Source organism: Thermosporothrix hazakensis (genome assembly GCF_003253565.1).
GTDB classification, from domain to species: domain Bacteria; phylum Chloroflexota; class Ktedonobacteria; order Ktedonobacterales; family Ktedonobacteraceae; genus Thermosporothrix; species Thermosporothrix hazakensis.
Map to the genome: position 1 here is coordinate 1 of NZ_QKUF01000023.1, position 96,275 is coordinate 96,275.

The following is a 96,275-nucleotide window of genomic DNA, read 5'->3' on the forward strand; positions in this document are numbered from 1 at the left end:
CTCTGATGGCTTCCTGCGCCATCCATCCCCCTGGCTGAAGCCAGGGGCCTTCTGCCGCTTTTTGGTAAAGCGAATGGCCGAATCTTTGTCCTCTTCTGCATGATATGAGATGCAAGCAAGGAAACGTTCAACGCTGGCCTGTAGCCCTGTTTCTTCATATACTTCCCGGTGTAGCGCTTCCAGCACCGTTTCATGGAACTCAACGCCCCCGGTCAGAAGCCGATATACTCCTTGCGGATAGAAGGTTTTTGTGAAGGTGAGCAGGCGATCATGTGGGCGGCGTATCGCCATGCAGACTTCGCGCGTGCGGTTCCCTGCCTACTGTGTCCGGTAAGTGGAGGTTCCAAATGGAACGGTACGGTGAACGAGCGGTGTGCCGAAGCGCTGCACAAGTTCCTCCATTTCCTGCTGATTGATAGTCATGCTCGGCTCCTTTTTTGTTCAGTATACGCTTTATTGGCTTTCCTGAAAACAAGGAAAGTGCTCTCTGATTCCTCTGTTCCAGCCCATTTCCTGAAAAGAAGGAGATGAGAGGGGCGGAGAGCTGTCCTTTTGGGCAGGGAATATTAGAGAGAATGGACAGGACACAGTGCTCTGTATTGAGGGTATTCTATGGATACACTTTGATGAGAGGAATGAGAAAAAAGCAATGCGAATCGACTTTTGCCGTTATATACGCTGCCTGCGCTGCCCGCCTTTCGTGTTCTGAGTCTGCCTTGCATTCCTGGAACACATTGATGTTTTTGCGGTTATGAGAGCCATACAAGGAATCAGGGCAAGACTCTATGTTTCTATATATTGATATATATGTTGGTATATATCAAGTTGCTTGAATGACGCTGTAGAATAGCAAACGACAGAATAGAAACAGGTAGGATCTTCCGATGTCAAAGAACACAAAAGGTCTTGTTCTTTTCGCTCTCATGCTGGTTATGTCACTGGCAACGCTCGAATCGACGGTTATCGCGACGGCTATGCCCAGTATTGTTGCTCAACTTGGCGGGATTACACTGTATTCCTGGGCATTCTCGGCCTATCTTCTGACCTCGACAACGACCGTTCCTTTATATGGAAAGTTTGCCGACCTGTATGGTCGTAAAATAATACTCTTTATTGGATCCGGCATTTTCTTACTTGGTTCACTGGCTTGCGCCCTTTCGCAATCAATGGAGCAATTGATTGTGTTTCGTGCGATACAGGGTATTGGAGCCGGGGCAATTATGCCACTGGTGCTGACCATCGTTGCTGATCTCTCCTCTAATCCGGAGGAGCTAGCGAAGATGCAGGGTGTGATGGGTGCTCTGTGGGGAGTCTCAAGCGTTGCAGGCCCGATGCTTGGAGGCTTGCTTGTCGACTATGCGTCGTGGCATTGGGTCTTTTACCTGAATATCCCATTGGGCATTTTCGCGCTGATTCTTCTGTTCATCTTTTATAAAGAACAATTTGTGCGTCAGAAGCACCAGTTGGATTATGCGGGCACGATCCTGCTGACGGGAACTATACTGGTGTTGTTGTTCGCGTTAATTCAGGGTGGAAGTGCTTGGGCATGGACATCACTGCCAAGCCTGAGCCTGTTCCTGGTTGCGTTGATTGGTGGGGTTGCGTTCTGGCTTGTTGAGCGGAAGGCCGCTGAGCCCATTCTTCCGTTCAGCCTCTTCCGCATTCGCCCGATTGCACTGGCAACGGCAGGCGGCTTCTTGCTCGGCGCGATTCTCTATGGGCTGACGACATATATTCCGCTGTTTGTGCAAGGGGTACAGGGTGATAGCGCGACGGGCGCTGGCGTTGTACTCATCCCGTATTCTTTGAGCTGGTCTATTCTCTCGATGAGCGCGGCATTTGTGCTCAAGCGCCTGGGCTTCCGCATAATGGCGCAGGCTGGAACGTTTATTACGCTGCTTGCGGCTGTAATGATCCTGTTCTTGCAGAAGCAAACAAGCCTGATCTACCTGCTGGTAGCGATGGCGGTTATCGGTGTGGGCTTTGGCCTTGCCAATATCGTCTATACGATCATTGTGCAGCATTCGGCACCGAAGCACCTGGTTGGTGTGGCGAGCGCGTCCACGCAGTTTGTGCGGTTGCTTGGTGGAACGGTTGGTGTCGCGGCGATGGGAAGCGTGCTGAACGGGCAGATCGGGCAGCGCTTTACAGAGATAGCGGCGCATGTCCCGGCTCTGGCGGAGCAGATGCAGAAAGGGAACTCACCCGTGACGGTTCTGCTGACTCCTGAGCTGAACGCTGCGTTCTCGTCGGACGTGCTCGATCAGCTTCGGAGCACATTCGCGCAGAGCCTGTTCTGGGTCTTCCTGCTGATGACCGTGCTGGCTCTGGTGAGCTTCCTGCTAACCTTTGGCTATCGGCGCAAAGAGCTTGAGAGCTCCTCGGCGGAGAGTGAAGAGGTGGCTGCGCAGGAACAAAAAGGCTTCGTGCCATCTCATTAAGCTTCCAAAGAAGGCTGACAGACACAGAGATGCACTCTGTTGTCGTCAGCCCTTCTCTTTTTTTGGGGAGAGAGAAACCAATGCATGAGCCTATGCAGATAACGTAGAAATATTCCTGTATTTCGATTTGGTTAGATCAGGCCGACCGCGACAACCGGCCCGGTCGCGACGATTGCGACAAGCGTTCGTAGCGCGTGAAGCTGCATCCAGCGCGAGTTTGGTCCCTGATAGCGCGTGCGCTGTTGCTCAATCTCAGCGGCGGGTGTGGTGGTCAGGTCAATGGTCTCCACTTGCTTCTTGATAGGGATATTCCCCGATGCCGATAGATCCGACGATATGCAGGATCGCCGCAATCACCGGCAGCCAGAAGGCTGGATCTTCCCGAAGCAGAAACGCTGCTACTGGCAGGATGATTGCCGGACTGAAGAAGCAGAAAAGGAAGATCGGGTTCTCTATTTTCTGATCTCGATCATCATTTTAATATGCTGTGTCGCTTCCATTGCTCGCAGTGCCGGTACAATGGCAACCGGGAAGGCAAAGAAGACGCCAGCACACAGGCCGGTGCATATTCCTCCGAGAAGAATCAGCAGCGTTGACAGTAGCATCCTGTTTTGAATAGCTCCTCTCGATAGCCGTTCTGGCTCGAAGTCGATAAGAAAAGGTGGTGGTGGGTCTTATCAGGCTGGTTCAGGGTGTAGGCGGCTTCTACCAGAGGTGGATATCCTTGCCCTAAGGTTCACTGGTGTGGGGGGTGCGCGTGAAGTTGAGCAAAGCCGCTCTCCGACGGACTTGACTCGCAAGAGCGCCCCAATAGTTCAGTACCGTGACGGCTTCATTATCCACATGAGGTACCTCAGGAGAATACGAACGACGCAATTGTACAAACTGTGAGCATTTCACTATTTCTTTTCTGTCACCTATGCTATAGTAGCTGCGCCTGAATCTCTTGTATAGGTAAATATTAGTATGAAAGGATGAAGCAATGTATCGCAGTTCCTGTAGCTGTCCTGTTGATGGTCATGATGATATGATCCAGAAAGTTTCGGGAATCATAGATCAGGAGACCGTGAATACCAGCGGTTCCACCTTCTACGCTGGCAGGGCCTACCACGACAATCGAACCAAAAGCGATATATCAATGACTGGCTTTTCTTCCAGCACCAGTCAGAGTTCGTTGGCACAGATGCTCTCGTTCCCTCCGCTTGATGTGACCATGTATAATCTTTTTCTCTTCCTCAGTTGGGGAGCAGGCATCCCCTTACTGGTATTTGGGGGACCCTGTGTATGCTCGTCGGGGAATGGTGCAGCGATGCTTTTCATGCTCCTCCTTTTGGGGGGAGTGATCCTGGCAATTGTTATGCTAGAAAAGAAGAAGAGACAATACCTGCAAAAGTGGCAACCGCACTGGGCTCGTGCCCGTTATGTCTGGGAATCACTGTACTACTGTCGACGTCATCATATTGTCTTTGTGCCTGAGACCGGTGAATACGCGCCTGCCGGGCAAACGAAACGCTTCATCTTCGATGCTCAACCGCCCTCGCAGCGCATGTAAAGCCAGAACTACTACGCCTTGCTACCCACCTCAGCAACTCCTGCGAGAGGTGAAGGCATATCATTGATCGGATATCACTTCCTATTTTGATCAGTCCACAGGGTCATCTCTCGGCCAGTGGACTGATCAGCAGCCTTTCCCAACCGAAATGTGCTCACGGTGTCAACGAGAGCGCAAGCTTTGAACTGGCAAGCAGGCATTGTGAGGCAATCTCACAACGTTTATTCGGCGGCATTTCTGCTCTCCCTTAGGAGCGCATTGTTCCATGAACATCTGTGCTGGCAGGGTCTCCATCCGCTGATAGAGCGCGGCACCGCTCTTGTGTCGCCTGTGAGTGGGCCCATCTGAGGCCTGTGGAGAGGGTAACGTGCTCGTTCTGGCATGAGAAGTCTCCGCTCGCAATGGGTGGCTTGTCTGCTTTGTCGTACGTCTACAAGCCGCTCTCTGGTAATAGTGCTAGACCGGTGGGTCAGGCAGAAGAGAGCCTGAAAGAAGCTGCTTGCTTCCAGGCGGGCTGATGCGCTTAGCGTGGGGGAAGCTGGCTCACGGCATCGCTTCGGGGGCGAAGGAGCAGCACCGGACAGGGCGCATGATCGAGCACAAACCGCGCCACATGCCCGACTGACTTTGGTCCCGGCGGGCTGGCCGTTTCCAGCGATCCGCGAGAACAGAGAACAACAATGTCGGCCTGCCACTCCTGAGCCACACGAACAATCTCGCGCTCGGGCCGCCCGGTACGCTCAATCTTTTCCGCGCCATCGAGTGAGCGGCTCCCTTCCTCAAGGATCTCATGTGCTGTCATTTCCACCGCTTTTCGCATCTGTTCGCGGCGCGGCTGCGGCGGGCGCGGTGGGCGAAGGAAACGGATGCGCTGGTGTTCTATCTGCATCTCGGGGCCTATATCGGTGACATAGAGAACCGCCAGTGTTCGTTCTTCCGCTCGAAGCATATTTTTTACTGCATCACGTATCTGCTCGTTGTTCGTTCCATCCAGACAACACAGGATGCGCATAGAATACCCTCCTATAACAAAAGCCAGATAGTGACTGCACCCGCTAACAACATCAGCGGCGTCACAAGAATACCCACTTTGAAGTAATCCAGTCCTGTCACCTCCAGGTTGCGGCGGCGCAAGATGAGCAGCCAGAGCACTGTAGCCAGCGAGCCAACTGTGGTAACGTTGGGGCCCAGATCGCAACCGAAGATTGTTGCCGCGATCAGCCCTTTCTGGACGACTGGCGTGACATGGGGCAGGTGGCTGAGCGAGGAAACCATGACCACCGCCATCGGCACGTTATTGATCAGGTTGGTCCCGAGCACAGTTCCCAGGGTAGTTATTGCGACGGCTCCCAGGGTGGTTCCACCGGAAAGCTGAAGAAGCAACTGACCGAACTGTTCCGTCAGACCGGTATTTTCCAGCGCCTGCACCAGAATAAACATCCCGGCGATAAAGCCGAAGATGGCCCAGGAAATCTGCTTTCCGGTTTCTCGGAACGTGCTTTGTTTCCAGTATAAGGCACCTACAAGCAGGGCAAGAGCGCCCGCCATCGCGACCAGAGAGAGCGGCACCCGCAATGCCGACGCTCCGATATAACAGAGAGCAACCAGGCTCAGCACGACACAGGTATAGCGGAAATAGCCCTGATGTTGAATCGCCTCCGCTGCTGTGGGCAGGCGCTGGTTCTCAAAACCACCGCGCAACTGCCTGCGATAGAGCCCGAAAAACACCACCATATTGAGCCCGATAACAACAAGACTCGGGACAAACAGCAGGCGCAAAAACGTCCAGAGGTCGAGTGGAAACGCCGACAAAACGATGATGTTGATGGGGTTGCTGACCGGAAGCAGGAAAGAAGCCGTATCGGCAATAAATGTACAGGCGAAGAGATACGGGAGCACCGGGAGTCGCAGACGGGTGGTTAGGCTGTAGAGAATCGGAGTCAGGATGAGGGCCGTCGCGTCGTTTGAAAAGAACATCGAGATCAGGCTACCGAGCAGAAATGTATTGAAAAAGAGCCGTTTCCGGCTTCCTCCCGAGATCTTCGCGGTCATGACAGCTAACCAGTCGAAGAAGCCCGCGCTTTCCGCAAGGGCCGAGATGCTCATCATGCCAAGAAAAAAGAAAAACGTGTTCCAATCCTGTAGCAGGCGCAATAGAGCCGCTTCGGGGGTAATCAACCCGAGAAGGAGGAGGAGTGCCGCGCCGGCCAGTGCAATGAGCGCCTCGTTGAGTTTCCAGGGGCGCAGCATGACCCCGAGCAGCACCAACCCTGTAATCAGCACGATCAGCACAGTCTTGATCGCATGGGGCACCGAAAGAATAATAGCATATCACTCGCCTCTTCACTGTCACTGTTCTGTCTTCTTTGAGAACGCTTGTAAGAGGGGCTGAGACTCACGTGATTCTGCGATTATTTTATCATGATCTCGATGCTCCGACCCTACCAGGGGCGGCGAGAGCTTACTGTATATCGTGGATGGCGTGGCTACCGGGGCGCTATCCAGTCAACCTTGCTCAGGGGTTCCACGTTCGCGCGGCATATCGCTCTATGGAAGAGGATAAGCCGAGGGGCAAGCGCGTTGTGCCGATATATAAGGAAGCGGAGCCGTTTCGCTAAAGGATGCACCCTTTGCCAGACTGCTCCAGTCTCACCTATTCTGCAATAAACTGGCGAAAGTAAGCGACCGTAGTGGAAACGGCGTCGTTGCCATGCAGCATCTCAAGCCCCTCGGCGGTCAGGAGAGCCGCTTTTCTGGCGCGTTCAAACATTGCTTGCTCGTAAGCATGAAGCGCCTCGTCGAGCGTGGTGTGCTGAACGAGCGCCTCTGCCAGCTCAAGTGCATCCTTCATCGCTCCATTAACGCCCTGACCCGCGAACGGCGGCATCAGGTGGGCCGCGTCTCCGAGCAAGGTGACACCTGGACGGCCCGGCCAGGGTAGCCCGGTTGGAAGCATGTAGAGCGGTCTGGTTGTAATCTTATCACTGCTGACATGGATCAAATTCTGTTCTGGCAAAAGCGATTCTTGAAGCTCAGGAGCGCTCACCAGATGAGACGTTCCGCTTTGGACTGACACGGGTGCTGGAGGGTATTGCTGCCTATGCCGACGCGCAACGTGCTCAGAACCACCAGTAGCGTAGCAGTCCGATTGCAGCTCCCGCAAGAATCAGCCAGGCCGAATTGACGTTCCAGCGCAACAGGATAAGCAGCGCACCGAGCGCGATTCCCCAGGTCAATGGATCAGGAAGCGCCTGTTGCCCCAGTTGTAAAAGCACGCCTCCCATCAACGCAAAGGCCGCAGTATTTATCCCATCCAGTACCAGCGAGGTCCATACGAAGCGCCGAAGTGTGCTTGCCAGCCGATGTATCAGCCCCACAAAGATGAACGATGGGAGAAAGATGCCAAGTGTTGCCAGCAATGCGCCCTGCCAGCCCGCGATGAGATAGCCAATAAAGGTCGAGGTGGTGAACACAGGGCCGGGCGTGAACTGTCCGACCGTGATCGCGTCCAGGAGCTGCTGATCTGTGAGCCAGTGAAGCGACAGCACGAAATCGTCGCGCAGAAAGGCCAGCAGTACATAGCCGCTTCCATACAGGATCGCGCCAATTTTCAGAAAGGTGAGGAAAAGCGTAAGCAAGCCTTCAGGGGTGGCGTGCATGGGTGCGAACAGCAGCAGCGATGGTAGTGAGAATGAGAACAGGTGCAGTTTTCTGCCAAGCATCCGCAACAGTGCATAGGCGATTCCTCCGCCGAAAAGCACAAGTACTTCGTTGACATTGAGCAGGTAGAGTCCCATCAGAAGCGCCGCCATCACCACAGCAAACCAGCCGCGCAGAACCGTTTTCCCCAGCCCCCATAGCGATACGGCGACAATCGCGATGATGACCGGTTTAATGCCATAGAGCAGCCAGCCTACCTGTGGGAGTGAGCCAAAAGTCACATAAGCCCAGGCAAACGCCAGTACGATGAGCATTGCCGGAACGATAAAACAGACTCCCGCTACGATCAGCCCGGGCCAGCCAGCCCGTACATAGCCCAGGTGAATCGCCAGCTCGGTCGAGTTCGGACCAGGAATCAGGTTCACGACACCGAGCAGGTCAAGGAAAGTCTGATCATCCACCCACCGACGCCGCCTGACGACCTCCTCACGCATCATGGCGATATGGGCCGCCGGTCCTCCAAAAGCCGTGCAGCCAAGTCGCAAAAAGACCCCGGCAACCTCAGCCAGACGCCCTCTATGGTTCAACTGCTTGCTTTCGCTCATAGGCATTCCTTTCCTGCATCATATTCCCCTATCATCATAGCACAGCAGCCCGAACCTCTGCCGTATTGAGGCATATCGATTTGATGGCTTTGTATACTGTAATGGAGATGTACCTTGCGCTTCGTTTCTAGAAAGGAATCTGCCTGTGCGCTATGGAAACCCCTTTCAGCTTGGCCCACATATCAAAGGGATGGAAAGGCCAGATGACCCATTTGTGCTTCAACAGCCCGAGTTCTACGCCCTTCAGCGCTATATCGATGGGGCGAGACGGCTTCCTGCTACGCCGAAAGAGCTGGAAACGCTGACCGGCATTCCAGAGCAGAAGGCGATCGAGTTCAATGACCTGTTACGCGTGTATGGCTCGATCAAGGAATGTTGCGCTCATTTCTTCAAGGATGTCCTCCCGTTGAATATTACGCTCGCAACCGATGTCATCACCTATGCCCGCAGTACTGCCATTTCCTATAGGGCGCTCTACACATTGGCGCAAGACTATCTGCTTGCTGCCGAGGAACAGAAGCAAGCGCTGGCCCGTGAGTTTCAGGCGCTGCTGGACAGCCTTCGAGGAGATATCCAGCGCTACGAGGCTCGTACTATAGAGGTTATCGATCACTATACCCAGTTACTTGATGATCTTGAAACGGAGAAACGTGCATTTATTCCGCTCTATAGCAAGTATCACAGGCGTATGATCCGAATTGTGAAAGCGCTGGTCCCGATGCGTCAGGAAGTGGAGAAGGTGCGCAAGGAGCTACTTCAGGGCACAAAGAAGTATGAGCGGATGTATTACAAACAGTTTGCTGATATTGAGCATTACGCCTGGATACAGCTCATCGGGGCCTCGGTTTCGCAGGGCATGCTCGCTACCTATGACGACCTCGCCGCAGAATGGAAGGCATGCATGCAGAAGATCCAGAAGCAGATAACGGGGGCTTCTGAGAGCGAGCAACAGGCCGAGCGCTTTATTGAATGTCTGGAACAGGCCACGCTGAGCCTGAACGAGCTACGTACTGAAGTTATTGAGGCAATAGAATCTATCAGTGCATTACGCAAGTGCTGGCAAGCGCTTGATTATGAGCTTATCAAGATGAGTGCGGGCATTGACCAGAACGCCGCTGCAATTATTGGGCGCGTGCTTCAGGATGCCTTTGAGGCGATGATAGAGGCGTGGCAACAGGTCAGGGAGAAAGCTGAACGCTCCCGCCAGATCTCTTTCATTGTCGTTGTTCCACTGAATGAGCTGAAAACGCAGGCGAGGGGCATGAACCGACTATGATAGATATGAGAGAAAATAAAAATGATTTGATGAGAGAGAAGTAAAAAGAGTTTTCTATTACAAGAAGTGGCTGAGGGTGAAATACCGTATAGAGAAGGGAAGCGCTTGTTAGCCAGACTGAAAATATCTGGAAATTGCTCCCATTCTGATTCGGTGTTTGTTTCTGGCATGCATTGCATGATGATCGGGCGGAGGGCGTTTAATAATCAATACTGTAGAGGAAAAACTGCTTGCTTCTTTTTCCCTCCCTCTGTCGTATTATTACTAACAGGTAGGACTACCACTTCAATATGGCCTGAATCGTGTCACCTCTACAGGAGGAAATCAGCGCCCATCGCTGAGTTTTGGGGATTAGGTCGAAGCGAAAGGAACCAACATATGATAAAAGCAGCTATACTTGATCTTGATGCCCTCGTACAGAAAGGAAGTGCAATTCCGTTACCAGGCATCCCTGAGCGACTTGCCTCTTTTTCTGCTCAGCGGATTCCCCTTGCGATTATCTCCAATCAGAACACGCTGATCGAGCGCACAGCGGAGCAGAGGGCGTTTTCGCCGGACGGTGTCTCTGTGCCAGCACGTGTTGCAGCGAACATCAAGGAGATAACACAGGAGTTAGGGCTTTACGGGGTTCCCTGGTTTATCTCGCTTGGTGACGCCAATGCCCGAAGGCGAATGTCTGACGCGCAATATCAGGGGCTGATCGAGCAGATAGCGTTTGAACTGGGATCGTTTTTCCCGGAGGGTGCTCTATTTGTGAGTCAGGTGATCGGGCCCGCTCCGGCCTTATTCCTTACGATCGCGCAACATTTACAGGTAGCGCCTTCTGAATGTCTGTATCTTGGAGTCGGAGAGAAAGAGCGAGAGGCCGCCGAGGCTGCGGGCATGACCTGCGAACTGGTGCCAGCCATCGAGGTTGCAGCCTTTGAAGCGACTTTCGGGTCTTTTGAAGCCACCCTCTAGATTGCTCTCTTTACGGCTGGTTGTTAAACATTGCACGAAAGCGCCGGGGAAGTTCCCTGACGCTTTCTTGTCATGCGCTCGATGTATGCTTGAACTCATTCATCACAAGGCGGCGCTCCGCGGGCGTCACATGAATGCGTTTCCAGTTCGCGGGGTATCAATGCCAGAGATGCATATCTGAAGCGTGCTGATGAGCCTCTGTGTCAATATAATCTGGCTGGCTGTTTTGATATTCCGGGATCGTGCTTTCATGACGGGTCTGTGCTGGATCGGCCATACATTTTTCTCCTCTTCACCAGCCTGAAGGACTGGCATATATTGCTGTTCGCTCGTTCCTCGCTCATATCTTAGGGCAAAAACGCAGGTATCGCAATAGGTATTGAGCCTCCCAGGCGGTCGGCAGCATGCTTTCCTGTTTGGTTTCTCTCCGCGTGAAGTGCTGTAGATGCTGGATATACATCGAGTTGTCTGTTGACAGAGTATACCCGGGCGTGCAATACTTTGCAGGTTAAATCGATTTATTTTTCTGTATCAATGCTGTGGAAGGGGGAAAACATGAGCGAAAAAAAGCGCCGTTCCTCTGTGACAATCAGCGATGTTGCTCAAAGAGCCGGAGTGTCGCGAACCGCGGTCTCTTTTGTCCTCAATGAGCGTGATGGGGAGCGTAACAAGTACGTGAGCGAGGAAACCCGTGCGAAAGTTTGGAAGGCTGTTGAGGAACTCCACTATCAGCCTCACCTGCTTGCTCGCACGCTTCGGACCGGGCAGAGTCCAGAAGTTGCCGGGATTCTCGATGTCATGATAACGCCTCTGGGAGTAGAGCTGACCGGAGCCTTCCAGAATGCAGCCCTGCGCTATGGGTATATTCCAACCACGTATTATTGTCAGGGGCTTACTGACGAACAGAGGCAGGAGCTATATCAGCGTATTTTCGCACGTCGACCGCTGGCAATCGTTACTACCCCATTCCATTTCTCTGAAGCCGATGTCGAGCAGGCGCGAGCCAATGGTATCGAGTATATCATTTTCTACAGCTTTTATCCTGTCCCGATTGCGCACACCTGCACGCTGGTCCTTCCAATGAGAGAGCCGGGGTATCTGGCAGCGCGTCATCTTCTGGAGCGGGACTATCGCCATCTGGTGCTGGTTCGTCCCGAAGATCAGGCGCACATCGGTCAGGATTACCCGTTTCAGCAGCGGCTTGAGGGTATGCGTGAGGCTATCGCGGAGCATCCCGAGGCCGAGCAGATTACGCTGGATATTGTGCCGCTTCAGCTCTCGGCACAGGCTGCCCTGGCTTTTGTCGAGAAGCAGCTTGTCGGGCGAGCTTCCCGGGTCGGGGTCTACGCGTTCAACGACGAGTATGCCCTGTTTCTGCTTGGAGCGCTGGCGCAGCGAGGCATCCGTGTGCCACAAGAGGTGGGCGTTGTAGGGACCGATGATCTCTCGTTCGCTGAGGGGACATGGCCGCCGCTCACCTCGATCAATCTGGACGAGGCAAACATGGGCAAACAGATTGCTGAGCTGCTCCACGCGTTACATCAAGGGGAAGCGATCCCGGAGAAGCTGACAAGCCCATTGAAGCCGCACCTGATTCAGCGCCATTCGACCTGAGCCCATGCCATCCGCTTTAGTCTGCTGCGTTTCTTCCTCCTCTTGTTGCCTGATCTCATGTGCTGTACCCGTCATGCATCTCTCTTTTGCAGCGCTTCCTGTACTCGTTCCAGCCATTCATGCATCAGGGCAGTGAACAGGTGCGGCTGCTCTGCAGGCAGATTGTGCCCGGCGCGATCCAGCACCGCGAAGGTCCCACGCGGGTAATTTTCCAGAATCTGCCAGACATCGCGATAGCCCGTAACGTGATCTTGTCGACCCGTGAGTAGAAGCACCGGACGCAAAAACGGCTGGGGAAGCTTGCGCACATCGAAGGAGCAGCTATAGCGTTGGCTGATCTTCTGTAGAAATGCCTCGTCCGCCAGTTTTGCCCCGCTGAGAATCTCACGTTGAAAGCGTTCCCAGACGGCTCTGTCCTGTACTACCGCAATCGAGGCGAATTCCTCGGCGTCGGCTGCATCGAGTTCGGCCAGGAGTGCGGGGTTCTCGACCAGTACCGTTTGAGCCGGGAGATCCCGTTGCGCACGCTCCATCAGCACTCCCGGACAGAGAAGGGCCATTCCCACAACCCGGGCGAACCTCTGATGCAGGATAGCCTGACACAGATAGCCGCCATAGGATGCGCCGATGAGCAGGAATGGCTGGTCTCCGATCACGGCATCAATAAAATCAAGCACGAGGGCCAGAATGTCATCAGAACTGGTAATATCATCTCTTCCTGGTGTCCGGCCCATCCCCGGGAGATCCAGATAGATTCGTTGCCATCCTGCCTGTTGGCTGAAGAGTGGTTCCAGGCAGCCTGTCATCTGCTGATGATCGCATCCAAAGCCATGAAGACAGAGAATCGGCATCCCTGTCCCGCGCACCTCATAAAAGAGGGGTAGATCTCGAACGACGCACTGCATAATGTGTTTCCTTTCTCCGGTGGCTTCCCTGTGCGCCTCTTGTGAGCGCTTCGTCATCATGTCGAAGCCCAGTATATGACTTCTCCCGGCGGGTCCGCAAGGTGGTTTATCCCGGATCGTGGTGCACGATGAGAGAAAGGGAACTTGCCAGCTTCCTATCACAGATGAGATTATCGTGCTTCGGAGGGAGATGGTCAAGACATACTGGCTGATGTAAGCACGTATGAGATTTCTCGCTGACAAATGGCGTAAATACAGCATGCAGAAAATAGCCTACAGCACTTATGTAGAAGAGGCTTGAGCGGTGTAACAGTTTCTTGTCTCTTCTTCTGGTTCTCGGGTATACTTCTTTAGAGCAGAGAGAGTCGGGAATCTGCGCTGTAAACAGATGACAGGATAGCAATATGACGGATACTTCTTCCCTGACGCAGTGGCTTCAGACGCGACACTGCGCATGGAATACGCCAACCAGCGTGATACAGGAATATGTGCGGAAAGCGACCGGGCAGAGCATCGCCCATGCAAGCCGCCTGATTCTCGGTCAGGATAACGAGGTGTATGATGTGGTCACAACCGGGGACGAGCGGCTGATTGTGCGGATCTCCCACAAGGAGAATCATCGCTTTGAGGCTGAGCGATGGGCGTTGCATGCCGCCCATCAGGCCGGAGTTCCAACGCCGCGTGTGTTCCTTGTTGAGCAGGCCAGCTATGATGATACAACGGTGATGTTCTGTATCGAAGAGAAGTTGCCGGGCAAGTCGCTCGATATGCTGCTTCAGGAAGGCGCAGCACCCAACCATGTAATTGACCAGATTGGGGAGGTGCTCGGTAGATTGCATAGCGTGAAAGTGGAGGGTTTCGGCTTTCTTCGGCCTGATGGAACCGGCTCACTGGCCTCCTTTGCAGATGTCATGCTGGAACTGAATGGCAGGGTGCTTGAATTGGAGGTGGCAGCGAAGAGGTGGGGCGTTCCGGCCTCAACGGTTGCAACCAGCCTTGATATCCTGAATGCGCATTCTGATCTCTACGCCTTCTCGCCAGCGGCGCTCATTCATGGCGATTTTGGGCCACAGCATATCCTGGTGGATGGTGATCATATCAGTGGTCTCGTCGACATGCAGGATTGCTCAGGGAATCATCCGATTATTGATCTCGTCAACTGGGATGCATACTATAGCGAACAGATTCCGCTGAGCAGGGTTCGTGCCTCCTATGGAAATCCACGTCTCTTTCAAGAGAACTTTGACACACTGTTTCAACTGGCTCTGCTTCGCGAGTCGCTCATCATGCTGATGGTGAACGCGCAGCGCGAGAATCCGAACGGGATTCATGGGTTCATCATCAATATGGAAAGAGCCCTCTCCTCCTTTGGTCATATGAGCAAAAAGGTTATGCAGAAAGGATAGATCGATGCAGCATATCTTTCAGAATCTGGTGCAATGGATGAGCCGTCCGGAGCATGGCTTTAGTGCCGCCTCTGAAGAGGAACCGTTTATCTTTGGTGCGCGTCGCCCGGGTTTCCCGTTCAAGCGTGTTTCCGCCACGCTCGTCGATACCTGGATTTCCTTTATGCGCGGGCAGGGAATCGCACGCGTTGTCTGCCTGTTGCCTGAGAAGCAGCTTGCAGCCTACGATGATCTGCCTGGAGCCTATCGCCGCGCCTTCGGAGACCAGAACGTGCTCTGGGTTCCCATTGACGATTTTCATCTTGCGGAGGAAACGCAGCTTATAGATCAGATTTTGCCCTTCCTTGCTGAAGCGGACCGCCAGCAGACAAAAGCCGTGGTGCATTGTTCTGGTGGAGTCGGGCGAACGGGCCACGTGCTTGCTGCCTGGCTGGTCAGTTATCGCGGGATGTCGAATGAGGAGGCCATTGCTGCCGTGAAAAAGCAGGGGCGGAACGCACGCGAGTCCCGAGATCCGCGCCTTGATACGCTGCTCGATCGCTGTCGGAGCGCCAATATTCCTGGTTAAAGAATGCGAGGCTGACGCGCCTCAGCAACCCGCCTGCTAACAAGCTCCGTTGACAAGCAGAACAGTGCGGGGTATACTTTGTCAGGAACATAAATCGATTTATAGCGAGTCTCCTGTATCGCTTCAACCTCGTCTGTAAAGCTGATCGAATCCCTGAGGTTTACCTGGCTTACTCGGAGAACCTGCCCATTCTATTGAGATGTATCGATTTATGATGGTGACCGACCGTCACGAGCGTTCATGCTGCGGTGGTGATCGAACTCTCTATCAGGAAGAGCGGCACGCGTCATCTACTCTTTTCGACGATGGTATGTGTATTCCCCGACAGAGAGCGGTCGGGAAGATGAACATGTTCCAATGGACATGGAACAAAGGAGAAAGACTATGTCTCAGCTTGCTCGTTTTGCTGACAAAGTTGTCATTGTGACGGGAGCGGCTTCCGGTATTGGCCGGGCTGTTCTGGTGCGTCTGGTTTCGGAAGGCGCTATTGCCTATGGGATTGATGTCAATGAGGCTGGCTTGAAGGAAACGGTTGAGCTGGCGGAGAAACAGGCGGCTGCTGGAGGACGTGCCAGCTTTATCGCAGCCTCTATTTCGGATGAGCAAGAGGTGAAGCGTTTCTTCCAGCAGGTGGTAGAAAAGGAAGGACGCCTTGATGTGCTGGTGAATATGGCGGGTATTCTGCGCTCATCTCAGACAACAGAAACGTCGCTGGCGCAATTTATGGAGGTCATCAATACCAACCTGGTCGGTACCTTCCTGTGCTGTCGGGAGGCGCTGCCACACCTGGTCAAGACGAAGGGCAATATTGTCAACGCGGCATCCACGTCCGTCTATTTCGGTCATCCCTACATGGCGGCGTACTCTGCGAGCAAGGGAGGCATTATGTCAATGACGCGTTCGCTGGCGTGGGAGTATATTCGGCAGGGGGTGCGGGTGAACGCAATTGCCCCCGGCGGTATCGCCACTCCGCTGGCTGCTGCCCAGAATCAGCGCATGGATGGGCTGGATCAATCCCTGTTCATGCACATGACGCGGCCTGATCAGCTCTTCGGACAGCCTGAGCAAGTAGCCGATGTTGTTGCTATGCTTGCCTCAGCGGATGGCGGCTTTATGACCGGCGAAGTAGTGAAAATTGACGGGGGCGTTCACAATTAAAGCGGCCCGGGCTGCTCAAGTGTGCCAAAGCGAGAACAGCAACCTTCTTCAATGTCTGCCTATTCACAATGAAAGTGCCCTCGGCTTGCAGTCGTAATGGGTAAGCTTAAAGAGAGTTCTCAAACTTGAATAGGTCTGGCTGCCTGCTATGGCGCGTACGCGCCACTATGCGAAGTGAGAGGGTAATTTTGAAGCGTGACCTCTTGACATTATGGTTTCTCTTTGTCTATAATAGACTCACTGAGTCCATCACAGAGCAAATTCTATCAAGGCGGAAGCTCTATCAGAGACGCTGCCTGAGATTGATCTGTCGTAGATGGGGTCATCAGAGAGCATGTTTTGTCATAGTCTATTCACAGGTTGAGCCTATCATAGTCAAGAGGGGGTCACAATGAAATACTCGCAGGCAACCAATTATGCGCTGCATACCATGCTTTATTTTGTGGCGCTCTCGCCCGGAACGACAATCGGCGTTCAGAAACTGGCGGAGCTTCAGGGAGTGTCCCCGGCCTATCTCTCTAAAATTCTGAGCAGGCTGGTGAAGGCAGGCCTGATCGAGTCCACGTCCGGGATCAATGGCGGATACAGACTGACCAGCAACAGAGCCGATCTTTCTTTTCTGGATGTCATTCAGGCAATCGAAGGGACTGCTTCACTGTTTCACTGTGGCGATGGGCTCAATCATCAGACCTGCTTGATTCAAGGTGTAATGACAGATGCAGAGCACCTGATGGAAGATTACCTCAAGCGACGCAAGCTCATTGAGTTGATCGAGCGCCGATCAGGCTTGCCTCGCCATCTGGAACAGATGTTGCGGGAACAAGAGATGCCCACATGAGCATCTTTTTTTTCTCTATATTATCGACTTTAAGAGTCCATGAAGTCTTTCAAAAGGAAAGGATATCTCGCATGATTGATTGTGCCATTATTGGAGGCGGACCGGCCGGGTTGAGCGCTGCCCTTGTACTTGGTCGTGCGCGAAGGAGCGTTGTTGTTTTCGATGATAACCGACCTCGGAACGCGGTAACTCATGAGTCGCACGGCTTTTTGACCCGGGATGGGATCAAGCCGAGCGAGTTCCGGGCGACCGCGCATCGGGAAATAAGCGCATATCCATCGGTCGAAATGCGGTGGGCGCATGTCACTGCTGTTCGCAAGCAGGGCGACATCTTTGAAGTGCTTACGGACGATCAGGAGCCGCTTCAGGCGCGAATTGTTCTTCTTGCGACCGGGCTGAAAGAACAGCTTCCTGCCGTTGATGGCATCTACGATTATTATGGAACGAGCCTGTTCAACTGTCCGTACTGTGATGGTTGGGAGCTTCGGGATCAACCCCTTGTCCTCATCGCTGAGGGAGAGCGAACCTTCCATCTGGCAGAAACTATCTGGAATTGGAGCCGTGATCTTGTCGTATGCACGAATGGTCATACAGTTCTAAAGGATGAGCAGAAGCAGCTACTTCACAAGCATGGGATCCAGGTTGTGGAGGACCGCATTAGCGCATTGATTGGCTCGAACGGGCATCTGGAGCGCGTTGTCTTTGCCTCCGGAGAAGAGAGAAACTGTGTCGGCGGCTTTGTCCTGACAGAACTGTCGCAGGCTGCACCATTTGCTTCTCAGCTCGGGTGTGATATGAATGCAATGGGCGGAATTGTCACCAATCCGCAGGGGAGAACCAGCGTTCCCGGCGTCTATGCTGCGGGTGACGCGACACTGCAAGGCCCTGCACAGTTGATTCTTGCCGCCGCGCAGGGGAGCCAGGCCGCGATGCATATCAATGCCACATTGACCGAGCGTGCTTTTCATTGAGGGAAGGGAAGAACAGCCAGGGCATTCCGGCTGTTCTTCTTATAGTACGGATCAGAGCTCGCCGTTGGGAAGAATTTGCGTTTTCAGACCCTCTCCACGGCGGACACGGTCAAGTGCCTTCGAGAAGTCTTCGAGGGGAAAGGCCTCTGTCAGCATCACGCTTGTGTCAATTGCGCCGCGGCTGACCAGATCAACGGCTTGCTGATACGAGTGCAGCACAGCCATCGATCCAACAATCGTGATCTCGTCATTGTAGATGCGAAACGGCGAGAGCGCGACTCTGGCTTCACTCGGGGCAACGCCAAAAATCATAAACTTACCGCCTCGTTTCACCGCTTGTAGAGCGCTTTCAATCGCGGGTGGCACGCCTGTTGCATCAATGACGCAGTCAAAGCCCGAAGGCTCAAGTGCCAGAATATCAATGAGGTTGTTGGCTGTCTGATAGGCGCCGAGCCTCTTCGCCAGCGCAAGCCGTTCCGTGTTGAGATCGAGCACCGCGACTCGTGAGGCGCCCCCACGCAGTGCCAGTTGCAACAGCAGCAAGCCCATTGTCCCCGCGCCAACGATCAACATGCTATCTCCCAGACTCGGTTGCAGGCGATGGATACCATGGACCGCGCAGGATACCGGCTCGATCAGTGCGGCCTCTCGGTATGAGACGCGTTCTGGTATGGGGTAGGCGTTGGCAGCAGGCACCGCGACATATTCGGCAAACGCGCCGTTGACCGTATCCCCGATCGCATTCCAGTTCTCGCACAGATTTCCCTTACCCACATGACAGAAGGCACAATGCCCGCAGAAAAGGGAGGGATCAACCGCAACGCGTGTCCCGATCGTGAAGGTCTCCCCCATCATCTCGGGGACCCGGGTTCCGACTGCCACAACTTCCCCGGCGAACTCATGCCCGGGGATGATCGGGTATGGTGTCGGCGGGAACTCCCCATCTGCAATATGAAGATCTGTACCGCAAATACCACAGGCTCCCACCTTGATGACCAGCTCTTCCGGGCCGGGCGTGGGATCGGGCACACTGCCTACCCGAATGGTTCCCGGTGTATCGATAATCACGGCTCGCATGCTCTGGGCTCTCCTTTCCCGAATGCAGATGACAACGCGCTACGACCGTTCTGGCACAACAATGGGCTTGATATTTGCCGGATCATTTTTCGCGGCCTGTAGCGCTTGCTCCGTCTGTTCCAGTGAATAGTAGCTGGTGATGATCGACTTGATATCGACGTGACCCGAGGCTACCAGTGCGATCGCATCCCGGTAGGTGTTCGCATAGCGGAAGATGCCTGTAAGCTCGATTTCATTGTTCTGGATGAACGCCAGCGGAATGCTTGTTTCCTCTCCTGGCCCCATACCAACAACGACGGCCCGCCCGGCAGGCCGAAGCGAGCGTATCCCATTCTGGAGAGCGCTGCGATTCCCCGAACACTCGATCAGCACATCAGCATCCAGCTTGGCATCAGTCAGCGTTTCCTGCGCAACGTTCACGGTTCGTGTTGCACCAAGCGTTCGCGCTATCTCCAGCCGCTGAGGAAACACATCGGTCACGATCACATCGGTTGCACCGAGCGCCAGAGCAACCTTCATCGATACAAGACCGATAGGACCGGCTCCGGTAATCAGGACGCGATCGCCTCCCTGGAGCCGCGCCTTGCGACAGGCCCATAACCCGACCGAAAGAGGCTCCATCAGGGCACCTTCCTCGAATGATATCTTATCAGGGAGCGGATACGCGAAATCAGCGGGAATCGTGACGTAGTTGGTAAAGGCGCCGTCAACGGGAGGTGTGCCAAAGAACTGCACGTTGCGACAGAGATTATAGCGACCGTGACGGCATTCCCGGCACATTCGACAGGGAACACCCGGCTCGATCGCCACCCGCTGCCCGATCCTGGCCCTATCAACTCCCTCGCCTACTTCAACAATCGTGCCTGCCGATTCGTGACCCAGGATAAGCGGCTTCTGAACAAGAAAAGAGCCAATGCGCCCATGCTCGTAGTAGTGGACATCAGAGCCACAGACGCCCACAGCTTTGATTTCAACCAGCACTTCGTGAGGCCCCGGAACGGGCTTCGGCCTTTCTTCCAGCCGAATATCATGGGGCGCATAGAGTACTGCTGCTTGATTTCTCATGCTCCTGGTCCTTTCTAACAGCTATATCTTTCTTCTCTTGTTTATTGTACCGCTTCAGACGCCAATACCGATACATAGTGCAAGGCAGACAACCCAAAAAAGCCAGCCTCCTGTCAGAAGGCTGGCCGTTGGAATGCGAAGCGCTTTTAGCGAGCCGGGGGAGCGAAGACACCGAACTCGTTTCCATCAAGGTCGGCGAACTGAAGCCATTTTCCCCACGGCTCGTTAGAAAGCTCATGGGTAATGGTCACTCCTCGGCTCTTGAGCTCTTTGTACGTTGCTTCAATATCGTCTGTGTACAGGATGAAGCCTGTCATCCCTGTTCTGTCGGGGACGCTTTGACCACGCAGACCGAGGATGAGATGCGTTTGGGTTCCGGGTAGCGCGACTTCAAGCCAGCGCTCAGTTTCGCTCATCGGGGTATCGATGATCTTTTCAAAACCAAGCGTGTTAATGTAGAAGTCGAGTGCCTTATCCTGATCGTTGACGCCAACTGAAATGGCTCCAAATTTGGTGAACATGGCTTCTTTATCCTTTCCATTGCTCTATTGGTTTCAGTATAGCGTCTCAATCAGTCGGCGGCTTCTTTGATCTTGCTCAATATCAGGCAAGCAGGCCTTTAGAAGATTTTGTAGCCCCTCTCTTTTGCCCACTCTGTCGCCTGAGTATAGGCGCGTTTTTCTGAGGAGTCGATGGCGCGATAGAGTGGCTCTTTGTGCAAATAATCAAGGATGGTTAGAAGGTCCATTCCCTGATCAAAATAGTAGTCGAGGTCGATGGTATCGACGCGGTAGACCGAGTAGATCGCCTGCTTGACGGCGTCTTTGCGGTGTAGCGGTGGGATCTCGTATCCCTCATGGACGATGACAACCGTAATATCAAGCTGATTCAATGACATCTCCTCTCCCTCCTGTCAGGTTGTGCACTGCCTTCTAAGAGATTGTGGCAGGATACAGCGATTTTTATGTATTGAATCCGGTACCGCTTTCCTTTTATCTAACGCATATCTTGCTCATTTGTCAAGTGACAAAAGGTAGATATAGTAGAATGATAGAAGATGCTGTGAACCGATGTGAAGGAGATGTTGAGCAATATTGGATAAGCGTATTCAGTTTTATCATATTTGCCTCTCCATAGAGAGTTGAAATGTTATTCCGTATCTCTTCTGCAAGGCAAGTACATGAAGATGAAAATCGGTAGGGAGAAAGTAGTGCATATATGGTGCATCACCACAATCAAGAAGATACAAGGTCGTTGCTGGCATTCTTTGTTCTTGTCTTCGCGCTGGCTCTTCCATTCTGGCTGCCTGGCGTTTTCGTGGATCACCTGCCACTGCCGTTCCCTCTCCCGGCCAGCGCCCTTCAAGCCGTGTGCCCGATGCTGGCGACGCTGCTGTCCCGAGAGAAGCGGACCGGAAGCATAAAGCGGCTGTTTGTGTGGGGGTTCGATGCGAAAATCATCACGCGCCCGATCTGGTATGTGCCTGTTCTGCTCTTCAATCCGTGTCTCATGGCGCTTGCATATGGGGTGATGCTCCTTCTGGGAAGGTCGTTGCCCGCTCCATCTCTCCCCGTTTTGCTGGTTCTGCCTTTCTTTGGCTCTTCTTGCTTACGGCACTCTGCGAGGAGGTCGGTTAGATGGGGTATGCTGCGCCCCGCCTGCAAGCGAGGTGGAGCGCGTTGACATCTGCCCTGATCCTGGGCGCTTTTTCACCTTGTTCCCTGGCTTTCAATCCATCCGCCTGTCTGGATTGTGGGTCAGTGTCTCTCCGCGATCGGGCTGCGCATTGTGATGTTCTGGATCTCGAACAATACCAGGATTGCCGTGATACTCTTTCATTGCATGATCAACGTCAGCGAGTTCTTCTTTCCTGTGTATGGTTCGCATTACGATCCAGTGTTGAGTGGAAGCATCACAATGGTGCTTCTGTCACCCTTGCTCTGGGGGCCGAAGACGCTTGCCGGTTTTGCGCCCCTGCGACGTGCTACAGGGCGATAATTTCCCGCTTGTCGAGAAAGAGCTGACCGCCACAATAGATGTTTCGGCGGCGAAACGGTTCGGGCGTTGTTTCTTCAAGCCACTGCTGAATCTCGGGGTCGAGATAGTGAACATCGTACCACGGCGTATCCAGTGCCTGTGCTTCTGGACTCTCAAAGACCCAACGAGGGCAGGGTAGCGCGTAGAGCTGGCAGAGGTATTCAACGGTTGCTGCCAGAAAACAGGCCCAACGGCGCTCTATAAGTGTCGGATGAGCCCGGAAGCGTGGCCTTTCCGCGATCAGGTCCCGTTGCCTGTCAGTGGCATAGAGAAACCAATCATTCAAGAAATTACCCAGCGCAACCCACGGCTCCTCACCAGCACAGATGTCCTCATAGACACGCGCTATTGTCTGTAAGGGCTCTCCTAACCGCATCGGCATGGACACACTCCTTTCTCATCATGCTGACCCATCATTCTCGAAAGTAGGAACGCAACAGGAGCGGTAAGCGGCGTTGTTGCTGTTCTCCCTGAGAGATATACCGATCAAGAAGCGCCTGCGCTGAAGCATAATCCGTGATCCCGAGCAGCCGAAAGAGTGCGCTGATATCAGGCCGATCTTTCTGGCGATGCACCAGTAGCTTCTGAAGCAGCACATACTCGGGCTCGGGAAGGGAGACTTCAAGGACTCGATACTTTCGCCACGGCCGGCGCTTTTGGGGCAGATACCCGGAGGGTTGTAAGGCACCCAGACGAATGGTGTTGAACCAGAGTGGATGCAGATGCAGACGTTCAGCCACCATCTGGATCGCCTGATGAAGTGCAACGGCCAGGGGTATGCCGGTTGCCTGATCGCGCTCGCTTCCGATGAAAGGGTATACGTCAATATCATTCGTTGCTCGACGCGTATTCACGGTGATAGCAATATAAGCTCCACCAAGCAATAACACCGGCAAAGGAGTGATGATCCCTTGATCTACTAAAGCTTGATCTAACGCCTGTAGATACTGCTCTATCTCCTGTGCTCGCATCACGTTCCCCTTCCGTTCTCTTGTATTGTACTGTCAGTGCAAACTGTTTTTCAAGTATTTGTTTTGTCGAATAAGAGGCAAAACGCCGCGTACTGCGTAGAAGATGCGAGATACTTCAAGAGCCTGCAACCTGTTGCGTGCAATAAGCCTGCTCTGTGCATACATCTTGCACCTCTCGGACTGATAGAAGCGATGGACAGAGCGCTCAATGTTTGCCCTCTCCAGGAGCACCGTTCAGGGAGGGGGCGCTTATTGCCACCGGATAGAACACCATCTGAGATGACATTGCATGACATCCCTTCATAATGAGTAGAGAAAGCTGCTAAGGTGGCTGATCAGATCGATCGCTCTTTCTTCAGCATACTGAAAAAGCGGGACAGAATGCAAATCCAGAAGCCGCTTGTCCCTGGCTGCCTGCTTATGGCGTTGGCAACATAGCGAAAGCGAAACTGTACTCAACCGCCTGGGAGTAACAAGACCCAGTGTGCTTTGTCCGTTTGCCTGAAAGCCTCCGAGTGATGCAAGGAGGTGTATTTTCCCCTGGCCGTCGAGGGTCTGCTTTGGATTCCCCCGGCTGTCGAGAAAAAAGCAAGTTCAAGTGAAGAGGAAAGCCCGTGAAAAGGCTCAGAGAGCGGCTTGAGTGATATACCGAGGGTCTGCTTTGGATTCCCCCGGCTGTCGAGAAAAAAGCAAGTACAAGCGAAGAGAAAAGCCCGTGAAAAGGCTCAGAGAGCGGCTTGAGTGATATACCGAGGGTCTGCTTTTGGTTGGTGGTCCCGGCAATGCAAAGGGGGTGTATTTTTACGATGGGCGGGCGAGGGTCTGCTTTTGGTGGTGGCAAGGAATGTATTTGCAGACCCCCTTTGTGTGTGTGTGCGTGGAAATGATGGGCTATCGTCTCCCGTTGCGTGTCGTGGTTATTGTTGTTCTATGCTTGTTGCTCGCCCGCCTTCACATGCGGTGCAGAGCCCTTTCAGCAGATAGAGATGAGGTCTTCCGATTGATTCGGAAAGCGTGGCCCGGTTGGTCTGCGGGATCGAGAACGAGTGTGGACCACCACAATAGATAGGCGTGTCCAGCGTTACGACAGGTGCTCCTTTGTCCAGTTCGGCTTCTTCCTCTGCCTGATCGGCAAGCAGCTTGTCCAGTGTGGCGCAGATCCAGCCCTGTTCCTCTTTGGAAATGGGCCCGATGAGATCCGCATATTGATGTGGCTGCATCTGAACGATAATCCCTCCTGGTGCTGTGATCTCGATCAGTGGGTCTTCGTCAAGGAGTGGGGCAACGAAGAGAATGCGTGCCGGGATATCATTGACCGACAGGCCGTTCTGATGCCGCTTTACCTCTACAACATTGCCATCGATGTCTTGTACAAGCATGGCCGTTTTCTCCTCTTTGAGCTTCATCTACTTCTTGCTGCAACCCGTTTGCTGTTCTGCAAACCTGTGTTACAATGACAACAGGCAACTTCTGCCTGTTACGGGGAAGCCCGCGTGCCGAGATGCACACCCTCACACGTCGGGCTTCCGCTGGTATCGCTCATGGAGAGCGGTCCCAGCCGGGTTGAAACCCGGTCTACTGGTTTGAACGAACGAATCACTTTTCTGTATCGCTGATGTTTCTGACTATCCATCTTTCCTTGCTTCGCTTGCTTTTCCTGCCCTGGTTGCGAGAGATCTTTCTGACATAATACATTTGCTCTACGAGCTGCTTCTTTTTGTACTATGCATTCCTTCCTTTTATGTCTATCTTCATCTGTAGAGAAAAGAGATCTGTTGTTTGCTGGAATGCTTTCTGTTGACAGGATCGCTGCCTGCTCTCTGGCTTTATAATGCAATGATGCGCTTTCCCCGGTGCAGGTAAGGGTGGAAGAGATACAGCATGCAAGAACAATGGATGTGTAGGGTGTCTTATGGCTGCTCGCGCCTGTTGCTTCCTGCACGAAGAGCGTGCTTCTTGAGATCGGCGGCGGTCGATAGCAAGCGACCCTGCTCGTGAGCGCTTTTCTGTGTGTGAAGAGGTCGGACAAAAGGGGATACGCTCTCGTTATGCGGAGAGAAAAGCTGTGCTCCATTCAACAAGAGCACAGCTTTCTCCGAGATGTTCTCTCTTTGGCTTTGCCAGGATGATTGCTATGTGATTCCTTATGCCTGTTGGTCTTTGGGGTGCTGGTTCACGTGGACGGTAGCGCTCCCTCCTCCCTGAACGACGGCATTGTAATTTCCGGTGATCTGCTGAACCATCTGAGCGCCCTGTGGCACCTGCTTGATATCCGCCAGAAGCTGGCGTGCGGCCGTCACAAGCTCTTCGTCCTGATCGGCATGGATCGCCTCCAGCTCTTCCTGTAGCGTTGCCTGGCGTCCCGTCGACTTCGGCTTCGCTTCAAGCGCCTCCAGCGCCTGGCTGACATCGCTCTTTTCGCCATGTTTCTTTTTGATGAGCGCTTTCAGGGCATTATATCCCTCATCAATCACCTTCTGGCCTATACCTGAAGCAAGCGCGGTCAGGGCCGCTACTAACGCCTGTGTAACGACATCCATCCTTTTTTCTCTCCTCTATAGAAGTAGAAATTGCATTCTCTTTCTATAGACGTAGTTCTCTCTTCTTTATGAAAGAGAGGGCCGGACTTTGGTAAGGGAGGAAGCGCTTGACCAAAAGTGATACGATAGTCTACGGTGCCTGAAGCAAGAAGCGACAGGCGCGCTTGTCACCATACATGGTGGGAAGCAGAAAAAGAAAAAAAGAGGTGGCATTGGTTCTATGAAACAGAACAAATATGATGATCCTGGATTTTTCCGGAATTATAGCCGAATGCCTCGCTCGGTGGGCGGGCTTGAGGCAGCGGGTGAATGGCCGGTTCTTCGCTCTCTTCTCCCCGATTTGCAAGGGAAAAACGTGCTCGATCTCGGGTGTGGCTTTGGCTGGCATTGTCGCTATGCACGAGAACAGCATGCGCGCCATGTAGTGGGGGTTGATATCTCCGAGAAGATGCTAGAGCGAGCCAGAGAGATGACCCACGATGACGCCATTGAGTATCGACGGGTAGCTATTGAGGATATTGATTTCCCGGCGAACTCCTTTGATGTGGTCTTGAGCTCGCTCGCATTTCACTATGTGCAGCACTTTGATAGTGTCTGCCAGAAAGTGTATCACTGTCTTATGCCAGGAGGCTCGTTTGTCCTCTCGGTTGAGCACCCGATTTTTACCGCGTTGCCAGCTCAGGACTGGTATTATGGGCCGAACGGTGAGCGTCTGCATTGGCCCGTCGACCGTTATCAGGATGAAGGACTGCGCCAGGCCCGCTTTTTAGAGAATGATGTGGTGAAATATCACCGCACGATTGCAACTTATATGAATACGCTGCTTGATGTGGGCTTTACGATTACCAGAGTTGCCGAGCCGGGGCCAACCAAAGAGATGCAGGAGGCACAGCCTGAAATGCGCGACGAAACGCGCCGCCCGATGTTCCTGTTGATCTCCGCTCGCAAGAACGAGAAGCAATAAAGCGACGCGCCTTCGCGGTTGCGTGAGGATGCCATGTCCGGGCTCAGACTGAGCTATGAAACACTTTCCTTTGTCTGAATGCTCAGCGCTGAGCCCTTTTTCAGAAGAAGAGAGCATCCCCTGAGAGCTAAAGTCCTCATGTCCCTCAGTTGCATAAAATCATGGGGAGAATGCAACCCCTTCCACAGGAAATCTTCCAGCTTGAAAAAAGAAGCTGCCTCTCTTTCGCACTGCGAGTTGGTTATGTAGCAAGAGGAAAAGAAATATCAAGAATAAATGCTGGCAGCCTGGCATGAGTATGGAAAGAAAAAGAAAAATCGTATATATATAGTAATAGAAGCATATCTTATTTGTGAGTAAGAGATAGAGTAGTCAAGCCTCGTATTCCAGGTACTTTTAACAGAGCAAACAGCTATGTTTGGATGGGATAAAAGCCTGTAGGGGAGAACACGAAGCGCTATTAGAAAGGGTGTGGAAGTCTGCCGGAGGCTACCACGCTCCGGTACAGGAGGAAAGTCATGCTACTGTGAAAGTCGGCCAGTCTCTAACATACGAGGTATCGGTGTAAGGAGACCTGTTCATGGACGAACAAGAAGCACGCATGGAACAGCGAATTACTGGCAATTTCAATGCAATTGTACAGGGAGGTGGGACCGCTCAGCTTTCGGTTTTGCAACACATGCCATCGTTACCGCCTGATCTGGAGCCGGATACAGCTATTTTGGAGTCTGCAAAGCAGTTGCTTGCAACTCTGCCCGTTGACGAGCTTCCGGAGCCTGCACCAGAACGCTTACCTGCCCGATCTCGTATGCCATTGCAGCGAAATATACTTTTCACAGGACGTGAACGCGAATTACAATCGCTTGCTCGCCATATTAAGGGAGAGCAAACTGTTGCGATAGGCTATCGAGGACCTGCTGCTGCTACAGGAATTGGCGGAATTGGTAAGACACAGCTCGCAACTGAGTTTGTCTATCGGTATGGGCCATATTTTGCAGGTGGTGTATTCTGGCTCGATTGTTCCAGACCTGAGAACATGTTCGCGGAAGTGCTTCAATGTCGTGGGGCGCTCCTGCCTGAAGTGGAGACACGTTGTGCAACGCTGCCGCCAGAAACACAGGTGCAATGGATTCGGCAAGCATGGCAAACTTCCCTGCCGCGTCTGTTGATCTTTGATAATTGTGAGGATGAGGAGATATTGCAACAATGGCAGCCGCGCGGTGGAGGATGCCATATTATTGTCACCAGTCGCAGACAGAAGTGGTCTCCAGAATGGGGAGTTAAGACTGTGCTTATCGAAGCGTTGCCACGGGCGGAAAGTATTTCACTATTGTGGAAATACCGATCCGACCTGTCCGCAGAAGAGGCCGGACAGATTGCTGAAGAATTAGGTGATCATCCTCTGGCTTTGAGCCTGGCAGGCAATTACTTGCGAATCTATCGAGATGTAGTATTTCCGAGTCAATATATCCAGCAGGTACGGCAACAGAAATTGCAGCATCGGTCCTTACAGGGAAGGGGCATTCATTATTCTCCAACTGAGCATGAACTTCATGTCGCCCGTACGTTTGCCATGAGCTATGAGCGGCTTGGAGAGGAAACATGTGATGCAGTGGCAAAAGAGATTCTGGCATGTGCGGCATGGTGCTTTGCCGGAGTACCAATTCCGACAACACTCTTGAAAGCGGCGGTCATTGATAACAAAGCAGTGGCGGATGAAGAGCAAGTATTGCTTGCTGAAGATGCTTTGAAGCGCTTGCTCGATCTGGGATTGCTGGAACAAATGAAAGAGAATACTGTGCGTATGCATCGACTGGTTGTCTATTTTGTACTGGCGAATATAGACGAAGATGGGCAATCAGGGAACGAGGGAAGAACAGCACGTGAGCAAATAGCACATAGTCTCTTTCAAGAAGTGGAGAGGATCAATGCGGGGGCATCTCCATTAAAGCTGGTACCCTTACAAGCTCACGCTATGAAGTTCATTCAAGATGCAAAAGACCGAAATGAAGAGGATAACTTTATCTCATGGAGTGTTTTGCTAGGTACCCATTGGTATCGTATGGGGGCATATCGTGATGCGGAAAAATTATATAGGGAGGCATTAGAAATTCAGGAGAGGGTACATGGGCGAGAGCATCCGTCAATCGCGAGAACCCTGAATAAATTGGGGTTGGTTTGTAAAGAACAGGGAATGTATACGGAGGCAGAGCAATACTACAAGGAAGCTCTCAGCATTCGAGAAAAGGTGTATGGAAGAACGCACCACACCGTGGCAACTATACTAAATAATCTTGGGTTGGTCTATAAATTACAGAGATTACAAGATGAAGCAGAAAAGCTCTACAAGGAAGCACTGGAGATTCGGAGAAATATATATGGAAGTATGCACTCTTCAGTAGCGAAAAGTATGCATAATTTAGGGCGGTTGTATAGAGAGCAAGGAAAATATACAGAGGCCGAAAGATTGTATAAGGAAGCTTTGGAGATAAAAAGGCAGCAATATGGGAAAGAGCATGCTTCGGTTGCGACGAGTCTGAACAATCTGGGATCAGTGTACAGAGACCAGGGTAAATATACGGAAGCTGAGGAAATATACAAGGAAGCACTGGAGATTCGAGCACGAATATACGGAAAAGAGCATCCCTCGATAGCAAGGAGTTTAAATAATCTAGGCCTGCTTTACAGGATGCAAGCAAGATATGAAGAGGCCGAGCAACAGCACAAGGAAGCACTAATGATTTGGGAGAAGGTGCATGGGAAAGAGCACCCTGATGTAGTGACAGGCCTTAATAATCTGGCAATAGTATATGATATGCAGGGGAGGGATACAGAGGCAGAAAACCTGTACAGGGAAGCAATCAGCTTGAGTGAGAAACTGATAGGTACAAACCATCCAGATACAATGCAAGTTGCTCTCAATTATACGACTTTTCTAGCAAAACGAGGTAGGGATGATGAGGCGAACACATTAAAGAAGCAATATAATTTGAGGCAAAATGATGAAAAGGACATTCAATAGATGCTGGTTTGTCTCTAGAATAGAAGGTTTGAGTGAGCATTACTCACTCAAACGAAATTAACTTAGTCCAGAAGTCTTTTATCACTGTTAGACTCTTCACTTTCATCAACATCATCATCGTCGTTGTCGTCGCCGTCATAATCAGAGAGGGTGAAGGAAATGGTATGTATGCGGCTCCATACGTGAAGGGCTTCATCGTGCCATTGTGTGCTTGCTTCAAAATGAGGCATAGGTTTCCCTCCTTTTTCGTGGCAGTGATCCATACTGCTGGTAACGCCTATCGGATCCGGCGCTAACCCATCGAGAGACGACGATCAACAAGCCTGACTTTTTGCGGTAGATAGATGTGTATCAATCTCAGGTGCAGAGAAGTCAACGGCATGGAAAGGAAATGCACTCAGCGCCAGTGCCAGAATCCTCACGACACCGAATATAGTGCTATGTGGTGATGTTTTCGTGCGCTTCCTCGCTTCCTTTCGTCTCATAACAAGTATACCATGCCTCAGGCGAGAAATACAGTATCCAGGCGATGTTATCCCTTGCTTGTATGCTTCTATGCGGATGTGTTTTCTGCTTCTCGATAGGTGTTTGTTGTACCGGGGCGCTTTATGAGGAGAAAAGAAGAAAGGCTTCCTTGAGAAGAGCTATTGGCATCTTCCCTCGGAAGCCTTTGCCTGCACTGATTTATAATGCTGGCTCATCATAAACGAGCTTCTGAAAATCCGGGTGGTTGCGGAGATCCCGCCAGGCGATATCGTGGCGGACCCAATCGCGAGGTTCTGTATCTGGTTCTTGAAACGCTTCTCGTAACAGCGAGAGGGCTTGTTCGTGGTTTCCTTGAAGCGCTTCAAGCCCACCCAGGCCGTAGAGAGCGCTTCCTTTCTCCTCCTGCTGAAGTTGTAACAGAGCAGCCCGTGCTTCGGAGAGCGCCTGTGCTGCTTCATCCGGCCCTTTGTATCGAACGAGCACTACCGCAATATTATACAGTATGCCAGCCTCACCGGGATCGTCTGCTAACGCTTGCGTATAATCAGCGAGCGCTTCTTCATATTTTCCTAGATAGCTGTGGATTAAGCCTCGTTCCTGATAGCAATTATATCCCAGAGCTATAGCTGCGTTCAGGTCATGAAGCGCTTTCTCATATTCCCCCATTTCTCTATAAAGAGTACCGCGCCAGAAGAGAGCACCTGCATGATTGGGCTCGAGGGAGAGGAAAAGGTTGAAGTCAGAGAGGGCGTTATCATATTGCTCGAGGTAGTAGAATGACAGGCCGCGCAAGAGGAGAGCACCTGTATCGTTGGGCTCAAGGGAGAGGAGGAGGTTGAAGTCAGAGAGAGCGTTATCATATTGCTGGAGGAAGTAGAAGGAAAGACCACGACCGAAGAGCAGTAGATTTTCTTCCGGCATGCTGGCAATGGCCTGAGTAAAGTAGTCGATTGCTTGCGCATAGTTGACCTCTCCATAGGCTCGTATTCCAAGACAGGCCGTAAGGCAGGCGTGTGCGTGCGAAGACAGTTCTTGCATTCGGGAGAGAGTATGAAGCATCTCGGAAGTATAATACGGCTGCTCCCCGGCCTCTTCCATGCTCTTGAGAAGAGAGTGTATCAGCTTGTGCTGTGTATGCGGTATGTGCTTCTCGAGCTCTTTCGGTTGGCAGCGTTGGAGTATTTCCTGCGCAAATGATTTTTGTTCATAGAGCGCAATGGCAAAGAGGTTCATGATATCAATCCAGTGATTTTCGGGATCGGCACAGTACCAATGATAGACATAGGAGAGGGTGAGCGTACGCCAGGTCTTGCTTCTCCATTGCCGTGGGTATTTTTCCCGTTGCTGCGCATAGTATTGGGCCAGACGAGTGTGTGTGTCCGCGAAAAGCTGTGGGCTGAGATGATGGATGTGCTCAAGCATCTTCGTTCGTATAATCGGGTGATAGCTCTTGCCTTCGGCTTTTTCCTGAACATATGGTTGCTCGATAACCTGATTGAACAGGTACTCTATCTTGTCAGCAGGCACCTCCGGATACAGCACCTGAAGGATGTCCTGATTGAAGGTCAGAGGGAAGGCGAGGGTGAGCAGCACGCGTCTGAATGAGTTATCGGTATCCCAACGAAGATAGCGGTCAATGAGATCTTTTACCGGAACCGCACTATCCTCATTCTCCAAGAGCGCTGTTGCCATCCAGCTCATCATGACAGGCAGACGCTCAGAAGCTTCCTTGATTTCAGCACGTCTTTGAGCATCAAAGATCTGGTAGCTGTTCAAGAACGCTTCAGCTTCCATATCTGTGAAGGCGTTGAGGTGGATCGTTTGTGTAATGCGGTGCAGGTAGTCCCACCGCGTGCCGGGAGCACTCCGACTGGCAATCATCAGTCTGACTCTTTGCGGCTTATACTCACGAAGCTTGAGGAGCCAGTCCTGTAGCTCTTTCCGCGTCTGCTCAAAGTTATCAAAGCAGAGCAGCACCCTTTTATGATGTTTGTCGAGCGTCTCCTTGAGATCCTCAAAGAAGAGGGGGCTCAGTATGCCCTCAGGATCCCGCATCAGTGCGACTTCGTCCTTATTGCCCAGTTTTTTGACCAGATATTCGAGCCAGAGCGAAGCCTGATCCTCTATTTTTCCTGTGGTAGATATTCCAGCCCTTTGCGCAGCATAGGAACGCCATCGCCGAGGGTAAATGAGACTTTCACGGCTCCACGCCCAAGCATCCCGATGATTCCTTGAGGAGCGCTCGGGTCGTTTTCAATCTCTTCTCGCTTCTGCTGATAGGTTTTGTAGCGCTTCTCAAACTTCTTGAGATGGATATTGTGCTCGGCAAGCTGGTGAGCGAAATGGCCGAGTAGCTCGGGAATCGTTTTCTGTTGCTCGTCGGAGGTCACAGCCAGAAAGCCGAACTCGTGAGCCATCTCACCATATCGCTTCATGAGCGTTGTCTTGCCGACGCCGCCCTGTCCACAGATGTAGAATATCAAGTAATTGGATGCATTGATGTGATAACGAAATGTCTCAAGCTCTTTTTCTCTTCCAATAAATCGCCGAGACTCCGCTTGCTTGATAATTGCGTTCCAGTCGTCAAGCACCATAATCTGTTCTCCTTTTCATCTTCTACTGGCATATACGATCCTCACAGCAGAAATTCAAAGCAATGCACAAAAAGGGCTATCACCTCTTCTCCGGAGAGAGCTGCCTTCCGAGGGGAACCGGGTTCGGTTGCCCCGGGGGATGAAGCGGCTTGCCAGCGCTTCTGGTAACCTTCTGTTGGCCTGCGGCGTTTCACCAATACGAACGGAGAAGCAAAGAGGATACGTCCTATGACTGAACAGAATAGAGAGAAAAAGAACAGCCAGCCAGAGATGTTCTTTGATAAGGAAGATCCGTCGCTGCTGATGCGCCCGGAGTTGCGGCAGGGAAGCCGTCCGGGGGATATGCGGGTGCGGATCGTGCTTCCTCATCAGCATGCGTTTCGGCGGTTGCACTATGGAGTGCTTGAAGCAACCGAGGAAACAGAGGAACCGCATAGCGCCTGGGGATGGCTAAAGCGGATATTCATTGGTCCGCCGCTCCCGACAGCCCGGGCCGCAACCGAGCGTTTGACGAAAGTAAAGGCGCTTGCCGTGCTCTCTTCCGACGCGATCTCGTCTGTGGCCTACGCGACTGAAGCAATGCTGGCATCCTTGATCGCGGCGGGCTCGGGCCATCTATGGGTGATGCTGCCGATCAGTTGTATTATCGTCGGCCTGCTGTGCGTTGTGGCGCTCTCCTACCGCCAGACAATTCCAGCCTATCCTTCAGGGGGAGGCTCGTATATAGTCGCGAGGGAGAATCTGGGCACAGTGCCCGGGCTTGTCGCTGCGGCCTCGTTGATGATTGACTATGTGCTGACAGTCGCGGTGAGCGTTTCGGCAGGAGTGCTCTCGCTTGCGACTCTGTTTCCTATCCTGTCATCGGCTTTTGATATCGTCAGTATCGATGTGACGCTGATTATCCTGATTACGATCATTAACCTGCGTGGGATCCGCCAATCCGGTTCCATCTTCGCCGCGCCGACCTACCTGTTTATCGGGAGCGCGTTGCTGATGATTGTGGTTGGCGTGGTCAAATCCTTTGTAATTGAACAGCGCCCCTTGATCGGGCCGTTTCCGTATGTTGCGGCGGTCGAACCACTATCGCTTTTTCTGATCCTGAAATCCTTCTCTGCTGGTTGTTCGGCAATGACCGGCGTAGAAGCGATCTCGAACGGTATCCCGGCCTTTAAGAAACCCGAAACGCGCAACGCGTCGATTACGCTGACCTGGATGGCGATCATTCTGGGCGGGCTTTTCCTCGGGATTACAGCGCTCACGATGGCTTATCGGATCGAAGTCAGCCCGACAGGCAACCCGACCGTTATCGGTCAAATTGCACAGCGGGTGTTCAATGGCCCTCTCTTCTTTTTTTACCCGATTTTCCAGATCGCGACGCTGCTGATCCTGGCGCTGGCTGCCAACACCAGCTACTCTGATTTCCCGCGGCTGGCTTCCCTGCTGGCGCGAGACCTGTTCTTACCTCATCAGTTTGCCTTTCGTGGTGATCGTCTGGCCTTCTCGACCGGCATCGTGTTTCTGGCAACGGTTGCCTCGCTGCTCTTAATGGTGTTTGAGGGCGATACGACGTCCCTGATTAACCTCTATGCGGTCGGCGTCTTTATCTCGTTTACGCTCTCGCAAAGCGGGATGGTTCGTCACTGGTGGGTGCGGCGTCACAGTGATCGTCACTGGCTGCATCACATGCTGATGAATGGTCTCGGGGCCAGCGTGACGCTGCTGGTTGCGCTGGTGATCAGTGTGACGAAGTTTCTGGCAGGGGCCTGGATCGTCGTCGTCTGTATTCCGCTGTTTGTCTGGCTGTTTCTCAGCATTCGTCAGCATTACCTGCGTGTTCAGCGAGAACGCACCACAGAGATTCCGCTTCGGCCTAAGACGCTCAGTCATCGCTTTATTGTTCCTGTGATGGCGTTAGATGCGATCTCGCAATACTGTGTGTCATATGCTCGCTCGATCACGCCGCAGGTCACGGCGGTCCATGTGGCGTTTGACAGGAAGCGAGCCGCCGCCTTATCTGAGTGCTGGAACACGTGGCAGAGCTCGTTGAGCGAGGATGAGCGCGTTCCCCTGTCTCTGGTTGAACCAGCCTGCCATTCGTTTTCACGCTGTTTGCTTGCCTACCTGGAGCAACTGCAAGCGCAGTATCCCAACGATACGCTGACGGTCGTCTTGCACGAATCGGATGCTCTCTCTTTCCGAGAACGGCTGCATCATCATCTGGATATCCTGGCAGTGAAGGGAGCGCTCTATTCGAGCCCGGACATTGTGGTCACCGATATCATGCCACCTCAGCAGTGTGAGCCAGTACGCCCGGAGCAGTTTTCGCACCGTTTTATCGTGCCTGTCACGGGACTGGACCGGAGCACGCTGCAATGTCTGGCCTATGCTCGCTCGATCTGTTCACCGGTGACAGCGGTTCATGTCGGGGTTGAGGAGCAAGATATTGAGGAGATACGAGATAGCTGGCTCCAACTGCAACGCTACCTCTCGCAGGAGGAAGAAACGCGGCTGGTCGTGATCGAGTCCCCATATCGGTCGCTGGTGCATCCGCTGCTTGCCTACGTCGATACGTTGCGTGAACTCTATCCGACAGATACGTTTACTGTGATTCTACCAAAGTTTGTTGTAGAGCACTGGTGGGAATACCCGTTGCACAATCAGACCGCTTTTCGGATCAAAAAGGCGCTCCAGACGCGGCCTGGCATTGTTGTGACAACCATTCCTCGCTTTGTGCCACGAGATTGAAAACGGCTTCTCCGTAGCGCTTCTCTGGCAGCTTCACCGGATACATCGGCGAGGCTGCCTTTTTTCTCGAACGTGGAAACACGCCTTTCTCTCTGCGAAGCTGGCCGGTTGCCAGGCGTGAGAAAAGAGTGTATGCTTGTCATGTAGATGTCCCGCTTTCTTCCTCTTTTTCCTGAGTTTCTCTGTTCTGTTGTCTTTTTGTGATAGGGAGACATATGCAAGTATTATGTTCAATGAGAGCTTTTACCTGTACATCTGATCCGCTCAGTCATGAAGCTATTGTGCGCTATGGCCCCACATTGGATGCAGATGGGCTGGAAGTGATTTTCTATCCGCGCTGGTATCAGGATATACAGCGCGTCGCTCGTTTCCTGCGGTCCAGTGCGCTGGTGTTTCCGGTGCTTCACGCTGAAAAAAGTATCGGTGACTGTTTTGGATGCAGTGATACAGGCCAGATGGGAGTGCAGCGCTTTGAGCAGAATTGCCTCTTCGCGCAGTTGCTTGGTGTACGTACAGTGGTACTCCATTTATGGGGAATGCCGTTTTCCGATAGACAGTTAGAGCTGAATTTGCGGCTCCTTCCGCGTTGTCTCGATCTTGCTGAGCAGTATGGGCTTGTGCTGGCTATCGAGACGATTCCCTGCACCTATGCGGACCCACTGACCAATGTCAAGCGCGTGGTTGACCACGATCCTCGCGCTGCTCTGGCTACGGAGTTTCTGGCGTGACATCGTCAGCTCGATGCTGTTTTTAGCGCCTCATAGCTCTGGCGGACAAAGTTGGTATGCCATGTGCATCTGAAAGATTATGCCTGTCATCTGAAGGTGCGGCAGTATCTCCATCCAGGGGAGGGACAGATTGATTTTCGGCGCTTTGTGCAGCAATTGCGCGAGGCCGGATTTGATGGCGCTTTGAGCCTGGAAGCACGAGCCATCGATCAGCGGAACGAGGTTGAAGTTGCGCGGCTTCAACACAGTCTCCACTATATAAGGAGCTTGCTGAGGGATTAATGACCTCTGCCTGGATGCTTTTCTTTCTTCTCCTCGTAATAGGTAGGATTGTGGCATGAATATATACCTCAATCCTCTTTTTCTTGTCCTCTTTGGTTTTGTGTTGTTTCAAAATAATGTGTTATTCATTTTTTATAGTTTTTAATTTACTATTTTGCATTTAAAACAAGTTATATTGACTTTTGTAATATTTATGTTTATACTTACTAATGCTAGCAAAATTACTTTCAAGCATGGATGTATCCAGGACTCTATTTTGTGTTTTTTGCGCAGAAAACAGGGAGGTTATTTTTATGTTTCAAAAGCATATCCGCCCGCTGCTGGTGGCTTTGTTGGTTGCTTTTCTGGCACTTACGTTGACCTTTTCCTCTGTGCCGGGGGCCCATGCGGCATCGCTTCGTCCTCACCTGCCAGCTTGTTACAATGCGAGTACCTGTGATAACACCGATCCGAATAGCGTCCAGGGGCTCGATGGTGCTGCTTGCGGCAGTAATGCCTATACAGTGACAGAGAAGTATGGTGGTGGAAAGACGATTTCGCTGCGATTTAGCCGGAACTGTAAAACAAACTGGGCGCGCTTCACAAATAGCCTCTATATCCTGGGGTGGAGTCTGTGGGTTGAGCGAAGAAATGCGAATGGCTCTGTGACTCGCTCAAATGTATATAGTAGTTGGGGGACTACGGGTGGTTCCTGGAGTGACCAGCTCTATACCGATACACTTGCAGCGAGAGCCTGTGTCTCCTTAGCTGATGGAGATTGGTGTACTGACTGGGTCTAGGACCTCTCTCCTGCTCGGGAGAATTTTTCCGTGTGACAAGAGAGAAATGCTCTGGAACGACAAGAGGGTGAGAAGAATCATTCTTCTCACTCTCTCCTTTGAATAAGAAAAAGGGCATAATATTCTCCTAAGCTGCTATCTGCAAGAGACATATCTGCTACAATAAGGGAAAATACATTTGCTTGAAAGGAGATACGCTATTGAACGGGAATCTTTTTCAGCCTCCCCCTGCTCAAGGATTTCATCCGCCGATGGCTTCCTTCTCGGTTGCGGCTCCCTCCCCTTCCAACCAGTTTCCTATTACGCTGACGAAAGTCTCCCGGAAGTATGGGAAGAAATGGGCGCTCAAGGATGTCTCACTGACGATTGAGCCGGGAGTCTTCGGGTTGCTCGGTCGTAATGGAGCAGGCAAAACGACTCTGCTCAACATGCTGGCAACTCTGCTAGAACCCACCTCTGGTACCATCACGATTGGTCCATATGAGAGCCGTCGTCAGCGCTGGCAGATTCGCTCGCTGCTTGGCTTTCTGCCCCAGGAACAGGGCTTCTATCCGCAACTGACGGTGCGCGAGACGCTTCGTTACATGGCAGAGCTGCAAGGACTGACCCGGATCTCGACGCATGTTGACGAGGCGCTTGAAGCGGTCAATCTGCGGGATCGCGCCCGTTCGCGTGTGGGGTCGCTCAGTGGAGGCATGCGCCGCCGTCTCGGGCTGGCTGTGGCTCTCCTGGGCAAGCCACCGGTCATCATTGTGGATGAGCCAACGACGGGCCTTGATCCGGTGGAGCAGCAGCGCTTTCGGATGCTGCTTGGCACGCTTGGCGCACAGGGCGGACAGACTATTCTGCTCTCAACGCATATCGTGGGCGATGTGGCAACGGTTGCGGGACGGCTGGCGGTGCTGGAAAAGGGACAGCTTCTCTTTCAGGGCTCGGTGAGTGAGCTGGCACAACTGGCCCGAGGAAGGTGCTGGCTCTGGCGTACCACACTGGAACAGGTGAATGCGCTGCGGCGGAGCGGTCAGCTTCTGGTGGCTTCGCTCACGCCGATTACCGATGGGAGTGCCGCACCGAATGAGGTGATTGCTCGTGTGGAGGGTCCGCGCCCTTCGCCCTTTGCGATACCCGCTGAACCCACCCTTGAGGATGGCTACTTCTTATTGATAGGAGCGACGACGTTGTATGAAGAACAGCATGTCTCTGAAGGCTGAGCGCGCACATCGCGTGCGTGGTCCGCTGCTTCACGCCAGAAATCTTCTCTCTGTCTGTCGGTATGAGATTCGGCTACAATTGAGTTCTGTGGCAAGCTGGCTCTGCGCCCTGATCATCTGCCTCTATATGGGCGTGATAAACTGGAATATGAGCCATAACCCTGATATGGAATACTATCAAGAAACGGTCCGGCAGGGAACAGGCGCCCTCGGTATTCTGCTGTTTCTGCTTCCGTTTCTCTGCTTACTGCTCTTTCGGCGTGATCGACAACGCAAGATTACCGCACTGCTCTGGACGCGTCCGCTCTCAACAACAAGCTATGTGGTAGGTAAGTGGCTGGCAATCTCCCTGTTGTCCTGTCTGATTGGCTGGTTGGCGCTGCTTGTTGGCTGGATGATGTTTTGCGTGGTCCTGAAAACGGTTGTCTCGCTTGATCCCTGGTTGCTGCTGGCCGCAATCTATGCTGTCCGTATTCCTCTGGTTGTCGGAGTTGCGCTTTTTGGTATCTGCCTTGCGCCCTTCCCGCTGCTTGGCGTTGTGCTTACCTCTGCTCTGGTCATCTATCACTTTCTCTTCTCTGTGCATTCGATGCTCGACCCGCTGAACCTGACCGCTACCACGCTTTATTATTCGGGAAGCATCGGCACAGGGCCAGATGGGGCACTGCTCTGGGCACAAACTGGCGTGATGGCCGGGTTGGCGCTGGCGGCGCTGGCGTTAGCGGTGCTGTGCTTCCCCTTGCGTGAGCCACAGGCAATGGCGCGGCTCGGTGATCGTCTGATGCCGTTGGTGCTCCTGGTGCTGTGTGTGGCGCTCCTGGTGCCAGGCTTGCTGAATATACAGCAAACGAGTGCCTCATATCGAAGTTTGGGGAAGAATCCTGTTGAGCCGGTTGCCGCGCGTGTATCTCAGTTTCATGTCTCGGCAACGATTGACCCGAAGGCCGGGACCATCGATGGCACCAGCACGTTTACGGTGACGCCAGAACGGGGCGGTCTGACCTCGTTTCCATTCGCTTTGAATCGAGGTTTGACGATTCAACAGCTCACACAGGGATCAGCTTCACTCCCATTTCACTCTTCTGCCGGCTGGACGCAGGTTGAGCTTGCCCATACGCCTGCTGCCAAAGGAGAGCCGATTACCCTGACTGTGCACTATCGTGGTTCGCTGGTTTTTGGACGCAATGTATATGGGATGACAGGAGGCGGCAAGCAGGCAGATTCTGTGAACCCTCTTCCCTTTATGAGCTATATCGGGCAGGGGCTTGCGTTTCTGGAAGGCGCTGGCTCAAACTGGTATCCGCTGCTCTGGACGCAAGAGGCCGTACAGCAGGCATTCCGCTTGCCACTTGATACGCTGCATGTTCGCTTTCCGGCCTCCTATCAGGTGTTGAGCTCCCTGGGGACAGTGCGGCGCTCGGCGGATGGACAGTGGCTTGAAGTGGTGCAGCAGACACGCATGCGTTTTCCCGATGCTGCCATTGCGGCCCTGGCTGACGCTCAGCAACGCTCGTTTGATCAGGCGACGCTCTTCTATCGTGCTTCCTTTATGCAGATGCAGTCGGAGCAGATCTATAAGGCGTATGTGCGGCAACTGACCGCGCTCGATCGTTGGTTAGCGCCCGACAAGCAGAAAGAGCAGCATTGGGATGTCGTTGTTGTGCCGTTCCTGGAAACTCCATTGATCGGTCAGGGATTGGCCTTCGTTCCAGAGTCAAGAGTGCTTTTTGTGCCTGGCCCGCTGACTGCTTCTTTTGTCTATCGAAAAGCAGGAGACTCTATTGCTGTAAAGTGGTGGTGGAATAGAATAATGCCAGAAATGCAGTATACTGCAACAAGAGGCGATGAAAGTCTTCAGAATCCAGAACCTACTTTTATGCTTACAGGAAATTCGAGAATAAATACTATGCTTTCGGGATATAGTGCGACAGTGACAACCGATCAAGTGCTTGGCAATGGCTACCTGCAAAAAGCAATGGATGTCTGCCAGCGCTTTCATGAAAATACCCTGCCGGGTGCTGGCCAGTTTAAAGATCCTGCCCTCACAAACAAGCTCCAGAAGGAGATGAAGGATCTGGGCATAGAGATGTGTGATTCGAGTGCCCTCTATCTCTATCGTGTACAGCAGGAGATCGGACATGAGAAGCTGACCCGGTTTCTTCAGCAGTATGGGCAGCAGCCAGGGGAGAAAAAAACGCTCGATTTCCTTCAGCAGCTTGGACAGTACATCGGGCGGGATATTACGCGTGAAGCTGGTCCCTACATTTGTTCGGGGAGATCAGCAAGTAAGGAGAGTACGGACCCGCTGCAATGCGTGCGTAACGAATAGGAGTGCTTGCAATGCTTCATACACCTGTCTCACCGCTGACGCCCGGGCGCCTCTTCAGAGCGAAGACGCTATGGTATGAATTGCGCTGGTCTGTAGGATGGAGCTGGCTGGTCCCCTTGCTCCTGATCGTGGGCTCGTTGGCGCTTGCTCGCCTGACCTATGTCCCTCTCTATATGCAACGGCAAGCTGATGGTCCGCCATTAACTGCCGAGCAAATAGCCGCGTTTCAGGAAAAAGACCCCGGCCCTGATTATGTGGTGGCACTCCGCAATGACCTTGAGCGGTTTCTTCCACCCCTATCGCTCTTTCTCACGCTTGGTCTGTTGGCTCGTGAATGGCAACAGGGAACGCTGGCGCAGTTAGCGCTCCGGCGTCCTTCGCTGGTCGTGCTGTTCGGGCGCCTCTGTATTGTCCTGCTCTATCTGGTGATCTTGATGTTGCTTGCCTCCTGGGGTGCCTATTCGCTGCTGCGCAAGCCGCCGGCGGATGTCACCGTGCTGACGAGCATGTGGGAGATGCTGAGAACAGTGTTCCCCTCGATGCTCCTGCTGATTGCGATCGGGCTCTGTACCGTCCATCTGACCGTGAGCAGTATTGCCGGATACCTGCTTCCTGTGGCCCTCTGGCTTATCAACCTGCTTGCCTGCCAGTTTATGACAAGTGGGGGACAGAAGCATGATGTGGTGCTCTACCTGCTGTTTGGCTGGTACTATCATGATCAGGCGCTCAATCCTGATAACTGGTGGATTGGCAAGTTGATTTTGCTGGTGGTGGCGCTGGTGCTGCTCGGGTTGCAGCTTCCCCTTGTGCGACAGGAGGCCCGCTTTATTCGCAATACCGGTGATTGACACGAAGCCGTGGGTGCTCCTGTTCGCTATGAGCGACAGGAGGACTTGTATACCGGAGAGAGGATAGACCAGCCGCGAAGCTGGCCCTATCTTCTCGATCAGCTTTTGTTCCTCTTGGAAAACGCCAGGAGATTGACCCCACAAACAACGAGCATGATGCCCGCGAGCAGTGATGCCACGATAGACCACGATATATGAAGATATGCCTCACGGAGCACAAAGAGGAGAAACACGACCAAAGGGACGGCGCTGTAGGTCCAGAGAAAGGTGTTCTCTTTTGTGTTTGCCTCTCCATAACGGACTTGCAAAAACAGGCCAGCAAGAAAGAAAATCAGAAATCCAAAGCCTACATAATATGGGACCTGTTGCGCTTGTATCATCCATTTTCTCCTTTGCTGCTACGAGGGGGCCGGATGTTCGTTGTTCTATGCTGAGCCGGAAGCTGCCTTGTGTCTGGATAGCCGTGTCCAATGGCGGTACTGAAAACATGCGTGCCCGGAAAAAAGACCATTTCAGAATGAATGAACTGGAATATGCCTCTTTTTCATCTAAAAAGGGCTTGCTGTACGCTACTCTTGTATACGCATACGGGTGGAATGACGTATCAGTTTCACATGCTCGTCTGCTGGAGATGATCGCTTTTTGAGAGAAGAATACAGGTGAAGCCGGAGTGAAATGCAGCATTCTCGCTTGTTGTGCAGAAAATCTCAGGGGCCGGGAAAGTGGTCAGTGATGTGGAGGCAGGCTATGAGCCATGCAAAAAAACACGCTTCATAGCCCTGCTGTATGACAGATTGGCGCTTAAAGGACCTTCTTCAACGCCTCATCATAGGCTTTTGCCTGCGTCGGCGTGAACGCTTTGGAGACGCGCAGTATGACCGATCCGTGGATGTATTCATACTCAGCGAACAGTGCGCTCCCCGATTGAGAGAGAGCCTGCAAGTACTGGAAACGCTTCTGCGCGGTCTGCTCATTCTCAAATACCTCAATAGAGCCGCCTTCATCGATGCTGATTTCAGCGCCGCTGTTCGTGGTCGCTTCAAGTGAGGTATCTTTGAAGTTCACCTTGCTGGTATACTGGCCCGGCCTGCCAAGAAGCTTGTTCGGGTCGTTTTCCTCGGTATAGGTGAAGCTTTCCCCGATCTTGAGACCCTGTGCTTTCAACGCCTTCAGGATCTCGTCGGCGGTCTTCGGTTTGGCCGGTGTCGGCGAGGGCGTTGGGGTTGGCGCTGCGGTGGTAGGCTGTGCTGTCGGTGAAGATTGGGCTGGGGATGAAGTCTCTCCACAGGCGGCGAGAAGACAACACAGGAGCAGTGCAAACAAGAGGATAGTGACCTTTTTGATTTTCATGGGCAATATGCCTTTTCTAGATGGAAAGATTGAAATACCTCAGCAGTATAACGGAAGAAGCGACAAAGCACAAGGGCTTTTGGCTGCAAGCCCTAAAAAATCCTTGTTTTTGTATATATCTGCGTTTTCGCTTCTCATACATGTTGTCTTTTGCGCTCAGGACATTGTTGCAAAGGAGCTAGCAATCAGCTTGCGTGTAGAGAAGGAAGCTTGCAGCCCGGGAAGCTCCTCCTGTACCAGGAAACAACGGCGACAGGATGCGCGCAGAAAAGAAAGACCCCTCCCGGTTCTGTTCAGGAGGGGATTGTGCTCCGGAATGCGCTCTATTTTTTTGCTTGCGGTTTGGTGGCAGGTCGGGGTTTTCGTGGAGTCCAGGGAAGATGTACGAGATAGGCAAACACTGGTATCAGCATCCACGAGAAGGGCAGATAGTAGGCCCCATCAGGAAAGAACAGGAAGAGCAGGGAAGCGACAAAAACGACTGGCGGAACCAATGCGCTGCGGAGGCGATGATCCATGTGCCGCAAGATGGTCGGATCTTCAGGCGCCAGGTTGCGATGGAATCGCGTATAGAACAAGATGAATACAGAGGCGATACCACAAAAGGCCAGGTTGAGTGTATAGAAGACAGTCAGGATAGGAACGCCATAATACGTGCCGAAGAAATTGGTTGAGACGGGGATGAGCGCGATAATGAAAAGCAGGATGAGATGCGCCTTTGTTAGTCTATCATTGATGTGCTCGACGTTTGCCATCAGGCGCCGATGCGCCATCCAGTAGTTCGCGATCACAAGGAAGCTCACAATATAGCTGAGGAATTGGGGGAAGAGCTCAAAGAACTTCTCGGTGATCAGGGCATGGTTGCGCGGGTCGAGCCCTTCCGGAAGCCGGATATCAATCACCAGCAGCGTAATCGCGATGGCAAAAATGCCGTCACTGAGCGCAACCAGGCGATCCTTGCTATACCACTTCTCGGGGTCGGCCATCTGTTGTTTCTCTAACTTCATGTACTACTCCAGAGAATACGAATTAGCGGTTGTTCTGTTCGTGTGAGAGCACGCGGTAAAGGGGCCACATGCCTTTCTGTTCAAACAGCATCTGTTCCATCGCATTATAACATAGGCTGAGTATGAGTTCAGGCAAAAAGAGGGTGAATATGCAGATGTACGAGCTCATATGCCGTTTTTGGCTGTTCACGATCCATTCGCGTCCTGCGCGATCGATGATCAGGACTGTGGAGTCCTATTTTGTGCTGGATGGATGCCGGGATGTACTGGCGGTGCCGAGCGCTGGAATGGCCTGCCTCCTCTGTTGACGTGTAGCTCGAACAAGAAAAGGAGAAAAATACTGGAAAAAAGAGAAACGTTGACAGAAAGAAAGAGATCATGCTATGCTTGCCCTGTAGCTGAAAGAGCAGAAAAAAGGAAGCGATGCTACTCAAACTCTATAGATGAGCTATTCGGTTACGGGACCAGCTTTTGTTGTGATTCGTGCAGGAATCAGGTTGGGGAGGATTCGTCAGGATGCGTGTACCAGATCCTATCTCTTTCACCGATGGGCAGCGACACTATATCACTTTAAATGCGCTGGCTCATCTACTTCAGATACGCCACAGGACGCTTCGGAGATTGCTTTTCTCGTTTCACATGGTGCCACATAGATTCCCGAAACTCTCGTCGCTGTATCTTCGCGAAGAGGATGCGAGGCGGCTGTGTGACTACTTCGCGCAACTACGCAGGCATGAAGAGCAACGCGACTGCGTCACGATGGATGAGATTGAATATATTTCTGTACAGGCTGCGGCGCGCCTGTTAGGGATATCACCTGTTCTCCTGAGATGCTATCAGAAACGCTATGGCTTTGAGACAACAACATTCCCTCTATGCAGGGGAGTCTTTCTGCGTCTGGCGGACATCGAAGGATTGCAGAGGCGTACGTCCATTCTGCCTGAGAATTCAGAGGAGTTTCTGCCGATCTCAAAAGCGGCAGCCCTGCTCGATACAAGTGGGAAGAAAGTGTATGCCTATCTCCAGCGGGCGGGTGCGCCATTGTATATGCGCTCCTCCGGCTCGACGCTGTACATGAGAAAGTGTGATCTGGAAACGATCAAGGAGTTGCACGAGCGTGAAGAACGGGCCACTCGTCCCGCGCTTGTTTGTGATGAGACAGGGCAGAAGTATATTGCAATCACGTTTCTGGCAACGCTCTTCGAGCGCTCTGTGCAACGGATCAGAGTAAGAATCGCTGCCACGCCGATGACTATCTATAGCATTGATGGATCGCGATATATCGCCTATGAAGATGCGCTTCGAGTCGATATTCAGGGGGTGTTGCCAGCGGCTCCTTTGCGATGGGGGAGCGCGCAGTTGATCCAGCGTGCGGAGCTTGCCGTGCGGCTTCCGGGGCGAAAGATCTGTCTTGAGGGGTGTGACTATCTCTCGATTGAGGCCTGTGCATGGTCGCTCGGTGTTACAGCGTCGTGGGTGCTTGCCAGCGCGTTCCGCTCCTCTCTCCAGTTCTATCGGTTTCCGAGGCAGGGGAAAGCCTCTTTTCTCCGTCTGGCTGATTTGCTCACGCTGGCCCAACAAAAGCCGGTTGCCTTCTGGCTGGATGAGCATGGTGAGGAATGGGTTTCGGTTTCGGCGGCTGTCTCGCTGCTTGATTGTCCGCGTTTTCTGCTTGAGCGATATATGCAAGCGTATAGTGTCGTGCCTGTTCCCTTGCAGAAGGTGCCCGGCTTATTTATCACCAGAGCTGACCTGTCTCTGTTGCGAGGCGTGATTGAGAAGGCCGAGTAGGCTCGAGTAGCAAGAGGAGCCAGCGGACGGGTACTTCTGTGAAACGGCTCTGTCTGTTTGCGAGATGCTCTATTGATCGGGGTGGATATCTTCCTTTATATATAGAGTCCGAGGAGCGACACAGAGGGAGCTTGTCTGCCCGGGCACCTTTTCCGGTAAAGCGGTTGCTATCACTCAGGGAAGGGAAGCGCTTTTGTTTGCCCTTTCACGGGAGAAGGCGGCTGGTGAGCCAAAAAGAGCAGGATAGAAGAAGCGTTTTCTCGCCTCCTCGGGTAGACTGTCAAATAGAGATGCAGTGGAACTATGGATTGATCGAAAAGAGGAAAAAGGATAGAAACCCATGTTTGAAGATATTATTGCAACGGTGGTATTTGTACGTGATCTGGCAGGAAGTACAGCATTTTATCGTGATACACTCGAACTTCTGCTTCTGGAGGAAGATGCTACATCTTCGACCTTCCGTCTCAATGCGGGCTGCCTGATCTTGCTCTCGGCGGAGGGCGCTGCTGATCTGCTCAATACCGATGCTTCGGCGTTAAGGCTTGATGGCGCTCCTCGTGGTCTGCTGGCTGCCAGTGTAAAGAATGTGGATGCAGCCTATGAGGAATTGACCGCAAAAGGGGTTTCGTTCTTCCGCCCTCCAACCGATCAGCCGTGGGGACTGCGAACAGCGCACTTTGCCGATCCAGAAGGCAATCTCTGGGAGATCAATCAGCCCATAGCAGCAAACAAATAGCGATCCGGACCGCGTGAGGCAAAAAGTCTGTGCAAACGCGGTCCGCGCTGTTGTTAGCGGCTCCATCCCAGGGCACGGAACCACTGAAGGCACTGTGGGCCCCAGCTCTCCTGAAGGCCAAAGCCGTGACCGCCGAGGTTATCGCGAACGTAGGTGTATGACACGCCTGCGCGTTGCAGGCTCGCGGCATAGCGATCTGAGTGCGCGACGAGGATATAGCCGTCCTCGGTCGAATGGACAAGGAAGGCCGGTGATGTCTGTGCCGTGACATGGTTCTCGCTGCTGAAGAGGTCCATTTGTTTCGCATCGGGCGTCCTTCCCAGAAGCGTTTCAAAGATCTCGGGATTCATGGTGGTGCTGATTACCGGATAGATCAGGGCGTGAGCGTTCAGGTGAGAGGACTGGAGCTCGATCGGGTCTGCGGCCTTCGGTTGCCCGGGCTCGGGGTGCGTCGCGACCATGCTGGTCAGGTGGCCTCCCGCCGAAAAGCCGAGCATCCCTATTCGTTCGGGATCAAGTCCCCAGGAAAGGGCGTGATGGCGCACGAAGCGAACGGCTCGCTGAGCGTCTTGCAGGGGAATCGGATGGTGATAGGCGGGGGCATGTCGATAGCGCAAGACGAAGGTTGTCAGACCATGTTGAGCTAACCATTGCGCGACGGGAGCGCCTTCATGATCGGCAAGCATTCTATAGCCTCCGCCGGGACAGACGATCACCACGGCACCGGTTGCTCGCTCCGGCGATGGCAGAAATGCCTGAAGAGTTGGCATATCCTGTGCTGGTATTTCAGAAGAAGGGGACGCCCAGAGCGGAAAAAGAGCGTTCTGTGTCAGGGATATCTGCATTGGTTAAACCCGCTTTCTTTGTCGGATATGTTGTCGAAAGATCGTCTTAAAAGCCTGGTTTGAAAACTCTATCGCGTACGAACCCGCTTGTAAAGAGGGAACAGGAGAAAACCCGCTCGCGCCTGTAAGCTTCTTGAAGCGAGACTCGTTGTTCCAGAGAAGCGGGTCACTTGCTTGCTTTCACCGGGGCGCCTCGCTTTCTCCTGTTCTTTGAGAGTGTTGTATTCGCTTGCCTGCACGCATATGCAGGGAGCTGGCAGGCTATGGTTTCCCGCTCGGAGTCTGCTGTATGGCTCTTTGCATGCTACAGAAGTGAAGCATTATATACCGCGCTTCAAACGGGCTCTTCACTGGCAAGAGCCGGACGCATTCCCTGTTGAAGCTCATCAATAGTGCGCGCTTTGAGTCGGGCTGCTCCATGCGTGGAGCGCGGCCTGACACGGGTTCCCTTGCGTTCCGCTTCTTCAAGGCGCTGCTGTGCCCCGGCGATCTCACCGCGATACTGAGGGAGCCATTGTGCCTGAGCAACAAGCAACTCATCGGTCATCTGCCAGACCTCTTCAGGGTTGCAGATGGCGGCAACCAGCGGATCGTGAAGCATGGCCTGCTTGAGCAACGTCACGTCACCGTGGACAGCGGCCTCCATACCCATTTCTTGCACGCGAATGCTGGCGGAGCAGGTCGCGGCACAGGCCAGCGGGAGCCGCCCCACAACGGGCATATTGATCCCGGTGCCGTCAACATAGCCGGGAATCTCGATAACACAGCCATCAGGCAGGTTCGAGATGTGCCCCTGATTGATCACGTTGAAGTGTCCTCGGTACACGCGACCCGTTTCCAGGGCCTCAATAATGTAAGAGCCGTGTTCTGAGCTGCGATGGTCCGGGGTGAACTCCATTGGCGGAGCCTGAAGCCAGCGCGGGAAATCAGTTTCAAACCAGTTGCGTTGCTCGCTGCAATGCCGCAAATAGCCGCCCGTCTCGCCATGAATCCAGTCGGAGAGATCGATCCATTGCGGAATCTCGGCGGGGCGTTTGCGGTACCAGGGGAGATACTCGCTCAGGTGTCCGTTCGACTCGGTGCTGTAGTAGCCAAAGCGCCGCAAGACATCGATACGCACCTTCTCAGTTTGCGGGTATGTGGGATGTCCTTCAAAGAGTTCAAGCATACGAGGGATCATATCGATGCCGCGCCACTCTGCCTTGAGGAACCATGTCTGATGATTGATGCCAGCCGCGATGACCGCTACATCCTGACTCTTCACCTGTTCATGTTCCGCAAGCAGGCCTTCTTTCTTCGCCCAGTGTTCGATGCAACTGGCGATCTGGGCATGTGCATGCTGAACGCCGTGACAGAGACCGATCGTCCGAACGCCGCCATACTGGTTACAGGCCCAGGTGTTCATTGCCATTGGATTCGCATAATTGAGAAGGAGTGCATGCGAACTGGCGACCTCCCGAATATCGCGACAGATATCGAGCAAAACGGGGATAGTCCGTTGCGCATACATCAGCCCGCCCGCACAAATGGTATCGCCGACACACTGATCAATACCATACTTCAGGGGGATATCGATATCTGTCTGAAAAGCGTCGAGCCCTCCCTGACGAATCACACAGAGGATATAGTCTGCCCCTTCCAGAGCGCGTCGACGGTTGGTGGTCGCCTCAATCGTGGCGGGCACCTGATTGGCCTCGATATCGCGCTTACAGAGCTGCGTCACCATATCCAGATTGCGCTGTGAGATATCGGTGAACGCGAAGGTCGTGTTTGCCAGTTCGGGGACGGTCAGGATGTCACCGAGAAGCTTCCGGGTAAAACCGATCGAGCCAGCGCCGATAACTGCGATTTTCATGCGAGTACTTCCTCCTCTTCAAGAACGCTCTTGCTCTCGTTTCAGCCTTTCTCTCTCAGTATAGTCAGCAGTGCACTGTTTGCACAATGGTCTCTTTTTGCGCTGGATGGTCTATTTGTGATGGCTGAGAACGTCGGGTTGATGGTAAAAGAGAAGCTTGTATGGTATAGTTTTGAACAGCGGACATCTACCAGTCAAGGAGCGGGTTGATGGATCAACTGTTGCAGCGCTTGCGCCGGCTTCAGGCATCGCAGGAGGGCGCTTTGTATACCCCGCGCTATGGGGCGGAGGTGTATGGCGTGGCGCTGGAGAAGCGCACGGCGAGCGATTGTTATGATTGGGATGGCAGGAAGCGCGGCGGCGATGCTGCTCACCCATTTGTGGTGTTTCAGTACACGCTGGCCGGGCAGGGCTGCTATGCGGAAGGACAGACCGTCACCCGAATCCTCCCACAGACTGTTTTTCTGGCGGTTGTTCCCTCGGACAGCCGGTATTATCTGCCTCCTGACTCGCCCGAATGGGTCTTTTGCTGGCTGATTATTCGTCATCCCTATGTTGTGCAGCGCCTGATGCAGCGCATCGCGAGCGTTGGCCCCATCATGCAACTGGATCCTTCGAGTATGGTGCTGGCGCGGGTTGTTCAGTTGCTTGAGGGGATCTACGATGGCACCTTTCATGACGTCTTCGCGGAAGAGCTGGCTCTGTTTCATTTCCTGATCGAGTATGAGCGGCTGGCCCATTCGCTGAGCTATGCGCCCGATGTGCGGGAGCAGCTCTTGCAGAATGTCCGTTCGTACGTTTTGCAAACGCTCTGGAAGCCAATCGAGGTGGAACAGCTTGCGCGAAGATATGGCATGAGTCGCAGTCATTTCAGCCACTATTTCAAGCGGAACACCGGGCTATCGCCAGCTCAGTTTGTGATGCAGGTGCGCCTGGAAGAGGCCACGCAACGGCTCTTGCAGAGTGATCTCACGCTGGAAGTGATCGCCCGCGAGACGGGATTTGCCAACGCCAATCATTTCTGTAAGGTCTTTCGGCGCCATATGTATCTCAGCCCCGGAGAGTTCCGACGACAGATGCGCCCGTTTTCGCGTCCCGGGAGTCGCCCATAAGCGACGAGACTACCCCTTTCTGTCTCCTCCTGTTTACGTATTTGTTTATATCCTCCATTTCCCTGTTTACGCAATATTTACACCTTCCTTTTTATACTTGCTAGAGATGAATCATCTGTTGAAGCGGCTGACGCTGTACGGTCAGCACGGAGGATCTATGGCAAAGACGCAACAAGACAAAACGATGCAACGTCAGATGATGACGGTTGTGCTCTCAAGCACCCTGGGAACCGCGATTGAGTGGTATGATTTTTTCCTCTATGGAACAATGGCCACCCTTGTCTTTCCGAAGCTCTTCTTCCCGGAATCGGATCCACTGGTAGGAACCCTGCTGGCGCTGGTCACGTTCCTTGTCGGCTTTGTGGCGCGACCCTTTGGCGGAGCGGTATTCGGGCACCTGGGTGATCGAATCGGGCGAAAATCGACGCTGGTAGCAACCCTCTTGCTGATGGGGATCTCGACGCTGGTCATCGGGTTTTTGCCGGGCTATGATGCGATCGGGATAGTTGCTCCGCTGTTGTTAACACTCTTTCGGCTCGGGCAGGGGCTTGGCGTTGGCGGCGAGTGGGGCGGCGCCGTCCTGCTGGCGCTTGAATATGGGCATAAGGAGCGGCGCGGCTTCTGGGCGAGCTGGCCGCAGATGGGGGCACCGATCGGGCTGGTCGTCTCAACGTTTGTGGTGAACATTGTGAGCGCGATGACAGGGCCACAATTCCTGATCTGGGGCTGGCGCATTCCCTTCCTGGTCAGTGCCCTTTTAGTGCTGGTTGGTCTCTATATTCGCTTCAAAGTGATGGAGACGCCGCTGTTTGAGCAGGTGAAGGAGCAGAAGCGTGAGGCAAAGGCGCCCCTGCTGGATGTCTTTCGCTATAGCACGCCTGAAGTATTACTGAGTGCGGGTGCTCGCTTTGTTGAGCAGGCGCCATTCTACCTCTTCAGCGTCTTCGTCATCACCTATGGAACCGCCACTCTGAAAGTGGACAATAGCGTTGTCTTGAACGGGATCACGCTTGGGGCGGTGCTGGAGCTCTTCACTATACCCCTTTTCGGCTATCTCTCTGATCGCTACGGGCGTCGTCTCTGGTATCTGCTTGGTTGTGTGCTGATGGCACTCTTTGCCTTTCCCTATTTCTTGCTGATGAATAGCAGGAACTCATTCCTCATTATACTGGCCATCGTGCTCTCGTTGTTTATCTTCCATTCGTGGGTGTATGGCCCGCAGGCAGCGCTGATCGCGGAGCGTTTCGGCACCCGCTCGCGCTATAGCGGCGCATCGTTGGGCTATCAGTTGGCGGCACCCTTTGCCGGTGGTCTGGCTCCTATCATCGCGCTGCTGCTGCTGAACGGGAAAACAAGTCTTGGAGCGCTTGGACTTAAGCATGTGACTATTGCGATCGGGGCCGGCTCGTGGCAGGCCGTGGCGATCTATATGATTGTGCTCAGTCTGATCTCGTTCGTCTCGACATGGGGTCTCAAGGAGCTGAGCAAGGCCGATATCTCCGATACGCAAGCCTATACAATCGAAGAAGCGCCAGTCTCGCGTTTAGAGCCACACGAGGCCTGAGCCGGTAGCGGGGACGCCATAACAGAGCGTCCCCCATACTATGCCTGCCGGAGCAGCAACGCCGACAGAAACGAGAGAATGGACATGATAACAATAAAGAGCGCGATAGAGGTGAAAAAGGTGGAATCGGTAGACTGCGAACCGGCGATCAGCGAGGTTGCCAGAATCGGGGTCGGGCCGCCGGCGGTTAACGAGGCCAGTTGATAGCCCAGAGTGGCGCCACTGTAGCGAAGGCGTGTCTCGAAGCAGGAGACGATCAGGGCGGCCTGGGGTCCATAGAGCCAGGCAATGCAGAGGCCCAGCGAGAGCACGAATGCAGTGACGATCAGCCAGGGGTTGAGGCTTTGCAGCAGGAGAAAATACGGAAACGCGAAGACGCCCATCAGCAGCGAGCCGAGCGCGTACCAGCGCCTGCGCCCGACGTGGTCCGAGAGCAGCGCGAAGAGCGGAATTGTAATCAGGGCGACCAGGGAGGCGATGGCAAGAAAGAAATAGATCTGTTCGGGTGAGAGCGATGATGTTTGCCCGAGATAGGTAAAGGTAAAGGTGGTGAAGATGTAGAACGGCGCGTTTTCGCCTGAGCGCAGCAGGGTGCAGAGGAGAATGGGCCGCCAGTAGCGCCGAATGACCTCCAGCAGCGGTGATGAGGCAATCTGCTTGCTGGCCAGGAGCTGGACGAAGGGCGGCGTCTCCGGGATGCGCAGGCGGATGTAGAGCCCGATGGTCAGCAGGATAGTGCTGAGCAGAAAGGGCACGCGCCACCCGATCGCTGTGAATGCCTCGTCGGGGTAGAGATGCCGAAAAACGATGGCGGAGATGGTCGAGAGCAACAGCCCGATCGGAACACCAACCTGTGCCCAGCTTCCCCAGAACGCGCGGTGTTTCTCGTCGCCGTGTTCCAGCGAGAGGAGAACCGACCCGCTCCACTCGCCTCCCAGGCCAATTCCCTGCAAAAAGCGGAGCAATCCCAGACCGATGGGAGCCAGCAGGCCGATGCGCTGATAATCAGGTAGTACGCCGATCAGCATTGAGGAGAAGCCAATCAGCAGGAGCGTCATAACCAGCGTCGACTTGCGCCCGATCCGATCGCCAAAGATGCTGAAGAAGGCGCCTCCGATCGGGCGAGCGACGAAGCCCACAAAGTTTGTGGTAAAGGCGGCAATGATTGCTGAATAGGGGTCCAGCGTCGGGAAGAAGAGACGCGGAAAGATAGTTGCTGAGAAAAAGGCATACAGGAAGAAGTCATACCATACAAGGGCGGTGCCAAGTGAGCAGGCACAGATCACAGGGAACATATGACGCTGCGATTGTATGGTACGGAGAAAAGCGGGGATATTCCAGAATATCATTGACCCTCCTTTTTGCGGAGAACTGGCAATAAATAAGGTACAATAGATGCTATTATAAACGATATTCTAAAAGCATGCAGATAGCACGATTCGCTTGAGAATGAGGATAGCATGTTGCACATTCTGGAACGACGCATTAATCTCCAACTCCTGATTTTCTACAGCCTGTTTGTTCTTCCGTTGCTCCTGGGCGGCATTGAGATTTATTTCTTCCTGCGCGATACTCTGGAAAAAGACGCGCTCCAAACGGATCGCCTGCTTGCACGACTGGTCGCGCTTGAGGTCGAGGCAACCGACGCGAAGACGAGACGCTCACCACAGGCCATGACGGATCGCCTGCTTGTACTGCGCCGTCGGCTGGCAGAGGATGGTGATATCTCGATCTGGCTGCTTGATAAAGGAGGACGACCGATTGCGTCTGTGGATGGGCAAGCCGCCCCGCATCTGGATACATATAGTTCTGCTCCGGTTGCGGGAACATCCTGGATGGTCTTTGTACAGCGCCCGACAGCTTCGGCGCACACGGTGATCATCAGCTTTCAGAATAGCCTCTTCATCGCGCTTGTCATGCTTATTGTGGGCGCAAGCTGTTTCTGGTTCGTGGCGTATGGGTGGGTGATCGGACCACTGACGCGGCTGGCAAAAGCCGTCTCGCTGATTCGCCCGGACCAGACAACCCGCGTAACCGATGGGCCATTGCTGGAAAAGGAGCGGGGCCGTGTTGATGAGATCGGGCAGTTGATCAGCGCTCTTTCCACGATGGAGGATGAGATTCATACGCTGTTCCGACAGAGTGATCAGGAGAGTCAGGCACGACTCCATACGCTGGAAGCGATCATGAGCAGCCTTGAGGACAGCGTTTTGCTGGAAGACCCGGACGGACAGATTGTCTACGCGAATCGGAGTTTTTACCGGCTGGTAGGCTTGCCTGCTGGAAGTACGACGACGGGGCTCACCGAGCGGTTGTATGCCATGCTGGAAGATCCTCGAAGCTACACGGAAGCCTTGCAACGGGCCGAAGAGCGTAGCGGCCCACAGCGGTTCGATTTCCGGGTGCGCGGTTTCTATAATCGGGTTGGGCAGTTCGTGCAGAGGAGCCGCCAGCTACGGATGCGCCTGTTCTATGTGTATGATCTCGCCGGGCAGCTCATCGGGCGGGGCAAGATTCTGCACGATGTGACACAGCAGAACGACGCCGAACAGATCAAGCGAAACCTGCTCGCGATTATCTCGCATGAGCTGCGCACGCCTCTGACCACGATGAAAGGCTATGCGACCAGTCTGCTGGAAACTGATGTTGAAATGGATGAGGCGCTCAAGCTTGAGTTCCTGCAAGGCATCGTAACCGAGGGCGATCATATGGCAGAGATTATCACGAGTCTGCTGGACATGTCGCAGCTTGAGGCCGGGACACTCAAGCTCTCGCCCTCTTTCGGCTCGCTGGAAGCGCTGCTTGACGAGGTGCTCGACAATCCGCGCTATCAGCGGGTTGAGCTTCAGCTTGAGCCGGGGCTTCCGTGGCTTTATGTCGATCAGAAGCGTATCGAGGTCGTGCTGCATAACCTGCTGGAAAACGCGCTTCGTTATGCAGGAGAGCAGGCGCGCGTTGAGATCAGGGCCCACGCTCAGGCAGAGGAGCAGGACGGTAGACCGGCGGGCCTCTATCTCAGCGTGATCGATGATGGGCACGGTATTCCGCTGGAGCAAAGGGAGCGAATCTTTGAGAGCTTTTATCAGATTGATAGCGGACATCGGCGCAGCAGCAAAGGGGTCGGGCTCGGTCTGGCGCTCTGTCGCGGGATTGTGGAGGCGCATGGAGGCGCGATCTGGGCGGCGGATCGTGCGGATGGAAAGCCCGGAGCGACCTTTCATATCTATTTCCCGCCGCGTCTGTTGCGACCGCGCCCGGTCAACGTTGAGGACTGAAGGAGGTTCTCTGTGCTACACGACAAACATATTCTCGTTGTTGACGATGAGCCCGGCATCCTGGATTTCATCAAGAAGAATCTGGAAATGCGCTCGTTTCAGGTCTCGCTTGCCAGTAACGGGCTGGAAGCGCTTGACCTCTTTATGCGCAACACCTTTGCCTTGATCGTGCTGGATGTCATGATGCCGGTGATGGATGGCCTGGAGGTCTGTCGGCGCATCAGGCAGAGTAGCACCGTGCCTATTATCGTCTTAACGGCCCTCGGTGAGGAGTCGGATAAGATCACTGCGCTGGATCTGGGCGCCGATGACTATTTAACCAAGCCATTTGGCGTCGGGGAGCTGCTGGCACGGATTCGAGCCGTTTTGCGTCGAAACCACTGGGCCGACACGCCGCCCTCGGTCAAGAGGCTCCGCTTAAAAGAGATCGAGATTGATTTCGAGCAACAGCGCGTCTGGCGCAACGGGACGCTGGTTAAGCTCTCGCCGACGGAGTTCGGGCTGCTGCAAACGCTGGCGCTGAACCCGGGCAAGCTCTTTACCCATGAGGCGCTGCTGCGGCGAGTCTGGGGGCCGGAGTATCGTAAAGAGCATGAATATCTTCGGGTGTATATCGGTCGCTTGCGGCGCAAACTGGAAGCCGACCCCTCACACCCGCGCTATTTCGTCACTGAACCGGGAGTTGGATACTATCTTGCCTGTCAGGATGAAGAAAGGAGAAGAGCAGAATGAAGAGTCTGGAAGGAAAGGTAGCGCTGGTGACTGGCGCTGCTTCCGGGATTGGTTTAGCGGTCGCCCGTGATCTCGCGCAACAGGGCGTGCGAGTGACGCTCTGTGATCTGGATGCGGAGGCGGGCCAGCGCGAGGCAGATGCATTGCCAAACGCTCGCTTCTGTCGCGCCAATCTTGCACGTAAAGAAGAGCTTGACCGGCTCGTTCAGGAGACGCTGGAGGCCGAGGGACAGATAGATATTCTGGTGAATAATGCGGGCCTTCAGCACGTTGCGCCGATTACCGAGTTTCCTGAGGAGAAATGGCGCTCTATCATCGAGGTGATGCTGACTGCCCCTTTTTTGCTGACTCAGGCGGTGCTTCCTTCAATGTATGAGCGGAAATGGGGCCGAATTATCAACATTGGTTCAGTACATTCGTTGCGGGCATCGGCGTTCAAGTCCGCGTATGTTGCCGCGAAGCACGGGCTGCTCGGGCTTACGCGTGTGACGGCGCTGGAAGCCGCCCCATATGGCGTGACCTGTAACCTGATCTGCCCTTCTTATGTACGTACGCCGCTGGTGGAAAAGCAGATCAAGAGTCAGGCGGCGGTTCACCATATTCCAGAGGAGGAAGTTGTTGAGAAAGTGATGGTTGCGGAGGGAGCAATCAAACGGCTGTTAGAGCCGGAAGAGGTGGCGCAGCTTGTGACCTATCTCTGTTCGGATGCGGCCTCGGCTATTACCGGGAGCTCCCAGGTGATTGACTGCGGCTGGACTGCCCATTGAGCGAGCTGCCGGGAAGGTGGCGACCAGAAGGGAGGGAGGACGAGAACGTGTACTATGCTCGTTTTCGTTCTTCTTCTTCCCTTTGGGGGATGATAGTACTGGAAAGGGAGAATGCTTACAAAGTATGAAGGATGTATGACCTCCTTGAGAGGATAGAATATGTTCCATTCGAGACGGGGATATTGAGAGACAGCCCGGGGATAGATAATCAGCAAAGGCGTATGCAATGCAAAAATTTGTCGCATGGATTGTGAAATATTGCTACCCCCGCGCGTGGCGCGAACAATACGAGCGGGAATTGCTGACGGCGTTGAGAATGCAGCCCGTGAGCCTGCGGACACTCATCAATCTCTTTGGGGGCTGTCTGATGGCGCATCTCATGCATCCAGGCATCTGTTATTGAAGAACAGATTGGCTTCAATAGCCCTGTTTCTGAGATCGTTTTCCCGGGCGTTCACCTTCTTCTTTATCTGAGAAACATGGCAGACAACGTTCATTTTCATGCCGCTGGCCTCCTCACCGTGGCATTGGCTCGACGTCTTTGCGAGGCTGCTCATTGTATTGGTGCCTCTTTTCCTTGCCGCTCGCTTCTTTCTGGACAGGATGCAGAAGAATGTGGCAAAGACCGGAGAGAAGGCGGTTACTGGTTCCTGCGCTTCTTGCGTGCTTGGCCTTGCCCTGTTTTTCCCCTATCCGGCGCTGATTGCTCTCTCTTCTCCCGCAGTATGGTGAGGCGGGGAAGACGGAACATCGCGCTTCTGATTGTTGGTTTGCAGGTGGTGCTTCCTATCAGTCTCTTTGGTTTTCGCCTGCTGACCACTCCTGCATGGGATTGGTGGGACCCTATCGCGTTTGGTATTGGGGGCGCTCGTAGGCTTTCTCCCATTTATGAGCGTGGAAACATTGCTGTTCCTGCTGGCGCTTCAGAAAAAGATACGTCGGGCTCCATTTCGTTTGCTGCTTTCCCTGTTCTCCGTTGTGACGGCGCTTATGGCAGTGCTTCTGTTGCTCTTCGCCGCCCGCGATATCGTCTACTGGACGCATGAAGTCCCGAGGAGGCCCGAAGGTCCCTCGGGCTTTGTGCTGCTTTACCGTACCTTTTTGTTGCGATAGAAGTACATGGTGAGCGGCGCGAACAGGATGATCAACACAGCACAGACCAGCAAGACCCGGGCAATCTGATCAACGGTAGAGGTGCCATGCATCAGCCCGCGCGTCGCTGTCACCAGATGGCTGATCGGGTTCAGGTTAACGGCCACCTGCAACCAGACCGGCATGGTTTTTGGGTCCACAAAGATATTGCTCCCGAATGTGAAGATGAACATGATCATAGAACTGATACCCATGACCGAGTTCGGGGTGGGAAGGATCAGGCCGAGTGCTGTCCAGATCCAGCTCAAGCTGAATGAGAATGTGAGGATCAGGAGGACCGCCAGCAAGACCCCTGGCACACCGCCATCTGGCCGAAATCCCATTATCAGCCCCAGAATGATGACCATCAGCGCCGCGATAGAGTAGCGTACAGCATCGCCTAGCAGCGCTCCGACGATTGTGGCCGGCCCCCAGATGGGCATAGAACGGAAGCGATCAAAGATGCCCTTCGATATATCTGTATTGAGGGTAAAGCCCGTGTACATAGTGATCATGGTGACCGTCTGGACCAGAATGCCCGGCAGGAAGAGATGAAGATACTCACCTGTCGAGCCTGCTAAGGCCCCACCAAACATGTAGGTGAAGATGAGCGTCAGCATTGCGGGAAAGGCCGTGACATCGAAAAGCTGCATGGGCACGTGCTTGATCTTGAGCAACGCACGCCAGCCAAACAGAAGCGAGGCGGTCAACGCGCTGGCACCGCGGGGGCGAGCGCTGCTTGCGAGCGCTGCATGCAACTTCTGGTTATCGATGCGAGCCAGTGGGCTTGTTTGCGTGATGCTCATTGTGGTTCCTCCTCTGTTGGGGTGGCCTCATGCCCTGTCAGGGACAGGAAGACTTCATCAAGACTGGGCTGACCGAGCGAAAAGTCACTCAGCTCAATGCCCGCATGGAGCAGCGTTGTTAAGGCTTCTGTTGCCCTTTCAGGGGCCGAAACGCGCGCTGAGAGAGCGGTGGCGTCGGCTTCAAGATGTGGCGTGACATCGAGGACGCGGGTCAGCAGTTGCTCTGCTGCGGCTCGCTGCTCGGCTTTATGGAGTCGGATATGCAGTATCCCGGAGCCAACAGAGGCTTTCAGTTCTCCACTGGTTCCTTCGGCAATGATCTTGCCATGATCGATGACCGCAATGCGGTCTGCCAGGCGGTCGGCCTCTTCGAGGTACTGGGTGGTGAGGAGAATGGTTGTGCCCGCAGAGACAAGGGCGCTGACGATATCCCAGACCTGATTGCGGCTACGTGGATCAAGTCCGGTGGTCGGCTCGTCGAGAAAGAGCAGATCCGGGGTGACAACGAGGCTGGCGGCGATATCAAGCCGACGCCGCATCCCGCCCGAGTATTTGCTGACCAGACGATCGGCTGCCTCATCCAGACCGAAGACCGAGAGCAGTTCCGCGGCTCGCGCTCTGGCATCCGTTCGTGAATATCCAAGCAAGCGGGAAATGAGGATAAGGTTTTCTCGCCCGGTCAGCTCTTCGTCGACGGCGGCAAATTGTCCGGTGAGGCTGATGCGGCGGCGTACAGCTTCAACCTCCCGTCGCACATCATGCCCGAATATTTCAACGGTGCCGGAATCCGCGTGCAGCAGGGTCGCGAGAATGCGAATGGTTGTTGTTTTGCCCGCACCATTTGGCCCGAGGAGCGCGAAGACGGTTCCCCGCTCGACGTGTAGATCGACACCTTTTAAGACCTCTGTCTTCCCGTACGCCTTTCGTACGTCTCGTACTTCGATAGCGTGAGTCGTGTGTATCACAAGCATTCCTTCCTGATTTATTTCATTGAGAGTGCTTGTTGTATTATACGCGACCCAGGCGGAGAAAACTTCTTCGATTTTGCTCTATGCAGGCATTTTCGCTTCCCGAGGAGAGAACACGCTAAGGCGCTTCCGGTGGTGTGTTAACGATCGGAATCGTTGTTTGCTTCTTCTTCCTGCCTGTGTTTTAGCGCTTCCTTCAGCCATCGGGGCGCTTTCTCGATTGGTGCTGCTTCTCTTCTCGCGTCAGGCGCTCAGCCCGCTCATACTGCTGTTGCAAGGAAGGGACGTTGTACTCCTGTCGTTCGGCATCGGTGGTCGCGGGGTCTACATCCCAGAGGCGATAGCGCGTGCCATTCGAGGTAAATTGCGTACCGTATTTTTGCGGTTTCCCTTGATACATCAGCCAGCGATCCAGCGAGGCGGCAATAAGCCAGCGGGCCCGTGCAAAGCCCCGCGACGCAGACTTCTGCGCCAGCTCGTGTGCTTGCCAGATGTCGTCAAGCGTCTCGCCATGCTGAAAGATCATCGCGGCATGATAAAAGTCTTCTGGGGCCTGTAGCGCTCCTTGCGCAATCAATTCGGTCACACGTTGGCGTCGTTTGGCGTCGTTTTCGCGTAGCTGTTTGTACGCGGGAGTGCCGAACTCAGGATGCTGTTTGCGCTCTGCCTGATCCGTCTCAAAAAGGGATTGTAGCTCCTTGTGCATGCTTTGTCTCCTTCTTTCCATAGAGATGCCAATACATCACAGATGCCATTTCCTTATTTGAGATTATATCATGTATCCTCAGGGGAACTTGTGGTAGAATGCTATCTCCGATTGATGCCGCTGGGAAGAAAATAGAGTGGAACTATGGCTCGAACAGAGTGAGCATCATTGAGGGATATGCATAGCTATACGACGCTGCTCCCGCTGTCGACAGCGACGATTCGCCGAATGCAGGCCGCGATCAAACCGTATCCTTTTGAGCGGCTCTATGCTGCCTGGTTTGGCCGCGACATCAAAGCGAATACTGCAGGTGCTTGAAGAGGCCCGGTAACAATCGAGAGCGGGTGAAGCGGGGCAATCCGTTCACCTGCCCTTAACAAACTATGCCAGATTCCGCACATATGTTCCCATCTCCATGAGTACCTGCAAGATATGCTGTACCATCTCTGAGTGCGAGAGCCCCTTTTTATCAAGACACCACTTGATTGCGGTGCCGCAGATAGCCCAACTTATCGCGGGGGCGATCGTTTCCCTCCGCACTCCGGGATCGGTTATGGCGGTTTGTTTGAGCCAGCGAAGCAGGATCACCTCGACCTCTTCCTGTACGATTCGTTCCACTTTGTAGAGGTTATCCGGGTCACAGCGGCTATAAAACTCATTCAAAGAGGAAGCCGTCATTTCAGGTAAAGGGGACTTGTTTTTCTTGTGCCAAAATTGTATACAATAAGAAAGAAATTGTATACAATCGGAAAAGGGAGAGCCCATGTTTGCGACCGGACTTCGTTGTTTTCGTTGTGGGCGGGTACAGCCGTTTACGCCGTCTGCGTACCTCTGCCCGCACTGTGGGGCGGCTGATGATGATCCCGGGATTCTGGATGTTCTCTATGACTATGACGCGATCGCTCCCGCTTTCGAGCAGGGGAGGGAGAAGCAGCGGCCTGATTTGTTCCGTTTCCTGCCCCTGTTGCCTGTGAATGCGGTGGGGCCGGTGCTCCCTGCTGGGGGAACGCCCCTTGTGGCTGCGCCGCGTCTGGCTCAGCGTCTGGGGCTGGCGCAGTTGTATCTGAAAGACGAGACGCGCAATCCTACCCGCTGCCTGAAAGATCGAGCGACCGCCGTCGGGGTCACGATGGCTCTGGAGCAGGGGTACAGGACGCTGTACTGTGCCTCGGCGGGCAACGCCGCGATTTCGCTGGCGGGCTTCTGTGCACATCTTGGCCTTGCCTGTCAGGTCTTTGTGCCGCATGCTGTGTCCACAACGCGTTTGCGCTGGTTGCAGCGTTACAGAGCAATCATTCATATTTCGGATGGCGACTACGATCAGGCATACGCTGAGGCCGAGGCAGCAGGGCAGGAGCAGGGATGGTATAGCCGCAATTGTGCCTGTAATCCATTTCTGGTCGAGGGGAAGAAGACCGTCGCGCTGGAGATAGGCGAACAGCTTCACTGGCAGGTTCCTGATATGGTGGTTGCTCCTGTGGGAGATGGTTGTACACTTGGGGCGATCGGAAAGGGCTTTCGTGAATTGCGGCGTCTCGGGCTGGCCGATCGCCTTCCGCGCCTGCTCGGAGTTCAGGCGGAAACAGTTCAACCAGTCGTCAGCCGCTATCATGGAGTGAAGGTCGGTGCAGATCGTGGTCCGACTGCTGCCGCCTCGATTGATGTCAAAAAGCCGCGAAACTACCTGCGCTTGCGTGCCGAGCTGGATGCCAGTTCCGGCAGTATGCTTGCCGTGTCTGATGCCGAGATGGAAGAGGCTCGGTGCCTGCTGGCCTGCGAGGCCGGACTTGTCGCTGAACTGACCTCTGCGGCTTCACTGGCGGCACTGTTCCAACTGGCAAGGCAGGAGTCACTTCAGGGGAAAACCGCGGTTCTGGTTATCACAGGAGGGAGAAACGATGGCGATTCGTAATGTGCTACAACTGGGCGATCCGGGGCTGCGCGTGGTTTCGGAGCCTGTTGCCGATCCCGGGGCGCCAGAGATTGCGGCGCTGCTCACCGATTTACAGGATACTCTGACACATTGGCGGACGACCACAACCTATGGACGCGGCATTGCTGCTCCTCAGATTGGTGTTCCCTTACGTGTCATATTCCTGCATCTGGAACAGCCCTGGCCGCTCATCAATCCAACTATTATCGCGCATAGTGAAGAACAGATGGTGGTCTGGGACGCTTGTCTGAGTTTCCTCTGTATCTTCTGTCAGGTCTGGCGTTATCAGCAGGTTGATGTACGCTATCAGGATCTCCAGGGTGCATGGCACACCGTGCATGCGGAGGGCGACCTTGCGGAACTCTTGCAGCACGAGATAGATCATCTGGATGGTATACTCGCTCTGGATAGAATGACAGATATCAGGACGATGTGCACACGTGAGGAGTTTGAAAAACGCTATCGTGAGCGAAGTCCTTATGCTCGTTAGAGGAGATATGGAGACGATTGGACAGCGCCGCCCTCGGCGTGAGGAGGTGCGTGAACTGATACTTGAACGGCTGCTGAAAGGCGAGCTTGCGCCCGGGAGTCGCGTGAAAGAAGTCTGGCTGGCAAACGAGCTCGGAGTGAGCCGTACCCCTTTGCGAGAAGCGCTCTTTCGTCTTGAGCAGGAGGGGTTTGTGCGTGCCGATCCCGCTCGTGGGTTTACGGTGGTTCCTCTTACGGCGCGTGAGGTGCGAGAAATCTACCCGATTATCTGGACGCTTGAGTGTCTCGCCCTGCGCACCGCGGGTCTGGTGCATGCCGAGCAGTGCGCCGAGCTGGAACGCCTCAATGTCGAACTGGCAGAAGAGGCGGAGGCATCACAGCGACGGATCGAGCTGGATACACGCTGGCATAGAACCCTGTTACAGCACTGTCCCAATGGGCGGCTGCTGAGGCTGATCGACGCGCAAAAGCAGGTGGCCTACCGCTATGAATGGGCCTTTATGCGTGAGACCGAGGTGATTCCTGTTTCGGTACAACAACACGCTGAGATCATCGAGGCGCTCCGACAACAGGATCTAGAACGAGCTGTTGAGGTGCTGGAACTGAACTGGCGATCCGGTATGGGCATGCTGTTGCAGCGGCTTGACTGGCTCTAGTATTCGCGTGCGTATGATGGACGTCGTTCAATGTGATGTTGTGGCTCTCTCTTTGGTTGGGAAATCGAAGGGAGAGCCTTTCATATATGGTAGAGACGGCTCAACAGGCAGAAACAGAAGCCTCTTCGCTTGCATCGACCTCGCTTTTTTGATTACAATCTGAATATAATTTAGCAAATGTTAAACTGTTTAATCCTTAAAGTGAGAGCTGAGAAGCGGCGTGCCCATGCCGAAGGTGTCTCTCACTTTCTGGTATACCTATTGTCCTTTGCAAGTCTGCTTGCTATTTCTGGTGTGTATAGAGAGGTCCATGATGCAACCCACCACGCAAAGGCGGAAAGCCTTCATTCTTTTGTTGCTCTGTGGCTTGCTATGCTGTCTTGTTCTCAGCGCTTGCGGCGATCCCGTTTCTCCTGAGACGACTACGCTGCCGAAGCCGACGCTTGTCTATACCGGTAAAGACTTCACCGTCAAATATCTGCAAGGATGGTCACAAGAAGAGAATGCGAACAGGCGCCTGGTGGCTTTCCATTCCACTCCCGATAAAGATATGTACGATGCTCGCACCGATAGCACAATCACCATCGGAAGTGTTGATACTACAGCGACAGCACAGCAGTTCATTGAAAAGCAGCTCCTCGATCTCAAAACGCAACTGAAGGATTTTCAGCAGGTCCCGACGGCAACAACGGTTACGATTGCGGGCAGAGAGTGGCAACAGCGAAGCTATACGGCAACAACGCAGGCATTGAATGGGAGTGATGTCACGCTCAAAGCGGTAATGCTGGTGACGAAGCTTCCCGATCAGCGTGTTTTTCTGGCTGCCTGCGGCTCCGCACAGAGCGCCTTTGAGCAGTATCAAAAGCAGGTCTTTTTGCCGATGCTTGACACGCTGACGATCAAGAACGGGTGAGGGAGGGAAGGACGGGGCAGGAGAAACCTCAAGCGAAAATCCCGAGACAGGTGGGCCACCGTAAAGAGAGGCATTGCGAGAAAGGTCCTGTGCTCTGCCCGGCGTTCAGTGAGCGAGATCGTTCTTTTGTGTACCTTGCCTCGGATGACGCTTCCTATATGACCGGGCAGGTACTCCATGTGAACGGCGGTACCATCGTCAATGGATGAGAAACAAGGGCAAGCTGTGACGCGTTCATTGCGTTGGTGCTTGCCCTTTCAGAGCCGGGAGAGCGGGCTGTCCTTCTATCGGGAAGGATGAACTCGCGTCCTGGCTCTTATTGCTGATGCTCTTGTGCTTTGCGCTCGTTGAGCACCTGCACATAGTGGGCGTTCTGCATAATGCCGAGAATGTTGCCAAAGGGATCGACCACGGAAGCGGTGATAAAGCCTTCTCCTCGTGTGGTGATATCCTGATAAAGGGTTGCTCCCATATCGAGGAGTTTTGCCAGCGTCGCCTTGATATCGTCAACGTGCCAGTAGATGATTGCGCCTGCCGGGCCCTGCGTTGCGCCGGGAGGGGCATAACGGCTATCAATGATGCCGAACTCATGCTGATAGTCCCCGAGACGAAATTCGATATAGCCGGGCACGTGAAAGTATGGCTCAGTGTCTAGAAACCTCGTATACCATTGTTTGGCTGCTTCCAGATCGGCGGCATAGAAATTGACAGTCGCAAAACCCCGTAAACGTGTACCGTTGCTCATGAATACTATTCCTTTCGTGGCTCTTCTCACTTCGTTGTTTTCAGGATACTATAAATTGCGGACAGGAACGGTCCCTTTCTCAAAGATTCTGTCCATACCAGGGGAGACAGATCGCAAAACAGCAAGGCTCCTTCGGGAGAGGGTGAAGCGGCAAGAAAAACTCTCATCCGGAGGAGGAGCCTTTCATGTCCCTTCAAGTATTGTGTGATTCATCGCCCTCGTGAATGGGGAGCTCCAAACACATCGTGAACGGTCACGTCCAGCGGAGTGCATGGATTGCTACCGTCGGCCCGGTTCAGTTTCCTGTGCAAACTATACAAACAGGGGCTCAAGCACTGCATGCTCGCTTCCAATCAGCTCGATCCTTTGCGCTCACAAGGTTGGTGAAGCATACATTCGCTGACTTGTCCGCGATAGAGGGTATTGAGGCTTCTCGCTTATTGGTCTGCCTGTTTGGGGGACAAATGGCTCTTGTAGCTTTGATCTGATTTCGATATGCTAAGAGCCATGTTCGGATTTGATGAGTCGTCGAATGGAGGTTGTTGTGCATTATCATCTTGTTGTTGATAAGCAGATTTTTGAACAGTTCCCTGAGTATCAGGCGCTTATTGTGTATGTGGAGGGAATCCAGAATTTCCCTTCGACTCCGGAGAGCGAGGCGCTTCTGCGTGCCGCTGAACAGCAGTGTCGCTCTATCCTGACACCGAGCACGGTGCTTGAGCATCCGCATATCGCGGCCTGGCGTGATGCCTATCGCCGCTTCGGAGCGAAGCCGAAGAAGTATCCGAGTTCGGTGGAAGCCTTGCTTATGCGAACTGTAAAAGGTGATGACCTTCCCCTCATCAATGGGCTGGTTGACCTGTACAATATGCTGAGTCTGAAGTATGTGTTGCCGATTGGGGGAGAGGATTGGAGTAAGCTGACGAGTGATCTCCATTTGACCTATGCCCGCGGCGATGAGCCGTTTCAGACCATGCAGGCAGGACATGAAGAGGTCGCCTATCCAGACCCGGGAGAGGTGATTTGGGTTGACAGTACCGGGGTGACCTGCCGACGCTGGAACTGGCGACAATGCCGCCGTACTCGCTTGACGGAAGAAACCCAGAACGTGTATTTTGTGCTGGATCGCCTCGCCCCGTATCCGACAGAGACGCTGCTGGCTGCCGGCGATGAGTTAAAGTCCTATTTGCATCGCTGGTTCCCTGGTTGTACTGTCTCCACTGAATTGCTCAAGGCATAAATCCTTGCTCAGCGGATCTCAGGTTCTTGACGTTGTGCTGTGGAAAACGGGCCTTGTCAGCCCATATGATAGATCTGCAGGAAAGAGAGGAGGATAGCCCTCTCTTTCCCCATGTGCCGGTTATGCCTCAGGCGGGTAGCTCCAGATATTGAGCTGGTTCCCGTCGGGATCATAGAAGGAGAAGAGGCGAAGGCCTTCAGTGAAGCCATACAACGGAGAGGGATCGAGGCCCTGCTCACGACAGAACTGATGTGCTTCTTCGATATCTTCGGTGAAGAAGTAGGGCCGAGCGAGCAGCGGTGTTTTTCCGTGGAAGGCCTCGGCGGGCAGCTCTTCTATCCAGAACTCACCTTTGTCGATACCCATAAGTGCCCTGCCGTCATCCGGGGAAGACTTGAGAACCCCCATATTGAAATAGTTCGTGTACCACTCGATCGCTGCTTGCAGGTTGCGGACTCCGAAGCGTGGCAGGCCGTAGCCGCAGAATAATGATGTGCTTTCCTCCTGCGTCTCACTCGCAGTGACTGTCAGGCGGATGCCTTCCAGATCATAGAGATCGAAGCAGGGGAGCCGGTCCGGGCCTGTCGTGATCTCTGTGACCCGGATGCCTGCCTGTTGTAGCTTCTCACGTGTCGCGGCGAGGTTGAGGGTTGCGAGACAGAGACGGACATTGGCTTCCCGTGCGCCTTCAATCTCCCCACCCCAGACATTGATCTGTGTTCCGCCTCGAACCTGTACCAGAGGAATGGCGTTCCTGTCGCCAAACGCAAGCAGAGTTTGTCCCTCTTTCTCACTGCTCCATAAAACACGCATGCCGAAATGACGGCAGTACCAGTCAACTGCTTCCCCCATATTGTGTACGCCTATATGACCGCCCTCAAAACGTAGAAAACGTGGCATATCTTGCCTCCCTGTAGAAATAGAGATTCTCCTGCATAAGGAGTCTCTTTTCTCTTCTTTTTGATGGGAGCAGAAATGGTAATCAAGGCGCTGCTCATCTCGTTTGATAGCGGGCTTATACAACGAGCGGCGCGGCTGTCATGACACCGACTGCCAGCACAACGAGAACAAATCCGATGATAGCAAATCGTCGAGCCCGGGTGTTGTCTCCTGTTCCGGGGATTGCCAGAATGGCTGGACGTAGTGCCCCATCACCAAGACCGAGCAGCATCAGCGCGATCACAAACCCTGTAATAATGAGGCTTCCCCATGCGCTTCCGAAGAGATGCGGGAAGCCACGGGTTCTTGTGATGAGAATAAGTCCGAAGCCCATTGTGAGGGTTCCTGTATAGGTAAGAACCCGAAGGGTTGTGACTGCCAATCGTGTGAGTACTTCGCTTGCTCCTTTGCCGATGAGCGGGATGATAACAAAGGCCAGCAGCGCATAGCCGCCTACCCAGAGTGTAGCCGCTGCAACGTGCCCATAACGTATCAACCAGGAAAAGAACATGCCTACCCTTGCTCCTTCCAATCATTGTGGTGCTCTTCCTGTAAGATAGAAGGTGTATCGCTCTTCTGTACGCTCCGCTCTCGAATGGATCGATGAATGAGCCATTCACCGACGAATGCGCCCGGTGGGCCGGCTGTAAGTAAAACAGCCAGCGGAAACCACCATTTCCAGAGACCATCAAGTGCCCCTACGCTCACGATGGCAAGCAAGAGAAGGTAATTGATACCATGCAGCGGGCCCAGAATATGGACTATCTCGCGCTGCCCCGTGAGCGCTGCTGTAACAAGCGCGATCAGGAGTACAAGATCTGCCAATGCTGCCAGGCGCACAATGTGCATGCGACGAGCGATGCGGTCAGGGTGCTGGATTGCGTTCATCGCTGCTGGCTCTCTTTCTTCGTGGAAGGTCGAGTTCCGGGAACGGCTGAAGCAGGTCGTTTCCCTGCTTTTGCTGTTCCGACATGGGTGTCTCTGGCCACATCGAACACGCGATGTAGACGCATCGGCTTTGTGTTTGACTGCTTCCATGTAAGCCGGTTGCTCTCAAGGAGCTGGTCTATCAAAGGTACGCTTTCTCCCTTGTCCTGCGCGATCCCTTCAACAAGACCTTCCTTTTCGGTGAGTTCCGGAACGCCAGCTTGTACACCGAGGGAGGTGGGAATGCTGATGTGCCAGGTGTCTATCTGTGCCATATTTTTCCTCTCATTCCATGCGGCGTTACAGTGAGGCTACTCCCTCTTTGCGCCAGACTGTGCCACGTCGCTCAAACTCGAAAAGCGTTTCTACCTCATGCGCGATGTGTGGCCCGAGCACGCGTTCAAGCAGATAGCAGCCGAGGTCGAGACCAGATGTGACGCCGCCTGCGGTCACCAGATTACCATCATCAACGACGCGTGCCTGTATCGGGATTGCTCCGCTTGCCTCCAGGGCACGCATGCCCTGATGGTGGGTTACTGCGGGACGACCTTCAAGCAATCCGGCCATTGCCAGTGCCAGTGAGCCGCCACAGACTGTCGCAACGATAACTCCGGATCTATCGAGCGCTTGCTTGATCAGTGTGGGAAGGTTCGTTGCTACCGCGCGAGCGAGTAGAACGGGAATGGTATCAACCTGACTCCCATCCTCGGGCTCTTTGAGCGGTCCTGCTGCCCCTGGCACAATGATGATATCGGCTTTTTCGGGATCAAGCATGGCTGTTGCATGCAGAACAAGGCCTCCTGATCCGCTGACGACCTCACGTGGTCCTTCCGCTGAAACCAGTTCTACAGAGAGCGCATCAAGGGCGGCCTTTCCTCCTGCCCAGAGCGTTTCATAGGGTCCGATCACGTCAAGGGGATCAAAGCCGTCAAACAGCACGATTTGGGCGTGTAGCATAGGAGAAATCCTTTCATCTCGCTGTGTCAATCTTCATCATCTCTACTATAGAGCCTGCTCTTCAGACTGAACAGTGGCGAGATAGACAGAAACCGCCGGAATCAAGCCAAAAAGAACGGGTATTTTCCGGATGTTGTCAGATAGCACGAGCAGATGATATAGTGGAGGCATGCATACAATCGCTATTCTTGCTCTGGATGGAGTGATCGCATTTGATCTGTCCATGCCGCTTGAGGTGTTCGGACGAACGCGTTTGCCAGATGGACAGCCCGCATATGAGGTGTGTATCTGTGCACCTTCAGCCGAGGTTGATGCTGGAACATTTATGCTGCGTGTGCCGCGAGGATTAGATTTGCTGGCCGAGGCCGATACGATTATTCTGCCTGGTCTGGCGGTTCCGATTTCTCCCCTGCCTGATGAGGTGATGCTTGCATTACATAATGCGGCAGCCCGAGGAGCCCGGATCGCGTCTATCTGTGCGGGCGCGTTTCTTCTGGCGGAGACGGGGCTGTTGGACGGACTACGGGCTACGACCCATTGGGCGGCAGCAGATGCGCTGGCAAGACGCTATCCCCGGATAAAGGTTGATCCTAATGTGCTCTTCGTCGATAATGGACAATTTCTGACTTCTGCTGGAGCTGCTGCCGGATTTGATCTGTGCCTGCATATGATTCGGCTGGATTATGGGGCCGCGGTCGCTGCTGATGCCGCCCGAGTATCAGTGATGCCGTTAGAACGCGACGGAGGGCAAGCACAGTTTATTGTATATGAACCCCCTGCGCCAGATGGAATAACGCTCGAACCGGTGTTACGCTGGATGGAAGCGCATTGCCATCTTGATCTCAAGCTAGAAGATATAGCGGCTCAGGCGATGATGAGTACCCGAACCCTCAGCCGCCGTTTCCGCGAGCAGACAGGCACAACGCCGTTGCAATGGCTGAAGCGCGCGCGTGTCTATCGAGCACAAACCTTGCTGGAAACGACTGACCACCCGATTGAATGGATTGGCTGTCAGGTTGGATTCGGGTCTGCAACTCATTTTCGCGATCAGTTCAAGCGGCTTGTTGGTATTAGTCCCCAGGCGTACCGTCACGCTTTCCGAGGGACGGCAGCACTCCGCTGACCGATCACATCATTCTGGCCCCTTCTGCTTGTGTCGCTGCGAGCCTTCAGCCCGCGTTTGACCCCTCGATGACGGACTTGCTGCGAAGTCTGTCGCATCATGTGTAGATGGGATGGCAATCACTCTGTGCCAGGAAGAGTCTGCTATTGGTCTGCGTTGAAGAATTCCACCAGAATGGGGGCAAGCGCTTCAACGTCAACTTCATGGGTTTGATGTTCCAGGGTTTGGTGCTGTCCTTTGGGGATAGCGCGGGCCAGGGTGACCGCAGTGGCGTGCATGAATGAGAACTCGCTTGCCCCGCCATCCAGCACAAGCGTTGGAATAGTGATGCGGGCTGCCTTCTCAAGGGGAAGTGAGGCATCCTCTCCTAATGCTGCTGCATCATATGCCAGCGTAGGAGCCACTGCTTCCCACATCGGCCATAACGGATGCTGATGCATGCCTTCGAGCATCTCAGGGGGCATGCCCAGTAATGTCATAAAGAGTTCCACAGCATCGCCTCGGCGTCCTTCTGCAAGCACATGCTGCAATTGCTTCCTGTAGTTCCTCCACGCCATTCGGGCGGCTTCATCAGAGTTATATGGGGGCTCGTATAGAGCCAGCTTTTTGATCGTCTTATCAGACGAGACGGCTGCTTCCAACGCAAGGGCAGCCCCCGAAGAGATACCGAAGACAAATGCGGAACCTCCTGCTTCAGCGATGAGGGTGTCAATGTCTTCAATCTCGCGCTCGACTGCATAGGGAAATGTATCTGTGCTGTCCCCTCGCCCTCGACGATCATAATGGAATACGGTGAAGTGCTGTGTGAGCAGAGGATGAACTGCCAGTCGCGAGGTTTCTGAGTCCATTGCTCTTTGCTCGAATGCTCCACCCACAAGAAGAAGGGCCGGCCCTCTTCCTGATTGGTCGAATGCAATCGTTGTGCCATCTGCTGATTGGACTGTCTTCATCAAGGGTATCCTTTCAACGCATTGTAGAGAACGAATCTGTGATCTGGAGGAGCACACAAATGAAGGTGGCCGCACTGTCAGAATAGTAGTTTTGCACTGACAGTATAGCCACACTGGTAGAGGAATCCTATTTACCCTTCACCAGCTTTTCCAGAAGAGCCGCCAGCTTCTCATAGGCTGAGTGAACCCCTCCTTCCATGCCCTGGCTGAGCATAAGGTCACGGTCTGTGACTGACTGGAAAACGCTCTGAGAAGTGAGCCGTGTTTTCTCTCCGGGCAGCTCTTCAAAGCGTACTGTTTCCAGGCACACGTGTCCCTTTTCCGGGATCCCTTCAAATTCAAAAGTATTAATGATCAGCTCGGGAGCGTGGACCATATGATAGACGCCATGAAAACCATAGATTTCCCCATTCGTGTCGGTGTGGGTGTAGCGCCATGCTCCATTATCTCTCGGTTCAAAGGTCTCAAGAGTCATGCTGTATTCCATTGGACTGAGCCATTGGACATACAGTTCAGGATCGGTGAAGGCGCGAAAAACGAGTTCTCGTGGAGCATCAAATGTGCGTTCAATAAAGAACTCCTGTTTCCCTGGTTCCGCAATAACACGGGTTTCATGGGTTGTCATGGTGGCTTTTCTCCTTCATTTGCGCTTTCTCTTTTTCGAGCAAACGGTCAAGCGCATCAAACCGCTCACTCCATTGCCTTTTTGTGCGCTGAACCCATTGTTCAAACTCTGTCAGTGCTTCCGGGTTAAGGCGGTATACATGCCTCTGAGCGTGTTTTTCCATCTGTACCAATCGAGTCTCACGCAGGACCTTGAGATGCTGTGAGATCGCCTGTGGACTCGTGGAAAACTGCTCATAAATCGTTGTGGCCGGTAATTCGCCACGACGAGCAAGAAGTTCCAGAATCGTTCTTCTTGTTGGGTCAGCCAGTGCAACGAAGATGTCCATGTCTTTATTATACGGCCTGTACTTAATTAAGTCAAGATTTTATAAAGCGGCATTTTGATACAGTTTCGATAGGTGTAGCCGGGAGGGATATTCATGTGCTGGTTACCGAGCAAGGGGGAGGATTGTTCGCCTTGCTCGGCTCTTTGCTGTGTGGGGAGCAGGGAAAAGGATAGACGCTCTGTTATCTTCTTTCGCTGTTCTGGATACGTGCCAGGCGCTCATTATCATATTTCAGGCGTGCTTCCGCCTTGACCAGAAGCGTCTTTATCTGCTCCTGTGGCCAGATGACCACGCCATCATCATCAGCGATAACCAGATCGCCATTTCGGATAGTGATGCCGCCAATCGAGACCGCTGTGCAATCGATAGCCGGTCCGGTTTTCTTCGGTGCAATCGGCGTGACGCCCCGACACCAGACTGCAAAGCCCATTTCACGGATTTCTCGCGAGTCGCGGACCAACCCATCAGTGACAAGGCCAGCGATGCCGTGCTTCTGCATTCTCAGTGCCATCAAGCCACCCAACGTTGCGGTACGTGATGTGCTACCCCCGGCCACGACAAGGACCGTCCCGGGCGCAGGGGGCTGCTCTAACGCCTTGTGAACCGATAGATTATCGTCTCGATTTATCAGCAGCACATGAGCCGGACCCACAACCAGTGAGTTCGCTTGCAGAGGAAGGATGTTCTCCGGGAGAACGCCCTTCCCTTCGCTGGCATCAGATGCAAGGGTCGCGCTCAGCCACTCTGGAAATTGTTTCATCAAGCATTTCTCCTCTTCTTCACTTCTCTGTTTTGAGTATATCGCTACTGAGAATGGAATACAATGAGCCCTCCGCGTGCTGACTGAATTATGTGGCAATAAAGGGAGGGAACAGGTGCATGGTGTCCTTGTCATTACGGATGGATTCAGGGTGTGTAGGTGGGGTCAGCTTCTTGTCTCCCGGAGAGCGCCAGAACAGCCCTCTTTGCTTCGTGCCTTTCGGATTTCGTGAGCAGGACAGAACGGCCTGGTATGTTATACAGAGAGAAAACCCCCGCCTTTGAATGGCTCTGGCCTTTTGGGCAGTGGAACACCTCGCCAAATGGACGATGAGAAGTAGCCTCACTGCTTGCTATACTTGTCCCATGGATGCTCTCGCAAGTTAGCCGCGGGAAATAGCATGAGAAGGGGTGATCCGTTCAATGACAATGAAATTTGGTATAGCACTGCCACAGGGCACCATGATGGAGTTCGCGGGAATCAGTGATCCAATAGAGGCGTACGAGAAAATGACAGAGGTTGCGGTCATCGCTGAAGAGGTCGGATTTGAGTCGCTCTGGCTCTCCGACGTCCTCTGGTCTGATCGTGAGAACTTCCTTTTTGAGTGTTGGACCACAATGGCAGCCCTTGCTCGGGATACCAGTCGCATTCGACTCGGGCAAATGGTCACGAATAGCGGATTGCGCAACCCTGCCCTACTTGCAAAAATGGCGAGTACCATTGACGTCATGAGTCACGGTCGTCTGACAGTGGGGATCGGCTCTGGTTTTCCGCCGCTCGCGTCTCAATTCCGTGCGTATGGCTTCGATTACCCTGAAAGCGCCGCCGTGCGTGCTCGCCAGCTAGAGGAGGCGATTCAGATCTTGCTTGCTCTGTGGACACAGGAGGAAGCGACCTTTGAGGGAACCTACTATCAGGTACATGGCGCGATCAATCAGCCAAAGGGCGTACAGCGCCCCCATATCCCCTTGCTGATTGGTGGCAATGGAGAGAAGAAGACGCTCAAGCTGGTTGCACGCTACGGAGACGCCTGGCATGTCTTTGGTGATGCGGCGACCCTTGCGCATAAGTTCGAGCTGTTGAAACAGTATTGCGAGGAGATCGGGCGGGATTATGCAAGTATTCGACGGGCGGCGGTTGCGGTGTGTGTCATTGCCGATACCGACGAGCAGGCTCAGGCGAAGGTACCGGAAGCGGCAAAAGCGTTCGGTGGTGGGCTGACCGGGAGTCCCGATACCATTCGCAAGCAGATCGCTGCGTTAGAACAGGCGGGCGTTCAAGAATTGACGCTTCGGTTTCCTGTGTTGCAGGATCTGGATGGGATTCGTCGTTTCGCCCGCGAGTTCATCGGGTAGGAGGGTATGAGCATGGGTGGACACACGATGCAGGCGGTTCGTGTCTCGAACTACGGAGGGCCGGAACAGCTCAGGCTTGAGCAGGTAGAGCGTCCGCAGCCACACGAAGGTGAGGTGCTGGTGCGCGTTCATGCGGCCGGCGTGAACCCGATTGACTGGAAGATTCGTCAGGGAGTGCTACAGGCGTTCATGCCGATGACCTTTCCTTATACGCCGGGTATTGAGGTTGCGGGAGTCGTTGCGGCGGTTGGTCCCGGGGTCACCGACTTCAAGGTTGGTCAGGAGGTTTTCGGGCAGGTTGCGCAGGGAGGTTATGCAGAATATGCCATAGCGTCCGCTGATGTGCTTGCTCACAAGCCGCAACGCCTGAGCTTTACCGAGGCCGCCACGATTCCGGTCGGGGCTACAACCGCGTGGCGCGTGCTCTTTGACTATGGTGATCTGACTTCTGAGCAGCGTGTGCTGGTTGTCGGGGCTGCGGGCGGCGTCGGGGTATTCGTGGTGCAACTGGTAAAATGGAAGGGGGCGCAGGTGATTGGCACTGCCTCTACAAAGAACCTTGCCCTTGTGCGCTCTCTGGGTGCTGATATGGTGATCGATTATACGACGACCATACCCGAACAGGTGGTGCAGAACGTTGATCTGGTGTTCGACGGTGTTGGTGGGGCCACGCTGCCTCACTCGTTTGCCGCACTCAAACGCGGTGGAACGCTGGTCTCTGTGACGACTCAGCCGCCCGAAGAACTGGCCCGGGAACATGGCGTGCGGGCGGTGATGGCTCATTCTCAGCCTTCGGGCGCTCTCTTACAGCAGATTGCCCATCTGATCGAGGAAGGACGGCTCAAGCCGGTGGTGGGGAAGCGATTTTCCCTCAGCGAGGTGCAACAGGCGCAGAGAGAGAGCCAGAGCGGTCATGGAAGCGGCAGAATTATTTTGGAGATACCATAGCGTGTCGATGTATATCGCCGCGCCAACCGATTGCTAAAAGCAAAGGTGTTGCTGCATGCCCCGCATCGATCTCGGAGAGCAGCGACACCTTGCAGGTTTGTCTCTCAAGGCTGGCGTTCCAGGTGATCTGGGGCAGGTTGAACGGCGGGCTGTTGCTTCGGTCGAGGACGCCGCCACCCCGTAAGCCAGACAATCAGGCCAAGCAGCAGGAAAAGCACAAGGACCGCCGGATAATCGATCAGCGGAATCGCGACAAGCTCCCAGAGCCGCTGGACCCCACGCATACTGTACACTACGATTGCTCCCACAAGCAGCAGCAACGTGAGCCCCCATTTGATCCAGCTTTTGAGACGAAGGCCATGCATCTGTGTAATGATGAAGATAGCGGCAAAGCCAAAGAAGAACATTGGCCAGAGCCCGTTCGCCTGCATAAGCGCGACGAGTGTTCCGTGAGCCAGCACCAGAATCTCCTGCACAAATGTCCAGTATGGATTGATATGAACGCGCGTGAAGAAGAGGCTGCTCTGAAGCATCAGCAGGAACATGTAGAGGAAGCCAACCAGATGGCCGGGCGTGTTCTCGGTCGGGTGATACCAGAATGTGTAGATGATGGCCCACGAGAAGAAGTAGCCGTGATATTTCCGGGCAAACTGAATCACGCGCTGCTGCAATGGCAGCTTCTTCCCGAAGAAGAGCCCGCGTCGGGGATTCTCCATCAGCAGGACCCAGACAAGCAAGACGATGACTGACCCCTGCGAGCTGAAGACGGAAACATTGGCGGCGAGGCCATCGTACCAGAGCAGGCTTTGGAGCAGATGAAGCAGGATAAACAGGGCATTCCCGGCCAGCGCCACTTTGTTGACCGTATGCAATGTATGGCTATAGTGCAGGCGCCGAGTTTGCGCATACCAGATAACGCCCCAACTGAAGAGTTGATGCAGCAGATATCCACCCCAGGCAGTCACTTCGGCTGCGATCGTGGGCGCGGGCAGTTTCCAATAATACCATGAGGGATCATTTGCCGGCTTTGGGAGATGCGGAAAAGCACGAAGTGCAAAGCCTGTGCCCCAGATAATACCGGTAAACAGCAGACTGAATGCGATTCCCCACCAGAGTGCTTGAAGATCCTGACGAGATGATGATATCTTTTTCACGATAGTATTCCTCGTTCTGCGGCTGAAAAAGACGCTATGTGCTACGGACAGTGGTTTGCTTATCACATGATAAACAAAAAGATTGGAAGATGCAAGAGTATCGCACTCCCTAAAATGTAGAGGGAAAAGCGTGGATGAGTCTTCTTTTGCGCTCCCTCATCAATGGAGGCGTTCATCTCCTCAAGGTCGGGGAGGCCTTCGGGCTGGTAGTTCAGGGAGGGAAGCTCGGGAGGCAGAACAGGGCTGCTTGCTCTCTTTGCAGCATGGAGACAAAAGCAAAGAGGTGAGGCATATATACTACTATAGAGAGGACATGTGAAAAAGGGTGGTAAAATACGTTCTAGAGAGTAGAAGGGATGACTCCCTTCTGAAGAGCCTTTCTCGATGTGATCTCTTTTCTAGAAGCGATTGCCGTACTACAAGCGGCAATGCCTCAGGCACCGTTGAGGACGAAGCGATCAGGCAAAATGACCACATACAGACACGAGGAGACGATAGCGCTTCCTGTGAAGCCACGGTAAGGATGAAAAGCGATGGATGAGCACCTCTCAGGGATGAACCAGTATATAAGTGGCTCCTTGAATGCCATTACCCAGGGCGGTGGGCAAGCAAGCGTGAACATCACAAACGTGATACCGCCCAATATGGAACCCGACGCGGCAACCCTGCACGCCGCTCGACAAAAGCTTGAGGAACTCCCGCTAGACACTATTCCGCCCCCTGCGCCGGACCTGATTCCTGCCAGTTCTCACATGCCCTTACTGCGCAATCAGCTCTTTACCGGACGCGAGGATGAATTGCGAGAACTGGCCCGCTGCCTTAAGGGAGAGCATGCGGTAGCGATCAGTTACCGGGGTGTTGCGGCCACGACTGGCATTGGCGGGATTGGCAAGACGCAGCTAGCCAGCGAGTTTGTCTATCGCTATGGGGCATACTTTGCGGGAGGGGTCTTCTGGCTGGATTGCTCCAAAGCGGAGAACATGAGCACTGAGGTGCTGCAATGCAAAGGGGCGCTGCCTCCTGCGGCGGCGGCGCTCTGTGCATCCTTGCCTCCGAGCGAGCAGGTCGAGTGGGTTCGGCGGGCATGGCAAACGGCCCTTCCGCGTCTTCTGATCTTCGACAACTGTGAGGATGAAGCCATTCTGGAGCAGTGGAAGCCCAACAGTGGAGGCTGTCGCATTCTGATAACCTGTCGCAAACAGGAATGGTCTGCGGGTCTGGGAATCATCACCGTGCCCATTGCGGAGCTTCCGCGCGCCGAAAGTATTGAACTGTTGCGCAAATACAGCACCAACCTCACCGAAGCAGCGGCGAACCAGATTGCCGAGGAACTTGGAGATCATCCGCTGGCGCTGAGTCTGGCCGGGCATTATCTGCACATGTATCGGCACATCATCACGCCAGAGCAGTATGTGCAGAAGCTGCGCCAGCAAACGCTTGCCCACGCCTCCTTGCAAGGGAGGGGAGCGGAACGCTCGCTGACACGGCATGAACAGCATGTTGCTCGCACATTTGCCGTGAGCTATGAGCGCTTGCAGGAAGAGGCCTGTGACGACCTGGCGAAAGAAATGCTGCTGTGTGCGGCCTGGTGTGCTCCCGGTGTGCCCATTCCTGAACAACTGCTCTTGGATGCCGCTGTTCTGGGTGAAGAGGACCTGGACGAAGAGCGGGCAATGCTGGGGGTGGATGCGCTTCAGCGGCTGCTTGACCTCGGGTTGCTGGAAAGAGCGAGAGGACAGGAAGCAGTTCGCGTCCATCGGTTGGTTGCCTGGTTTGTGCTGGCTCAGGGACGAAGTAGCACCGAGAAAGTCGTAGCATCTCAGACATCCGAGGAAGAGCAGGCGCCATCTATGCTGGCCCGTGAGAAAATCCGTGCTCTGTTGTTTATGGTGGGAGTACGCACGCATGAAGAGGCTCCGCTGCAATTGGTGGCGCTGCAAGCCCATCTGTTCAAGATGCTTCAGGATGCACGCGACCGAGGGGAACAGGAACAGGTGCTTCAATGGAGCCAGCTGCTTGGTCTTCATCAGTATTATATGGGAGCCTACAATGAAGCGAAGCCGCTGTTGCAGGAAGTGTTGAGGATCTCCGAACATTTCTATACAAGAGAGCATCCATATGTAGCGAGCAGTTTGCACAATCTGGCAGTGGTGTATAAGGAGCAAGGGAAGTATGAAGAGGCGTTACCACTGTGTAAGGAAGCGCTGGAGATCCGAAAGAGGGTGTATGGGAGAGAGCATCCACATGTAGCGAGTAGTTTGCACAATCTGGCAAATGTGTATCAGGAGCAGGGGAAGTATGAAGAGGTGTTACCGCTGTGTAAGGAAGCGCTGGAGATAGCAGAGAGGGCGTATGGGAGGGAGCACCCACATGTAGCGAGTAGTTTGCACAATCTGGCAGTGGTGTATAAGGAGCAGGGGAAGTATGAAGAGGCGGTATCGCTGTTGCAGGAAGTGCTGGAGATTTATGAAAAGGTGTATGGGAGGGAGCATCCACATGTAGCGAGTAGTTTGCACAATCTGGCAGTGGTGTATAAGGAGCAGGGGAAGTATGAAGAGGCGGTATCGCTGTTGCAGGAAGTGCTGGAGATTTATGAAAAGGTGTATGGGAGGGAGCATCCACATGTAGCGAGTAGTTTGCACAATCTGGCAGTGGTGTATCAGGAGCAGGGGAAGTATGAAGAGGCGTTACCACTGTGTAAGGAAGCGCTGGAGATTTATGAGAGGGTGTATGGGAGAGAGCATCCACATGTAGCGAGCAGTTTGAACAATCTGGCAGTGGTGTATAAGGAGCAGGGGAAGTATGAAGAGGCGTTACCACTGTGTAAGGAAGCGCTGGAGATAGCAGAGAGGGCGTATGGGAGGGAGCATCCAGAGGTAGCGAATAGTTTGCATATTCTGGCAAGGGTGTATGATGTGCAGGGGAAGGATGAAGAGGCGGTATCGCTATTGCAGGAAGCGCTGGAGATCCGAAAGAGGGAGTATGGGAGGGAGCATCCAAATGTAGCGATGAGTTTGAACGATCTGGCAAGGGTGCATTATAAGCAGGGGAAGTATGAAGAGGCGGTATCGCTATTGCAGGAAGCGCTGGAGATTTATGAGAGGGTGTATGGGAGAGAGCATCCCGCGGTAGCAAGCGCTTTGGGTAATCTTGCCACAATCTATCTCATGCAAGGAAAGTATAAGCAGGCGGACCGTTTCTTTCAGGAGGCGCTTGAAATGGCGACTCGCCTCCTGGGCAAACAATATCCTGAAACTCAGAAATTGATCTGGAACTATTTTGTATTTCTTTCGGCTTTAGAGGGGCAGGGTGAGTTAGAATAACTGGAGTGCATACCCGATAACAAAACAGCGGCCCTGAGCGCCCCTGCTGGAGGTCAGGAGGGGCTCAAGGGCGCGCTCTTGTGGGGCTCTGTCGAGCGTACCTGCTTGTCGGGCAGGCGAGTTGTCACCTCTTAGCGGCCTCGCGCAGCTCTGACCAGTTCTCGCGTTGCCGGAACCACTTCCGCTGCAAAGCGCTCGATTGTTGGCGCATCATCAGCGACAAGGATAAAGCCAGTGATGCCATATGTCAGGGTGACGTCCGCAAGCTGTTCGGCCCACTGCTGTGGCGGTCCACTCAGGAAGGCCCTGCCTGAGCGCCCGAAGCGACCGAAGATGTTCAGCATCCGCCGGATACTGGATGGATCACGACCGACAGAAGCCGCTCCCTCATCAATGGAGGCGTTCATCTCCTCAAGGTCGGGGAGGCCCCCGGGCAGGTAGTTCAGGGAGGGAAGCCAGCCATCTGCAATCCGTCCCGTCATTTTCAGCAGACGCGGCTTGTACGCACCAACCCAGACACCGATATCGTGTGCCGGTTTCGGGCCACGTTTCGCCCCATTGACCTGATAATAGGAACCGTCTACCTGCACACGCCCCGGTTTGTCGGTCGCCCAGAGCTCGCGCATGATCTGAATGGCCTCTTCCAATGCGCTCACGGCCTCGCCGGGCGTCAGGCGTCGCCCGCCCATGCTCTCGATGGCATCCCAGAACGCGCCCGTCCCGATTCCGAGTTCAAAACGTCCTCCACTCAGGAGATCGAGGCTGGCTGCACTGCGAGCAAGCACCGCGGGCTGTCTCAATGGCAGATTCAGCACGTTACCGCTGACATGAATCCGCTGCGTACGCGACGCGACATAAGACAGAAGCGTCCACGTATCATGAAACTGGGACTGATAGGGATGATCCTGAAAGGTGACCAGATCGAGTCCGGCCTGCTCTGCCACTATGGCAAGCTCTACCGCATGCTGCGCAGGCTGCGCGAGCGGCGTGATAAAGGTTCCGAAAAGTAGATCCTGACCGTAATCTGTCATTGTTTTCTCCGTTGCATTTCTGGCTGCTTTCTCTACGGGATGATATTGAAGTTATCGCGAAAGACGTTTGTGGGGTCATACCGCCGCTTCAGCTCCCGCAGGCGTGCCAGCGTGCGCGGTGGAAAGGCATCGTTCAGCCGCTCAGGGCGTGTGTCTGTCTCAAAGTTCAGATAGAGCCCGCTGAAATGAGAGGCGAGGCTGTCCCATCGTGCATTCAGGAGATGACGATTGACACCAAAGGCCGTCACAGAAAAGTTCGCCGAGCGGTTCCCATAGGCGGTTGCATCGGGATCAACGTCTGCGACCGCACCTCCCACAGCACGGATCTGGAAAATGTAGACCGTTCCGCTGTTGATGAGCTCTGCTGCGGCTTTCGCGAACGCGGGCGTGATATGCTCAACCAGCGCGGAACGGGAAACCGGCTCTCCCTGTCCGTGGTGCTCGGTATCCTGAGCGTTTGCCATGATCTCGGCATAGGACGTGATAAAGACGCTCTGGTCATACATCGGCGCAAGATTGGCGATAGGTTGAAGTCGATCTATGATAATCTCGGGCTGATCGGAGTCAACAAGCGCCATGACGTACGCGATTGTTGGTTGTCCCCGGCGCGGTGGACTGATAATGAGGAAGCTGGTCAGATCACGTGGTGCTGCCTCGACGATCGCGCCCCAGCGCTCCAACAGGCTCGCGGTATCACGGGCATCGAGGATCAACTGCGCCCAACCAACTGGCCCGACCTCGTCCACCTCAAATTCAAAGGAAGTGACAATGCCGAAGTTCGATCCCGCACCCCGAACTGCCCAGAAGAGTTCCGGGTTCTCCTTGTCGCTGGCGCGTACCACGGAGCCATCTGCAAGCACCATTTCAACCGCTCTCAGATGATCGATGGTCAGACCATGCTTTCGCGCAAGCCAGCCAATCCCTCCCGCGGTTGCCAGACCACCAACCCCGACACCACCGTAGTCACCCGAACTCAGGGCCCACCCATAGGGAGCTAGCGCGGCGGCTACATCCATCCAGCGGGCTCCTGGCTCGATGCGGACCCGGCGCGTTGCGGCGTCGAGCACTTCAATCTTGTTGAGTCGAGAGAGGTCGATAATAATGCCGCCAACATTGGTCGAGCGACCGCTGATCCCATGCCCTCCACTGCGAATCGCGAGCGGGATAGCGGGATGTGAGCGGGCAAAAGCCAGCGCCTCAATCACCTGCTCGACGTTTCTCACCTGAAACACAATCCCGGGCGCGCCACCGCGCATATAGGTTGACTTGACGCGCGCATAGTTTACGTCTCCCGGCTCGATCGCGGTATCAACCAGCGAGGCAGGCACGCGGTCATACTCGATTCCGGGGTAGCGCTTGGCCCGCGCCGCCGCGGAACGTATTCGCGATGTGGAAAAGGCATCGGGCAACGCTCGGTGAGCTGCCTCACGCAATGCTGGAATAACCTCAAGCGCGAACTGTTCCATTGTGCGGGGATCGTCAGCCATCAGAATGAAGGTCCCGATGCCATCGTTCACGATCAGGGGCAGCAGGTCTTCAACCCAGTGCTGACTTGATCCCTGAAGGAAGCCCTTGCGCGTGTTTGAAAACGTGCCGGAGATGTTGAGCAGTCGGCGGATCTCGCGGGGATCCCTTCCAGCCTCTCGCGCTGCCTCGTCGATTATCGTGTTCGCTGCCTGAAGCGCCTCTGGCTTGATATAACCGAGGGAGGGAAGCCAGCCGTCAGCCTTCTGCCCGACAAGGCGCAGCATGCGCGGCCCATACGCTCCTATCCAGATAGGAATATCATGAACCGGTGTCGGCCCTCGCTGTGCTCCTTTGAGCTGGTAATGTTTGCCATGAAAGCGGAGCGGGCTATCCTCGCTATCCCAGAGCCCGCGAAGGATCTCAACGGCTTCACTCAGGGCCTCAACAGCCTGTCCGCCCGTCAGCCGTTGGCCTCCCATTGCCTTGATCTGATCCCAGAAGGCCCCGGCACCGAGCGCGATTTCCAGTCGTCCGGCAGACAATAGATCAAGGCTTGCCGCTGAACGGGCCAGCAGCGCCGGGTTACGCAGGGGGACGTTCAATACATTGGCGGCAAGATGAATACGTTCCGTCTGTCCTGCAATCCATGAGAGCAGCGTCCATGTGTCAAGGAACGCGGGTTGATATGGGTGATCTTGAAAGGTGACCAGATCATAGCCAAGCTCTTCGCTCTGTTTCGCAAGCGCAACGACGCGCTCCGGCTTTTGAGCGGATGGCGTGATGAAGGTCCCGAACTTCAATAGATGACCATAATGCATACTACCTATCCTCTTTGGTTGATATGTCAACCATTATAATGCAGGAAAGTTGATATGTCAACCAGATCGTGTATAATACAGATATGGCAAAGCAAAAACTTTCTCAGAAACAGGAAGCTGTCTGGACCAGCTATCAGCGCATGCGTCTGCGTCTGGCCGGGCAGCTCAATCAAGAACTGGCACAGAAGACCGGTCTCTCTGAAGCGGACTTTGAGATTCTTTCGCTTCTCAGTCAGAAAGCGGAAGAGCCGGTGCGGGCGCTTGCGTTGCGTTGTGGCCTGGAATGGGAAAAAAGTCGCCTCTCTCATCAGCTCCGGCGTATGGAGGCTCGCGGGCTGATCACACGAGGGGAGTGCCCCGAAGATAACAGGGGAACGGTCATTCGAGCAACTGAGCTCGGGCGCAAGCTGGCCATAGAAGCGAGAGACTGCTATGAGCAGGCGGTCCAGCGCTATGTGATGGATGTGCTGACCCCGGAGCAACTGGAAGCGCTTGGGAGCATCTCGGAACGTATTCTCAAGCAGTTGGAGAAGCCGCATCGCTCATAGCTGACTTCAGGGTCGGGAGTCGTCCGGAGAAGTGCCCTCTGTTCCAGAAGGTGCATGCTGACGAGTGCGCTGTTCTGGAACATGAGCTTCTCTTCGTTGGCTGGCGGCAGGGATGAGGGCTCCGGTGCTTCTCGGAAACCTCGACGGCAATGGGCTTATCCAGCATGCTCGTCTGTTCTTCGGGCGTGGTAGTGAACCTATTCACGGAGTTTCTCGCCGGAGAAGCCGCTTCCACTGCTGTAGAAGGGAGAGCCTGCCTTATTTTCTATGGCTCTCTTCGTGGCCTTGCGCTATCTCGTGAGTGGTCTCCTCCAGAAACACGCGCAGCAAAAAGGTACCCCACGTTCGATAAGGACGCCATGCTTCCGCTACCTGCTCGATAGCCTGCGCGTTCTCTCCATATGCCAGCGCAAAGGCACGAGCAAGCCGTGGCTCGTTCGTGGGGAGAAAGTCGGGCTCCCCGGCGCCGCGCAGAAGCACGAGCTGTGCTGAGAAATCACCGATTCCCGGCAACTGCTTCAGATGCTCAAGTGCCTGCTCAGATGGAAGCGAGCGGAGGAAGTGGGCATTCAGCTTTCCTTCTATCGTCGCCCGGGCAAGCTGCTGAAGATAGGCGATCTTTCGTTCTGTCAGGCCCGGAAAGCGATCAAGTGTGAGCAGGCGGGAAGGAGCGGGAAAGGCATATTCGATATGGCCGTGAATGTCGACACTGGAACCCAGATCTCGCGCCATCTGTGCTTTTATCTTTGCCGCCTGAGCAATGCGTATGCGATGGCTGATTAAGGCCCAGGCCGCCGCCTCATAGGGGGAATAGAAGCAGACCGGTCGCAGGCCAGGAAATCGCTCCTGAAGGTTCTTCATAACCGGGTCGCGTTGTCCAACCAGGGGCCAGCCACGACCGTCGACGTCCAGTGAGAGGATGCGTGTGACCTGTTGGCGTACCGCTTCAGGGTCTGCATTCCCATACAGGTCAACCAGAATATGTTGATCCTGGCCCCGCACGCAGACACCCGCTATATCTTCTCCGTCATCAACGGTAAATGCCAGATGCAGATGATCTGCTATCTCATTCTGATAGGTAGCAGGGGTGAAGCCCTCAAGAAAGCGAATACTGGCCTTTAGCGAATAGGGGCCAGCAGCTTCAAGGATGAGTTGTTTCATTTTCCACCATGAACTGTAATGGTATAGCCATCCGGGTCAACAAACGAGAAGGTACGACCAAAGGGACCATCAAACGGGCGTTGTACGATGGGGCTTCCGGCTGCTTCCAATGAGGCGCAAAGCTCATCTGCATTATCGCAGGCAAGCCAGAGAGCGACACCCCATCCCAGGCGAGGAACGTCGTCCAGATTGACCAATGGCTCACGAATAGCAAAGGGAATGGGAGAAGTAGCAAAAACGACGGCATTGGGCGGACTCTGAGGGGCCTCACGCAATCCCAGGACTTCGGTATAAAAACGGCGGGATGCCTGAAGATCCCGCACCTGTAAGGCCAGAAAGTCAGGACCGAGAATATGAGCCATAAACTCTCTCCTCAACGGTAGTGTTCTTTGCTATACTACTATCAGTGTGCTGACATTATATCAGACCCTGATATAATTGTCAAGCAACCTTTTGTGAGGAAGGCGAGAGAAAGATGCTGGAACATCAAGTAGGGTATCAATTGAAAAGGGCAGAGCATGCCTTACGCATGCAGATGGATGCCGCGTTGCGGGAGATCGGGCTGACCACTCCGCAATATGCGGCTCTGAGTGTGCTCAAGGAGCAGCCGGGATTATCGGGGGCAGGGCTGGCCCGCCGCTGTTTTGTGACGCCACAAACGATGAACGCAATCATTGTGAATCTGGAGGAAGCGGGCTTACTGGTGCGGCGTTCTCATCCCGAACACGGACGGGTATTACAGGCATATATAACCCCGAAAGCTGAAGAACTGGTACAGGAAGCTCACCGGCGGGTCAGAGCCATTGAGGCACGAATGACGGGGCTGCTTTCTCAGGAGCAACAACAGCAGGTGATGGAAGCGCTACAGGGCTTTGCCGACATTCTGGAAAAGGAGAGCAGAAAAGAAAGCGACCGTGCCTGAGAGCAGATGTAAACCCTGAAAACCGAGAGAAAGCCTTTTGTTCAAATCCCGTGATAGGGAGAAAAGGTATTTAGACCTATCTATCTGGATATCGATCCTGAGCAGATCGGGCTTCAAATCCCTTAATCGGGAGAAAAGGTGTTTAGACCCAGCAAAGGCTGGCTCTATCTTATCATTATCGCCATATGGTTTCAAATCCCATGATAGGGAGAAAAGGTATTTAGACGGCCGGGGTTCTCGTACCGCTTCAGAGGCCTCTATCGCCAGGCCGGTTTGCGGGAACCTCCGTTTTTTGCCTCGTTTTGCGGGTGGAAAAAGCGCCTTTTTGGGGTTAGAAATGTGCTGACCGGGCTTTTAGAGCTGTGCGGATACCTGTGCACGAGAGCGCGGGAGCACCAGGTTCCCGCAGAATGTGTCATCGTGTGTCAGAGATAAGCGGTTCCTCCGAGAAATATTCTCTCTATCAGTATAACATATGGAGATAGGTGCAAGCAAGATTATGAACAGGGCCGACAGAGCGTAGCTAGAAATGAAACAGCAGCATCTACGAGAAGCTACACATCACTGCTGTATACATGAAGGTCTGCCCGTTTTTTTTAAAGACGAAACGCTCAAAGAGAAGCTGCCTCCTGTTTTGTATAAAGCGCTTCGCGGACGTCTTCAAGCGTCGTCACGAGGCGGTAGGCTCTCGCTTGCTCTTTGTCATAGACGGTAGCCCATTCTTGCCAGAAGACGAGCAGTGACATGCAGATCCAATGGAAATCGGCTTCGGTTGGGCTGGGGATCAAGAGGGCAGGTTCTTCATAGGTTGCTTCTCCGCCGCCTGTTGCATAAATCCGGACGTGCTGATAGCCTCCTTCACCGGCGTGGTGGCGTTGCAGGACCTGCCAGACCTGTTCCCTTGAGAAATGAACACCTGAGAAGCCTTTCCCTAAACCAAACAGAATGCAGATTTGTTCGTCCTGTGGCGGCCTTGTATAGTACCGTGTTGTACAGGGAATGGCCTGCCGGACGAGAAGCGCTTCCAGTGTGGCAAGCTGTTCCTTCAGCTCCTGATCGGAAAGCACCTCATTTGCTGGCCCGGGAACACGGTTTATCTGATAAGTGAGATGCGCATTTTCGTTGAAGAAGTAGCCAGAAAGACGGAGCCGAGGAAGCATTTCAGCAACGGTATCAATAGCGTGCTGAAGATGGGCGGCATGCTCCTCGGGAACTGTGACGCTCGCTGACCAGAAGGGAACAACAAAGGCAGAGCGAAACCCCATCAGTTGCAGGCTATGGGGCAGGTCGGGAAGCTGGAACATGGGTCGAACCTCTTCTACTACGTAAAACTACGCAAAAATGAGTATGCTGATGAGGTCTCAGTCTAACAAACTTCAGAGCGCCTGTCCAGCACTTCGATATTCTGGCAGGAGAACTTTTCTCTGTGGAAAAGAACACTTGCCCGACCTGCCAGCGAAAGATGACAGAAGATGGCATCTTTCAGTGTCTATACTACGTGCAGCTACATTGATTAGAAAGGAGTGGGGGAACGCATGAAACCCTTAGCTGGCAAAGTAGCCGTTGTTGCCGGGGCAACTCGTGGTGCTGGTCGCGGAATTGCGCTGATGCTTGGGGAAGCGGGCGCAACCGTCTATGTCACTGGTCGCAGTACGCGCGAGCAGCCGTCCGATATGGGAAGGCCTGAAACAATTGAGGAGACCGTAGAGTTAATCGCCGAGCGTGGCGGTGTTGGTATTGCCGTCAGAGTAGATTACAGCGTTGATGAAGAGGTGCGCCAGCTCTTTCAACGGGTCGGGGAAGAGCAGAACGGACAGCTTGATATCCTGGTCAATGATCTCTGGGGAATAAATTCTATGCAGTACTGGGAAAAGCCGTTCTGGGAAACTCCTCTCTCGCATGGGTTGCTCATGCAGGAGCGAGCGCTTTTCACCCATCTGAGAAGCAGTTATTATGGGGCGCCGCTTATGGTTGCACGCAAGCAGGGATTAATCGTTGAGGTGACGGATGGCGTGGGATATCATTACCGGGGCAACCTGTACTATAGTCTGGCAAAGGTAGGAAATGTCCATCTGGCTGAAGCGCTGGCCGCCGAGTTGCGACCATATCATGTCGCGGTGGTTTCCCTGACGCCCGGCTATTTGCGCTCTGAGGCGATGTTGGAAAAACGGGGTGTGACAGAAGCCAACTGGCAGGAGGTGATTAAAACTGATCCGCATTTTGCCGCTTCTGAAACGCCCGGCTTTATCGGACGCGCCGTCGTCGCCTTAGCATCCGATCCCGATGTTTTTGCGAAAACCGGCCAGAGTCTGAGCAGTTGGGATCTCTCTGAGGAGTATGGTTTCACTGACCTCGATGGCCGCCGACCGCATTGGGGCAGGCACATAGCAGAACATGGGCTGTAGGAAGACGACGAAGGGGAGCAGGCAAATAATATAGCAATACGATATTGCTGAAGAGGGCAATAGTCGCTTCTCACTCTGTGGTGGGAAGCGACACTATGCCCGACGGCAGTCCAGGGAAACCGTTCCCGTGAACTGCCGCTTCTCTCTTGCCCCTTGCTGAGAGACATATTCCCCGGTTGTGCATATGAATACCGTATGAATGGACGAATGTTTGTCATTTTGCGGACCGGGAGAGCGTCCCTACTTTGCCTGCTCTTGATACCAGCGAATCGTAGCCGCAAGCGCTTCCTTCAGCGGCGTCGCGCGCAGCCCAAAGGCCCGTTCAATCGCGCTTGAATCGACAATTTGCGGCTCAGTATGCTGGTAGAAGAGCTCTCTGTATTCTTCTATAAAGGTCTGGTCGAAAATGCCTTGCTCCTGGCCATATTCAATAGACGGAATGGGGAAGAGCTGAAGCTGATAGCCCAGTTCTTGTTCAATCAATTGAATGATCGTGCGCGTCGAGACCACCGGGGCAACAGGCAAGAGCCATTCTTTCCCAAAAGCTTCGTCGCGCTCCCCGAGCGTTGCCAGGCTTCTGGCGATATCGGGCATGTAGCTGTAGCTATGCGGAAGATCGCTGTTTCCTAATACCAGAACTGGCTGTTTCGAGAGGGCTGCGGGAAAGACGTATTGTCCCAGAGACGAATTGAGCACGCGGGGGCCAAAGAAATCCGCGGCCCGCCCGATGGTAACGCGTGCCTTGCCGACCCGATGTGCTTGCAGATAGCCCCAGGCAAGTTCGGCTCGCAGCCGCCCTTTGCGAGATGTGGCGGTATGCGGTGTCTCTTCCGTCATCGGTTGTCCATGCGTTTCGCCATATAAGTACAGCGTGTCGATGACAACTAATCGTGCCCCGTGGATTGCCGCGCTCTCAATCATGTTCTCCTGGAGACGAGGAAGTATTTCAGGCCAGCGCTCATAGGGCGCATGGGTGGCATTGTAGATGACTGCGGCTCCCTGGCTGAGCTCACGGGCCACAGTGGGATTGGAAACGTCGCCTGCAATCAGCTCCGCCCCGGCGGGAACTGCTCCTTTGCCGCTGCGGTTGACCAGACGAACCTGTTTGCCTCGGGCCAGCAGTTCCTCAGCGAGAGTGAGCCCGACCGGGCCGGTGCCGAAAATGACGTGTAGTTCCTGTGATTTGTTCATCTTTTTCCCTCTTTCACTGGTAAATGAGATGTTGTGAGAAGGCTCCTCACCCTTCATGACAGCCGTTCTCAGGGGGCCCCATGTGAGACGGGCTTTTGAGTTGTTATCCGAACAATGGAAGAAAATCGAACAAAGTTAGATAACAGCCAGATGTGCCCGCACCCTTCGAGTGACGGATAGAACGACGATAGAAAATCGAACAAAGTTAGATAATGGATAAACAAAAAAGGGCTCTCGCTCAGGCGGAGGAACTCCATGCCTGTAGCAGGCTCTGAAGCGTTTGCTTGGCCAGGCGTTCGGCTCGGTCGTCCTCTTTTTGAGAGCTATCAACAATAAACAGGGTGACTAATCCGTGAAGGAGCGCCCAGAGCGCTTCAACTGCCTCCTCGGGATTTTTCAGCGTGACATTCTTGCTTTGTGCCCACCGCATAAGTGTATCCAGAACAATTTTACATGATACCTGAGCGGCCTGGACTCGCTCCTGTGAATCTAGCGCAACTCCCAGACCATGCATCAGTTGATAGAGTTCGGGATAGACCCGGGCGAACTGGCAGTATGCATCCCCTATTTTATTTAATTGTGCTTCAGGTGAGAGCGCTTCACCGTCTGTGGCGTAGCATGCCCGCTGCATGCTTGTCGTCAACAGATGAAAACCTTCGCGAACCAGCTCCTGAAGGAGATCTTCTTTGTTCGCGAAATACTCATACACCATCGGCGGGCTGTACTCGATATGTTCCGCAATCTTGCGAATCGTAACCGCAGACCAGCCCTGTTGTCGAGCGATGTGGCGCGCGGCTGCGAGAATGCCATCCCGCATAGCCTGTTTTTCGCGCTCTCGACGTTGTTTCAGGGTCATTTTCTACTTCCATTCAAAAATCTAACTTTGTTAGAAACAAGGATACCAGAGAAATTGGCAAAAGTCAAGCCGATATCGATCGTTCAAATCCCGTGATAGGGAGAAAAGGTATTTAGACGCTGTGCTACTGGCCGAGATGCAGGAACAATACGGTAGGTTCAAATCCCGTGATAGGGAGAAAAGGTATTTAGACTGCCGGGGTTCTCGTACCGCTTCACAAGCCTGTCGCTGGGCCGGTTTGCGGGAACCTCCGTTTTTTGCCTCGTTTTGCGGGTGGAAAAAGCGCCTTTTTGGGGTTAGAAATGTGCTGACCTGGCTTCTAGAGTCGTGCGGATACCTGTGCACGAGAGTGCGGGAGCACCAGGTTCCCGCAGAATGTGTCATCGTGTGTCAGAGATAAGCGGTTCCTCCGGAAAATATCCTCTCTACCAGTATAACGTATGAGGTGGATGAAAGCAAGGTCGTTTCCGCAGGCATATAAAAGCCGAGCGCTGCATTGATGCGCTTTTGTATGCTTCCTGTAGAATCCCCTTGTTCCTCGCAAAAGAGGGAGCAGCAACGAGAGAAGCCGAGCATCTTTGCTTTGCAAGGGCTCATATTTCCCGTCAGGCACACGCGTCTTCAGACGAAGAGGGAACGCTACCCCTCTCCTACCTGTGCTGGTGACGCATAAGGGCCAGATTATCTACTCCCTCCATGACGATAGAGAGAATGTCGTGCGTTGTCTGTGCTAAGGATGCAGTCTCATCCTCTTTACTGAGCTGAACGGCTGCTCCGCAAATGGTCCAGCTCATCACTCGGGCTATCATCTCCGGGGGGACACGCCATTCCTTCTGCTCCTGTTTGAGCCGCATCAGCAGGAAATTGAAGAGTTCTTGCTGAGCAGTTCGCTCAAGGGAGGAATCAATAATCCGCAGGGGGTGACAGCGATGGTATACGCGCTGGAAATACGTGAGCACAGCATAGATCAACTGGTGTAGATTTTCTCGGCTCAATGGCTCCTCTGAAGGGAGCTGCCTGGCGAGCAGGGTGCGAAAGCGCTCCTGAAGAATCGCATCGAGCAATGCGTATTTGTCGGGGAAGTGCGTATAGAATGTTCCGCGATGTATATTCGCTCGGTCCGCTATTTCCTGCACACTGATAGCGGTAAACCCCTTTTCAGCTTTGAGATCCATGAACGCTTGCTGGAGTACCTGTCGCGTTCTCTTTACGCGGCGATCGATTGTCTTCGGGCGGGTTGCCATACGTGCTATCCTCTCTGGTTTTCGTTCTTTCCTGACACTATTTGACAGATCCCCTTGTTTGTCGCTTAGGGGACAAAGCTGCTTGACTGCTTATTGTTCTTCAGAGCGATGTCCTTCTATTATAAACAGGAGTTCGGCAGATAGCCAGAAGCCAATGTGTCCCGGAACAGGAGAGCCTGTCGCCGGTCAAGGGGGTGAACGCCTTCCTTTACTCATTGAGAGCAGCACATAACTCATTGTATCTCTATATCTAAGCTTTATTCTGGAAAGAGAGGAATAGACGTGCCTTTTTTCTTTATACTTGTTTTAGCGCTAGGTACCTTTGCCATTGGCACTGATGAGTATCTCGTAGCTGGCCTGTTGCCGACGGTTGCGGCAGAAATGAAGGTCTCTCAGGGAGTTGTCGGGCAGTTGGTGACTGTGTTCGCCCTGACGTATGCGTTAAGCTCGCCCTTGTTAGCCGCTGTGACGGTGCATCTGCCTCGCAAGCGCGTGCTCCTGGGGGCAATGGTGCTTTTCTCCCTGGCGAACCTGCTCGCTTTTTTTGCTCCCTCTGCCATGTGGCTCTTTCTTACCCGTTTCCTGGCTGCGCTTGCGGCCGCGCTTTATACGCCGACAGCAATGGCAACGGTAGCCCAACTGGTTGAAGGAAAGCTTCGAGCGCGTGCGATGTCGCTTGTTCTGGCCGGTACAACAAGTGCGCTGGTGCTTGGCTTGCCGCTTGGAAGCTGGATAGGGACCCTTTTCGGCTGGCGGATGTCATTTGGACTGGTTGCGTTGCTTGGCGCGATTGTGACCGTATTCCTGGGTATCCTGTGTCCTCACATCCCCCCTGTCGAGAACATGGTGACCTGGCGTGAACGCTTTCAGTTACTCGGGAAAAAGCAGGTGTTGCAGGCCCTGGGGATTACCTTCTTTGGGCTGGTTGCCGGTCACATGCTGCTCACCTATGTTATGCCGTTCTTGAAGCGCTTGACCACCTTTGATGCTGCCACGTTAAGCATAGTGCTTTTCGGCTCTGGCATCGCTTCTGTTATAGGCAACCTGATAGGCGGTCATCTAACCGACCGTCTTGGAATACGGCAGGTCCTTATTGGAGTCTATAGCTTCCTTATTCTCAACACCTTGAGTTTCGCTCTGTTGATGCTGTTTCCGAAATCGGTCGGGGTCAATATCCTTGTAGTGGCGCTCTTCTTCCTGTGGGGCCTGGCAAGCTGGCTCGGTGCTCCCGCACTCAATAGTTATCTGGTCTCAATCGAACCTCAGGCGGCAACCGTTGTGCTTTCTTTGAACTCGATGGTCATGTTTTTGGGGATTGCGGGTGCTGGAAGTGTGGGGGGACTGGTGCTCAGTACTGCCGGGGTAGAGTACCTGGCCATTGGATCGAGCATCCTCGAAGCGCTTGTGCTGATCCTCGTTCTGAGGAGTGGCCAACGTTTGAGGCTGGCTGCTTCGTGATTGCCTGCTGCCGCAAAGCGGGGTGGCTGCTTGGAAGCTTTCTCTGCTTTGCGGTGGGTTTCTCAATACTTCTGGCTGCCTGTCCTGATGCATGTTTCTGTGAGAGCAGGCAGCCTATCCTGAAGCGGATTTATGCTCTGCATGGCTTCCCTGATACTTTGAGCGGCTGTCCTTGACATCCTGCTTTTTCCCCTGCTATACTTCTACTATGTTCATAGCAATTTAGTACATTAGTTGTTTTGCACAGTACGAGGCCGAACATGATAGAGTTTCATCTGGAGAAGCGCACCGGTGTAGCGCCATATATGCAGTTGGTGCAGCAAGTGAAACAAGCTTTGCGATTGGGATTACTCAAGCCGGGAGATCAGTTACCAACCGTACGAGAAGTAGTCTCAAAGATTGCTATCAATCCTAACACTGTTTTCAAGGCCTATCGAGAACTTGAGCATGAGGGGCTGGTAGAGAGTCGGCCGGGGTTAGGAACGTTTGTGCAGAAGAGCCTGGCAAACTCGTCAGATCCTGATCTACAGGAAGCTCTGCGCCATGAACTGCGGCGGTGGTTGTATAAGGCGTTTGAAGCAGGGCTGGAGAGTGAGGATATCACTGCTCTCTTTGCCGACACGCTTCGCCAGCTCCAGAAGGGGGATAAGCCTTCTCTCACCTAGCAAGCGTATTCTTCCATGCTAGAGTCTCTATAGCCTGGATGAGAGGATCATATCAAATGGATAGGGGAAAAGTCGTGAGTAATGCCCTGCATGCTCAGCAACTCGGGAAACGGTATGGCGCGCATTGGGCCCTGCGCAACTGCAATATCCAGCTTCCTCGGGGATGTATCGCGGGACTGGTTGGAAACAATGGCGCAGGTAAAACCACCTTGCTGCACCTTGCCGCCGGGCTGCTCAGGCCAAGCACGGGAAGCATAGAAGTGCTTGGCACACCATCGCACAATATGGCGATGCTGCTTCCACATATTGGTTTTGTCGCTCAGGAATGCTCATTGTATCGCCAGTTTACTGTGAGTGAGACCCTCATCGCAGGAAGAAAGCTAAACCCGACCTGGGATGAGTCGCTTGCCCGTTCTCTAGTTGATCGCTTCAAGCTTCCCCTGAAACAAACGATCGGGAAGCTCTCAGGTGGACAACAGGCTCTGGTAGCAATCATTATGGCGCTGGCAAAAGACCCTGAACTGCTTCTCCTTGATGAACCATTCTCCAACATTGATCCACTGGCAAAACATGAAATTGGTAAAGTGATCATGGAGCTAGCTTTTGAGCGCTCTCTTACTATCCTCATCTCTTCGCATGTGCTTGCAGATCTCGAAGCACTTTGTGATTACCTGATTATTCTTGCGGCGTCACAGGTGAGGTTGGCTGACAGCATCGAGCATATTATGGAGCAGCACAAGTTACTGATCGGGCCATCAGAGAGTTTTGAGGCTATTGCAACAGCATATCCTGTGATTCAGGCAAGTCATACCGGCAGACAGAGTACCGTCTTGCTGCGCACGGATGAGGCCGTGAGCCATCCTGCCTGGGAACAGCAGGATCTTGCGCTCGAAACGGTTGTGCTTGCCTACCTCGCCACGCGAGAAAGCAGTTGGGAGGCTCATGCATCATCGATACTCCCATCATTTCAGAAAGAGGTGTTCTCATGATCTGGCTGATCTGGCGGCACTATCGCTGGATGCTTGTACTCGGTATTCTTGCTCTTTTGATCTTGATGGCGTTGTTTGCATTGAATGTTTCTACAATGAATGCAGCATATCAGCAGCCCAATGGAGCGCATTGTTTGCAGAAAGGGGATTGTAACCTTGTGGTTTTGCCCGGGCTGACTACACGGACATGGTATAGCCTTGTTTTTCAGTCGTTTCCTCTACTGCCCTTTGTAGTGGGGATCTTTCTTGGGGCTCCTTTGCTGGCGCGAGAATACGAGAAGCGTACTCATTTGTTTGTCTGGACGCAGAGTATGTCGCGCACGCGCTGGCTGAGTACGAACCTCATGCTGCTTGGTAGTGCGGTTGTGCTTGGGTTTGGGGCACTTTCCCTCGTGGCGACCTGGTGGAGCTTTGTTCAAGATGCTACGTTTTCGTTTTCTCCCTGGTCAACTTTCATGATACGAGGAAGCGTTCTGGTTGCCAATGTACTCTTTGGCCTGTTGTTTGGTGTCATGATTGGAGCCATCGTTCGTCGCGTGTTGCCTGCGATGGTTATCACGTTGGTGCTGCTTATTCCTCTGCAAATCGCCATCTGGAATGGATATCCTTACCTGTTTCCTCCTTCAAGTCAGCTTGAATACAACTGGAAAATAGTGTACGGGGAGGTGGTGGGTATACTGAATGATAGGCTTGATGATCTGATTCTCTCGCGGGAAACGGTCGGCGCGGATGGTCAAACACCGATCAATGTACTGGATAATCCCTGCCCGGACGACAAGCTGACCGGCGAAGCGCTCAGAGAATGCAATGAAAAAAATTTCCATGAACTGGTGAAGTATCATCGTTTCAATGAACATTTCTGGCCGCTGCAACTGGCTACGACCGCTCTATTGCTGACTCTGGCAGCGCTCTGTACAGGAGTGACTTACTGGCGGGTACGGCGTTGAAGCAGGGAAAGATCGGGGGGGCCACAGTCTGTCCCTGCGAGGGCTTGGACCCAGGCTGAACGGAGGTTGTTCTTTCCGCTTCCAGCTTCTGACAGGCTTGCTGAAAGCTATCGTTTCGTTTGTGTGTATGGAATACGAGAGGGGATGTAGCGTGAAGCCACATCCTCCTTATACATTTTCTGGAAGCCGGAAAACCTGTTTTCTTCGATTCTAGCTATATAATGAACGACGCCCTCTGCATAAGCACTTGACTGCTGGTGACGAATTGATCCGGGTGCAACTTGACGATAATTCGCCCGGGTGCCTGCGTCATCGGTAGATATTCCTCGGCCTTGTCCGCGTGGGACGTATTTTTCAAGGATTTTTCTTGTCCTCAAGTACTTCAGCCTTGCCATAGGCCGCGATATAGGTGGGCCGTCCTCAACGAGCAGCGAGATGGCGGGATCGTGTTGAAAAAGCCGGTACTTTGCCCGATCCTTTGTGGTGCTGAACGAGAAGCTCTCATCATCCCATGTGTACCAGATTAGTGTGATCTGCGGGCCCTTCACAGCTCTGTGTAGTGCATCATTACACTATTTCGCTGATTGACTGACACTCCCCTGGCTAAAGCACAGGGGTTCTTCTTTCAGCGACCCGACTTGCCACGTCTCCGTTTGGAGGACGCAGGAGCGGCCAGGTCTCCAGAAGCGTTTCGCGAGTCGAGCTCGCGGGTTCCCGTATGCCCTACGGTACCGTTTGAAACGTATTGGAGTGCGCGCATCAGGATATTCAACGCGGCATTATGATCACGATCCAGAACGACACCACAACCAGTACAGATGTGTGTGCGAACAGAAAGAGACTTCTTCACTGTTGTACCGCATGCAGAACAATTCTGGCTGGTGTATTGAGGTGGAACTGCAACCACAGGGATAGCATGCAGAGCCCCGTA

At 53.7% G+C, this 96,275-nt stretch carries 99 protein-coding genes and 2 pseudogenes; 51 read left to right on the forward strand and 50 right to left on the reverse strand.

Features of this window, described 5'->3' with window-relative positions; translation table 11 throughout:
- A pseudogene (locus EI42_RS23125) lies at positions 1 to 297 on the reverse strand (NUDIX hydrolase); the annotation flags it as partial.
- A gap of 587 nt (positions 298 to 884) precedes the next feature.
- Here EI42_RS23125 and EI42_RS23130 point away from each other — a divergent pair.
- Positions 885 to 2,441 (forward strand): MDR family MFS transporter, encoded by a 1,557-nt coding sequence (locus EI42_RS23130; protein WP_111325016.1) that lies wholly within the window; start codon positions 885 to 887, stop codon positions 2,439 to 2,441.
- A 131-nt stretch (positions 2,442 to 2,572) separates the two neighbouring features.
- Here EI42_RS23130 and EI42_RS32745 read toward each other — a convergent pair whose 3' ends face one another.
- Entirely contained in the window at positions 2,573 to 2,731 is a 159-nt protein-coding gene (locus tag EI42_RS32745; protein ID WP_170142845.1) for a hypothetical protein, read from the reverse strand.
- A gap of 162 nt (positions 2,732 to 2,893) precedes the next feature.
- Complete coding sequence (locus tag EI42_RS32750; RefSeq protein ID WP_170142846.1) at positions 2,894 to 3,046, reverse strand: anthrone oxygenase family protein; 153 nt, start codon at positions 3,044 to 3,046, stop codon at positions 2,894 to 2,896.
- A 377-nt stretch (positions 3,047 to 3,423) separates the two neighbouring features.
- Between EI42_RS32750 and EI42_RS23140 the strand changes: the two genes are divergently transcribed.
- Positions 3,424 to 3,993 (forward strand): hypothetical protein, encoded by a 570-nt coding sequence (locus tag EI42_RS23140; RefSeq protein WP_111325018.1) that lies wholly within the window; start codon positions 3,424 to 3,426, stop codon positions 3,991 to 3,993.
- Positions 3,994 to 4,516: 523 nt separating this feature from the next.
- Here the strand turns inward: EI42_RS23140 and EI42_RS23145 are convergent.
- Together EI42_RS23145 and EI42_RS23150 are read right to left on the reverse strand one after the other, a co-directional pair.
- Positions 4,517 to 5,005, reverse strand: a complete 489-nt coding sequence (locus EI42_RS23145) for a universal stress protein (RefSeq protein ID WP_111325019.1) — start codon at positions 5,003 to 5,005, stop codon at positions 4,517 to 4,519.
- An 11-nt stretch (positions 5,006 to 5,016) separates the two neighbouring features.
- Entirely contained in the window at positions 5,017 to 6,306 is a 1,290-nt protein-coding gene (locus EI42_RS23150) for an ArsB/NhaD family transporter (RefSeq protein WP_111325020.1), read from the reverse strand.
- Between the two features lie 164 nt (positions 6,307 to 6,470).
- On the opposite strand from EI42_RS23150, the gene EI42_RS33440 reads away from it, so the two are divergent.
- Positions 6,471 to 6,611, forward strand: coding sequence for a hypothetical protein (locus tag EI42_RS33440; RefSeq protein WP_211326320.1), 141 nt, complete (start codon positions 6,471 to 6,473; stop codon positions 6,609 to 6,611).
- Positions 6,612 to 6,646: 35 nt separating this feature from the next.
- Here the strand turns inward: EI42_RS33440 and EI42_RS23155 are convergent, their stop codons facing one another.
- On the reverse strand, positions 6,647 to 7,069 hold the full coding sequence (locus EI42_RS23155) for an FAD-dependent oxidoreductase (RefSeq protein WP_211326321.1): 423 nt from the start codon (positions 7,067 to 7,069) through the stop codon (positions 6,647 to 6,649).
- A gap of 43 nt (positions 7,070 to 7,112) precedes the next feature.
- Entirely contained in the window at positions 7,113 to 8,258 is a 1,146-nt protein-coding gene (gene chrA / locus EI42_RS23160) for a chromate efflux transporter (protein WP_211326322.1), read from the reverse strand.
- A 145-nt stretch (positions 8,259 to 8,403) separates the two neighbouring features.
- Here chrA and EI42_RS23165 point away from each other — a divergent pair, with 145 nt between their 5' ends.
- From EI42_RS23165 to EI42_RS23175, 3 genes are all read left to right on the forward strand, one after another.
- The gene (locus EI42_RS23165) at positions 8,404 to 9,534 is read left to right on the forward strand and encodes a hypothetical protein (RefSeq protein WP_111325023.1); all 1,131 of its coding nucleotides are present in this window, start codon (positions 8,404 to 8,406) and stop codon (positions 9,532 to 9,534) included.
- Between the two features lie 378 nt (positions 9,535 to 9,912).
- The gene (locus EI42_RS23170; RefSeq protein ID WP_111325024.1) at positions 9,913 to 10,494 is read left to right on the forward strand and encodes a hypothetical protein; all 582 of its coding nucleotides are present in this window, start codon (positions 9,913 to 9,915) and stop codon (positions 10,492 to 10,494) included.
- A 555-nt stretch (positions 10,495 to 11,049) separates the two neighbouring features.
- The gene (locus EI42_RS23175) at positions 11,050 to 12,108 is read left to right on the forward strand and encodes a LacI family DNA-binding transcriptional regulator (protein ID WP_170142847.1); all 1,059 of its coding nucleotides are present in this window, start codon (positions 11,050 to 11,052) and stop codon (positions 12,106 to 12,108) included.
- Positions 12,109 to 12,179: 71 nt separating this feature from the next.
- Here EI42_RS23175 and EI42_RS23180 read toward each other — a convergent pair whose 3' ends face one another.
- The gene (locus EI42_RS23180) at positions 12,180 to 13,013 is read right to left on the reverse strand and encodes an alpha/beta fold hydrolase (protein ID WP_111325026.1); all 834 of its coding nucleotides are present in this window, start codon (positions 13,011 to 13,013) and stop codon (positions 12,180 to 12,182) included.
- Positions 13,014 to 13,417: 404 nt separating this feature from the next.
- Here EI42_RS23180 and EI42_RS23185 point away from each other — a divergent pair, with 404 nt between their 5' ends.
- The 5 genes from EI42_RS23185 (at position 13,418) to EI42_RS23205 (ending at position 17,954) form a co-directional block, all read left to right on the forward strand.
- Complete coding sequence (locus EI42_RS23185) at positions 13,418 to 14,419, forward strand: phosphotransferase family protein (protein ID WP_111325027.1); 1,002 nt, start codon at positions 13,418 to 13,420, stop codon at positions 14,417 to 14,419.
- A 4-nt stretch (positions 14,420 to 14,423) separates the two neighbouring features.
- Positions 14,424 to 14,987 (forward strand): protein-tyrosine phosphatase family protein, encoded by a 564-nt coding sequence (locus tag EI42_RS23190; protein WP_111325028.1) that lies wholly within the window; start codon positions 14,424 to 14,426, stop codon positions 14,985 to 14,987.
- A 384-nt stretch (positions 14,988 to 15,371) separates the two neighbouring features.
- Positions 15,372 to 16,145, forward strand: coding sequence for an SDR family NAD(P)-dependent oxidoreductase (locus tag EI42_RS23195; RefSeq protein WP_111325029.1), 774 nt, complete (start codon positions 15,372 to 15,374; stop codon positions 16,143 to 16,145).
- Between the two features lie 391 nt (positions 16,146 to 16,536).
- Complete coding sequence (locus EI42_RS23200) at positions 16,537 to 16,983, forward strand: RrF2 family transcriptional regulator (protein WP_111325030.1); 447 nt, start codon at positions 16,537 to 16,539, stop codon at positions 16,981 to 16,983.
- Positions 16,984 to 17,054: 71 nt separating this feature from the next.
- Complete coding sequence (locus EI42_RS23205; protein ID WP_111325031.1) at positions 17,055 to 17,954, forward strand: NAD(P)/FAD-dependent oxidoreductase; 900 nt, start codon at positions 17,055 to 17,057, stop codon at positions 17,952 to 17,954.
- 51 nt (positions 17,955 to 18,005) lie between these two features.
- Here the strand turns inward: EI42_RS23205 and EI42_RS23210 are convergent, their stop codons facing one another.
- From EI42_RS23210 to EI42_RS23225, 4 genes are all read right to left on the reverse strand, one after another.
- Entirely contained in the window at positions 18,006 to 19,031 is a 1,026-nt protein-coding gene (locus EI42_RS23210; protein WP_111325032.1) for a zinc-dependent alcohol dehydrogenase family protein, read from the reverse strand.
- Positions 19,032 to 19,070: 39 nt separating this feature from the next.
- The gene (locus EI42_RS23215; protein ID WP_111325033.1) at positions 19,071 to 20,096 is read right to left on the reverse strand and encodes an NAD(P)-dependent alcohol dehydrogenase; all 1,026 of its coding nucleotides are present in this window, start codon (positions 20,094 to 20,096) and stop codon (positions 19,071 to 19,073) included.
- Positions 20,097 to 20,242: 146 nt separating this feature from the next.
- The gene (locus EI42_RS23220; protein WP_111325034.1) at positions 20,243 to 20,617 is read right to left on the reverse strand and encodes a VOC family protein; all 375 of its coding nucleotides are present in this window, start codon (positions 20,615 to 20,617) and stop codon (positions 20,243 to 20,245) included.
- A gap of 98 nt (positions 20,618 to 20,715) precedes the next feature.
- Positions 20,716 to 20,994 carry a hypothetical protein gene (locus tag EI42_RS23225; RefSeq protein ID WP_111325035.1) on the reverse strand — a complete coding sequence of 93 codons (279 nt, stop codon included), beginning with the start codon at positions 20,992 to 20,994 and terminating at the stop codon, positions 20,716 to 20,718.
- A 320-nt stretch (positions 20,995 to 21,314) separates the two neighbouring features.
- On the opposite strand from EI42_RS23225, the gene EI42_RS23230 reads away from it, so the two are divergent.
- On the forward strand, positions 21,315 to 21,779 hold the full coding sequence (locus tag EI42_RS23230; RefSeq protein ID WP_111325036.1) for a hypothetical protein: 465 nt from the start codon (positions 21,315 to 21,317) through the stop codon (positions 21,777 to 21,779).
- Positions 21,780 to 21,848: 69 nt separating this feature from the next.
- The gene (locus EI42_RS23235; protein ID WP_111325037.1) at positions 21,849 to 22,094 is read left to right on the forward strand and encodes a hypothetical protein; all 246 of its coding nucleotides are present in this window, start codon (positions 21,849 to 21,851) and stop codon (positions 22,092 to 22,094) included.
- On the opposite strand, the gene EI42_RS23240 is transcribed toward EI42_RS23235, so the two are convergent.
- From EI42_RS23240 to EI42_RS23255, 5 genes are all read right to left on the reverse strand, one after another.
- Complete coding sequence (locus tag EI42_RS23240) at positions 22,081 to 22,515, reverse strand: hypothetical protein (protein WP_111325038.1); 435 nt, start codon at positions 22,513 to 22,515, stop codon at positions 22,081 to 22,083. The genes EI42_RS23235 and EI42_RS23240 overlap by 14 nt on opposite strands.
- Positions 22,516 to 22,546: 31 nt before the next feature.
- A complete protein-coding gene (locus EI42_RS23245; protein ID WP_111325039.1) occupies positions 22,547 to 23,104 on the reverse strand; it encodes a hypothetical protein in 558 nt (185 codons plus the stop codon).
- Between the two features lie 917 nt (positions 23,105 to 24,021).
- Positions 24,022 to 24,483: a hypothetical protein gene (locus EI42_RS23250; protein WP_137686305.1), complete on the reverse strand. Its 462-nt coding sequence runs from the start codon at positions 24,481 to 24,483 to the stop codon at positions 24,022 to 24,024.
- Between the two features lie 98 nt (positions 24,484 to 24,581).
- On the reverse strand, positions 24,582 to 24,737 hold the full coding sequence (locus EI42_RS32755; RefSeq protein WP_170142848.1) for a hypothetical protein: 156 nt from the start codon (positions 24,735 to 24,737) through the stop codon (positions 24,582 to 24,584).
- 511 nt (positions 24,738 to 25,248) lie between these two features.
- A complete protein-coding gene (locus EI42_RS23255; RefSeq protein WP_111325041.1) occupies positions 25,249 to 25,644 on the reverse strand; it encodes a hypothetical protein in 396 nt (131 codons plus the stop codon).
- A 220-nt stretch (positions 25,645 to 25,864) separates the two neighbouring features.
- On the opposite strand from EI42_RS23255, the gene EI42_RS23260 reads away from it, so the two are divergent.
- Positions 25,865 to 26,608 carry a class I SAM-dependent methyltransferase gene (locus EI42_RS23260; protein WP_111325042.1) on the forward strand — a complete coding sequence of 248 codons (744 nt, stop codon included), beginning with the start codon at positions 25,865 to 25,867 and terminating at the stop codon, positions 26,606 to 26,608.
- 601 nt (positions 26,609 to 27,209) lie between these two features.
- On the forward strand, positions 27,210 to 29,630 hold the full coding sequence (locus EI42_RS23265) for a tetratricopeptide repeat protein (protein WP_170142849.1): 2,421 nt from the start codon (positions 27,210 to 27,212) through the stop codon (positions 29,628 to 29,630).
- A 62-nt stretch (positions 29,631 to 29,692) separates the two neighbouring features.
- Here the strand turns inward: EI42_RS23265 and EI42_RS32760 are convergent, their stop codons facing one another.
- The 3 genes from EI42_RS32760 to EI42_RS23275 all read right to left on the reverse strand — a co-directional run bounded on the left by EI42_RS32760 (position 29,693) and on the right by EI42_RS23275 (position 32,710).
- Positions 29,693 to 29,860 (reverse strand): hypothetical protein, encoded by a 168-nt coding sequence (locus EI42_RS32760; protein ID WP_170142850.1) that lies wholly within the window; start codon positions 29,858 to 29,860, stop codon positions 29,693 to 29,695.
- Between the two features lie 454 nt (positions 29,861 to 30,314).
- Positions 30,315 to 32,171, reverse strand: coding sequence for a tetratricopeptide repeat protein (locus tag EI42_RS23270; protein WP_111325044.1), 1,857 nt, complete (start codon positions 32,169 to 32,171; stop codon positions 30,315 to 30,317).
- Between the two features lie 68 nt (positions 32,172 to 32,239).
- On the reverse strand, positions 32,240 to 32,710 hold the full coding sequence (locus EI42_RS23275; protein WP_111325045.1) for a P-loop NTPase family protein: 471 nt from the start codon (positions 32,708 to 32,710) through the stop codon (positions 32,240 to 32,242).
- A 228-nt stretch (positions 32,711 to 32,938) separates the two neighbouring features.
- On the opposite strand from EI42_RS23275, the gene EI42_RS23280 reads away from it, so the two are divergent.
- The 8 genes from EI42_RS23280 (at position 32,939) to EI42_RS33445 (ending at position 42,278) form a co-directional block, all read left to right on the forward strand.
- On the forward strand, positions 32,939 to 35,455 hold the full coding sequence (locus tag EI42_RS23280; RefSeq protein WP_246046461.1) for an APC family permease: 2,517 nt from the start codon (positions 32,939 to 32,941) through the stop codon (positions 35,453 to 35,455).
- A gap of 215 nt (positions 35,456 to 35,670) precedes the next feature.
- A complete protein-coding gene (locus EI42_RS23285; RefSeq protein ID WP_137686306.1) occupies positions 35,671 to 36,183 on the forward strand; it encodes a sugar phosphate isomerase/epimerase family protein in 513 nt (170 codons plus the stop codon).
- Between the two features lie 63 nt (positions 36,184 to 36,246).
- Positions 36,247 to 36,465, forward strand: coding sequence for a sugar phosphate isomerase/epimerase family protein (locus EI42_RS32060; RefSeq protein WP_137686307.1), 219 nt, complete (start codon positions 36,247 to 36,249; stop codon positions 36,463 to 36,465).
- Between the two features lie 293 nt (positions 36,466 to 36,758).
- Positions 36,759 to 37,244 (forward strand): DUF2690 domain-containing protein, encoded by a 486-nt coding sequence (locus EI42_RS23295; RefSeq protein WP_170142851.1) that lies wholly within the window; start codon positions 36,759 to 36,761, stop codon positions 37,242 to 37,244.
- A 200-nt stretch (positions 37,245 to 37,444) separates the two neighbouring features.
- A complete protein-coding gene (locus EI42_RS23300; protein WP_111325049.1) occupies positions 37,445 to 38,455 on the forward strand; it encodes an ATP-binding cassette domain-containing protein in 1,011 nt (336 codons plus the stop codon).
- Entirely contained in the window at positions 38,439 to 40,784 is a 2,346-nt protein-coding gene (locus EI42_RS23305) for an ABC transporter permease/M1 family aminopeptidase (protein WP_111325050.1), read from the forward strand. Before EI42_RS23300 ends, EI42_RS23305 begins: the two co-directional genes overlap by 17 nt.
- Positions 40,785 to 40,795: 11 nt before the next feature.
- Positions 40,796 to 41,632 (forward strand): hypothetical protein, encoded by an 837-nt coding sequence (locus EI42_RS23310; RefSeq protein ID WP_111325051.1) that lies wholly within the window; start codon positions 40,796 to 40,798, stop codon positions 41,630 to 41,632.
- Between the two features lie 355 nt (positions 41,633 to 41,987).
- The gene (locus tag EI42_RS33445) at positions 41,988 to 42,278 is read left to right on the forward strand and encodes a hypothetical protein (RefSeq protein ID WP_211326323.1); all 291 of its coding nucleotides are present in this window, start codon (positions 41,988 to 41,990) and stop codon (positions 42,276 to 42,278) included.
- A gap of 155 nt (positions 42,279 to 42,433) precedes the next feature.
- Here EI42_RS33445 and EI42_RS23320 read toward each other — a convergent pair whose 3' ends face one another.
- On the reverse strand, positions 42,434 to 42,982 hold the full coding sequence (locus EI42_RS23320) for a hypothetical protein (protein ID WP_111325053.1): 549 nt from the start codon (positions 42,980 to 42,982) through the stop codon (positions 42,434 to 42,436).
- Between the two features lie 323 nt (positions 42,983 to 43,305).
- A complete protein-coding gene (locus EI42_RS23325; RefSeq protein ID WP_111325054.1) occupies positions 43,306 to 43,989 on the reverse strand; it encodes a TMEM175 family protein in 684 nt (227 codons plus the stop codon).
- A 516-nt stretch (positions 43,990 to 44,505) separates the two neighbouring features.
- Here EI42_RS23325 and EI42_RS23330 point away from each other — a divergent pair.
- The gene (locus EI42_RS23330) at positions 44,506 to 45,780 is read left to right on the forward strand and encodes a MerR family transcriptional regulator (protein ID WP_111325055.1); all 1,275 of its coding nucleotides are present in this window, start codon (positions 44,506 to 44,508) and stop codon (positions 45,778 to 45,780) included.
- A gap of 340 nt (positions 45,781 to 46,120) precedes the next feature.
- Positions 46,121 to 46,516 (forward strand): VOC family protein, encoded by a 396-nt coding sequence (locus EI42_RS23335; RefSeq protein ID WP_111325056.1) that lies wholly within the window; start codon positions 46,121 to 46,123, stop codon positions 46,514 to 46,516.
- Between the two features lie 53 nt (positions 46,517 to 46,569).
- On the opposite strand, the gene EI42_RS23340 is transcribed toward EI42_RS23335, so the two are convergent.
- Both EI42_RS23340 and melA read right to left on the reverse strand, forming a co-directional pair.
- A complete protein-coding gene (locus tag EI42_RS23340) occupies positions 46,570 to 47,286 on the reverse strand; it encodes an alpha/beta hydrolase (protein WP_211326324.1) in 717 nt (238 codons plus the stop codon).
- Positions 47,287 to 47,695: 409 nt separating this feature from the next.
- A complete protein-coding gene (gene melA / locus EI42_RS23345) occupies positions 47,696 to 49,216 on the reverse strand; it encodes an alpha-glucosidase/alpha-galactosidase (RefSeq protein WP_111325058.1) in 1,521 nt (506 codons plus the stop codon).
- Positions 49,217 to 49,425: 209 nt separating this feature from the next.
- On the opposite strand from melA, the gene EI42_RS23355 reads away from it, so the two are divergent.
- Positions 49,426 to 50,328 (forward strand): AraC family transcriptional regulator, encoded by a 903-nt coding sequence (locus tag EI42_RS23355; RefSeq protein ID WP_111325060.1) that lies wholly within the window; start codon positions 49,426 to 49,428, stop codon positions 50,326 to 50,328.
- Between the two features lie 157 nt (positions 50,329 to 50,485).
- Positions 50,486 to 51,892: an MFS transporter gene (locus EI42_RS23360; protein WP_246046463.1), complete on the forward strand. Its 1,407-nt coding sequence runs from the start codon at positions 50,486 to 50,488 to the stop codon at positions 51,890 to 51,892.
- Between the two features lie 38 nt (positions 51,893 to 51,930).
- Here the strand turns inward: EI42_RS23360 and EI42_RS23365 are convergent, their stop codons facing one another.
- Positions 51,931 to 53,241 carry an MFS transporter gene (locus EI42_RS23365; protein ID WP_111325061.1) on the reverse strand — a complete coding sequence of 437 codons (1,311 nt, stop codon included), beginning with the start codon at positions 53,239 to 53,241 and terminating at the stop codon, positions 51,931 to 51,933.
- A 111-nt stretch (positions 53,242 to 53,352) separates the two neighbouring features.
- Here EI42_RS23365 and EI42_RS23370 point away from each other — a divergent pair, with 111 nt between their 5' ends.
- The 6 genes from EI42_RS23370 to EI42_RS23390 all read left to right on the forward strand — a co-directional run bounded on the left by EI42_RS23370 (position 53,353) and on the right by EI42_RS23390 (position 57,779).
- The gene (locus tag EI42_RS23370; RefSeq protein ID WP_111325062.1) at positions 53,353 to 55,167 is read left to right on the forward strand and encodes a PAS domain-containing sensor histidine kinase; all 1,815 of its coding nucleotides are present in this window, start codon (positions 53,353 to 53,355) and stop codon (positions 55,165 to 55,167) included.
- Between the two features lie 12 nt (positions 55,168 to 55,179).
- Entirely contained in the window at positions 55,180 to 55,899 is a 720-nt protein-coding gene (locus EI42_RS23375) for a response regulator transcription factor (RefSeq protein ID WP_111325063.1), read from the forward strand.
- Positions 55,896 to 56,666 carry a 3-hydroxybutyrate dehydrogenase gene (locus tag EI42_RS23380; protein ID WP_111325064.1) on the forward strand — a complete coding sequence of 257 codons (771 nt, stop codon included), beginning with the start codon at positions 55,896 to 55,898 and terminating at the stop codon, positions 56,664 to 56,666. Before EI42_RS23375 ends, EI42_RS23380 begins: the two co-directional genes overlap by 4 nt.
- 226 nt (positions 56,667 to 56,892) lie before the next feature.
- The gene (locus EI42_RS32765; RefSeq protein WP_170142852.1) at positions 56,893 to 57,069 is read left to right on the forward strand and encodes a hypothetical protein; all 177 of its coding nucleotides are present in this window, start codon (positions 56,893 to 56,895) and stop codon (positions 57,067 to 57,069) included.
- A 98-nt stretch (positions 57,070 to 57,167) separates the two neighbouring features.
- Positions 57,168 to 57,398, forward strand: a complete 231-nt coding sequence (locus EI42_RS33450) for a hypothetical protein (protein ID WP_111325065.1) — start codon at positions 57,168 to 57,170, stop codon at positions 57,396 to 57,398.
- Between the two features lie 156 nt (positions 57,399 to 57,554).
- Positions 57,555 to 57,779 carry a hypothetical protein gene (locus tag EI42_RS23390; RefSeq protein ID WP_137686309.1) on the forward strand — a complete coding sequence of 75 codons (225 nt, stop codon included), beginning with the start codon at positions 57,555 to 57,557 and terminating at the stop codon, positions 57,777 to 57,779.
- Here the strand turns inward: EI42_RS23390 and EI42_RS23395 are convergent.
- The 3 genes from EI42_RS23395 to EI42_RS23405 all read right to left on the reverse strand — a co-directional run bounded on the left by EI42_RS23395 (position 57,755) and on the right by EI42_RS23405 (position 60,277).
- Positions 57,755 to 58,603 (reverse strand): ABC transporter permease, encoded by an 849-nt coding sequence (locus EI42_RS23395; RefSeq protein WP_111325067.1) that lies wholly within the window; start codon positions 58,601 to 58,603, stop codon positions 57,755 to 57,757. The two genes, EI42_RS23390 and EI42_RS23395, sit on opposite strands and share 25 nt — an antisense overlap.
- Positions 58,600 to 59,574: an ATP-binding cassette domain-containing protein gene (locus EI42_RS23400; protein WP_111325068.1), complete on the reverse strand. Its 975-nt coding sequence runs from the start codon at positions 59,572 to 59,574 to the stop codon at positions 58,600 to 58,602. Before EI42_RS23400 ends, EI42_RS23395 begins: the two co-directional genes overlap by 4 nt.
- Before the next feature lie 193 nt (positions 59,575 to 59,767).
- Positions 59,768 to 60,277, reverse strand: coding sequence for a hypothetical protein (locus tag EI42_RS23405; protein WP_111325069.1), 510 nt, complete (start codon positions 60,275 to 60,277; stop codon positions 59,768 to 59,770).
- Between the two features lie 177 nt (positions 60,278 to 60,454).
- Between EI42_RS23405 and EI42_RS32770 the strand changes: the two genes are divergently transcribed.
- Positions 60,455 to 60,595 carry a hypothetical protein gene (locus EI42_RS32770; protein ID WP_170142853.1) on the forward strand — a complete coding sequence of 47 codons (141 nt, stop codon included), beginning with the start codon at positions 60,455 to 60,457 and terminating at the stop codon, positions 60,593 to 60,595.
- 63 nt (positions 60,596 to 60,658) lie between these two features.
- On the opposite strand, the gene EI42_RS23410 is transcribed toward EI42_RS32770, so the two are convergent.
- The gene (locus EI42_RS23410) at positions 60,659 to 60,955 is read right to left on the reverse strand and encodes a hypothetical protein (RefSeq protein WP_111325070.1); all 297 of its coding nucleotides are present in this window, start codon (positions 60,953 to 60,955) and stop codon (positions 60,659 to 60,661) included.
- A gap of 85 nt (positions 60,956 to 61,040) precedes the next feature.
- Between EI42_RS23410 and EI42_RS23415 the strand changes: the two genes are divergently transcribed.
- From EI42_RS23415 to EI42_RS34730, 5 genes and pseudogenes are all read left to right on the forward strand, one after another.
- A complete protein-coding gene (locus EI42_RS23415; RefSeq protein WP_111325071.1) occupies positions 61,041 to 62,189 on the forward strand; it encodes a threonine synthase in 1,149 nt (382 codons plus the stop codon).
- The gene (locus tag EI42_RS23420) at positions 62,176 to 62,700 is read left to right on the forward strand and encodes a peptide deformylase (RefSeq protein WP_111325072.1); all 525 of its coding nucleotides are present in this window, start codon (positions 62,176 to 62,178) and stop codon (positions 62,698 to 62,700) included. The genes EI42_RS23415 and EI42_RS23420 overlap by 14 nt, the downstream gene beginning before the upstream one ends.
- 7 nt (positions 62,701 to 62,707) lie before the next feature.
- On the forward strand, positions 62,708 to 63,355 hold the full coding sequence (locus EI42_RS23425; protein WP_170142854.1) for a GntR family transcriptional regulator: 648 nt from the start codon (positions 62,708 to 62,710) through the stop codon (positions 63,353 to 63,355).
- A gap of 310 nt (positions 63,356 to 63,665) precedes the next feature.
- On the forward strand, positions 63,666 to 64,268 hold the full coding sequence (locus EI42_RS23430) for a hypothetical protein (RefSeq protein WP_111325074.1): 603 nt from the start codon (positions 63,666 to 63,668) through the stop codon (positions 64,266 to 64,268).
- 122 nt (positions 64,269 to 64,390) lie between these two features.
- Positions 64,391 to 64,477, forward strand: a pseudogene (locus EI42_RS34730) (SDR family oxidoreductase); the annotation flags it as partial.
- Between the two features lie 107 nt (positions 64,478 to 64,584).
- On the opposite strand, the gene EI42_RS23440 reads toward EI42_RS34730, so the two are convergent.
- Entirely contained in the window at positions 64,585 to 65,013 is a 429-nt protein-coding gene (locus EI42_RS23440) for a VOC family protein (protein WP_111325076.1), read from the reverse strand.
- Positions 65,014 to 65,533: 520 nt separating this feature from the next.
- Here EI42_RS23440 and EI42_RS23445 point away from each other — a divergent pair.
- Positions 65,534 to 66,253 carry a B3/B4 domain-containing protein gene (locus EI42_RS23445; RefSeq protein ID WP_111325077.1) on the forward strand — a complete coding sequence of 240 codons (720 nt, stop codon included), beginning with the start codon at positions 65,534 to 65,536 and terminating at the stop codon, positions 66,251 to 66,253.
- A gap of 120 nt (positions 66,254 to 66,373) precedes the next feature.
- Here the strand turns inward: EI42_RS23445 and EI42_RS23450 are convergent, their stop codons facing one another.
- From EI42_RS23450 to EI42_RS23470, 5 genes are all read right to left on the reverse strand, one after another.
- Positions 66,374 to 67,153 (reverse strand): VOC family protein, encoded by a 780-nt coding sequence (locus EI42_RS23450; protein ID WP_111325078.1) that lies wholly within the window; start codon positions 67,151 to 67,153, stop codon positions 66,374 to 66,376.
- A 115-nt stretch (positions 67,154 to 67,268) separates the two neighbouring features.
- The gene (locus EI42_RS23455; RefSeq protein ID WP_111325079.1) at positions 67,269 to 67,703 is read right to left on the reverse strand and encodes a hypothetical protein; all 435 of its coding nucleotides are present in this window, start codon (positions 67,701 to 67,703) and stop codon (positions 67,269 to 67,271) included.
- 2 nt (positions 67,704 to 67,705) lie between these two features.
- Positions 67,706 to 68,080 carry a DUF3817 domain-containing protein gene (locus EI42_RS23460; protein ID WP_174843949.1) on the reverse strand — a complete coding sequence of 125 codons (375 nt, stop codon included), beginning with the start codon at positions 68,078 to 68,080 and terminating at the stop codon, positions 67,706 to 67,708.
- A complete protein-coding gene (locus EI42_RS23465; RefSeq protein ID WP_111325080.1) occupies positions 68,077 to 68,394 on the reverse strand; it encodes a hypothetical protein in 318 nt (105 codons plus the stop codon). Before EI42_RS23465 ends, EI42_RS23460 begins: the two co-directional genes overlap by 4 nt.
- Before the next feature lie 25 nt (positions 68,395 to 68,419).
- A complete protein-coding gene (locus EI42_RS23470; protein WP_111325081.1) occupies positions 68,420 to 69,076 on the reverse strand; it encodes a DJ-1/PfpI family protein in 657 nt (218 codons plus the stop codon).
- Between the two features lie 169 nt (positions 69,077 to 69,245).
- On the opposite strand from EI42_RS23470, the gene EI42_RS23475 reads away from it, so the two are divergent.
- Positions 69,246 to 70,199 (forward strand): GlxA family transcriptional regulator, encoded by a 954-nt coding sequence (locus EI42_RS23475; RefSeq protein WP_111325082.1) that lies wholly within the window; start codon positions 69,246 to 69,248, stop codon positions 70,197 to 70,199.
- Positions 70,200 to 70,342: 143 nt separating this feature from the next.
- On the opposite strand, the gene EI42_RS23480 is transcribed toward EI42_RS23475, so the two are convergent.
- The 4 genes from EI42_RS23480 to EI42_RS23495 all read right to left on the reverse strand — a co-directional run bounded on the left by EI42_RS23480 (position 70,343) and on the right by EI42_RS23495 (position 72,862).
- On the reverse strand, positions 70,343 to 71,149 hold the full coding sequence (locus EI42_RS23480) for an alpha/beta fold hydrolase (protein ID WP_111325083.1): 807 nt from the start codon (positions 71,147 to 71,149) through the stop codon (positions 70,343 to 70,345).
- Between the two features lie 127 nt (positions 71,150 to 71,276).
- Positions 71,277 to 71,774: an SRPBCC family protein gene (locus EI42_RS23485; RefSeq protein ID WP_111325084.1), complete on the reverse strand. Its 498-nt coding sequence runs from the start codon at positions 71,772 to 71,774 to the stop codon at positions 71,277 to 71,279.
- The gene (locus EI42_RS23490) at positions 71,761 to 72,102 is read right to left on the reverse strand and encodes an ArsR/SmtB family transcription factor (protein WP_111325085.1); all 342 of its coding nucleotides are present in this window, start codon (positions 72,100 to 72,102) and stop codon (positions 71,761 to 71,763) included. The genes EI42_RS23485 and EI42_RS23490 overlap by 14 nt, the downstream gene beginning before the upstream one ends.
- A gap of 181 nt (positions 72,103 to 72,283) precedes the next feature.
- A complete protein-coding gene (locus EI42_RS23495) occupies positions 72,284 to 72,862 on the reverse strand; it encodes an RraA family protein (protein WP_111325086.1) in 579 nt (192 codons plus the stop codon).
- A 422-nt stretch (positions 72,863 to 73,284) separates the two neighbouring features.
- Here EI42_RS23495 and EI42_RS23500 point away from each other — a divergent pair, with 422 nt between their 5' ends.
- Together EI42_RS23500 and EI42_RS23505 are read left to right on the forward strand one after the other, a co-directional pair.
- Positions 73,285 to 74,217 (forward strand): TIGR03560 family F420-dependent LLM class oxidoreductase, encoded by a 933-nt coding sequence (locus EI42_RS23500; protein ID WP_111325087.1) that lies wholly within the window; start codon positions 73,285 to 73,287, stop codon positions 74,215 to 74,217.
- Between the two features lie 12 nt (positions 74,218 to 74,229).
- A complete protein-coding gene (locus EI42_RS23505; RefSeq protein WP_111325088.1) occupies positions 74,230 to 75,165 on the forward strand; it encodes an NADP-dependent oxidoreductase in 936 nt (311 codons plus the stop codon).
- Positions 75,166 to 75,269: 104 nt separating this feature from the next.
- On the opposite strand, the gene EI42_RS23510 is transcribed toward EI42_RS23505, so the two are convergent.
- The gene (locus EI42_RS23510) at positions 75,270 to 76,319 is read right to left on the reverse strand and encodes a hypothetical protein (RefSeq protein WP_174843950.1); all 1,050 of its coding nucleotides are present in this window, start codon (positions 76,317 to 76,319) and stop codon (positions 75,270 to 75,272) included.
- Positions 76,320 to 76,852: 533 nt separating this feature from the next.
- Between EI42_RS23510 and EI42_RS23515 the strand changes: the two genes are divergently transcribed.
- Complete coding sequence (locus tag EI42_RS23515; RefSeq protein WP_111325089.1) at positions 76,853 to 79,642, forward strand: tetratricopeptide repeat protein; 2,790 nt, start codon at positions 76,853 to 76,855, stop codon at positions 79,640 to 79,642.
- 131 nt (positions 79,643 to 79,773) lie between these two features.
- Here EI42_RS23515 and EI42_RS23520 read toward each other — a convergent pair whose 3' ends face one another.
- Positions 79,774 to 80,673: an LLM class flavin-dependent oxidoreductase gene (locus EI42_RS23520; RefSeq protein WP_111325090.1), complete on the reverse strand. Its 900-nt coding sequence runs from the start codon at positions 80,671 to 80,673 to the stop codon at positions 79,774 to 79,776.
- Between the two features lie 32 nt (positions 80,674 to 80,705).
- Positions 80,706 to 82,958, reverse strand: coding sequence for an LLM class flavin-dependent oxidoreductase (locus EI42_RS23525; RefSeq protein WP_111325091.1), 2,253 nt, complete (start codon positions 82,956 to 82,958; stop codon positions 80,706 to 80,708).
- Between the two features lie 83 nt (positions 82,959 to 83,041).
- Between EI42_RS23525 and EI42_RS23530 the strand changes: the two genes are divergently transcribed.
- Positions 83,042 to 83,506 carry a MarR family winged helix-turn-helix transcriptional regulator gene (locus tag EI42_RS23530; RefSeq protein WP_137686313.1) on the forward strand — a complete coding sequence of 155 codons (465 nt, stop codon included), beginning with the start codon at positions 83,042 to 83,044 and terminating at the stop codon, positions 83,504 to 83,506.
- Positions 83,507 to 83,764: 258 nt separating this feature from the next.
- On the opposite strand, the gene EI42_RS23535 is transcribed toward EI42_RS23530, so the two are convergent.
- Together EI42_RS23535 and EI42_RS23540 are read right to left on the reverse strand one after the other, a co-directional pair.
- Positions 83,765 to 84,667, reverse strand: a complete 903-nt coding sequence (locus EI42_RS23535; protein ID WP_111325093.1) for a DNA-3-methyladenine glycosylase family protein — start codon at positions 84,665 to 84,667, stop codon at positions 83,765 to 83,767.
- Positions 84,664 to 85,029, reverse strand: coding sequence for a VOC family protein (locus EI42_RS23540; protein WP_111325094.1), 366 nt, complete (start codon positions 85,027 to 85,029; stop codon positions 84,664 to 84,666). Before EI42_RS23540 ends, EI42_RS23535 begins: the two co-directional genes overlap by 4 nt.
- Before the next feature lie 113 nt (positions 85,030 to 85,142).
- On the opposite strand from EI42_RS23540, the gene EI42_RS23545 reads away from it, so the two are divergent.
- The gene (locus tag EI42_RS23545) at positions 85,143 to 85,589 is read left to right on the forward strand and encodes a MarR family winged helix-turn-helix transcriptional regulator (RefSeq protein WP_111325095.1); all 447 of its coding nucleotides are present in this window, start codon (positions 85,143 to 85,145) and stop codon (positions 85,587 to 85,589) included.
- 611 nt (positions 85,590 to 86,200) lie between these two features.
- Here the strand turns inward: EI42_RS23545 and EI42_RS23550 are convergent.
- Positions 86,201 to 86,893 carry a hypothetical protein gene (locus EI42_RS23550; protein ID WP_111325096.1) on the reverse strand — a complete coding sequence of 231 codons (693 nt, stop codon included), beginning with the start codon at positions 86,891 to 86,893 and terminating at the stop codon, positions 86,201 to 86,203.
- A gap of 231 nt (positions 86,894 to 87,124) precedes the next feature.
- Here EI42_RS23550 and EI42_RS23555 point away from each other — a divergent pair, with 231 nt between their 5' ends.
- Positions 87,125 to 87,994 carry an SDR family oxidoreductase gene (locus tag EI42_RS23555; RefSeq protein WP_111325097.1) on the forward strand — a complete coding sequence of 290 codons (870 nt, stop codon included), beginning with the start codon at positions 87,125 to 87,127 and terminating at the stop codon, positions 87,992 to 87,994.
- 240 nt (positions 87,995 to 88,234) lie between these two features.
- On the opposite strand, the gene EI42_RS23560 is transcribed toward EI42_RS23555, so the two are convergent.
- From EI42_RS23560 to EI42_RS23570, 3 genes are all read right to left on the reverse strand, one after another.
- Positions 88,235 to 89,185 (reverse strand): NAD-dependent epimerase/dehydratase family protein, encoded by a 951-nt coding sequence (locus EI42_RS23560; protein ID WP_111325098.1) that lies wholly within the window; start codon positions 89,183 to 89,185, stop codon positions 88,235 to 88,237.
- Positions 89,186 to 89,423: 238 nt separating this feature from the next.
- Positions 89,424 to 90,041 (reverse strand): TetR/AcrR family transcriptional regulator, encoded by a 618-nt coding sequence (locus tag EI42_RS23565; protein WP_111325099.1) that lies wholly within the window; start codon positions 90,039 to 90,041, stop codon positions 89,424 to 89,426.
- Positions 90,042 to 90,691: 650 nt separating this feature from the next.
- Positions 90,692 to 91,285, reverse strand: coding sequence for a TetR/AcrR family transcriptional regulator (locus EI42_RS23570; RefSeq protein WP_111325100.1), 594 nt, complete (start codon positions 91,283 to 91,285; stop codon positions 90,692 to 90,694).
- A gap of 282 nt (positions 91,286 to 91,567) precedes the next feature.
- On the opposite strand from EI42_RS23570, the gene EI42_RS23575 reads away from it, so the two are divergent.
- The 4 genes from EI42_RS23575 (at position 91,568) to EI42_RS23595 (ending at position 95,344) form a co-directional block, all read left to right on the forward strand.
- Complete coding sequence (locus EI42_RS23575) at positions 91,568 to 92,743, forward strand: MFS transporter (RefSeq protein ID WP_170142856.1); 1,176 nt, start codon at positions 91,568 to 91,570, stop codon at positions 92,741 to 92,743.
- 260 nt (positions 92,744 to 93,003) lie between these two features.
- Complete coding sequence (locus EI42_RS23585) at positions 93,004 to 93,408, forward strand: GntR family transcriptional regulator (protein ID WP_111325103.1); 405 nt, start codon at positions 93,004 to 93,006, stop codon at positions 93,406 to 93,408.
- 56 nt (positions 93,409 to 93,464) lie between these two features.
- Positions 93,465 to 94,397, forward strand: coding sequence for an ABC transporter ATP-binding protein (locus EI42_RS23590; protein WP_246046465.1), 933 nt, complete (start codon positions 93,465 to 93,467; stop codon positions 94,395 to 94,397).
- Positions 94,394 to 95,344, forward strand: a complete 951-nt coding sequence (locus EI42_RS23595; protein WP_111325104.1) for an ABC transporter permease — start codon at positions 94,394 to 94,396, stop codon at positions 95,342 to 95,344. Before EI42_RS23590 ends, EI42_RS23595 begins: the two co-directional genes overlap by 4 nt.
- Before the next feature lie 214 nt (positions 95,345 to 95,558).
- Here EI42_RS23595 and EI42_RS33995 read toward each other — a convergent pair whose 3' ends face one another.
- Positions 95,559 to 95,702: a hypothetical protein gene (locus EI42_RS33995; protein WP_249033476.1), complete on the reverse strand. Its 144-nt coding sequence runs from the start codon at positions 95,700 to 95,702 to the stop codon at positions 95,559 to 95,561.
- 267 nt (positions 95,703 to 95,969) lie between these two features.
- A partial coding sequence (locus EI42_RS23605) for a zinc ribbon domain-containing protein (protein ID WP_146505413.1) occupies positions 95,970 to 96,275 on the reverse strand: 306 nt, incomplete at its 5' end.

Coding starts and splice junctions, on each gene's coding strand:
- EI42_RS23130 (WP_111325016.1), top strand. CDS start 885: ATGTCAAAGAACACAAAAGGTCTTGTTCTTTTCGCTCTCATGCTGGTT.
- EI42_RS32750 (WP_170142846.1), bottom strand. CDS start 3,046: ATGCTACTGTCAACGCTGCTGATTCTTCTCGGAGGAATATGCACCGGC.
- EI42_RS23140 (WP_111325018.1), top strand. CDS start 3,424: ATGTATCGCAGTTCCTGTAGCTGTCCTGTTGATGGTCATGATGATATG.
- EI42_RS23145 (WP_111325019.1), bottom strand. CDS start 5,005: ATGCGCATCCTGTGTTGTCTGGATGGAACGAACAACGAGCAGATACGT.
- EI42_RS33440 (WP_211326320.1), top strand. CDS start 6,471: ATGGCGTGGCTACCGGGGCGCTATCCAGTCAACCTTGCTCAGGGGTTC.
- chrA (WP_211326322.1), bottom strand. CDS start 8,258: ATGAGCGAAAGCAAGCAGTTGAACCATAGAGGGCGTCTGGCTGAGGTT.
- EI42_RS23170 (WP_111325024.1), top strand. CDS start 9,913: ATGATAAAAGCAGCTATACTTGATCTTGATGCCCTCGTACAGAAAGGA.
- EI42_RS23175 (WP_170142847.1), top strand. CDS start 11,050: ATGAGCGAAAAAAAGCGCCGTTCCTCTGTGACAATCAGCGATGTTGCT.
- EI42_RS23180 (WP_111325026.1), bottom strand. CDS start 13,013: ATGCAGTGCGTCGTTCGAGATCTACCCCTCTTTTATGAGGTGCGCGGG.
- EI42_RS23185 (WP_111325027.1), top strand. CDS start 13,418: ATGACGGATACTTCTTCCCTGACGCAGTGGCTTCAGACGCGACACTGC.
- EI42_RS23190 (WP_111325028.1), top strand. CDS start 14,424: ATGCAGCATATCTTTCAGAATCTGGTGCAATGGATGAGCCGTCCGGAG.
- EI42_RS23195 (WP_111325029.1), top strand. CDS start 15,372: ATGTCTCAGCTTGCTCGTTTTGCTGACAAAGTTGTCATTGTGACGGGA.
- EI42_RS23200 (WP_111325030.1), top strand. CDS start 16,537: ATGAAATACTCGCAGGCAACCAATTATGCGCTGCATACCATGCTTTAT.
- EI42_RS23205 (WP_111325031.1), top strand. CDS start 17,055: ATGATTGATTGTGCCATTATTGGAGGCGGACCGGCCGGGTTGAGCGCT.
- EI42_RS23210 (WP_111325032.1), bottom strand. CDS start 19,031: ATGCGAGCCGTGATTATCGATACACCGGGAACCATTCGGGTAGGCAGT.
- EI42_RS23215 (WP_111325033.1), bottom strand. CDS start 20,096: ATGAGAAATCAAGCAGCAGTACTCTATGCGCCCCATGATATTCGGCTG.
- EI42_RS23220 (WP_111325034.1), bottom strand. CDS start 20,617: ATGTTCACCAAATTTGGAGCCATTTCAGTTGGCGTCAACGATCAGGAT.
- EI42_RS23225 (WP_111325035.1), bottom strand. CDS start 20,994: ATGTCATTGAATCAGCTTGATATTACGGTTGTCATCGTCCATGAGGGA.
- EI42_RS23230 (WP_111325036.1), top strand. CDS start 21,315: ATGGTGCATCACCACAATCAAGAAGATACAAGGTCGTTGCTGGCATTC.
- EI42_RS23240 (WP_111325038.1), bottom strand. CDS start 22,515: ATGCCGATGCGGTTAGGAGAGCCCTTACAGACAATAGCGCGTGTCTAT.
- EI42_RS23245 (WP_111325039.1), bottom strand. CDS start 23,104: ATGCGAGCACAGGAGATAGAGCAGTATCTACAGGCGTTAGATCAAGCT.
- EI42_RS23250 (WP_137686305.1), bottom strand. CDS start 24,483: ATGCTTGTACAAGACATCGATGGCAATGTTGTAGAGGTAAAGCGGCAT.
- EI42_RS32755 (WP_170142848.1), bottom strand. CDS start 24,737: ATGGATAGTCAGAAACATCAGCGATACAGAAAAGTGATTCGTTCGTTC.
- EI42_RS23255 (WP_111325041.1), bottom strand. CDS start 25,644: ATGGATGTCGTTACACAGGCGTTAGTAGCGGCCCTGACCGCGCTTGCT.
- EI42_RS23260 (WP_111325042.1), top strand. CDS start 25,865: ATGAAACAGAACAAATATGATGATCCTGGATTTTTCCGGAATTATAGC.
- EI42_RS23265 (WP_170142849.1), top strand. CDS start 27,210: ATGGAACAGCGAATTACTGGCAATTTCAATGCAATTGTACAGGGAGGT.
- EI42_RS32760 (WP_170142850.1), bottom strand. CDS start 29,860: ATGCCTCATTTTGAAGCAAGCACACAATGGCACGATGAAGCCCTTCAC.
- EI42_RS23270 (WP_111325044.1), bottom strand. CDS start 32,171: ATGCGGGATCCTGAGGGCATACTGAGCCCCCTCTTCTTTGAGGATCTC.
- EI42_RS23275 (WP_111325045.1), bottom strand. CDS start 32,710: ATGGTGCTTGACGACTGGAACGCAATTATCAAGCAAGCGGAGTCTCGG.
- EI42_RS23280 (WP_246046461.1), top strand. CDS start 32,939: ATGACTGAACAGAATAGAGAGAAAAAGAACAGCCAGCCAGAGATGTTC.
- EI42_RS23285 (WP_137686306.1), top strand. CDS start 35,671: ATGCAAGTATTATGTTCAATGAGAGCTTTTACCTGTACATCTGATCCG.
- EI42_RS23295 (WP_170142851.1), top strand. CDS start 36,759: ATGTTTCAAAAGCATATCCGCCCGCTGCTGGTGGCTTTGTTGGTTGCT.
- EI42_RS23305 (WP_111325050.1), top strand. CDS start 38,439: ATGTCTCTGAAGGCTGAGCGCGCACATCGCGTGCGTGGTCCGCTGCTT.
- EI42_RS23310 (WP_111325051.1), top strand. CDS start 40,796: ATGCTTCATACACCTGTCTCACCGCTGACGCCCGGGCGCCTCTTCAGA.
- EI42_RS33445 (WP_211326323.1), top strand. CDS start 41,988: ATGGGACCTGTTGCGCTTGTATCATCCATTTTCTCCTTTGCTGCTACG.
- EI42_RS23320 (WP_111325053.1), bottom strand. CDS start 42,982: ATGAAAATCAAAAAGGTCACTATCCTCTTGTTTGCACTGCTCCTGTGT.
- EI42_RS23325 (WP_111325054.1), bottom strand. CDS start 43,989: ATGAAGTTAGAGAAACAACAGATGGCCGACCCCGAGAAGTGGTATAGC.
- EI42_RS23330 (WP_111325055.1), top strand. CDS start 44,506: ATGCGTGTACCAGATCCTATCTCTTTCACCGATGGGCAGCGACACTAT.
- EI42_RS23335 (WP_111325056.1), top strand. CDS start 46,121: ATGTTTGAAGATATTATTGCAACGGTGGTATTTGTACGTGATCTGGCA.
- EI42_RS23340 (WP_211326324.1), bottom strand. CDS start 47,286: ATGCCAACTCTTCAGGCATTTCTGCCATCGCCGGAGCGAGCAACCGGT.
- melA (WP_111325058.1), bottom strand. CDS start 49,216: ATGAAAATCGCAGTTATCGGCGCTGGCTCGATCGGTTTTACCCGGAAG.
- EI42_RS23355 (WP_111325060.1), top strand. CDS start 49,426: ATGGATCAACTGTTGCAGCGCTTGCGCCGGCTTCAGGCATCGCAGGAG.
- EI42_RS23360 (WP_246046463.1), top strand. CDS start 50,486: ATGGCAAAGACGCAACAAGACAAAACGATGCAACGTCAGATGATGACG.
- EI42_RS23365 (WP_111325061.1), bottom strand. CDS start 53,241: ATGATATTCTGGAATATCCCCGCTTTTCTCCGTACCATACAATCGCAG.
- EI42_RS23370 (WP_111325062.1), top strand. CDS start 53,353: ATGTTGCACATTCTGGAACGACGCATTAATCTCCAACTCCTGATTTTC.
- EI42_RS23380 (WP_111325064.1), top strand. CDS start 55,896: ATGAAGAGTCTGGAAGGAAAGGTAGCGCTGGTGACTGGCGCTGCTTCC.
- EI42_RS32765 (WP_170142852.1), top strand. CDS start 56,893: ATGCAAAAATTTGTCGCATGGATTGTGAAATATTGCTACCCCCGCGCG.
- EI42_RS33450 (WP_111325065.1), top strand. CDS start 57,168: ATGCCGCTGGCCTCCTCACCGTGGCATTGGCTCGACGTCTTTGCGAGG.
- EI42_RS23390 (WP_137686309.1), top strand. CDS start 57,555: ATGAGCGTGGAAACATTGCTGTTCCTGCTGGCGCTTCAGAAAAAGATA.
- EI42_RS23395 (WP_111325067.1), bottom strand. CDS start 58,603: ATGAGCATCACGCAAACAAGCCCACTGGCTCGCATCGATAACCAGAAG.
- EI42_RS23400 (WP_111325068.1), bottom strand. CDS start 59,574: ATGCTTGTGATACACACGACTCACGCTATCGAAGTACGAGACGTACGA.
- EI42_RS23405 (WP_111325069.1), bottom strand. CDS start 60,277: ATGCACAAGGAGCTACAATCCCTTTTTGAGACGGATCAGGCAGAGCGC.
- EI42_RS32770 (WP_170142853.1), top strand. CDS start 60,455: ATGCATAGCTATACGACGCTGCTCCCGCTGTCGACAGCGACGATTCGC.
- EI42_RS23410 (WP_111325070.1), bottom strand. CDS start 60,955: ATGACGGCTTCCTCTTTGAATGAGTTTTATAGCCGCTGTGACCCGGAT.
- EI42_RS23415 (WP_111325071.1), top strand. CDS start 61,041: ATGTTTGCGACCGGACTTCGTTGTTTTCGTTGTGGGCGGGTACAGCCG.
- EI42_RS23420 (WP_111325072.1), top strand. CDS start 62,176: ATGGCGATTCGTAATGTGCTACAACTGGGCGATCCGGGGCTGCGCGTG.
- EI42_RS23425 (WP_170142854.1), top strand. CDS start 62,708: ATGGAGACGATTGGACAGCGCCGCCCTCGGCGTGAGGAGGTGCGTGAA.
- EI42_RS23430 (WP_111325074.1), top strand. CDS start 63,666: ATGATGCAACCCACCACGCAAAGGCGGAAAGCCTTCATTCTTTTGTTG.
- EI42_RS23440 (WP_111325076.1), bottom strand. CDS start 65,013: ATGAGCAACGGTACACGTTTACGGGGTTTTGCGACTGTCAATTTCTAT.
- EI42_RS23445 (WP_111325077.1), top strand. CDS start 65,534: ATGAGTCGTCGAATGGAGGTTGTTGTGCATTATCATCTTGTTGTTGAT.
- EI42_RS23450 (WP_111325078.1), bottom strand. CDS start 67,153: ATGCCACGTTTTCTACGTTTTGAGGGCGGTCATATAGGCGTACACAAT.
- EI42_RS23455 (WP_111325079.1), bottom strand. CDS start 67,703: ATGTTCTTTTCCTGGTTGATACGTTATGGGCACGTTGCAGCGGCTACA.
- EI42_RS23460 (WP_174843949.1), bottom strand. CDS start 68,080: ATGAACGCAATCCAGCACCCTGACCGCATCGCTCGTCGCATGCACATT.
- EI42_RS23465 (WP_111325080.1), bottom strand. CDS start 68,394: ATGGCACAGATAGACACCTGGCACATCAGCATTCCCACCTCCCTCGGT.
- EI42_RS23470 (WP_111325081.1), bottom strand. CDS start 69,076: ATGCTACACGCCCAAATCGTGCTGTTTGACGGCTTTGATCCCCTTGAC.
- EI42_RS23475 (WP_111325082.1), top strand. CDS start 69,246: ATGCATACAATCGCTATTCTTGCTCTGGATGGAGTGATCGCATTTGAT.
- EI42_RS23480 (WP_111325083.1), bottom strand. CDS start 71,149: ATGAAGACAGTCCAATCAGCAGATGGCACAACGATTGCATTCGACCAA.
- EI42_RS23485 (WP_111325084.1), bottom strand. CDS start 71,774: ATGACAACCCATGAAACCCGTGTTATTGCGGAACCAGGGAAACAGGAG.
- EI42_RS23490 (WP_111325085.1), bottom strand. CDS start 72,102: ATGGACATCTTCGTTGCACTGGCTGACCCAACAAGAAGAACGATTCTG.
- EI42_RS23495 (WP_111325086.1), bottom strand. CDS start 72,862: ATGAAACAATTTCCAGAGTGGCTGAGCGCGACCCTTGCATCTGATGCC.
- EI42_RS23500 (WP_111325087.1), top strand. CDS start 73,285: ATGACAATGAAATTTGGTATAGCACTGCCACAGGGCACCATGATGGAG.
- EI42_RS23505 (WP_111325088.1), top strand. CDS start 74,230: ATGGGTGGACACACGATGCAGGCGGTTCGTGTCTCGAACTACGGAGGG.
- EI42_RS23515 (WP_111325089.1), top strand. CDS start 76,853: ATGGATGAGCACCTCTCAGGGATGAACCAGTATATAAGTGGCTCCTTG.
- EI42_RS23520 (WP_111325090.1), bottom strand. CDS start 80,673: ATGACAGATTACGGTCAGGATCTACTTTTCGGAACCTTTATCACGCCG.
- EI42_RS23525 (WP_111325091.1), bottom strand. CDS start 82,958: ATGCATTATGGTCATCTATTGAAGTTCGGGACCTTCATCACGCCATCC.
- EI42_RS23530 (WP_137686313.1), top strand. CDS start 83,042: ATGGCAAAGCAAAAACTTTCTCAGAAACAGGAAGCTGTCTGGACCAGC.
- EI42_RS23535 (WP_111325093.1), bottom strand. CDS start 84,667: ATGAAACAACTCATCCTTGAAGCTGCTGGCCCCTATTCGCTAAAGGCC.
- EI42_RS23540 (WP_111325094.1), bottom strand. CDS start 85,029: ATGGCTCATATTCTCGGTCCTGACTTTCTGGCCTTACAGGTGCGGGAT.
- EI42_RS23545 (WP_111325095.1), top strand. CDS start 85,143: ATGCTGGAACATCAAGTAGGGTATCAATTGAAAAGGGCAGAGCATGCC.
- EI42_RS23550 (WP_111325096.1), bottom strand. CDS start 86,893: ATGTTCCAGCTTCCCGACCTGCCCCATAGCCTGCAACTGATGGGGTTT.
- EI42_RS23555 (WP_111325097.1), top strand. CDS start 87,125: ATGAAACCCTTAGCTGGCAAAGTAGCCGTTGTTGCCGGGGCAACTCGT.
- EI42_RS23560 (WP_111325098.1), bottom strand. CDS start 89,185: ATGAACAAATCACAGGAACTACACGTCATTTTCGGCACCGGCCCGGTC.
- EI42_RS23565 (WP_111325099.1), bottom strand. CDS start 90,041: ATGACCCTGAAACAACGTCGAGAGCGCGAAAAACAGGCTATGCGGGAT.
- EI42_RS23570 (WP_111325100.1), bottom strand. CDS start 91,285: ATGGCAACCCGCCCGAAGACAATCGATCGCCGCGTAAAGAGAACGCGA.
- EI42_RS23585 (WP_111325103.1), top strand. CDS start 93,004: ATGATAGAGTTTCATCTGGAGAAGCGCACCGGTGTAGCGCCATATATG.
- EI42_RS23590 (WP_246046465.1), top strand. CDS start 93,465: ATGGATAGGGGAAAAGTCGTGAGTAATGCCCTGCATGCTCAGCAACTC.
- EI42_RS23595 (WP_111325104.1), top strand. CDS start 94,394: ATGATCTGGCTGATCTGGCGGCACTATCGCTGGATGCTTGTACTCGGT.